Source organism: Neokomagataea anthophila (assembly GCF_018122595.1).
In the GTDB taxonomy this organism is placed as follows: domain Bacteria; phylum Pseudomonadota; class Alphaproteobacteria; order Acetobacterales; family Acetobacteraceae; genus Gluconobacter; species Gluconobacter anthophilus.
In genome coordinates this window covers 1-113,160 of sequence record NZ_JAGRQH010000002.1, presented here as the reverse complement: position 1 = coordinate 113,160, position 113,160 = coordinate 1, and the positions used below count along the sequence as shown (strand labels likewise).

Annotated in this window: 112 protein-coding genes and 2 other RNA genes (1 of these 114 only partly in view); 49 read left to right on the top strand and 65 right to left on the bottom strand. The window is 54.3% G+C overall.

All coding sequences use genetic code 11. The annotated features are described in order from the left end of the window. The 7 genes from KB213_RS03390 to rnpB all read right to left on the bottom strand — a co-directional run. Positions 1-992 carry the 5' portion of a UDP-N-acetylmuramoyl-tripeptide--D-alanyl-D-alanine ligase gene (locus tag KB213_RS03390; RefSeq protein ID WP_211680668.1) on the bottom strand. Its footprint begins 370 nt before the window's first position, so the window shows 992 of its 1,362 coding nt (coding positions 1-992); it begins with the start codon at positions 990-992; its stop codon lies off the left edge, out of view. Further along, positions 989-2,488, bottom strand: coding sequence for a UDP-N-acetylmuramoyl-L-alanyl-D-glutamate--2,6-diaminopimelate ligase (locus tag KB213_RS03385; protein WP_211680667.1), 1,500 nt, complete (start codon positions 2,486-2,488; stop codon positions 989-991). Before KB213_RS03385 ends, KB213_RS03390 begins: the two co-directional genes overlap by 4 nt. 9 nt (positions 2,489-2,497) lie before the next feature. Then, positions 2,498-4,303, bottom strand: coding sequence for a peptidoglycan D,D-transpeptidase FtsI family protein (locus KB213_RS03380; protein ID WP_249110244.1), 1,806 nt, complete (start codon positions 4,301-4,303; stop codon positions 2,498-2,500). Between the two features lie 222 nt (positions 4,304-4,525). Next, entirely contained in the window at positions 4,526-5,263 is a 738-nt protein-coding gene (gene ftsL, locus KB213_RS03375) for a cell division protein FtsL (protein WP_211680665.1), read from the bottom strand. Continuing rightward, on the bottom strand, positions 5,260-6,234 hold the full coding sequence (gene rsmH, locus KB213_RS03370) for a 16S rRNA (cytosine(1402)-N(4))-methyltransferase RsmH (protein WP_211680664.1): 975 nt from the start codon (positions 6,232-6,234) through the stop codon (positions 5,260-5,262). Before rsmH ends, ftsL begins: the two co-directional genes overlap by 4 nt. Beyond that, entirely contained in the window at positions 6,231-6,701 is a 471-nt protein-coding gene (gene mraZ / locus KB213_RS03365) for a division/cell wall cluster transcriptional repressor MraZ (RefSeq protein WP_211680663.1), read from the bottom strand. Before mraZ ends, rsmH begins: the two co-directional genes overlap by 4 nt. A 335-nt stretch (positions 6,702-7,036) precedes the next feature. After that, positions 7,037-7,443: RNase P RNA component class A (gene rnpB, locus KB213_RS03360), an RNA gene on the bottom strand. Positions 7,444-7,517: 74 nt separating this feature from the next. On the opposite strand from rnpB, the gene KB213_RS03355 reads away from it, so the two are divergent. Next, entirely contained in the window at positions 7,518-8,492 is a 975-nt protein-coding gene (locus KB213_RS03355; RefSeq protein WP_211680662.1) for an alpha/beta hydrolase, read from the top strand. A gap of 25 nt (positions 8,493-8,517) precedes the next feature. Here KB213_RS03355 and KB213_RS03350 read toward each other — a convergent pair whose 3' ends face one another. After that, positions 8,518-8,991, bottom strand: coding sequence for a hypothetical protein (locus KB213_RS03350; protein ID WP_211680661.1), 474 nt, complete (start codon positions 8,989-8,991; stop codon positions 8,518-8,520). Continuing rightward, complete coding sequence (zwf, locus tag KB213_RS03345; protein ID WP_211680660.1) at positions 8,988-10,451, bottom strand: glucose-6-phosphate dehydrogenase; 1,464 nt, start codon at positions 10,449-10,451, stop codon at positions 8,988-8,990. Before zwf ends, KB213_RS03350 begins: the two co-directional genes overlap by 4 nt. 287 nt (positions 10,452-10,738) lie before the next feature. Between zwf and KB213_RS03340 the strand changes: the two genes are divergently transcribed. Continuing rightward, entirely contained in the window at positions 10,739-11,005 is a 267-nt protein-coding gene (locus KB213_RS03340) for a DUF2312 domain-containing protein (protein ID WP_068169112.1), read from the top strand. Positions 11,006-11,065: 60 nt separating this feature from the next. Next, positions 11,066-11,446: a hypothetical protein gene (locus KB213_RS03335; RefSeq protein ID WP_211680659.1), complete on the top strand. Its 381-nt coding sequence runs from the start codon at positions 11,066-11,068 to the stop codon at positions 11,444-11,446. A 49-nt stretch (positions 11,447-11,495) separates the two neighbouring features. Here the strand turns inward: KB213_RS03335 and KB213_RS03330 are convergent, their stop codons facing one another. The 3 genes from KB213_RS03330 to greA form a co-directional block, all read right to left on the bottom strand. After that, positions 11,496-13,937, bottom strand: coding sequence for a TonB-dependent receptor (locus KB213_RS03330; protein WP_211680658.1), 2,442 nt, complete (start codon positions 13,935-13,937; stop codon positions 11,496-11,498). A 169-nt stretch (positions 13,938-14,106) separates the two neighbouring features. After that, on the bottom strand, positions 14,107-15,333 hold the full coding sequence (locus tag KB213_RS03325; RefSeq protein ID WP_211680657.1) for a threonine ammonia-lyase: 1,227 nt from the start codon (positions 15,331-15,333) through the stop codon (positions 14,107-14,109). Beyond that, the gene (greA, locus tag KB213_RS03320; protein WP_211680656.1) at positions 15,333-15,806 is read right to left on the bottom strand and encodes a transcription elongation factor GreA; all 474 of its coding nucleotides are present in this window, start codon (positions 15,804-15,806) and stop codon (positions 15,333-15,335) included. The genes KB213_RS03325 and greA overlap by 1 nt, the downstream gene beginning before the upstream one ends. Positions 15,807-15,984: 178 nt before the next feature. Between greA and KB213_RS03315 the strand changes: the two genes are divergently transcribed. The 3 genes from KB213_RS03315 to KB213_RS03305 all read left to right on the top strand — a co-directional run bounded on the left by KB213_RS03315 (position 15,985) and on the right by KB213_RS03305 (position 17,378). Then, positions 15,985-16,449, top strand: a complete 465-nt coding sequence (locus tag KB213_RS03315) for a TM2 domain-containing protein (RefSeq protein ID WP_211680655.1) — start codon at positions 15,985-15,987, stop codon at positions 16,447-16,449. A gap of 150 nt (positions 16,450-16,599) precedes the next feature. After that, positions 16,600-17,172, top strand: a complete 573-nt coding sequence (locus tag KB213_RS03310; protein WP_211680654.1) for a hypothetical protein — start codon at positions 16,600-16,602, stop codon at positions 17,170-17,172. Continuing rightward, positions 17,172-17,378: a helix-turn-helix domain-containing protein gene (locus tag KB213_RS03305; protein WP_211680653.1), complete on the top strand. Its 207-nt coding sequence runs from the start codon at positions 17,172-17,174 to the stop codon at positions 17,376-17,378. Before KB213_RS03310 ends, KB213_RS03305 begins: the two co-directional genes overlap by 1 nt. 198 nt (positions 17,379-17,576) lie before the next feature. On the opposite strand, the gene carB is transcribed toward KB213_RS03305, so the two are convergent. Together carB and carA are read right to left on the bottom strand one after the other, a co-directional pair. Next, positions 17,577-20,831, bottom strand: a complete 3,255-nt coding sequence (gene carB / locus KB213_RS03300) for a carbamoyl-phosphate synthase large subunit (protein ID WP_211680652.1) — start codon at positions 20,829-20,831, stop codon at positions 17,577-17,579. A gap of 3 nt (positions 20,832-20,834) precedes the next feature. Then, positions 20,835-22,217: a glutamine-hydrolyzing carbamoyl-phosphate synthase small subunit gene (gene carA / locus KB213_RS03295; protein WP_211680651.1), complete on the bottom strand. Its 1,383-nt coding sequence runs from the start codon at positions 22,215-22,217 to the stop codon at positions 20,835-20,837. 214 nt (positions 22,218-22,431) lie between these two features. Here carA and KB213_RS03290 point away from each other — a divergent pair, with 214 nt between their 5' ends. The 9 genes from KB213_RS03290 (at position 22,432) to KB213_RS03250 (ending at position 31,258) form a co-directional block, all read left to right on the top strand. Further along, positions 22,432-22,887, top strand: coding sequence for a GatB/YqeY domain-containing protein (locus KB213_RS03290; protein WP_068169114.1), 456 nt, complete (start codon positions 22,432-22,434; stop codon positions 22,885-22,887). A 106-nt stretch (positions 22,888-22,993) separates the two neighbouring features. Next, entirely contained in the window at positions 22,994-24,478 is a 1,485-nt protein-coding gene (locus KB213_RS03285) for a methyl-accepting chemotaxis protein (protein WP_211680650.1), read from the top strand. A gap of 98 nt (positions 24,479-24,576) precedes the next feature. After that, positions 24,577-26,409 (top strand): DNA primase, encoded by a 1,833-nt coding sequence (gene dnaG, locus KB213_RS03280; RefSeq protein WP_211680649.1) that lies wholly within the window; start codon positions 24,577-24,579, stop codon positions 26,407-26,409. Positions 26,410-26,517: 108 nt separating this feature from the next. Further along, positions 26,518-28,467 (top strand): RNA polymerase sigma factor RpoD, encoded by a 1,950-nt coding sequence (gene rpoD, locus KB213_RS03275; RefSeq protein WP_211680648.1) that lies wholly within the window; start codon positions 26,518-26,520, stop codon positions 28,465-28,467. A 2-nt stretch (positions 28,468-28,469) separates the two neighbouring features. Then, entirely contained in the window at positions 28,470-29,036 is a 567-nt protein-coding gene (locus tag KB213_RS03270; protein ID WP_346266658.1) for a GNAT family N-acetyltransferase, read from the top strand. 197 nt (positions 29,037-29,233) lie between these two features. After that, entirely contained in the window at positions 29,234-29,707 is a 474-nt protein-coding gene (gene rpsF / locus KB213_RS03265) for a 30S ribosomal protein S6 (protein WP_211680647.1), read from the top strand. A 5-nt stretch (positions 29,708-29,712) separates the two neighbouring features. After that, positions 29,713-29,994: a 30S ribosomal protein S18 gene (gene rpsR / locus KB213_RS03260; RefSeq protein ID WP_068168917.1), complete on the top strand. Its 282-nt coding sequence runs from the start codon at positions 29,713-29,715 to the stop codon at positions 29,992-29,994. A 10-nt stretch (positions 29,995-30,004) separates the two neighbouring features. Next, a complete protein-coding gene (rplI, locus tag KB213_RS03255; protein WP_068168920.1) occupies positions 30,005-30,598 on the top strand; it encodes a 50S ribosomal protein L9 in 594 nt (197 codons plus the stop codon). Positions 30,599-30,712: 114 nt separating this feature from the next. Beyond that, a complete protein-coding gene (locus tag KB213_RS03250) occupies positions 30,713-31,258 on the top strand; it encodes a DinB family protein (protein ID WP_211680646.1) in 546 nt (181 codons plus the stop codon). Here KB213_RS03250 and KB213_RS03245 read toward each other — a convergent pair. The 10 genes from KB213_RS03245 to KB213_RS03200 form a co-directional block, all read right to left on the bottom strand. Next, the gene (locus KB213_RS03245; protein WP_211680645.1) at positions 31,255-31,581 is read right to left on the bottom strand and encodes a YnfA family protein; all 327 of its coding nucleotides are present in this window, start codon (positions 31,579-31,581) and stop codon (positions 31,255-31,257) included. The two genes, KB213_RS03250 and KB213_RS03245, sit on opposite strands and share 4 nt — an antisense overlap. Before the next feature lie 4 nt (positions 31,582-31,585). Then, complete coding sequence (locus tag KB213_RS03240; protein WP_211680644.1) at positions 31,586-32,167, bottom strand: DNA-3-methyladenine glycosylase I; 582 nt, start codon at positions 32,165-32,167, stop codon at positions 31,586-31,588. Continuing rightward, entirely contained in the window at positions 32,164-32,985 is an 822-nt protein-coding gene (gene rsmA / locus KB213_RS03235; RefSeq protein ID WP_211680643.1) for a 16S rRNA (adenine(1518)-N(6)/adenine(1519)-N(6))-dimethyltransferase RsmA, read from the bottom strand. Before rsmA ends, KB213_RS03240 begins: the two co-directional genes overlap by 4 nt. A gap of 16 nt (positions 32,986-33,001) precedes the next feature. Next, positions 33,002-34,387 carry a peptidylprolyl isomerase gene (locus KB213_RS03230; RefSeq protein ID WP_068168937.1) on the bottom strand — a complete coding sequence of 462 codons (1,386 nt, stop codon included), beginning with the start codon at positions 34,385-34,387 and terminating at the stop codon, positions 33,002-33,004. A 2-nt stretch (positions 34,388-34,389) separates the two neighbouring features. Further along, positions 34,390-36,696 carry an LPS-assembly protein LptD gene (locus KB213_RS03225; protein ID WP_211680642.1) on the bottom strand — a complete coding sequence of 769 codons (2,307 nt, stop codon included), beginning with the start codon at positions 36,694-36,696 and terminating at the stop codon, positions 34,390-34,392. 86 nt (positions 36,697-36,782) lie between these two features. Beyond that, positions 36,783-37,970 (bottom strand): LPS export ABC transporter permease LptG, encoded by a 1,188-nt coding sequence (gene lptG / locus KB213_RS03220; RefSeq protein WP_211680641.1) that lies wholly within the window; start codon positions 37,968-37,970, stop codon positions 36,783-36,785. Further along, entirely contained in the window at positions 37,967-39,112 is a 1,146-nt protein-coding gene (gene lptF / locus KB213_RS03215) for an LPS export ABC transporter permease LptF (protein WP_211680640.1), read from the bottom strand. The genes lptG and lptF overlap by 4 nt, the downstream gene beginning before the upstream one ends. A gap of 53 nt (positions 39,113-39,165) precedes the next feature. Next, complete coding sequence (locus tag KB213_RS03210) at positions 39,166-39,672, bottom strand: hypothetical protein (RefSeq protein ID WP_211680639.1); 507 nt, start codon at positions 39,670-39,672, stop codon at positions 39,166-39,168. Positions 39,673-39,699: 27 nt separating this feature from the next. Continuing rightward, a complete protein-coding gene (locus KB213_RS03205; protein WP_211680638.1) occupies positions 39,700-40,689 on the bottom strand; it encodes an L-threonylcarbamoyladenylate synthase in 990 nt (329 codons plus the stop codon). After that, entirely contained in the window at positions 40,686-41,474 is a 789-nt protein-coding gene (locus KB213_RS03200) for a 3'(2'),5'-bisphosphate nucleotidase CysQ family protein (protein ID WP_211680637.1), read from the bottom strand. The genes KB213_RS03205 and KB213_RS03200 overlap by 4 nt, the downstream gene beginning before the upstream one ends. Before the next feature lie 159 nt (positions 41,475-41,633). Between KB213_RS03200 and KB213_RS03195 the strand changes: the two genes are divergently transcribed. From KB213_RS03195 to KB213_RS03150, 10 genes are all read left to right on the top strand, one after another. Continuing rightward, positions 41,634-43,097: a leucyl aminopeptidase gene (locus KB213_RS03195; protein ID WP_211680636.1), complete on the top strand. Its 1,464-nt coding sequence runs from the start codon at positions 41,634-41,636 to the stop codon at positions 43,095-43,097. Between the two features lie 2 nt (positions 43,098-43,099). Then, a complete protein-coding gene (locus KB213_RS03190; RefSeq protein WP_211680635.1) occupies positions 43,100-43,555 on the top strand; it encodes a DNA polymerase III subunit chi in 456 nt (151 codons plus the stop codon). A 71-nt stretch (positions 43,556-43,626) separates the two neighbouring features. Continuing rightward, on the top strand, positions 43,627-44,472 hold the full coding sequence (locus tag KB213_RS03185) for an aldo/keto reductase (protein WP_211680634.1): 846 nt from the start codon (positions 43,627-43,629) through the stop codon (positions 44,470-44,472). A gap of 60 nt (positions 44,473-44,532) precedes the next feature. Continuing rightward, on the top strand, positions 44,533-45,828 hold the full coding sequence (locus tag KB213_RS03180) for a hypothetical protein (RefSeq protein WP_211680633.1): 1,296 nt from the start codon (positions 44,533-44,535) through the stop codon (positions 45,826-45,828). Beyond that, positions 45,825-46,721, top strand: a complete 897-nt coding sequence (locus KB213_RS03175) for a hypothetical protein (protein WP_211680632.1) — start codon at positions 45,825-45,827, stop codon at positions 46,719-46,721. Before KB213_RS03180 ends, KB213_RS03175 begins: the two co-directional genes overlap by 4 nt. After that, complete coding sequence (locus KB213_RS03170) at positions 46,718-47,245, top strand: hypothetical protein (RefSeq protein WP_211680631.1); 528 nt, start codon at positions 46,718-46,720, stop codon at positions 47,243-47,245. The genes KB213_RS03175 and KB213_RS03170 overlap by 4 nt, the downstream gene beginning before the upstream one ends. Then, on the top strand, positions 47,242-48,372 hold the full coding sequence (locus KB213_RS03165; RefSeq protein ID WP_211680630.1) for a hypothetical protein: 1,131 nt from the start codon (positions 47,242-47,244) through the stop codon (positions 48,370-48,372). The genes KB213_RS03170 and KB213_RS03165 overlap by 4 nt, the downstream gene beginning before the upstream one ends. Next, positions 48,369-49,835 (top strand): NADH-quinone oxidoreductase subunit D-related protein, encoded by a 1,467-nt coding sequence (locus KB213_RS03160; protein ID WP_211680629.1) that lies wholly within the window; start codon positions 48,369-48,371, stop codon positions 49,833-49,835. Before KB213_RS03165 ends, KB213_RS03160 begins: the two co-directional genes overlap by 4 nt. Next, on the top strand, positions 49,832-50,314 hold the full coding sequence (locus KB213_RS03155) for an NADH-quinone oxidoreductase subunit B family protein (RefSeq protein ID WP_211680628.1): 483 nt from the start codon (positions 49,832-49,834) through the stop codon (positions 50,312-50,314). The genes KB213_RS03160 and KB213_RS03155 overlap by 4 nt, the downstream gene beginning before the upstream one ends. Positions 50,315-50,436: 122 nt before the next feature. Further along, on the top strand, positions 50,437-51,372 hold the full coding sequence (locus KB213_RS03150; protein ID WP_211680627.1) for an ROK family protein: 936 nt from the start codon (positions 50,437-50,439) through the stop codon (positions 51,370-51,372). A gap of 137 nt (positions 51,373-51,509) precedes the next feature. On the opposite strand, the gene KB213_RS03145 is transcribed toward KB213_RS03150, so the two are convergent. From KB213_RS03145 to KB213_RS03135, 3 genes are read right to left on the bottom strand one after another with little or no spacing between them, the layout of a single operon-like run. Continuing rightward, positions 51,510-52,379, bottom strand: a complete 870-nt coding sequence (locus tag KB213_RS03145; protein ID WP_370664293.1) for a CDP-alcohol phosphatidyltransferase family protein — start codon at positions 52,377-52,379, stop codon at positions 51,510-51,512. A gap of 23 nt (positions 52,380-52,402) precedes the next feature. Next, complete coding sequence (locus tag KB213_RS03140; protein ID WP_211680626.1) at positions 52,403-53,080, bottom strand: phosphatidylserine decarboxylase; 678 nt, start codon at positions 53,078-53,080, stop codon at positions 52,403-52,405. Between the two features lie 32 nt (positions 53,081-53,112). Continuing rightward, complete coding sequence (locus KB213_RS03135; RefSeq protein ID WP_211680625.1) at positions 53,113-53,838, bottom strand: class I SAM-dependent methyltransferase; 726 nt, start codon at positions 53,836-53,838, stop codon at positions 53,113-53,115. Positions 53,839-53,879: 41 nt separating this feature from the next. On the opposite strand from KB213_RS03135, the gene gloB reads away from it, so the two are divergent. The 3 genes from gloB to KB213_RS03120 all read left to right on the top strand — a co-directional run bounded on the left by gloB (position 53,880) and on the right by KB213_RS03120 (position 55,660). Next, on the top strand, positions 53,880-54,581 hold the full coding sequence (gloB, locus tag KB213_RS03130) for a hydroxyacylglutathione hydrolase (RefSeq protein WP_346266657.1): 702 nt from the start codon (positions 53,880-53,882) through the stop codon (positions 54,579-54,581). Positions 54,582-54,664: 83 nt separating this feature from the next. Next, a complete protein-coding gene (locus tag KB213_RS03125) occupies positions 54,665-55,084 on the top strand; it encodes a hypothetical protein (protein WP_211680624.1) in 420 nt (139 codons plus the stop codon). Positions 55,085-55,336: 252 nt separating this feature from the next. Continuing rightward, positions 55,337-55,660, top strand: a complete 324-nt coding sequence (locus KB213_RS03120; RefSeq protein ID WP_211680623.1) for a hypothetical protein — start codon at positions 55,337-55,339, stop codon at positions 55,658-55,660. 44 nt (positions 55,661-55,704) lie between these two features. On the opposite strand, the gene KB213_RS03115 is transcribed toward KB213_RS03120, so the two are convergent. The 8 genes from KB213_RS03115 to KB213_RS03080 form a co-directional block, all read right to left on the bottom strand. After that, the gene (locus KB213_RS03115) at positions 55,705-55,860 is read right to left on the bottom strand and encodes a DUF2474 domain-containing protein (RefSeq protein ID WP_211680622.1); all 156 of its coding nucleotides are present in this window, start codon (positions 55,858-55,860) and stop codon (positions 55,705-55,707) included. A 27-nt stretch (positions 55,861-55,887) separates the two neighbouring features. Beyond that, positions 55,888-56,910, bottom strand: coding sequence for a cytochrome d ubiquinol oxidase subunit II (gene cydB, locus KB213_RS03110; protein ID WP_068169040.1), 1,023 nt, complete (start codon positions 56,908-56,910; stop codon positions 55,888-55,890). A 20-nt stretch (positions 56,911-56,930) separates the two neighbouring features. Next, on the bottom strand, positions 56,931-58,355 hold the full coding sequence (locus KB213_RS03105; protein ID WP_211680621.1) for a cytochrome ubiquinol oxidase subunit I: 1,425 nt from the start codon (positions 58,353-58,355) through the stop codon (positions 56,931-56,933). 233 nt (positions 58,356-58,588) lie between these two features. Continuing rightward, positions 58,589-59,650 carry a DUF2125 domain-containing protein gene (locus KB213_RS03100; RefSeq protein ID WP_211680620.1) on the bottom strand — a complete coding sequence of 354 codons (1,062 nt, stop codon included), beginning with the start codon at positions 59,648-59,650 and terminating at the stop codon, positions 58,589-58,591. Between the two features lie 245 nt (positions 59,651-59,895). After that, positions 59,896-60,639, bottom strand: coding sequence for a lysophospholipid acyltransferase family protein (locus tag KB213_RS03095; RefSeq protein WP_211680619.1), 744 nt, complete (start codon positions 60,637-60,639; stop codon positions 59,896-59,898). 40 nt (positions 60,640-60,679) lie between these two features. Continuing rightward, entirely contained in the window at positions 60,680-61,312 is a 633-nt protein-coding gene (locus tag KB213_RS03090) for a YdcF family protein (protein ID WP_211680618.1), read from the bottom strand. A 10-nt stretch (positions 61,313-61,322) separates the two neighbouring features. Continuing rightward, entirely contained in the window at positions 61,323-62,222 is a 900-nt protein-coding gene (locus KB213_RS03085; protein ID WP_211680617.1) for a cell division protein FtsX, read from the bottom strand. Continuing rightward, positions 62,219-62,890: a cell division ATP-binding protein FtsE gene (locus KB213_RS03080; protein WP_211680616.1), complete on the bottom strand. Its 672-nt coding sequence runs from the start codon at positions 62,888-62,890 to the stop codon at positions 62,219-62,221. Before KB213_RS03080 ends, KB213_RS03085 begins: the two co-directional genes overlap by 4 nt. Before the next feature lie 164 nt (positions 62,891-63,054). Here KB213_RS03080 and KB213_RS03075 point away from each other — a divergent pair, with 164 nt between their 5' ends. Continuing rightward, the gene (locus KB213_RS03075) at positions 63,055-63,540 is read left to right on the top strand and encodes a zinc-ribbon domain-containing protein (protein ID WP_211680615.1); all 486 of its coding nucleotides are present in this window, start codon (positions 63,055-63,057) and stop codon (positions 63,538-63,540) included. 39 nt (positions 63,541-63,579) lie between these two features. Here the strand turns inward: KB213_RS03075 and KB213_RS03070 are convergent, their stop codons facing one another. After that, positions 63,580-63,999: a hypothetical protein gene (locus tag KB213_RS03070; RefSeq protein ID WP_068169063.1), complete on the bottom strand. Its 420-nt coding sequence runs from the start codon at positions 63,997-63,999 to the stop codon at positions 63,580-63,582. A gap of 216 nt (positions 64,000-64,215) precedes the next feature. Between KB213_RS03070 and KB213_RS03065 the strand changes: the two genes are divergently transcribed. From KB213_RS03065 to KB213_RS03055, 3 genes are all read left to right on the top strand, one after another. Beyond that, positions 64,216-66,015, top strand: a complete 1,800-nt coding sequence (locus tag KB213_RS03065) for an ATP-binding protein (RefSeq protein ID WP_211680917.1) — start codon at positions 64,216-64,218, stop codon at positions 66,013-66,015. Further along, on the top strand, positions 66,012-67,907 hold the full coding sequence (locus tag KB213_RS03060) for an ATP-binding response regulator (protein ID WP_211680614.1): 1,896 nt from the start codon (positions 66,012-66,014) through the stop codon (positions 67,905-67,907). Before KB213_RS03065 ends, KB213_RS03060 begins: the two co-directional genes overlap by 4 nt. A 114-nt stretch (positions 67,908-68,021) precedes the next feature. Next, entirely contained in the window at positions 68,022-68,465 is a 444-nt protein-coding gene (locus tag KB213_RS03055; protein WP_084366900.1) for a SufE family protein, read from the top strand. A 67-nt stretch (positions 68,466-68,532) separates the two neighbouring features. Here the strand turns inward: KB213_RS03055 and KB213_RS12805 are convergent, their stop codons facing one another. The 3 genes from KB213_RS12805 to KB213_RS03040 form a co-directional block, all read right to left on the bottom strand. Next, positions 68,533-68,997 (bottom strand): hypothetical protein, encoded by a 465-nt coding sequence (locus KB213_RS12805; protein ID WP_249110198.1) that lies wholly within the window; start codon positions 68,995-68,997, stop codon positions 68,533-68,535. 87 nt (positions 68,998-69,084) lie between these two features. Next, positions 69,085-69,741 (bottom strand): energy transducer TonB, encoded by a 657-nt coding sequence (locus KB213_RS03045; RefSeq protein WP_211680613.1) that lies wholly within the window; start codon positions 69,739-69,741, stop codon positions 69,085-69,087. 121 nt (positions 69,742-69,862) lie between these two features. Then, complete coding sequence (locus tag KB213_RS03040) at positions 69,863-72,280, bottom strand: glucose/quinate/shikimate family membrane-bound PQQ-dependent dehydrogenase (RefSeq protein WP_211680612.1); 2,418 nt, start codon at positions 72,278-72,280, stop codon at positions 69,863-69,865. Between the two features lie 347 nt (positions 72,281-72,627). Here KB213_RS03040 and rpmI point away from each other — a divergent pair, with 347 nt between their 5' ends. The 5 genes from rpmI (at position 72,628) to lpxB (ending at position 78,122) form a co-directional block, all read left to right on the top strand. Then, positions 72,628-72,831 carry a 50S ribosomal protein L35 gene (gene rpmI, locus KB213_RS03035; RefSeq protein WP_068169076.1) on the top strand — a complete coding sequence of 68 codons (204 nt, stop codon included), beginning with the start codon at positions 72,628-72,630 and terminating at the stop codon, positions 72,829-72,831. Positions 72,832-72,845: 14 nt separating this feature from the next. After that, positions 72,846-73,205 carry a 50S ribosomal protein L20 gene (gene rplT, locus KB213_RS03030; RefSeq protein ID WP_068169079.1) on the top strand — a complete coding sequence of 120 codons (360 nt, stop codon included), beginning with the start codon at positions 72,846-72,848 and terminating at the stop codon, positions 73,203-73,205. 139 nt (positions 73,206-73,344) lie between these two features. Further along, complete coding sequence (gene pheS / locus KB213_RS03025; RefSeq protein ID WP_211680611.1) at positions 73,345-74,415, top strand: phenylalanine--tRNA ligase subunit alpha; 1,071 nt, start codon at positions 73,345-73,347, stop codon at positions 74,413-74,415. 1 nt (position 74,416) lies between these two features. Further along, positions 74,417-76,888 carry a phenylalanine--tRNA ligase subunit beta gene (gene pheT, locus KB213_RS03020; RefSeq protein WP_211680610.1) on the top strand — a complete coding sequence of 824 codons (2,472 nt, stop codon included), beginning with the start codon at positions 74,417-74,419 and terminating at the stop codon, positions 76,886-76,888. Positions 76,889-76,931: 43 nt separating this feature from the next. Continuing rightward, positions 76,932-78,122 (top strand): lipid-A-disaccharide synthase, encoded by a 1,191-nt coding sequence (gene lpxB, locus KB213_RS03015; RefSeq protein WP_211680609.1) that lies wholly within the window; start codon positions 76,932-76,934, stop codon positions 78,120-78,122. A gap of 118 nt (positions 78,123-78,240) precedes the next feature. On the opposite strand, the gene trpS is transcribed toward lpxB, so the two are convergent. Both trpS and KB213_RS03005 read right to left on the bottom strand, forming a co-directional pair. Continuing rightward, entirely contained in the window at positions 78,241-79,230 is a 990-nt protein-coding gene (gene trpS, locus KB213_RS03010) for a tryptophan--tRNA ligase (protein ID WP_211680608.1), read from the bottom strand. 26 nt (positions 79,231-79,256) lie between these two features. Further along, complete coding sequence (locus KB213_RS03005; RefSeq protein ID WP_211680916.1) at positions 79,257-79,736, bottom strand: c-type cytochrome; 480 nt, start codon at positions 79,734-79,736, stop codon at positions 79,257-79,259. Positions 79,737-79,835: 99 nt separating this feature from the next. Here KB213_RS03005 and KB213_RS03000 point away from each other — a divergent pair, with 99 nt between their 5' ends. Next, a complete protein-coding gene (locus tag KB213_RS03000) occupies positions 79,836-80,408 on the top strand; it encodes a thymidine kinase (RefSeq protein WP_346266656.1) in 573 nt (190 codons plus the stop codon). 61 nt (positions 80,409-80,469) lie between these two features. Here the strand turns inward: KB213_RS03000 and KB213_RS02995 are convergent, their stop codons facing one another. The 11 genes from KB213_RS02995 to KB213_RS02945 all read right to left on the bottom strand — a co-directional run bounded on the left by KB213_RS02995 (position 80,470) and on the right by KB213_RS02945 (position 92,466). Continuing rightward, entirely contained in the window at positions 80,470-80,973 is a 504-nt protein-coding gene (locus tag KB213_RS02995) for an FKBP-type peptidyl-prolyl cis-trans isomerase (protein ID WP_211680606.1), read from the bottom strand. 20 nt (positions 80,974-80,993) lie between these two features. Beyond that, complete coding sequence (locus KB213_RS02990; protein WP_068169132.1) at positions 80,994-82,226, bottom strand: argininosuccinate synthase; 1,233 nt, start codon at positions 82,224-82,226, stop codon at positions 80,994-80,996. Positions 82,227-82,538: 312 nt separating this feature from the next. Beyond that, on the bottom strand, positions 82,539-83,750 hold the full coding sequence (rlmN, locus tag KB213_RS02985) for a 23S rRNA (adenine(2503)-C(2))-methyltransferase RlmN (RefSeq protein WP_068169134.1): 1,212 nt from the start codon (positions 83,748-83,750) through the stop codon (positions 82,539-82,541). A gap of 415 nt (positions 83,751-84,165) precedes the next feature. Next, on the bottom strand, positions 84,166-85,605 hold the full coding sequence (locus tag KB213_RS02980; RefSeq protein WP_249110236.1) for a PepSY-associated TM helix domain-containing protein: 1,440 nt from the start codon (positions 85,603-85,605) through the stop codon (positions 84,166-84,168). A gap of 20 nt (positions 85,606-85,625) precedes the next feature. Next, positions 85,626-85,916, bottom strand: a complete 291-nt coding sequence (locus KB213_RS02975; protein WP_211680604.1) for a hypothetical protein — start codon at positions 85,914-85,916, stop codon at positions 85,626-85,628. Next, positions 85,897-88,032, bottom strand: coding sequence for a TonB-dependent siderophore receptor (locus KB213_RS02970; protein WP_211680603.1), 2,136 nt, complete (start codon positions 88,030-88,032; stop codon positions 85,897-85,899). Before KB213_RS02970 ends, KB213_RS02975 begins: the two co-directional genes overlap by 20 nt. 172 nt (positions 88,033-88,204) lie before the next feature. After that, positions 88,205-88,951, bottom strand: coding sequence for a TlyA family RNA methyltransferase (locus KB213_RS02965; RefSeq protein ID WP_211680602.1), 747 nt, complete (start codon positions 88,949-88,951; stop codon positions 88,205-88,207). Between the two features lie 2 nt (positions 88,952-88,953). Further along, positions 88,954-90,939: a 1-deoxy-D-xylulose-5-phosphate synthase gene (gene dxs, locus KB213_RS02960; protein WP_211680601.1), complete on the bottom strand. Its 1,986-nt coding sequence runs from the start codon at positions 90,937-90,939 to the stop codon at positions 88,954-88,956. Between the two features lie 4 nt (positions 90,940-90,943). Further along, positions 90,944-91,846 carry a polyprenyl synthetase family protein gene (locus KB213_RS02955; protein WP_211680600.1) on the bottom strand — a complete coding sequence of 301 codons (903 nt, stop codon included), beginning with the start codon at positions 91,844-91,846 and terminating at the stop codon, positions 90,944-90,946. After that, complete coding sequence (locus tag KB213_RS02950; protein WP_211680599.1) at positions 91,843-92,094, bottom strand: exodeoxyribonuclease VII small subunit; 252 nt, start codon at positions 92,092-92,094, stop codon at positions 91,843-91,845. Before KB213_RS02950 ends, KB213_RS02955 begins: the two co-directional genes overlap by 4 nt. A gap of 117 nt (positions 92,095-92,211) precedes the next feature. Next, positions 92,212-92,466 (bottom strand): sulfurtransferase TusA family protein, encoded by a 255-nt coding sequence (locus tag KB213_RS02945; RefSeq protein ID WP_211680598.1) that lies wholly within the window; start codon positions 92,464-92,466, stop codon positions 92,212-92,214. Between the two features lie 139 nt (positions 92,467-92,605). Between KB213_RS02945 and KB213_RS02940 the strand changes: the two genes are divergently transcribed. Both KB213_RS02940 and KB213_RS02935 read left to right on the top strand, forming a co-directional pair. Continuing rightward, positions 92,606-92,950, top strand: coding sequence for a hypothetical protein (locus tag KB213_RS02940; protein ID WP_068169164.1), 345 nt, complete (start codon positions 92,606-92,608; stop codon positions 92,948-92,950). A gap of 5 nt (positions 92,951-92,955) precedes the next feature. Next, a complete protein-coding gene (locus KB213_RS02935; protein WP_211680915.1) occupies positions 92,956-93,435 on the top strand; it encodes a hypothetical protein in 480 nt (159 codons plus the stop codon). A 91-nt stretch (positions 93,436-93,526) separates the two neighbouring features. Here KB213_RS02935 and KB213_RS02930 read toward each other — a convergent pair whose 3' ends face one another. From KB213_RS02930 to KB213_RS02920, 3 genes are all read right to left on the bottom strand, one after another. Beyond that, positions 93,527-94,312 carry a hypothetical protein gene (locus tag KB213_RS02930; RefSeq protein ID WP_211680597.1) on the bottom strand — a complete coding sequence of 262 codons (786 nt, stop codon included), beginning with the start codon at positions 94,310-94,312 and terminating at the stop codon, positions 93,527-93,529. A gap of 52 nt (positions 94,313-94,364) precedes the next feature. Beyond that, entirely contained in the window at positions 94,365-95,696 is a 1,332-nt protein-coding gene (locus KB213_RS02925) for an NCS2 family permease (RefSeq protein ID WP_211680596.1), read from the bottom strand. Positions 95,697-95,782: 86 nt separating this feature from the next. Continuing rightward, entirely contained in the window at positions 95,783-97,822 is a 2,040-nt protein-coding gene (locus tag KB213_RS02920; RefSeq protein WP_211680595.1) for an AsmA family protein, read from the bottom strand. A gap of 116 nt (positions 97,823-97,938) precedes the next feature. Here KB213_RS02920 and KB213_RS02915 point away from each other — a divergent pair, with 116 nt between their 5' ends. Further along, positions 97,939-98,484, top strand: coding sequence for a biliverdin-producing heme oxygenase (locus KB213_RS02915; protein ID WP_211680594.1), 546 nt, complete (start codon positions 97,939-97,941; stop codon positions 98,482-98,484). Here the strand turns inward: KB213_RS02915 and KB213_RS02910 are convergent. The 8 genes from KB213_RS02910 to KB213_RS02875 all read right to left on the bottom strand — a co-directional run bounded on the left by KB213_RS02910 (position 98,481) and on the right by KB213_RS02875 (position 107,480). Continuing rightward, entirely contained in the window at positions 98,481-99,875 is a 1,395-nt protein-coding gene (locus tag KB213_RS02910) for a glycosyltransferase family 2 protein (protein ID WP_211680593.1), read from the bottom strand. The two genes, KB213_RS02915 and KB213_RS02910, sit on opposite strands and share 4 nt — an antisense overlap. Before the next feature lie 8 nt (positions 99,876-99,883). Next, complete coding sequence (lepA, locus tag KB213_RS02905; protein ID WP_068169235.1) at positions 99,884-101,686, bottom strand: translation elongation factor 4; 1,803 nt, start codon at positions 101,684-101,686, stop codon at positions 99,884-99,886. A 149-nt stretch (positions 101,687-101,835) separates the two neighbouring features. Beyond that, on the bottom strand, positions 101,836-102,837 hold the full coding sequence (locus KB213_RS02900; RefSeq protein WP_211680592.1) for a peptidoglycan -binding protein: 1,002 nt from the start codon (positions 102,835-102,837) through the stop codon (positions 101,836-101,838). 4 nt (positions 102,838-102,841) lie between these two features. Beyond that, a complete protein-coding gene (locus KB213_RS02895) occupies positions 102,842-103,969 on the bottom strand; it encodes a flagellar motor protein MotA (RefSeq protein ID WP_211680591.1) in 1,128 nt (375 codons plus the stop codon). Beyond that, positions 103,966-104,715: an OmpA family protein gene (locus tag KB213_RS02890; RefSeq protein WP_211680590.1), complete on the bottom strand. Its 750-nt coding sequence runs from the start codon at positions 104,713-104,715 to the stop codon at positions 103,966-103,968. The genes KB213_RS02895 and KB213_RS02890 overlap by 4 nt, the downstream gene beginning before the upstream one ends. A gap of 124 nt (positions 104,716-104,839) precedes the next feature. Continuing rightward, positions 104,840-105,673 (bottom strand): inositol monophosphatase family protein, encoded by an 834-nt coding sequence (locus KB213_RS02885; RefSeq protein WP_211680589.1) that lies wholly within the window; start codon positions 105,671-105,673, stop codon positions 104,840-104,842. A 34-nt stretch (positions 105,674-105,707) separates the two neighbouring features. Further along, the gene (gene efp / locus KB213_RS02880; RefSeq protein WP_068169201.1) at positions 105,708-106,274 is read right to left on the bottom strand and encodes an elongation factor P; all 567 of its coding nucleotides are present in this window, start codon (positions 106,272-106,274) and stop codon (positions 105,708-105,710) included. A 132-nt stretch (positions 106,275-106,406) separates the two neighbouring features. After that, positions 106,407-107,480 (bottom strand): lysine-2,3-aminomutase-like protein, encoded by a 1,074-nt coding sequence (locus tag KB213_RS02875; protein WP_211680588.1) that lies wholly within the window; start codon positions 107,478-107,480, stop codon positions 106,407-106,409. Between the two features lie 98 nt (positions 107,481-107,578). Here KB213_RS02875 and epmA point away from each other — a divergent pair, with 98 nt between their 5' ends. The 3 genes from epmA (at position 107,579) to KB213_RS02860 (ending at position 109,859) form a co-directional block, all read left to right on the top strand. Continuing rightward, positions 107,579-108,574 carry an EF-P lysine aminoacylase EpmA gene (gene epmA / locus KB213_RS02870; protein WP_211680587.1) on the top strand — a complete coding sequence of 332 codons (996 nt, stop codon included), beginning with the start codon at positions 107,579-107,581 and terminating at the stop codon, positions 108,572-108,574. A gap of 110 nt (positions 108,575-108,684) precedes the next feature. Beyond that, complete coding sequence (locus KB213_RS02865; RefSeq protein ID WP_211680586.1) at positions 108,685-109,119, top strand: hypothetical protein; 435 nt, start codon at positions 108,685-108,687, stop codon at positions 109,117-109,119. A gap of 44 nt (positions 109,120-109,163) precedes the next feature. Then, entirely contained in the window at positions 109,164-109,859 is a 696-nt protein-coding gene (locus KB213_RS02860) for a fasciclin domain-containing protein (RefSeq protein WP_211680585.1), read from the top strand. Between the two features lie 6 nt (positions 109,860-109,865). On the opposite strand, the gene KB213_RS02855 is transcribed toward KB213_RS02860, so the two are convergent. Continuing rightward, complete coding sequence (locus KB213_RS02855; RefSeq protein ID WP_211680584.1) at positions 109,866-110,444, bottom strand: thiamine phosphate synthase; 579 nt, start codon at positions 110,442-110,444, stop codon at positions 109,866-109,868. Positions 110,445-110,459: 15 nt separating this feature from the next. Beyond that, positions 110,460-110,840, bottom strand: coding sequence for a hypothetical protein (locus KB213_RS02850; RefSeq protein WP_211680583.1), 381 nt, complete (start codon positions 110,838-110,840; stop codon positions 110,460-110,462). Between the two features lie 71 nt (positions 110,841-110,911). Here KB213_RS02850 and KB213_RS02845 point away from each other — a divergent pair, with 71 nt between their 5' ends. The 5 genes from KB213_RS02845 to KB213_RS02825 all read left to right on the top strand — a co-directional run bounded on the left by KB213_RS02845 (position 110,912) and on the right by KB213_RS02825 (position 113,064). Further along, entirely contained in the window at positions 110,912-111,130 is a 219-nt protein-coding gene (locus KB213_RS02845) for a hypothetical protein (protein WP_157070841.1), read from the top strand. After that, positions 111,131-111,472 (top strand): cell division protein ZapA, encoded by a 342-nt coding sequence (locus KB213_RS02840; RefSeq protein WP_211680582.1) that lies wholly within the window; start codon positions 111,131-111,133, stop codon positions 111,470-111,472. A 48-nt stretch (positions 111,473-111,520) separates the two neighbouring features. Further along, a non-coding RNA gene (ssrS, locus tag KB213_RS02835) (6S RNA) lies at positions 111,521-111,678 on the top strand. Beyond that, positions 111,665-112,246, top strand: coding sequence for a 5-formyltetrahydrofolate cyclo-ligase (locus KB213_RS02830; protein ID WP_211680581.1), 582 nt, complete (start codon positions 111,665-111,667; stop codon positions 112,244-112,246). The genes ssrS and KB213_RS02830 overlap by 14 nt, the downstream gene beginning before the upstream one ends. Positions 112,247-112,248: 2 nt before the next feature. After that, positions 112,249-113,064, top strand: a complete 816-nt coding sequence (locus KB213_RS02825; RefSeq protein ID WP_068169240.1) for a TIGR00282 family metallophosphoesterase — start codon at positions 112,249-112,251, stop codon at positions 113,062-113,064. Positions 113,065-113,160 lie beyond the last annotated feature (96 nt).

The window sequence follows — 113,160 nt, the reverse complement described above, 5'->3', positions numbered from 1 at the left end:
AGGGTGACGCCGTCAAGAATAGTGCGCCGTGCACCGCGCCCCTCACCGGGGACAAAATCGGTCAGGGCTTGGGCGGCGGGAGTGCGTTCTACACTAAGTGCTGTGACGGCCCCGAGGGCGATTGCGGCGTTGCGTGCCATGTGGCGGCCGGGTGCTGTGAGTTGCACAGGGAGGGGCGCCGCTTGTGGGGTTTCGAGCAGGAATGTACTGCCAGATGCCTTGCAGATGAGGTTCTCAAGCTTGATATCTGCGCTACGAGAGACGCCAGAGCGCCAGAGTTGGCTGCTGTCAGGCACGGCGCTGCGCAGGACATCTTGGCCGGGGCAGTCATCGGGAATAATGGCGGTGCCGCCGGGGAGAAGGGCGCTAAAAAGTGAGGCTTTCTCCCGTGCAATGGCGGCGATGCTGCCCATATTGCCCAGATGCGACGAGCCGACGGTCGTGACAATCGCCACATGTGGACGGACCTGATCCGCCAAGGGGCGAATTTCCCCCTCATGGTTCATGCCGATTTCACTAATGCAGAAGGCGGCATCACGCGGGAGGCGGGCGAGGGTGAGCGGCACGCCCCAGTGATTATTAAAGGACGCAACAGCCGCATGGGTTTTCCCAATGGCGGAAAGTGCGGTGCGCAGCATCTCTTTCGTCGTGGTTTTGCCGACGCTACCTGTGATGGCGATCACTTTGCCATCAAAGCGTGCCCGTGCGGCTTTGCCGAGGGCGACCATGCCGTCAAGCGTGTCCTGCACGACCAAGAGGCGAGGGTCTGTTCTGCCCATGCGGTCGTGGACCATAACGCAGGCAGCGCCCGCGTTTAGGGCTGTTTCGATATGCGCGTGGCCGTCGCTTCGGTCCCCTTTGAGGGCGATGAAGAGATCCCCTTTTTGTAGGGTGCGCGTATCGATGGAGATACCAGTAACAGCGAGTTCTGCCGTGAGGGTTCCACCTGTAGCGTCACGGAGTTCATCGGAGGTCCAGAGAGGTGACGTCATGACGAACCCTTTTCTGCTGACGCGATGTCTTGCGAGGCGTTTTGAGTGAAATGTGCTGCTAAGTCACGTGTGACGGCACGGTCATCAAAAGGCAAGACGGTTTGTCCGACGATTTGCCCTGTTTCGTGGCCTTTGCCTGCGATGATCAGAATATCTCCTGCGGAGAGGCTGTCGAGGCCCGTAGCAATAGCATCATGACGGTCTGCAATTTCGCGGGCATTGGGGGTCGCCGCAAGAATTTCTGCGCGAATTGTCGTGGCGTCTTCGGTGCGGGGGTTATCATCGGTGACGATGACGACATCAGCATGGCGGGAGGCGGCTTCACCCATGAGTGGGCGCTTGCCGCGATCTCGGTCTCCACCGGCTCCGAAGACGACGATGAGGCGGCCATCGGTATGGGGGCGTAGGCTAGTGAGCACGCGCGCGAGGGCGTCGGGGGTATGTGCGTAATCCACGTACGCTGCGGCGCCATTGGGCAGAACGGCGACGCGCTCACAACGACCAGGCACGCCGGTAAGTTGTGGGAGAAGTGTCAGTAACTCACGCGCTTCGTTCTCATCTTTCCAGATCATCGCGGCAGCGAGGAGTGCGTTTTCAATCTGGAAGCGACCGGGGAGTGGGAAGGTAAATTCAGGCTGTTCTTCACCGGAGAGGGCAAGGCGAATGATCTGCCCTTGTGGTGTTGGACGTGTTTCGAGGAGGCGTAATGTTGCCCCGGCTTCTCCAATGGTGCGTAGGTCAAGACCGCGGCTTTGCGCGATGTCACGTAGGGAGGATGCTGTGTCGGCATCCATATCGGCGTTTAGGGCGGCGCGGCCCGTGGTAGGCAGGAGAGTTTTGAAGAGGCGGAGTTTGGCTTCGCGGTAGGCTTCAATCGTGCCGTGATAATCCAGATGATCACGCGTGAGATTGGAGAAGCCGGCGGCGTCAAGTGTTACCCCGTCAAGGCGGTGCTGGATGAGGCCGTGGGAGGACGCTTCGAGCGCGACATGTGTGACGCCAGCTTTTGCCAGTGCGGCTAAGGTTTGTGCGAGGGAGACGGGGTCCGGCGTGGTGAGTGAGGGGGGCGCAGGAATATCAACGCTGGTATTGAGGCCCAATGTGCCGAGGCTCGCGGCTTTATGGCCTTGAAGCTCCCAGAACTGACGTAGGAACTCTGCGGTGCTGCTTTTTCCATTTGTGCCCGTGACGGCGGCAATATGTGCGGGCTGTGGGCCGGCGAGGATTGCGGCTGCTTTGGCGAGTGTATGACGCGCATTCGGATCTACGACATGGGGCAGGTCCGTGATGAGCGGATGGTCGCTGATGATGGCGTAGGCGCCAGCTTGTGTCGCGGCTTGAACGAAAGCGGCTCCATCTTGTTTGGCGCCGCGGAGGGCAACAAACACGCTGCCGGGACGCACGGCGCGGCTATCAGCGGTGATGGCACTGATATTGGTATCTGCGGTAGGTTTGGCCGTGACGTTGCAGAGCCGGAGGAGTTCAGAAAAGCGCATGGGGCAGGCTCAGCGAATTGTTTTGGTTTGGGGAGGGTGGCGGTTGGGGTCACCCGGGTCATTGCCGGGGCCAAGCGCACGATAGCCGGCGGGAACAGCAGGTTCCATCGCGATGGCCAATGAGGCATCAATGGTCTCTTTATTGGCCAAATCCGGGAACTGATCCAGCATAGGGCCAATACGGGAGATGATTTTCCCCACGGTCGGGGCAGAGTTCCATGCGGCCGTCGTCCAGCCATGTGTGGCTGCGGTGGGGTGCGGGCTATCCAACATGACATAGACTGCGTAGCGTGGGTTGTTCATGGGGAAGACGCTGGTAAAGGCCGCGACGTTAGTGTGCTTCAAGTAGCCACCATGAGCGCCGATTTTTTCAGCCGTACCGGTTTTCCCGCCGACGTAATAGCCCGGAACTTCTGCGGTTTTCCCGCTGCCTTCGGTCACGTCTAAACGAAGCAAACGCCGTAAGAGTGCAGAGGTTTTAGCTGAGAGGACACGCACACCAACGGGTGTCTCTGTGCCGACATCATCTGGCGTGGATGCGTCCAGAGAGGGGGGGAGGGTGCCGCGTGTTACATCTTGAACGATGTTCTGGTCTCTGGCCACGAGTGTAGGTTTGAGCAAGATGCCGCCATTTACGGTAGCGGCTGTGCCGCGCACGATGGCGAGCGGCGGTTCAGCAACGCCATGCCCGAAGCCTACGGTCATAACCGTGGAAAGGCCCCAATTTTTACGTGATGGTACGAGCGGGCGGCCTGCTTCAGGCAGCTCAATTGGCACGCGCTTGAAAAAGCCCATGCTGTCCAGCCATTCTTGCTGGCGCTCAGCCCCAACATCGAGGGCAATATGAGCGGCTGCGGGGTTGGAGGAAAACGCCATAACGCCGGGCAGGGAGAGCCACGGGGCGAAATGATCGGATTTCATATCGCTGATGGTGAAGCGACCGACTTTAATGGGGATGGTTGAGAACTTATCCCAAACGTGGATGACGCCGAGTTGTAACCCCATGGCGGCTGTTTGCAGCTTAAAGGTTGAACCGGGTTCATACATGCCGGTGACGGCACGATTGAAGCGGGAGTCATTTGTAGCATGGCCAAAATCATTGGCATCAAAGTCCGGCAAGCTAACCATAGCAATGACTTCACCGGTGCGGACATCCATGACAATGGCGCTCGCACCAATAGCTTGGAAGGTGGTCATGGCCGTTTGGAGTTCATCGCGCGCGGCGGCTTGAACACGGACGTCTAAGGAAAGACGGAGCGGCGTTTTGTCAGAGTTGAGACGGTCATTGAAATAGCGTTCAACTCCGGCAATGCCGTGATCATCAATATCTACGCTACCCATAATTTGAGCCGCTGTGCGGCCCAGAGGGTAATGGCGGCGTTCTCCGGCTTCAAAATAGATACCGGGAATTCCAAGATTGTTGATGGCGATTTCTTGGACCGGTGAAATGTCACGCGCGATGTAAACAAATTGTTTTTTGAGCGAGAGCCGGCGGATGGTTTCAGCTTCATCCAGAGTGGGGATGGCATGATGGAGCTTTTTGGCTGCGTCTTGCGGGTCAATAAGTTCCATTGGGTTGGCATAAACTTGTGCCACGGGGAGGGAGAGCGCAAGAATTTGCCCGTTACGGTCGGTGATGCTGGCGCGTTTGACCGACGGAAGTGAGAAATCACTCGTAAGGGAAGCGTGCGGGTCAATTTTGGGAATGACTGGAACTTGTGGCGCGATCTGCCGTGCTTCAGGCTCCATGGGCATTAGGACTGTCGCTAATGAGGCCTTAAGAGCGACGGCGCCATAAAGGCCAAGAAAACCCATGCCAACCCAGAGCAAGCGCCCGTGAGACTGCTCTTTATCAAAGCCGCCGCGTTTGCGTTTATTCCTACGGGAAGGGGATTGCCGCTTGTTGGGGGCCTGATCCGCATTCTTTGGCGGGGTTGGCTTCACGTCATCAGGCATCTGGCGGCGCGATCTCCTGCTGAGATGGTGTGTCGCCCAAGAGTGGTTAAGGGGAGGTTACTCGAGCGACGTATTGAATGTTCAGTTAGCTAACGGAGCGGGTGGCGGCAATGCGTCGTTTGTAGTCTCGACGAATTTATGACGGTTATGCGGACGGATATCTGCTAAATGCGTCAAGTTTGCTGGCTGAGGCGTTGGAGCTGTGTGCCATGTGGTGGCAATGCTGGAGGCATGGCGCGGGCCATGAAAACTGGCAAGTCGTACGTGCGCAGGTTCCATCAGGTTGGGGGCTGGGCTGTGTGGTGGCTCGGCGCTGGCAAGGTCTGTCATGCGGGTGTGAGCATGGACGATGCGGTCTGCATGAGAATGGGGAACGCTGGCGGCCGAAATGGGAGCGCTGGAGGCGATCCGGATGGGGGCTTCAGTATGCATTTCGGGGCGAGGTGCCGGGTGTGCTGCGTGCAGCGTGGTTTCTGCGGGAATGTTAACGGCCAAGGTCGCCTCAGCAGCATGCGCAGGTGCTTTGCCGCCCGGCGCGGGTAAGCGTGCTTCGACAGCGCTTGGACGAACGAATTGATCCGGTGTCATCGGATGGAGGTTCGGCAAGAAACGTGCGCTGAGCGTGTTCAAGCGGTCAGGTTGGTTGAGCAATGCCCATTCAGTACGGAGCATAGCCGTTTGGGACTGAACCTTTTGTGTATCACGAACAATTTGCGTGATGCTTTGGTCCAGAACCGTTGTGTTATGCTTCTTTTCATAAAGAAACAGGCCGGATACAGCGGCGAGAACAGCGCAGGCGAGGGTGAATGGCCGGGTCATGCGGGTGTTCCTGAGGTTGTCAGGTCGGTTGAAGGGGCGGTGCGGATGAGTGCGCGCAAGCGTGCGCTGCGTGCGCGCGGATTGAGGCGAATTTCGTCTTCCGTTGCGGCGCGTGGGCGCGTGTGTGCAAGACGGAAGGCGGAAGACGCCTGTTCTTGTGCAATTGGGGCGTAGCGAGAAGGGTTAGAAACCCGCCCCGCATGGAGGGCCATGGCACGTTTGGCGAGGCGATCTTCCAAAGAGTGGAAGGTGACCACGACAAAGATGCCGCCGGGAGCAAGCAATTGCGGCGCGACTTCGAGGGCACGCTCTAGCTCTCCAAGCTCATCATTGACGGCAATACGCAGGCCCTGGAAGCTGCGCGTTGCGGGGTCAATGCCGGAGCGATCCCGTGGGACGCAGCGGCGGATGGTTTCCGCAAGTTGTCCTGTTGTCTCAAAAGGCGTGCTCAGCCGAGCTTGCACGATGGAACGTGCGATGCGGCGTGATAGCCGTTCTTCACCGTAGCGGTAGAGAATATCGGCTAGTTCAGCTTCCGGAAGAGTGTTGACGAGATCGGCAGCGGTTGGGCCTGTATCGCCCATCCGCATATCCAGAGGACCATCATGGCGGAAGGAGAAGCCGCGCTCACCTTGGTCAATTTGGAAGGAGGAGACGCCGAGGTCCAGCACGATACCGTCAAATGGTGCGTAAGAACCGGCGAGTTCATCCATGGCGCTAAATGGGCCTTGGTGTAGGAATAAGCGCCCTTCAGCTTCAGCGGCCATAGCCTTGCCGCGTTCAATGGCCGTGGGGTCACGGTCGATGCCATGCACGGTGCAGTCTGCCGCATTCAGGATGGAGCGTGTGTAGCCACCACCGCCAAATGTCCCGTCGAGATAACGTCCGCCATCGCGGGGTTTCAAGCTGTCGAGGACCTCGTTCAGCATGACGGGAAGGTGGCCTTCATGGACCAGAGTGATGGGCTTCATTGTGCGCCTCCTGTGGGGGCGTTTTTCTTGCTGGTCAGACTACGTGCCCGGCTGCGCGCTTGTTGGCGGCGCTCAGCAGCGGCGGCTGGGTTCCAAAGTTGGAACACACGACCTAGCCCCATGAATGCGACGTCATCCGTGAGGTCCGCATGTTGACGCAGCACGTCCGGCAGGATGATCCGGCCTTCTTTGTCACTGTCGAGCGGGTAGGCGTCTGCATAGAGGCTGGTGGCGAGGTCTTCGTGGTCTTCAGAGAACGGGTCGTATTCGTTGAGCGGCTCTGCGAGGGAGGCAAAGCCGGTTGCTGTCCATGCCTCAATGCATGGGTTCAGGTGTGACGGCCGCAGGATCACCAATGGTTCCTGTGGTTTGGCCTGATCCCTTAATGCGGAGCGGAATGGCGCAGGAATGGAGACGCGTCCTTTAGCATCGAAGCGGTTCAGGTGCGTGCCGAGGAAGATACTCACGGATGATGTGCCTCCCTACGCCGCCTTTGGGCTTCTTCAGGTTACGGGAATACTGATTTGGTATAATTTGGGATATCATGGGATTTTATGGGAGGTCAAATATAAAGCTAAGAAAAACCGCAGAAAACTGCGCCTTTTTTTGATGGCGGAACTGTGACGGCATTTTTTGCGTTCTCTTAAGCTTTTGGAATTAGAAGTGAAGAATTTGCTTTTATTTAGTCAATATTTGTTCATGTTTTGTTCTCGTATGTATTGAGGAAGGAGAACAAAAAGGATTCGCTCACCTCGTGGTAAGGGAGCGTTTCGCATTTTATGATGAAGAAGGCAGTGGGAGAGGAGCCAGACGGCCTGTAAGCCGGGTTCTGTCCGCGATAAGGCGGGACGATCATTCCTCTGGGACCCACATTGCTGTGGGCCTCACGCAACCAACCCGAACAACAGGGTGAGACAGCCCTTGGCCACCGAAATGGCCGGTTGTTCCTATTCGGTTTTGCTCCCGGTAGGGTTTACCGTGTCCGAGACCGTTGCCGGCCTCGCGGTGCGCTTTTACCGCACCGTTTCGCCCTTACCCGCAAGTGACCTTAGAGACTAAGGCCGCTCCGGCGGGCGGTCTGTTTTCTGTGGCACTTTCCCTAGGGTCGCCCCCGCCGGCAGTTAGCCGGTACCGTTGTCCCATGGAGCCCGGACTTTCCTCCCGCATAAGGATCCGCATCCTTATGCCAGCGATCGTCCAGCCGTCTGGCTGGCGCAAACTGCGTCTATTGTGCGTGCGCGTCAAGTCGAGACTTTTATCTTCGTATCAGGCATGGTCAATGAATGAAGCCAACCTTTCTTCTTCGTGTGGTCATGTTTGTGATGGCATGGCGGCAGCGTAACCGTGCACGAGTGAGTGTGCAGGGTATGGAGCCTGTTATTCCAGAGGTGCCGGGCCATGTGCCCTCTGAGGCAGCTTTGCGTGATTTGCGCCGGGCCATGGGGCGGCCGTGTTTTCCCATATGCCTTTCATCTTTAAGGCTACGGCGTTGGACGGATATGACGGTGGTGGGAGAAGGGCGCGCTTTAAGAGCACGTGTTTTTCGCCCGAGGGGGGCTGTGCATGGAGTGGTACTGTTTTTGCACGGCGGTGGTTTTGTGCACTGCAACACGCGCTCTCATCATGGGATTTGTTGTCGCTTAGCTGCGGAAGCAAAAGCAGTTGTTGTCTCGTTGGAATATAGGCTGGCACCAGAACACCGCTTTCCAGCAGCGATTGATGATGCGCGCATGGCATTGCGTTGGATTGCAGATGCTTTGCCGAATGTGCCTTTGGCTGTGGCGGGTGATAGCGCCGGAGGGACATTATCTGCCGGTTTGGCGCAATGGGCGCGCGAGGCTCTGCCGGGACGTTTAAAGGGGCAGCTTCTGTTTTATCCAGCTTTAACCGGGCCTATCGCGCCAGAATCTCGGTTCTTATTTGCGCAGGGTTATATGCTGACGGAAGAGGTTATGAATTGGTATTGTGGCCAGACATTATCTCAGTATCGAGAATTATTTGATCCGCGCTTTGCCCCGGCACTCGCTGAGAATATGGCTAACTTGCCCCCAGCTTTAACGGTGACGGCTGGGTTTGATCCGTTGCGTGACGAAGGGGGGCTTTACACACGTCTTTTACGGCAAAATGGGATTGAAGCGCGCCATGTGCATTATCCAAGGATGATCCATGGATTTTTGAACGGGTATTCTTTTTTGAAAGATGGTCAGCGCGCTTTGCGTGTTGGTGGCGCATTTCTGCGAGAGGTCTTGCGGGGCTGAAGGCCATGACCCCGCAAGTTCATCTTTATGGTTGTATGAGGTGGAATGTTCCAGGGGAGCCAGCATCGCTTTGGATGGTGTGGCCAGTCCTGTCGATCCGTAATGAGAAGAGTTTATCTGCGGAAGGTTTGTCGCCCGGACAGTCATGTCCATGGCGGCCTAGCACGTCCATATCAACAATGTTGTTGGAGACATCACCATCCATCAGAGAAAATACGAGGCAGTTGCGCGGAAGGTCCGTCAGGCCATCATGCGTCACGACCAAGCGTAGATGCTCTACCAGTGCGGTGTTGTCGAACCAGCTTAGCTCGTTAAAGCGGATTTTGTCGTAAGAGACATCAAGCCAGCCAGAACGGACTAAAACGAACATCAGCAGAAATGCGGGCACGATAAAAAGAAGGCGCCGTAGAAAATGCTGCTTCAGTGATCGTGGAGCGCGCCGCCCCCGTCCTAGACGGGGGGCAGCGCTGGTAGCGTTATTCTTGTCCTTAACGCTCACACCATGTCCTCATGCCAGCGGTCACCATGTTCAGCCAAGAGGGCCTTAGAGGCATCTGGGCCGTAAGAACCGGCGGTATATGTGTGCATAGGCGCTTTTTTATCGGCCCATGCGTTCAGGATGGATTCAGCCCAGATCCATGCAGCATCCACTTCATCGCGGCGGATGAACAGAATCGGGTTCCCACGGACGGCATCCAGAAGGAGGCGTTCATAAGAATCAGGGAATGGACCCCCTTCAACCTTGATGGGGGCATCAAGCTTAACGGTTTCGAGCGTGTATTCGTCCAGAATGGGGTTCTTGACGTTCAGGTTCAGCTCGACGCCTTCATTCGGCTGGACGCGGATGACCAAGCGGTTGCCGGGTACGGAGCCAAAGAGTGGCTGTGCCGTTTCACGGAACTGAATAACGATCTCGCTGACCTTGCGCTTTGAGCGCTTTGCCGTGCGGATATAGAACGGCACGTCTTTCCAGCGTGGGGTGTCCACCCATGTCCGGATTGCGGCGTATGTTTCCGTGTTGCTCTCTTGGCCAAGCTCTTCCAGATAGCCGGGAACAGCATGGTCATCGACGGCGCCTTTAATATATTGCGCACGCACGGTTTCATTGGCGACTTGATCTTCTTTGATCGGACGTAATGCTTGGAGGACCGCGAGTTTTGCATTGCGGACGCAGTCGGCTTCCAGCGATTCAGGCTGTTCCATAGCGACCAAACACAGAACCTGTAGAAGGTGGTTCTGGATCATATCACGCAGGGCGCCAGACGTATCGTAGTAAGAGGCGCGCCCTTCAACACCGACCACTTCTGCCGCAGTGATCTGGACGCTTTTGATGTGTTCAGCGGACCAAATTGCGTTGAGCAGTGGGTTGGCGAAACGCAGGGCCAGAACGTTCTGGACGGTTTCTTTGCCGAGGTAATGGTCGATACGGTAGATTTGTTTCTCGGGCAGAAACTTGCCGACGCCTTCGTTAATGGCATTGGCCGTTTCAAGGCTAGTGCCAATTGGCTTTTCCAAAACAACGCGTGATTGCTCAGTCAGAATGCCTTTAGCATGCAGGTTGGAGCAAATCGCTTCATAAAGTTGTGGCGCTGTTGCGAAATAGAAGACGCGGATGCGCCCTGATGGTGAGGTGCTGAGTTCGGAAGCGAGTTCGTCCCAGTTGCTCTCTGCGTTTGTGCCATCAAGGGTGACGTAACTCACCATCTTAAGGAACTGTTCAACGAGTTCTGGGAAGAAGAACTTCGCTGGGATGAAGTGTTGTAGGGCTTCACGGGCACGTGTGATGTAAGCATCATGGTCGAGTGCCGTGCGGGCGGTGCCGATAATGCGTGCATCAGCGGGAACCTGACCAAGGCGTAGCTTGTTGTACAGCGCAGGCAAAAGCTTGCGCATCGTCAGATCGCCGGTGGCGCCAAAAATAATGTAGTCGAATGGCTCGACCTGCTGAACGGATTCCATGTTGACTCTCCGACCTCTGCCCCGCGTCGTTATGCGGGAGTGAAAGGTATTAGGGTTCAGGTCTTCGCGGGCTAGTGGAGTAGTTCAGCCTCAAAGGGCTTTCTGTCAAGATGCTCTGGTATGCTGATCGCTGAGGTGTGAAGAGAGAAGGACGAGAAACAGCGGTGGTGATGTTCATGAAATGTACGTACAAGACCGTTGACCGCGCCTCCTTGAATCACGATAAGCGCGGCGTACATCGCATCTGTGTGATGATGGATCGACGTTAAGAAGCAAGGATAATAAACATGGATGCAGATAATCGTCATGAAGACGCCGCAACGGGTGGTATTGCCGCGGATCGTTTGCGCTCTATCATCGAACGGGTTGAGCGCCTTGAAGAAGAGCGTAAAGCACTCGCTGGGGATATTAAGGATATTTTCTCCGAAGCAAAATCAGCTGGTTTTGACGTGAAAGTTATTCGTCAAATTATTAAGCTGCGTAAGCAAGAGCCGGCAGAAGTTGAAGAGCAAGAGACGTTGCTGGACATTTATCGCCGCGCGTTGGGGATGTAAGCCTCTCTCTGCTCCCGTATTTTTTTAACGGAGTAGGGTAATATATTAAGGTAGGCACGTATGTTTGATCTGACGTGGCTGCCTGACTGGCTTCTCGTTTTTGCAGGGCTTTTTATCGCATTAGGGCTGATTGTGTTTCTGCTAATGCCTTTTACGGTATTGGCGATGCGCGTTCGAATCGCACGTCTTGAAGCAGAGGTTAGGACGCTTCAGGGGGAGGCACATGCTTCTGTATTGACTGCTATAGGTCGAGAACGTCAGCCTGTTGTGATGAACGGCTGGCATACCTCGCAAGGGCAATCAGCGGTATCGGACATGCCTTGGGGATGTTCTGATAAAAACGTTGAAGCTGTCGTGGAACAGCGCAGTGCACCGAGAAAGAATATGTCTGATGTTCGTTCTCGTGCCGAGCCACGCTTAAGGTGGCCTCCGCCAAAGTGAGGCGGAATAAGAAAGCCAGGCATTATGCCTGGCTTTCTGTTTTTTAGGCTTATTGGAAGTGCTTGCGGATGGTGAAGAATACCATACGAGGTGCAGCGGCTTGTAGTGTTTGGAATGTGCCGGACGGGTCATTTGGTACGTAGCCCGTTGAACCGACTGTGGCTACGTAATGCTTGTCAAACAGGTTGGTGACGTTGATTTGTGCATCAAGGCCACGCAGAACAACGTTCTGGCTGTGGAAGCGGTAACCAACGTTCAGGTTAAAGACGGCGTTCGGGTCAATCCACTGATCGTTGGTGTATGTGTAAGTACGACGATCTTGGAATTGCATCAGCACGTTGCCCCAGACGGAGCCATTATCGTAGCTCAACTGAACGTTCGCGAGATTGCGCGGCATTGCCACGACGTTCTTGCCAGCTGTGCGGTAGACCGCTCCACCTGTGTTCAGGTCATCATTATAGAATGAGTTGTTGAACGCATAAGAAGCGTAAACAGACCAGTTCGGGGCAAAGTTATAGTTGATAGCTGCGTCAATACCACGAGCGGTTACACTACCAACGTTCGCAATGATGGGTTGTGCGCCTTGAATGCCGGAGATGTTTTGTGAGACACCCATAAGGCGGTTTTGGAACTCAACATAGTAACCGGTAAGCGAGGCTTGGACCGTGGTGTTATGGAAGCGGTAGCCAAGTTCTTCCGTATTGGAATGCTCAGGGCGAATGTTCTTGGCTGTTGCGTTGAAAGCAGTTGCATTCATCGCGTATGGGCTGAGGCCCGTTGCTGATGAATCGAAGGCCGCCATGTTGCGGGCGAAATCAGCAAAGATTTCGTTGTTGTGGTTGATGCGGTAGTTCAGGCCAACCTGCGGCAGGAAGCCGTCAGATGCGCTTAATTTTCCGCTTGGGTATGTGGATGGCTTGGGTTGGCCCATATTGCTGCCGGGCAGTGATATGGCAGAGTTGTCTACGATAAGAGATTTGAAGCCGTAATTGGCTTTAAGAGACGGCAGGATTTGCCATGTATCTTGCAGGTGAACTTGATAAGTCTTGGTGTTGTAGCTGTTTTGCCAATATGTTTTGAAAGAATTACCTTGGTACCAGTACAGTGTGCTTGGTGGGTTTTCTTGCGGCAGCGCGTAGGCGCGGCGTGCTTGTTCAAAGTTGTTATTTTCGAACCAGAAGCCGCCTTCGATGAGGTGGTTTGCAATTTTGTAGCTCAGGCCACTCAGGAAACCGACACGGTGAATGTCATATTCCGTTGTACGCATGGAGATTGGTGTACCCCCAAGTGCAGAAGGCGTTGGTGTATAAGGATTTGCCCATGCGCCTTCACCGCTATTGGTGTGGCCGTAAACCGTTGCAAAGCCTTTCAAGCGGTCATTGAAACGGAAATCCAAGCGACCATAGCCGAGAGCATCTTGGCGCAGGCCAGCAGAGTTCCAGTAAGCGAAGTCCGCGCAATCGCCGCTATTGGTTTTGCCAATGCCAGCGGGGCAGACGTCATCGGGGTATTGAAGTGGAGCAACTTGCTTAGCAAGAGCATAATTTTTGGTAATGTTATCGACGTTATAGCCGTATTTATTGACCGTCGCGACGGACAGATCTTGGTAGTCATTTTCTTTACGCAGTGACCAGTCACCATAGACGGTCAGCTTTACGTATTCACCCAAAGGCTGAACGAATTTGACATTGGCTTGTTGTTGCTTCTGCTTGCCGTAGCCCTTCCACTTATCGGCGTCTTGGTAATCATAAGACGCATAGAATTTGCCGCCTGTGGGAAGGATGCCGCTGTTGATGCGGGCAAAGGTACGCCACGTTGTTGCGGAGCCGATGGTGCCAGCAAGATCTGCGCCGAATTTATCGGTTGGGTCAATCGACGTGAACTGCATGGCGCCACCAAGGTCATTGGAAGCAGCAACGCCGACAGAACCTGCACCCTGAGCCAGGGATGATGGGCCGTTATTTTCGATTTGCAGTGAACGGTTAGGGGAAAGACCGTTTGTATTGCCGTACGCCATGTTCCCCAAGGGAATGCCGTCCATGGTGTAACCAAGGCGACCTTGGTCAAAGCCGCGTACGAGGATTTGCTGTGACCACTCGTATGATCCAAGGGGATCAGATGAGCTGAACATGACGCCCGGCAGCTTGGAGAGAGTCTTCATCGGGTTTGTACCCGGTGCGACTTCCTGCAGGGCACGGCGAGAGACGGATTGTGTTTCGCGTGCGGCACCTGCGCCAAGAACAACCATTGTTTCAGGCTGGTTGTTGGCAGCATTGACAGCGCTCGGAGCGTGTTGACGTGCAGGGGCAGAAACGGGAGCGCTCACGGCAACGCGGGTTGCTGCGGGTGCGGTGTTGGTTGCTTTTGGAGCCGCTTTAACAGCGTGGCGTGCTGTAGCGTGATGACGGGGCTGATGGCCGGACGTCGCAGCGACAGCTTGTGTCGCTGCGATCGTGCAAAGGCAGGTCGTCAGCAGAAACGTCTTCTTCATCAGGTGTGCATTCCCTTGGGAGTAACTCTAAGGGCTACCAGAGGTGGCAGCGCGATACGCCCGCAACCTATGAAGAATAGTTTCGATAATCTTGTTATACTTTTATGAAACGGGGTTTAAAAACCCCTGTGTGACAATAAAAGCGCAGTATAAATATTGCATTTTTATGTCAGTCTCGTCGGGTAATGTAATGTTCTGATAGTTCTTTTTCAATTTCGGTGGCGTGATGAGTGTCGCGTGCTTCAATCATGACCACGAGTTCTGCTGTTTGTACGGAAGGGGCGGCGAATAGTCGATGATGTGACACTTCAATGACATTGCCGCCATGGTCGCCAATACGTTGTGCGATATCAGCCAACATGCCGGGGCGATCTGGGATTTGGAAGACAAGGCGCAGGATGCGGCCATCCCTAAGAAGGGAGCGTAAGATGGTATTTGCAAGAATGCGGGCATTAATATTGCCGCCGGATAAAGGGATAGCAATTTTACGGCCACGGAAAAAATCAGGATTGGCTAGTATGGCTGCAAGTCCTGTCGCGCCGGCCCCTTCGCAGACTTGTTTGGCTTTTTCAGCGAGTGTGGTGACAGCGCTTTCGACTTGTAGTTCGCTAACAACCATGACTTGAGAGATGTGTTGGCGGAAACTATCAAGGCAGTGATTGCCGAGTGTTTGTACGGCAATGCCCTCAGCAATAGTTGTGCCGCCGAGGACGGGGCCACCTTCTTGTGGAAAGTTACTGAGAGATGCGTATGCCTCGACCTGAACGCCAATGATTTCGATGTCTGGGCGAAGAGCAGACATGACTGTGGCCATGCCGCCGAGAAGGCCGCCGCCGCCGATGGGCACAACGAGTGTGTCGATATCTGGGGCATCTTCAAGGAGTTCGAGTGCAACAGTGCCTTGGCCTGCAATGACATCTGGATCATTGAAGGGGTGTAGAAGGACGCGTCCTTCTTCTTTCATGATGCGTTGAGCGATTTGGCTGGCCTGAGTAAAATCGTCACCCGCTAGGACGATATGCGCTCCCCAACTTTTGGTGGCAGCGATTTTGGTGGCGGGTGTATATTTCGGCATGACGATGGTTGCATCAATGCCGAGAAGGCTCGCTTGGCGGGCCACGCCTTGCGCGTGGTTTCCGGCTGAAGCAGCGATGACGCCGCGTTTACGTTCTTCTTCTGTGAGGAGGGCCATTTTATTGGCGGCACCTCGTTCTTTGAAGGAGCCAATGGGCTGAAGATTTTCAAGTTTAAGCGTAATATCTGCGCCAGTAATGTGCGAAAGGGCCGGGCAGTTAATGGTTGGTGTGCGTACAATAGTCGGCGCTATGCGACGACGGGCGTCCTCCACGTCTTGAAGAGTGACGGAAGGGCGGAGCGTCGTCGCAGAGTGTGACATTATTTATAAGTAACCTTCAGGATTTCATAAGTACGGTCCCCACCAGGGGCCGGGACGGACACGGTGTCACCAACGTCTTTACCAATCAAGGCCTTAGCGAGCGGAGATGAAATAGAAATCAAGCGTTGCTTGATGTCGGCTTCGTGGAGGCCAACAATTTGGTAGTTGATTTCTTTGTCGGTTTCTTCATCCACCAATTCGACATATGCGCCGAATTTGATGCGTGTACCGGTAATGGTTGAAGGGTCGATCACTTCGGCGGAGGACACAATGCTCTCCAACTCTAAGACGCGGCCTTCAATGAAGGATTGGCGGTCACGAGCGGCATGGTATTCTGCATTTTCCGACAGGTCACCGTGTTCACGTGCTTCGGCGATGGCGCGGATGACGGCAGGACGTTCTTCCGACTTGAGTTGGCGCAACTCGTCCTCGAGACGTTGGAGTCCCTTGGCGGTCATTGGGGTCTTCTGCACTCTATAATGTCCTTGAGAAGCTTACTGTCGGTTTGTGATTAGCCGATGAATGTAGCGTTTCTGTGCTAAAAAATCAAGTTTTTTGGTATTTTGAGGGCTTGCTGAGAAGAGTTGTGTCTTCTTGGAAGGGTTTTCAGCTACGCTATTAAACCACTGCGAGCATAAGGATTTGAAGTTCATGCAAGGTAAGGTTCTTGATTATAATGTCCTGACCGCTGAAGGCTATATCAGTGGTGATGATGGTGCGCGATATCGCTTCTTGGGAGTGGATATTAAGTCTCAGGTGAACGCTGTGGTGGCGGGCAGTGTCGTTGATTTTATTGCAGTAGATAGCCGTGCGACGGAAATTTTTCTCGTGAAAACAGCGGCGAATATTTTTTCGCCTCCTATAGGTCAGAAATCAAAGTTGGTGGCCGCTTTGTTAGCATTCTTTCTGGGTATTTTTGGTCTCCACAAGTTTTATCTTGGGTATAATAAAGCTGGTATTATCATGCTTTTATGTACGTTTCCGGGGGCTATACTGTTCGGTATCCCTGCGGGGGTTGTGTACGTGATCGCTTTAATCGAATTTGTTCTTTATCTGACGAAGAGCGATGAAGATTTTTATCAGACCTATGAAGTTGGTGAGCGAGAGTGGTTCTAACGTAATACACTTTTGATGTTGATTTTTCTGTGAGCGCTCCACGAGTTGAGGGGCGCTTTTTTTATAAAATTTATCGAAAAACAATAAATATATTGAAATTTCCCTCTGGGTTGTATTTTATCGAAAAACGATAAACATGGAGGGATAGACATGACGGTAGAAACAGCAGCGCAAGCGCGCATTCGTTGGGCGCAAAGGTTGGTTGATGTGCTGTATTACTGGGCATATTTTGAAATCGCTGTGCTCCTTGTTGTGGTTGCGGGGCTTGGAGTGACTGCTTCTGGTGTTGTGCATAATCCGCCGCATTTTCTGCATGTTTCGTTCAGTGCGGGAGGTCATACATGGGTGGAGGAAAGCCGGAAGCTTTTATGGGATGTGCTGCCGAGTGTCCCGAGGGTTATTTTAGAGTTTTACATGGCGAAAACGCTGAAAACTTTTGTTTCCGGGTTAAAAATTGAACGTCTTTTTTCTCAAGAGCGTCAAAAGCTAGTGCATAAATTTGCAGCGCTATGGGTTTTGTCTTTCATATATTCTTTTGTGTTGGGTTTTTTGAAGGGTTTCTTTGATTACGCGCGGAGTTCTTCTTCTACTCAACTGAGCTTTACTGTGGAAGGTAGTGGAGACTTGATAATGTTTGCGCAGCAAATTGTCTTTTTGTTGGTCATTTTATTTTTATACGATGCTGGTGTGCAACTTCAGAAAGACATGGATGAGGTGATTTGATGCCGATCTATGTTCATTTGGATGCTATTCTTAAAGAGCGTAGCATGACGCTGAGCGAGTTGTCTGAGCGGCTTGGTTTGACGTTGGCAAATTTATCGATTTTGAAAACAGGAAAAGCCAAAGCGATACGTTTTTCGACGCTTGAGGCGTTGTGCCGGGAGTTGGGGTGCCAGCCCGGAGATGTGTTGGCTTATGGGGATGAATAGGTAAGTCCCAAAATAGGGTGCAGGGATCAATATCCCTGCCGGGTTCGGGCGCAGTCTGGATGGTATAATCCGCAGTGCCTATTTATAGGCAAGACCGCACCGGGGACGAGGGAGCTTCGCGAGTAAAGTCTAACTCGATACAAGCCTACTTCTTAAAACGAGGTGGTCAGCGTTAAGAACTGACCACCCGGCTTCCGGTTAGTATTCGCCGTGGAAGTAAGACTGGAGCGGTGCAACGCCCATATCGTCATCGCGCAGTGCGTCAATGGCGTAGGTTGCGGCACGAGCGCCTGCGATAGTGGTGTAGTGCGGAATGCCCATCGTCAATGCGCCGCGGCGGATGTCAAAGCTGTCACGCGTTGCTTGACCACCTTGGGAGGTGTTGATGACCATTTGCACATCGCCGGAGCGAATGGAGTCAACACAGTTTGGGCGGCCTTGCATGACCTTATTGACATGCTTGACGGGAATATTGGCTTCTTCCAAGCGCGCCGCAGTGCCTGCGGTGGCAAGGATGGTGAAGCCCATTTCGACCAGCTTGCGTGCAATCGGCTGAACGTGGCGTTTGTCACTGTCACGGACGGAGAGGAACACCGTACCGCTATTGGGCAGTTTTACGCCTGCAGCAAGTTGAGACTTTGCAAATGCACGCTCGAAGCTGGAATCCAGCCCCATGACTTCACCGGTGGAGCGCATTTCTGGGCCAAGCACCGTGTCTGCATTCGCGAAGCGGTGGAATGGGAAGACTGCTTCTTTAACCGCTACGTGTGGGGAGACTGCGCCGCCATCCAATTGGAATTCTGGCAGCTTGGCGCCGGCCATAACGCGTGCACCAATCTTCGCGACGGGAACGCCCGTCGCCTTAGCAACGAACGGCACTGTACGAGATGCACGCGGGTTTACCTCAAGAACGAAGACTTCATCATCCTTAATGGCGTATTGCACGTTCATCAGGCCGCGAATGCCAAGTTCGCGTGCCATAGCTTCAGTTTGTTCGCGTAGTTCGGTGACCAGAGCTGGTGACAATGTGTAAGGCGGCAAAGAGCAAGCAGAGTCACCAGAGTGAATGCCGGCTTCTTCAATGTGCTCCATCACGCCGGCAACATAGACGTTTTCGCCATCAGCAATGCAGTCTACGTCAGCTTCAATAGCATCATTGAGGTAGTGATCTAGCAGGACTGGGCCTGTCGATACTTCTGGGCCAGCTGCGGAGAGGACTTCGGTCAGGTAGCGCTTGAGGCCAGCGCTGTCATAGACGATTTCCATGGCTCGGCCGCCCAAAACGTAGGATGGGCGAGCAACGACTGGGTAACCGACGTCTTCAGCGATTTTCTGCGCTTCAGCTGGGTTGTGTGCGATGCCGTTTTTCGGCTGACGCAGGCCCAGTTTACGGAGCATGGCTTGGAAGCGCTCGCGGTCTTCCGCGCGGTCAATTGCATCCGCAGGGGTGCCGAGCAGTGGGATGCCTGCTTCTTCGAGTGCATGGGACAGCTTGAGCGGTGTTTGGCCGCCATACTGCACGATGCAGCCGAGGATCTTGCCGCCCTTTTGCTCTGTACGGATGAGCGCGATGACGTCTTCAGCGGTTAGTGGCTCGAAATACAGACGATCTGACGTGTCGTAATCTGTGGACACTGTTTCAGGGTTGCAGTTGACCATGATGGTTTCAAAGCCAGCTTCGCGCAGGGCGTAAGCAGCGTGAACACAGCAATAATCGAACTCAATGCCTTGACCAATACGGTTCGGGCCACCGCCGAGAATAACGATTTTATCGCGCGCTGTTGGGCGGCTTTCGCATTCTGGTGTGCCGTATCCGCCTTCATAGGTGCTGTACAGATAAGGCGTGTCAGATGCGAATTCTGCGGCGCATGTGTCGATGCGGCGGTAAACGGGGGTGACGTCTGCACTTTGGCGCAGTGTAGCAACATCAGATGCGCTTTTGCCGCTCAGAACGGCCAAGCGTGCGTCTGAGAAGCCAAGGGCTTTCAGGCGGCGCAGGTTGTAGGCGTCTTGTGGTAGGCCGTTGGCTTCGACGTCACGCTCAGCGGCGATGATGTCTTCAAACTGGCGCAGGAACCATGGCTCAAGGCGTGATGCTTCGTATACTTCTTCAACGGTGAGGCCAGCGCGGAGTGCTTGTGCGGCCAGCAAAATCCGCTCTGGGCGCGGTTCCGTGAGGGCAGCGCGGAAGGCATCATGAGAGCCATCGCCTGGTGCTTCGACTGGATCAAGGCCTGTTAGGCCTGTTTCCATGGAGCGCAGGCCCTTTTGGATCGCTTCCGCAAAGGAGCGCCCGACGGACATCGCTTCACCCACGGATTTCATGGATGTGGAGAGTAGTGCTGGGGAGCCGGGGAACTTTTCGAACGTGAAGCGGGGGATCTTCGCTACGACGTAGTCAATGGTTGGCTCGAAGCTGGCTGGCGTGGTGCCTGTGATGTCGTTCTTCAACTCATCAAGCGTATAACCAACGGCCAGCTTGGCCGCGATCTTCGCAATCGGGAAGCCGGTTGCCTTGGATGCGAGTGCGGACGAGCGGGAGACGCGGGGGTTCATCTCAATGACGACCATGCGGCCATCTTTTGGATTAACGCCGAACTGAACGTTCGAACCGCCGGTTTCAACGCCGATCTTACGCAGGCAGGCGATGGAGGCATCGCGCATGCGCTGATATTCTTTATCCGTCAGCGTCAGGGCAGGGGCAACGGTGATCGAGTCACCGGTATGAACGCCCATGGGGTCGATATTCTCAATGGAGCAGATGATGATACAGTTATCCGCAACGTCACGGACCACTTCCATCTCAAACTCTTTCCAGCCGAGAACGGATTCTTCAATCAGAACTTCGGTTGTCGGGGATGCATCTAGTCCACCCGTGACGATTTGGTCGAATTCTTCACGGTTATAGGCAATGCCACCACCGGCGCCGCCCATGGTGAAGGATGGACGGATAATGGCAGGAAGACCAACATCCTTAAGAGCTTCACGAGCTTCTTCGATGGTGTGGGCGATGGTTGAACGCGGACTTTCAATCCCGATTTCGTCCATAGCTTCACGGAATTGCTGGCGGTCTTCGGCGCGGTCGATGACGTCTGCCTTGGCGCCGATCAATTCAACGCCATGCTTTTCGAGGAAGCCTGAACGATCGAGTGCCATTGCGGCGTTCAGAGCGGTTTGGCCGCCCATGGTTGGCAGAACGGCGTCGGGCTTTTCCTTGAGGATGATGCGCTCAACGAATTCTGGCGTGATCGGCTCGATATAGGTTGCGTCTGCCAAGCCCGGATCGGTCATGATCGTTGCCGGGTTGGAATTGATCAGGATGACGCGGTAGCCCTCTTCACGCAGGGCTTTACACGCCTGCGCGCCGGAGTAATCGAACTCACAGGCTTGGCCGATGACGATGGGGCCTGCGCCGATGATGAGGATGGATTTGATATCTGTCCGTTTAGGCATGGCTCAAGCCTCCTTGCTGGCGGCGTTCTGGGGGGCGCGACGGTCCATGACCGCAACGAAACGTTCGAAGAGGTAGAAGCTGTCAGACGGGCCGGGACTGGCTTCTGGGTGGTACTGCACCGAGAAGGCGTCTTTCGTGGTGGACGCAATGCCTTCGTTAGAGCCGTCAAACAGGCTGGTATGTGTAACTTTCACGTCTGCGGGCAGGGATTTTTCATCCACTGCGAAGCCGTGGTTTTGGCTTGTGATTTCGACCTTGCCGGTGGTCAGGTCTTTTACGGGCTGGTTAGCGCCACGATGGCCGCGATCCAGCTTGTATGTTTTGCCGCCAAGGGCTTGTGCCAGCAGCTGATGGCCTAAGCAGATACCAAAGACAGGGACGTTCGCGTCCAGAACGGCGCGAATGGCCGGGACAGCGTAAGTGCCTGTGGCTGCCGGGTCGCCGGGGCCATTGGAGAGGAACACACCTTCAGGGGCGAGTTCGAGAATTTCAGCGCCTGTTGCTGTCGCAGGCAGGACGGTCACGTCACAGCCAGCGGTGACGAGGCAACGGAGAATGTTGTCCTTAGCGCCGTAATCAAGCGCGACAACGCGGCGGCGGTTTTGTGTGCGCTCTGGGCGGTTATTTTCCCAAACGCCTTGGGTCCAGCTACGCTTGGGGCGTGTGACCTCTTTTGCGAGGTCCATGCCTTCAAGGCCGGGCCAGCTTTTCGCGCTGTTCAGGAGAGCGGTAGTGTCGATCTGTCCATTCTCTGGGAAAGCCAGAATGGCCGTTTGAGGGCCTTTTTCACGAAGGATGCGTGTGATGGCGCGCGTATCGATACCGCTAATGCCAGGACGGTTTTGTGTTTTAAGCCAAGCGCTAAAGGGGGCGTGGGAGCGCCAGTTTGCTGGGGTTGTGATGTCTTCTTTAACGACGGCGCCAAGGGCCGCCATAGCGGCAGCTTCATCATCATCGGTATTGGTGCCGACATTCCCGATATGTGGGAATGTGAAGGTGACGATTTGCCCAGCAAAAGAAGGGTCCGTCAGGGTTTCTTGATAGCCCGTCATACCGGTGGAGAAGCACAGTTCACCAACGGAGCCATCGGAATAAGCGCCGAATCCGCGTCCCCAAAGGATGGTGCCATCCGCAAGGACAAGGGCGGCGTTTGCGCCGGGAGGGGCGGTGTTGGTCATGTCCATTTCCTTTGGAGTGGCGGTGGGAGGGTTAATATCGGTGAGATCTTGCACGGTAATGCCGGGGACGAGCAACAGGGCAGGCCAGTGCTTAGTGGGGACAGTGCGTGACTGACGCCATTTGCGCACGGCTTCCAGTCCGACGCCGGTGAGAGACGCTATTTTGTCTGCTCCGCCAGCTTTGTCGATAATGGTGTCGATGTCCATGTTGCGGACGTCTCCGGTTTTCATCGGTTGGGATGCTCTACATAGAGCGGATGGAGGCGTTTGGGAAGTTTTTTCCCACTCAAAAGTTTTAGCAAATGGGGTGGGAAATTTTTTCTCTTTAAGGGTGTGTCGTTGTTGTCGCAGGTATTTTGTGCGAGTTCAGGGGCATAGCGTTCCGCATGGCTGCGGAATGATAAGATAAAGGAATGAGATGATGGCGCTGCGTACGCAAATTATGAATGATCTGAAGGCTGCTATGAAGGCTGGTCAGTCCGACAAAGTGGCGCAGATCCGTGGGATTACGGCAAAGCTGAAAGATCTGGACGTTAATGCACGCGCGAAGGGTGGCGACGTATCTGAAGCCGAGATCATTGCGACGCTGCGTTCTATGATTAAGTCACGCATTGAAGCTGCTGCGCTGTACCGTAAGGGTGACCGTCCGGAATTGGCGGAGAAGGAAGAGGGGGAGATCGCAACCATTCAAGCCTATTTGCCTCCTGCGTTGGATGAGGCGGCTTTAACGGCTGCACTGGAAGAGGCTGTGGCGGAGGTCGGTGCGACGAGCATGAAGGATATGGGGAAGGTTATGGGTGTCTTGAAGGCACGTTTTGGCGCGGAATTGGATCCTGCTGTGGCAAGTGGCAAGGTGAAGGCGCGTTTATCCGCCTAAGGTTTTTATAAAATACTGGCATTCTTTGCCTTCTGTTAAGAAAGTCTCGCTTAGGCTCCCGAGGATTATCAAGCGGCTAATCTGTCCGCCTCGGGGGCTTTTGACAATGTTAACGTGGTTTAAAAACGATGCGCCAATTCGGCGTAAAATGTGGATTTTTATAAGTTTATTGCTGGTGATTTCGTCTGTACGTTTTGTTGGCGTAGAGATTTTGCAGGCTGTTTTTTTTCAGGGACGTTCTGCTGAATTATGGGTTCAATGCGTAGGGTTGCTTGTGCAATGGGCGCTGGGCTTTTTGATTGGTTATTATACAATATGTGCAGTGTCAGCACCGCTCGAAAAAGTGACGCGCCTGTTTTCAGATGGGCGGATTAGTTCTGCGGATTCCGAGTTGGCAGAATTGGCAATGCAGAAGGATTGTGCCGGGCGTTTGGCGTCTGCGTTGCAGCTTTTTCTGAAAACACAAGAAGATAAGCTGATATTACAGGAACGGGCGGCGCAAGAAGTTGAGATAGCGCGTAATACAGAGCAGAAGCTCATGGTTGAGAGTGAGCGTCTGCAGAATTTGCAAAATACGACGATTGATGAAATTTGCGTGGGCATTTCTTTGGTTGAAAAAGGCGATTTAACCTTTTTCTTCGAGAAGCCTTTTCAAGACCGCTTTGAGGGTTTCCGTTTAAGTTTTAACCAAATGGTAAAAGCGCTTTCGAAGACGGCGTATAATATTTCTTCTGGCAGTGCGATGATTGCCAGTGGCACGGCGCAGATTTCGGTAGCATCAGATGATTTGGCAGTGCGGACGGCAAAGCAAGCGCAAAGCTTAGCGGATGCTGCCGCGACGATTAACGACATTACAACAACAGTAAGGCACACAGCGACGGCTTCAGTTGATGCTCGTAAGGTGGCTGTGGAGGCGAATGTTAAGGTCTCTGAAGTCTCTCAAACGATGCGGACAGCTAATCAGGCGATGGGAGAATTAAGAGCGTCTTCAAGGCAAATTGAATCTATTATTGGTTTGATTGAGGAAATGGCCTTCCAAACGAACCTATTGGCTCTGAATGCAGGTATTGAAGCCGCTCGTGCGGGGGAAGCTGGTCGTGGGTTCAATGTCGTTGCAGTAGAAATTAGAGCGCTTGCTCAGCGTTCAACGCAATCTGCTCGGGAGATACAAGAGATTATTGGGTCTTCTGTCCGGCAAATGGAAGAGGGCGTAGAACTCGTTGGGCGTGCTGATGGCGCAATGCACGTGATCAACCAGCATGTGGACGGTATTTCGACTGTTTTAGATGACATTGCGAAGGCGACTGCGAGCGAAGCAGAAAGCCTTGGCAATATTAATATTGTTATTCGGGATATGGACCAAATGACGCAGCACAATGCTGCGATGGTTGAGGAAGTGACGACTGCATGCCGTAATTTGAAGCAAGAGGCAGCCGAGTTAAATCATGAATCCGGACGTTTTAAATTTAATGATCACGAGGCCCCTCGCGCAGAGCGGCGCAAGGCAGTAGAGGATGACGCCTATCAGCGTCTCACGCGTGATTTAACAACGCCTGATGACGGGTGGGAGGACTTTGCGCGTGTGAGTTAGGCAGAAGGGCTATTGAAAAATGGGCTTTCCACATAACATTTAAGGGCGCGCATCGAGGGGTGTAGTGAGGGTTTTTCAAGGAATGGTGGTGTATAATTATGGCGTTTGATACGGCCTTCCTTGATGAAATTCGGAATCGTACACCGCTCGCGTCGTTGATTGGACGTCGTCATAAGCTTGTTCGTTCTGGGCGGAATTGGAAGATTTGCTGCCCGTTCCATGGTGAAAAAACCCCCTCTTTTTATGTGTATGATGATCATTTCCATTGTTTCGGATGTGGCGCGCATGGGGATGCCATCACGTTTGTGATGCAAAGCGAGGGGCGGAGTTTCCCTGAGGCTGTAGAGCAGTTGGCGGGTGAAGCTGGGTTGGAAGTTCCAAAGCCGGATATTCAACAGCAGCAGCGTGCCCAAGAAGTGAAATCTCTCACGGAAGTGTTGGATTTGGTTCAGGCGTCTTACCGTCGTCGGTTGTATCAAGGTGAAGGGCGACGAGGTCTGGACTATCTGCGGCAGCGTGGACTGACAGAAGCGACGATTGAGCGCTTCGGGCTCGGGTGGTCCGGAGATGGGCGCAGTTTGGTTGAAGAGTTACGTCCGCATAACGTGACGGCGGATATGCTCGTGCGTGCCGGTGTTATGCGGAGCGATGATCAGGGGCGGCCGCAGGGGGAATTGTTTTTTAACCGTGTTACGTTCCCTATTCGGGATCGGCGTGGGCGGCTGATTTCTTTTGGCGGTCGTACGCTGGGAGATGGGCAGCCCAAATATCTCAACGGGCCAGAAACGGCACTCTTTTCAAAGCGGCGAACGCTTTACAATGTCGATTATGCTCGTGAAGCCGTGCATCGCGGTGAAGAATTGATCGTCGTTGAAGGGTATATGGATGTTATCGCCTTAGATCAGGCTGGTTTTCATGGTGGGGTAGCCCCTTTGGGAACAGCGTTGGGTGATGAACAGTTCATGCTTTTGTGGCGCATGGCAGCGTCTCCAATCTTGTGTTTGGATGGTGACGCGGCTGGTGCGCGTGCTGCTTTGCGTTCTTGCGAGGTGGCTCTGCCGTTATTGACACCTGAGCGGCGGGTGCGTTTCTGCCGTTTGGACGCGAAAGATGATCCGGACAGTTTAATCCGCCGCTCCGGTCCAGCTGCGATGCAGCAGGCCATAGAGGGTTCGACGTCTTTGGCGGAAGAACTGTTTAACTTGCTGATTGGCGGGATGACGTCGCCCGGCCCCGATGAGCGTGCTGCGCTGCGGGAGCGTTTAGTCTCTTTATCTCAGCTTATTCCAGATCGGAATTTGGCGAGTGAGTATCGCAGTACGTTGTTGGATATGTTCTTTGCTCAATTCCGGCGGCGTGGAGGAGGTAAGGCGGCAGGGCCGCTGCAGAGAGGGGGTGTGCCATCAGCGGGGAAACAGGTTGTTTCCGGTGGGGATCAGCGTTTACGTTTGTTGACTGCACTTGTTTTACGCTATCCAAGTCTCTTGCCTGAGATTGAACAGGCCTATAGTGGGCTGGAGTTGCCTTCGGATTTGGAGGCATTGCGTGCGGCGTTGTTCGATTGGATCTCGCAGGATGATGGTGCGTTAACCCATGAGCGATGTTTGCAATGGTTGAGGCAGCATGGTTTAGAGCGCTCTGCTGCTGAGATTCTGGCGCAGAGTGGGGTACGTTCTCGACAGAAAGCGCGGCCAGGTGCAGAGGGGGAAGACCTCGTGCATGAAGAAATTGTTGAGCGGTGGTGGCATTTTTATGGGTTTTTGAACTTTGAGGCCTTTGAAAAAGCTGTCACGCATGACATTGAGGCTACGATTCGTTCAGCATATGCTGAAAACAGTGAAACCGGTGGGACTTTCCCTGCGAAGTTACTGGCACGAATGCGAATTTTGGATGCATTGCGCCGTGGAGAGGTCCCTGAGGCTCATGATTGAGATGTGATTTAGTTTTTCTTTTGTAAGTTAATCTTGACTTTAGGCGCGTGATCGACCACCTGCACGCTGCCGAATTGCTTGCAGGCGGTGGGTTTGACGGAGAGACGCATGGCGACGAAAACAGCCTCGAATACGGAACGGAACGCGCAGGAGCAGGAAGGCGATGCTACGCTTCTGGATACGCAGTCCGCAGCCGTTAAGCGGCTGATCGCCAAAGGGCGTGAACGCGGGCATATTACTTTTGATGAACTGAATGCGGTTCTGCCGCAGGACCAGATGTCTTCAGAGCAAATTGAAGACGTTATGGCTGCGCTGTCAGAGTTGGGTATTCAAGTTCTGGATGCAGAAGAGCAGGAAGAGAACGAAACTGCTCGTACTGAAGCTGCGGAAACCGAAGAAGAGACATCTGACGAGCCGCAAGGCGGTAACGTTGATGCGGAAGCCGCCAGCCGTACTGATGATCCGGTGCGGATGTATTTGCGTGAGATGGGCACGGTTGAGTTGCTCTCCCGCGAAGGCGAAATCGCTATTGCTAAGCGTATTGAAGCTGGCCGTGATGAAATGATTGGTGGGCTGTGCGAAAGCCCGTTGACCATTCGTGCGATCATTTCATGGCATGATTGCCTGAAAAATGGCGAGATGCTTCTGCGCGATATCGTTGACCTTGAAGCCAGTCAGGCTGGTGGTCCCGGCCCTGAAGTGGAAGAGGGTGAGGAAGGCGAAGAATCCGCAGAGGACGAAGCGCCAGAAAATGAGGGTGAAGAAGGCGAGCAGCAGGAAGGCAGTGGCCTGTCTTTGTCCGCGCTTGAAGAAAAGCTTCGTCCTGAAATTCTGGAGCGCTTTGAATCAATCGGGCCGCTTTATGAGAAGCTACGCACCATTCAGGTTCGCCGCCTAGAAGCTTTGGAAGCTGGAGCGGAGCAGTCCGTTGATGCTGAGCAAAGTTATGAAGCGCTGCGGAATGAGTTGGTCAGCATTGTTGAGCAGGTTCATCTGCACAATAATCGCATTGAAGAACTGGTCGCGCAGATTAAGCTGCACGTTCAGCGTTTGAACAGTATCGAAGGCCGGATGCTGCGCCTTGCGGAAAGCTGCAAGATTTCACGTGATGACTTCTTGTTGAAGTACCGTAACCGTGAAATGGACCCAACATGGATTGAATTCATCAGCAAGTTGCCCGGTAAAGGCTGGAAAACGCTGACGACGAAGCATGTTGCGTCTCTTGAGCACCTGCGGAACGAACTGGCGACTTTGCTGCATGAGACGGGTTTGCCAGTTGGTGAGTTCCGTCGTGTTTATGCCACGATTTCACGCGGTGAGCGTGATTCTACGCGTGCTAAGAAGGAAATGATTGAGGCCAATCTGCGTCTCGTTATTTCGATTGCGAAGAAGTACACGAACCGTGGTTTGCAATTCTTGGATCTGATTCAAGAAGGTAATATCGGCTTGATGAAAGCCGTTGATAAGTTCGAGTATCGCCGCGGTTATAAATTCTCCACCTATGCGACGTGGTGGATCCGTCAGGCCATTACACGCTCTATTGCCGATCAGGCGAAGACGATCCGTATTCCGGTGCATATGATCGAAACGATCAACAAGCTGGTTCGTACGTCACGTCAGATGTTGCATGAGATCGGGCGTGAGCCTGCTCCGGAAGAACTGGCTGAAAAGCTGGGTATGCCGCTTGAAAAGGTCCGTAAGGTTCTCAAGATTGCGAAAGAGCCAATCTCTCTCGAAACGCCGATTGGTGACGAGGAAGATAGCCATCTTGGTGACTTCATTGAGGATAAGACGGCTGTTATTCCGCTGGATGCCGCGATCCAGACCAATCTGCGTGAAGCGACAACGCGTGTTCTGGCATCATTGACGCCGCGTGAAGAGCGTGTGCTGCGTATGCGCTTTGGTATTGGCATGAACACGGATCACACGCTGGAAGAAGTTGGTCAGCAGTTTAACGTGACCCGTGAGCGTATTCGTCAGATTGAGGCAAAGGCGCTTCGTAAGCTGAAGCATCCGAGCCGTAGCCGTAAGCTGCGCTCCTTCCTTGACGATAATTGATCGTGGCGTATTGGCTGCGTGCTTGTGGGCCAACAACCCGCTTGGATGTAGATGTTACGTTTCTCGAATTGCTACGAGGCGGCACGGATGTGCCGCCTTTGCCGGAGGGGCTGGTCTTAACAAGGCTGGCCCCTTCTGCTGTCGGGTTATATCGGCGGCTTTATAGGGATGTGGGCGCGGCGTATTGTTGGTGGATGCGTCGTAAAATGCCTGAAGACGCTCTAGCAGCGCTATTAAGTGATCCTGAGCGTTTCATTATGGTTCTGCATGATCGGCAGGGAGCGCCCTTGGGGTTTTATGAACTCCATCATGTGTCACTGATGGTGTCAGAGATTGCATATTTTGGGTTGTTGCCATGCGCTATTGGGCATGGTCTGGGGCGCTTTTTGTTGGAGCGGGCAGTGGCGCACGCCTTTTGTCTAGGCGTATCAAAGCTTGAAGTGAACACGTGTACGCTCGATCACCCGCGTGCGTTGCCGAACTATAAAAAAGTAGGTTTTCAGGTGACGCGTGTCATCCGTGAGCGGTGGGATGTGCCACAGGAGTGCTTACCCACGCAGGGAGAATAAGGTCGGTGAGGGCTATGTCGATTCTTTCTTGTTTTTTGTAATGAAATGTGGTTTCTGCCGTTCTTCCCTGCTGGGCGATGTGGCATCGCACCAGCTATACCCGTGCTCCATTCATCAAGCGATTATGCCTGTATGACAGGGCACTGTTTTGGCATGGGTCAGAACAGTTGGGTTGAACTTATCCGAAGGGAGAGCACATGCCATTGTATGAAAGCGTGCTTATTGCACGTAACGATGTGTCTCAGGCTCAGGTCGAGAGCATTGTTGAAACGATCGAAACCCTGCTGACCGAAAACGGCGGCTCGATCAAGAAGCGTGAATTCTGGGGCCTGCGTTCGCTGGCTTATCGCATCAAGAAGAACCGTAAGGGCCACTACGTCCTGCTCGGTATCGAATGTGCGTCCGATGTTCTGCGCGAAGTTGAGCGTCAGCTTGGTCTGAACGAAGACGTTCTGCGCGTTCTGACGCTGCGTATCGACGAAATCGACGAAACCCCGTCTCCGGTTCTGGCTCGTAAGGGCGATGACCGCGGTGACCGTGGTGAGCGTGGTTCTTTCCGTGGTGGCTCCAAGCCGTCCGGTCGCTTTGAGAGCGGTCGTGGTGGACGTCGTGGTAGCGAAGATCGCGAAGAATATCGCGCACGCGCCGAGGCTGAGGCAGGAGCTGAGTAAGAAGAATGTCTGACATCAACACCACTGAAGTGAACCCAGCCGCTCGTCGTACAGCTGTTGGCGCACGTCGTCCGTTCTACCGTCGTCGTAAGTCTTGCCCGTTCTCCGGCCCAAATGCGCCGAAGATCGATTACAAAGACGTACGTCTGCTGAGCCGCTTCCTGTCGGAACGTGGTAAGATTGTACCGAGCCGTATCACGGCCGTTTCTGCTAAGAAGCAGCGTGAGCTGGCTCAAGCGATTAAGCGTGCGCGCTTCCTCGCTCTGCTTCCTTATGTCGTGAACTGAGGAGAGCATCATGTCCCAGACCGCATTGATCCTGCTGCAGCGGGTTGAGCATCTCGGCCAGATGGGCGATCTCGTCCACGTCAAGCCGGGCTACGCACGTAACTTCCTTCTGCCGCAAGGCAAGGCACTCCGTGCAACCGCTGCTAACCAGAAGCGCTTTGAAACTGAACGCGTTCAGCTCGAAGCTCTGAACCTGAAGAAGCGTGAAGAAGCTGAGCGCCTTGCAGAACGTATGCACGACCTCTCGGTCGTTGTCATTCGTCAAGCAAGCGACAGCGGCAGCTTGTACGGCTCCGTGAGCACCCGCGACATCGCGGTTGCAGCAACGGACGCTGGCCTGACGATTGCTCGTCAGCAGGTTGTTCTGGAACACCCGATCAAGGCTCTTGGCCTGACGATCGCTAAGGTTGTTCTGCACCCAGAAGTGTCTATCTCGCTGACGGTTAACGTCGCGCGTTCAGAAGAAGAAGCTGAACGTCAGGCACGTGGTGAAGAAGTAGGCGTGCAGGAAGAGGATGAAAACATCCTTGGTGACCTGCAGGCTGAAAATGCAGCTGAAGAAGCTGCTGCTGAAGCCGCTGTAGAAGACGCTGCTGCAGAATAAGGTTTTTGCCTTCGGGCATGCTTTATTGTGTAGAATGAAAAGCCCGGTGGCAGGTTTTCCTGCCCCGGGTTTTTTGTGTTTATGGCTCTATAAAAATGGTGGGGAAGAGTTTTTATGGTGCGGGATATGCAAGATACGGTGTCTTTAGCATCACATATTCGCGTTAACACGCTGATGAAACTGCTGGAATATAAGAAATGGGCAGATGATTTGGCGTGTCATACTGTGAAGTCTATTCCGCAGGACGAGGCTTTTAGAGTTCGTAAGACAACGTTTGATAATATCGTGCGGACGATGAATCACAGTTGTGTTGTTGAGGATATTTTTAAGCATCATCTTTTGGGGATTCGGCACACTTACCAAACGCGAAATACAGAGCATACGCCAAGCGTTGATGAGCTTGTATTCTTTGTGGAGCGTATGAATGATTGGTATCTTGCGCATGTCGGGTCATGGAGAGATGACGATCTTGATGTACTCGTGCATTTTGAGTTTCTCAATGGTCGTCCGGCTGCGATGACGCGGGAAGATATTGTGCTGCATATTGTTAATCATGCCACGTATCATCGCGGTTTTGTTGGGGATATGCTGAAGCAGATCCCGCATGACTGGCCCTCAAATGACTTTACTGTTTTTGTGTGTCCGGAACGTGGTGCTTAGTTGCGGTGTGGCGCGAAAAAGATAATGCCTGCGCCGATGAGGCAAAAGGCTGTGCCGCTCAGATCCCATAAATCGGGTTGTGTGCCTTCAACGCGCCAAAGCCAGATGATAGAGGCTGCGATGTAGATGCCTGCATAGGCGGCATAGGCGCGTCCAGCTTCAGCGGTATCAATCAGTGTTAAGAGAGCGGCAAAAGCGATGAGTGAAGCGCAGCCAGGGAGAAGCCACCAGGCTGACTTGGAGAGGCGCAGCCACATCCAGAAGGTAAAGCAACCAAAAATTTCGCACAATGCGGCGGCGGCATAGGTGAGGACGAAGAGCATAGCGTTATTTGTTATGCTGTGAGGTTAATGCGTTATCGCGCCAAGCGTAGCATTGCGGTTCGTGGTCATTCACTCGGCCGATGGCTTGTAGCCATGAGTATACAATCGTTGGGCCGACAAATTTAAATCCACGCTTTTTCAGGGCGCTTGCGATTTCTTGGGAGAGCGGGGATTGCGTTAGAGGGGCTTCAGAGTGGTTGGTGATCGGGTACTGGGGAATATAGTGCTTGAGGAGGGCGTTTAAACTTTCTCCCTGCGTCCGCATGTCTAAATATGCGCGTGCGTTGGAGATGACACTGGTGATTTTGGCGCGGGAGCGGATGATCGTTTTATCCTGCATGAGTCGTTCGACATCATGCTGCGTGAAGTGGATAAGCTTTTCAGGAATAAAATGTGCGAAGGCCGTTCGGAGCGCCGTACGTCGTTCAAGAATAATGCGCCATGAGAGGCCTGCCTGAAAGCCTTCTAATATGAGGCTTTCCCATAGTGCTCTGTCTTCTGTGATGGGGTTCCCCCACTCTTCATCATGGTAGTGTTGAAGCAGTGGGGTAGCCTCAGCCCATGTACAGCGTGGGCGGGAGGTCACGACCGATCGGCGTGATGCAATGCAGCCAGGCGTGCGAATTCGTCCACAGAGAGGGTTTCTGCGCGGCGTGTTGGTTCGATGTCTGCACGTGCAAGGAGGGCTTCACCGCCGATGGATTTTAAAGAAGAACGCAGCATTTTGCGGCGTTGCCCAAAGGCAGCAGCGGTGACACGCTCCATTGCTTTGAAGAGTGCAGGAGCGGGCTGTTCAGCATGTGGAATAATGACAGCAACGGCAGAGTGCACTTTTGGAGGCGGAGAAAAGGCGCCGGGTGGAATTTTAAGTGCGATGCTGCATTGAGCGCACCACTGCGCCAGAACAGCGAGGCGCCCATAAGCCGATGTTCCGGGGGCTGCACAAATGCGTTCTGCGACCTCCAGTTGGAACATGAGTGCCATACGTTCCCACGAAGCCGCTTGGCGAAGCCAGCCGACTAAGAGAGGGGTCGCAACGTTATAGGGAAGATTGGCCACGATTTGGCGTGGAGCAGGGCCGAGGGTGGCGGCATCAAGAGTGAGGGCATCTTGCCGTACGATGTGGAGGCGGCCATCCGCATAGCCGGCGAGTTCTTCCAGCAATGGCCATGCGCGCTCGTCGATTTCAACGGCGTCGATACGGTCTGCGGGCGTGTTGATGAGGGCGCGGGTGAGGCCACCGGGGCCGGGGCCGATTTCGACAACGCTGCGGCCTGTGAGGTCACCGCCGAGGGCGGCAATCCGGGCGCAGAGGCCCGGATCAAGAAGGAAGTGCTGTCCAAGGGCTTTTTTGGCATCAAGCCCGTGTTGTTGGATGCTGTCCTTAAGGGAAGGAAGGGTCACGATATATAGGGGCCTGTTAGTTCAGGATTGAGCGTGCTGCAGGGCGCATATCAATCACGGCACGGCGTTGCAGGTCACGCTGCAACTGACGTGATGCTTGTTCTACGCGCTCGTTCATGAGCTGATCAGCAATTTCGCTGGGGGATTGTTGAGCCAGATTTTTCTGTTGGCGTTGGCAGACCATCAGCAGAGCAATGCCGTCTACAGAGATGAGAGGGTGGCTTGCTTTGTTCAGTGGGAGAGGCTCAACAATTGAGCGCATTTGCGGCATCAGGCGCTCAAGAATTTGCGTGCCGGGGTTGCTAGGACGCTTTTCCCCGAGAGATTTGTTGAGGGCTTCCATTGCGTCACAGCTATGCAAGCTTTGTGCAGCTTTGGTCGCGCGTTCGAGCATGCCGCGTTGTTGTGGGGTTGGAGCCTGAGGGTTCAAAGGTGCATCAAACGGGAAGAAGGCTTGGCGCATGGAGACGAGGGTTCCCATTTGCTTGCCAACAGTACGTTTGGCCTGAACGGTCGCAATGACGAAGCCCCCCGCAACTTGGATGGGGTTTGAGACGGCACCAATAGGCATTTGGCGTACGATATTCACGACCTGCGGATCAAGACTGTCTTCTTGTACCCAGCCTTTTGAGCCACCATCCAGAGCGGACTGATCTTGTGAGAATTGTGCCGCTACGATGGGGAATGGTGCCCCTTCACGCAGTTGAGAAATGATTGTGCGTGTAAAGGCGAGTTCGCTTTCGTCGTGGCGTGGGTCTGGCACGGGAACGAAAATTTCGCTCATCATGTATTGCGGGCGGCCTTGTTCCGCTTGGAGGGCTTGTTCACGCTGTGCAATTTGCACGGCGGTGATGCGCCCACCTTCACCAAGCTGCTCACGCAGGACTTGCATCCAGCCGATTTGTACGCGGATCTGGTCAATCAGCGTTGTGAGGGAAACGCTGTCTTTGGCAAGACGATCACGCAGGGCATTTTTGGGCATGCCGTTACGCGATTCGATACCAGAAATAGTTTCCGCAATCTGTTCAGGCTCAACATTGATGTGGCGTTTGAGGATCTCCTGCGTCTTCAAACGTTCGTCAATAAGTTGATGTACGATTGGGCCGCGCATGCGCTTGAGCACGTCTGGGCTGATAGGAAGGCCGGTCGACAGCACGAACAGGCGTTCACGGTTATCGACATCACGCTGGGTCAGGACTTGTCCGTTGATTACGGCAAGGATTTGATCATCCGGCGGTGTGGATGTGGAGGCGTCAGGTGCAGCTGTGGCCTTTGTTGGAGCCACATGGGGCTTATGAGCCGCCAGCGCAGTTGAGGCCATGGCCAAGGACACGCTCAGAGAGAGAGCTGCGCAAACAGCTGTCGTTACGCGCGGGAAGAGGGTGCGTGAAGTCATGAACATGCTCAACCGTTAATTCCGAAAGTGCCGATCGTCTTGAACGTAAAATTGAAGAGGATGGTCGTATTGCGCTGAATGCCGCCGATACGGGTATATTGTTTGATGTACATTACATCTAGCCCAAAGCAGTCATTGCTGTACCCAATGGTACCGCCATTGGCGACGAATTGCTTGCGGGAGAGGGAGCGGCGGAAGAAGCCAGATGCGTGATAATTGCGCCAATGCGTTGAAAAACCACCAGTAATTTCATTTGTCTTCTGGAGGTAAGGCGCGTTTGGAGACTGTGTGACGTAATCTGTCGCGTAATAATAATATGGTGTTACAGGCGCATACACATACCCGGCCGTGAGGCGTAAGATGGGTGCACCTGTGCTGATAAGGCCTTCGCCGTAGTCAAATTGGTGCGTCCAAGGGTTGTAGCGTCCGCGCGCTGTCATATCGAACGCGTTATTGGGGGTAATTCGAATCCGGGCAACGGGATCAGAAAGGTGATGATCTAAGCCAGAATAAGGGATGCGGTTATGGTCGATATGTTCTTGGATGCTTTCGCCTGCGAGCATATCCACTTCATGACCACGCCAATTCCAGCTTTGATGGATACCAAAATTCGCACGTAACCCGCCGTCTAGGCGGTCCGTTCCCATGTAACGATTGAGAGAAAACAGCGTGGTGTCGCTGAATTCGTAGGCAAGGCTATCTTCGTTGGGGCGGTTGCGTGTGGAAGAGTTGCCGCTATTAGGGGCGGCAATCACTTGCGCCATAGGTTCGAAGATTTGTGCGCCATTGCCGTGTGCGAAGCTGCGTAAGAAGGGCCAGTTCATACGTAATGCAATGGTGGGCAGCGCTTGGCCCGTGACGGCATGGTCCGTTCGGGCAGCATAGATTGGCTGCATATAGAGGTTAGTGGCGCGGTATACGTTGGAATCAACGCGTGCCGTGAAAAGCCATTGCTGCCCCAAACGGTTTTGGAAAGGGCGGTCCCATTGCAACGCTAATTGTCCACGTTGGTCGGACGTGCCAACGGAGCGGAAGACATTGAAGTCTGTTGTCTTGATGCTGAGGCGCCCGCCCAGTGCGTCAGGGCGTCCTTGGAACGCATAGGTGAAGCGTGGCAAAACCCATGGCAACTGAGAGTTTTGAATAACGCCTTGGTTCAAGCCTTGATAGGCTTGGGCATCAATCCGCGTATAGGCTCCGACGCCATAGCCTTCAGCATAGACGTTTGAGTTGAGGGTTTCTTGCCCGTAACCAGAGACGCGGTAGTCACGCATATAGTTAGCAGAGGAGGCAAGGTTGATATTCGCACCAGCTTGCCAGTGCTGATTAATGGCAAAATTGGCGCGGCCGAAGAAATATCCCTGTAGCCCATACTCGTTTGAAGACCCGACACTATTGCCAAAAACGTTGACGTATTGGTTGGCGCGATGTGTGTCGAACGCTGTGCCCGCAGTGATGTTGATGGTGCCGAAATTGAGGCGGTTTCGGTACTGGCCTGTGATTTCTGGGCCGGTGCGTGATGATGCGAGCAGGCGAATTGTGGCGTCTTGATGCTGATCAATGGCCCAGAAATAGGGGATAGTGAAATAGGTGCCCAAGAAGCGGTCATGCGGGCTGATGCCGGGCATGAGGAAGCCGCTCTGGCGTTTGACGGATGGGTCCGACATGGAAAAAAGCGGGAAGTAAAAGACTGGAATGCCGAGCATTTGGAGCCAAGCATGGTCAAACTCAATACGCTTATGCTGCGTGTCTTGCGTCGCGTTATAAGCTTTGAATTGCCAGAATGGCAGGGCGTTGGGGTCTTTGCTACAGACTTCACATGCTGTGTATACAGCTTTGGAGAGGTCGTTGATGACGCCATGTGTGCGCCGTAGGCCGTTCCCAGCGAGCTTGGCATTATCTTCCATGCGGAGATACAGCGCGGTGCCAATACCGTCATGCATGCCGTGGCTGAATTCTAGTGTGTCCGCATAGGTTGTGCTGCCATCTGGCTCCATGAGGGCGACATGCCCTTGGGCTGTGAGGGTACCAGTATTGCGGTCATAACGGATCATATCAGCGCGGAGAGCATGATCCCCCTGCCAGACACGGACATTACCGCGCCATGTGACAACGCCGTTTTTATCGTATTCTTCATGGTCCGTCAGATAGGTCAGAGGGTCACCTTCTGATGAAGGGCGGCCGACTATGACGACATGGCTATTGTCGCGGCGCATGGAACTGGCATCCGCTTGGAAGGGAGAGGCAAGTGCAGTCCCGGTTAACGCTGCTGCGGCAAGGGACGCACGGTACCGGCGGGGAGACCGTTGCTTCATGCTAGACTGCTTTTTGTTTGTGCAGGTGTGAGTGTGTGTATTGCGCACGAAATCCTGCTTCTTGTCTTGCCCGCGGGGCGACGCCATTAACCATCCTCCATGTACAGCAAGAGTGCAAGAGCGAGGCAAAGACCTGCGCCCGTGGGTGCCCATGCTGCGAGTACCGGCGGCAGTGCACCGGATTCACCGAATTTTTCTGCGACCTTTGAAATCGTAAACAAAGCAAAGCCCGCTGCAACCCCTGACCCCAACATTCGTGCGACACCGCCGCGACGTGTCGGGCGCATGGAGAACCCTGCTGATACCAATGCCATGGTTCCAGCTAGAATAGGAAGAGCTAGTAGTGACTGTAAATGCAGTCTGTGGCGTATCGACGGAAAACCTGAGCGCTCCATGAGGTGAATGAAGCTAGGGAGAGCGAACACAGAGAGCGTATCAGGGGAGGCAAAGCTTTCTTGAATGCGCGATATGGTCAGGTCTGACGTGAGGGATAACGTACCAATAGGTGTGGGGAGGTGATCTGGCCGTAATGAGACGGCATTTTGGAAGCGCCATTCGTTGTTCAGGAGGGTCGCTTCTGGGGCTTCGACCCGTACAATGAGCGCGTCATGCGTATCGAGACGAAATAACGTAACGCCGTGTAAGACGAGCTTTTGATGTGACAGCTCAACATCCTGGCCGTGTAGGATGGCAACGCCGTGCTTCGTGAGGGTGTCATCGGCTTGGCGTAACCAGAGCGAGCCACTTTTGAGGGTCAGGGAACTGCCGCCTGTGCGAAGGTAAGTTTGGTCGAGCTGTTCTGCTTTGCGATAAAACGTTGAGGAGAGGTATGAGACGCCTGTCGTGGTCACAATACCCATGAACAGCGCACAAGCGAGGGGGCTGGCAAGGAACTGCCATGCCGAGATCCCGGCGGCACGTGCAACGATGAGTTCGGATGAGCGCGTCAGCCGGAAAAAACAAATAATACCGCCCAAGAGAATGCCAAAAGGCAGCACATAAATCAGGTAAAAAGGGATATGCAGTGCGGCGATTTCTAAAGCGAGTGCGCTTGGAGAGGCGGGGTGTGCGGCAACGCGGCGGAGTAGGTCAATAAAGTCAAACAGGGAGACAAGCCCTGTGAGGGCTAAGATGGTGCCTACTGTGCTGAAGGTGAACACGCGCGCAATGTAAATGGCGAGTGTGGTTGAAAAACCGGATTGCCCCTCTTCCCCTGTAATGAGGTTGCGCGCTGCTTCTAATAAATGGCGTGTCGTACGGGCGAGAGATGTCATGAAGGCCGGTTCCCGGAGCGACGGAATGAAAAGCTCAGGCTATCGCCAGCGCGTGCGAGGAGACCGAAACCGATGAGGCCCGGTAATAAGCTTTGTAGCCAGATGAGCGGTGTTAGTCCCGGTGTACGGTTTGCCAGATTTTGCACAATCAAGGAGAGTGCGAGGAGGCCGACAACGGTGAAAATCGCGGTGAGGGGGCGTGTGATGTTCCCATGGCGTGAGAAGGCGCCGCGCAAGACAGCGACCAAGGCGATCATCGCGTAGGAAAAGACACTGAAGGGGGTGGTGAGACGGTGCGTCGCTTCAGCTAGAAATTTTGTATGTTCGGGGCGGCCATCAGAATGGAGTAATTGTAAGAGAGAAAGCTCTTCCGCAGTGCGGTCTAGATGTGTGCTTTTTTTGGCGGAAGCGAGTTCAATAGTGTTGCGCCCAAAGGTTAGGACGTTGAGGCGGCCTGTTTTGTGGTCAATTTGTTGGCGTGAGCCATTGTAGAGCACAACGCGTGGTAGATCATTGACCATGATGACTGCGCCGCGCTCTGCGAGAACGGTAGCATGCGTTTTCGGGTCACGGTCATCCTCGATGAGGACGCCTTGTAATTGACCGCTGGCATCGCGTGAGCGGACGTAGACTGTGAGATTATTGCCGACGGATGTAAAAACGCCTTCCTCAATCAGCAATGCGGCGACGCGGTTCGTAATCGCCATTTGTTTTTTGCGGAACGCGTAGTCAGAGGCTGGAACGAGCCATAGCGTCAGCAGAAAACTGATGAGTACAACGGCGCTGGCACAGAGAATACCGGGGCGTGCCAGTTCTAAGGGAGAGCGGCCAGCGGCTTTCATAACCGTTAATTCGCGGTCCTGCGCCATACGCTGATACGCAAATAAAATCACTAAAAACGTTGATATCGGCAGGATAACGGTGAGCAGATTGGGCAGCAAAAGGCCCGTTAGCTCAATAAAGACCGTTAGTGATAGGCCGTGTTGCACAATAACAGGAATAAAGTGCAGGGACTGGATCAGCCATATCAAGGCAACGGCACCACCAGAGAGCGCACAAAGTGCGACGGTGAGTTGCCGCAGAACATAGCGGTCAAGGAGCGGGGGGCTGTAGCGCAGGGATGAACCCTTGGAAATGGCCATGCTTCCGTCTAGCGGTCAGGGACGTTTGGGGGAAGCCCAAAACGCGTTGTGCCTTAGCGGAAATAGAGTGGGCGTGGGTGTATTGGTGTTGCAGTTAGGGTGTGAATAATTTCTGCCCCGGCGATTCCGAGCAATAGTCCGAATAATGCGGTTACGATTAATGTGGTCTTGGGCCATGCGAAGGGCGAGGATTTGTCAGAGAGGGCATGACGAAGGTGGGTGTTCTCTTGCTTGGCATTATGCAGCGCCGTGCGGAGGGCTTCGTTCTGGCGCGCAGTTCGATACATGTTTTCGTCAGCTTTTTGGAGGCGTTGTGTGAGTTGAGTAATGTGGCGCTGGGTATGGGGTGGGTCACCAACGGTATGGATAAGGTGTGTGAAAAGGTTTTTGAGGGCGCCGCCTGTTATGTTGCTTCGTGTTGCGCGCTGTTTGAGTGCGTTGAGGGCATTCTCTGATGTGCCGCTCTGTTCATCTAAAACTAATGCGAGGATGTCCGAGAGAATTTTTGTTTCGCGTGGGTCAAGTTGAGGGGAGCCCGAATCGGGGCGATGTGTCGACATGGCTCTGACGAGCTCCCGTTATGATGATTATGAGCGCGGTTCTGATGCGCGGCGCAGACGGTCACGAATAGCGAGGCCAAGGCCGTGTCGTGGTATCGTCTGGGCGGCAATACGGGTAAGGCCGCGGCGGGCACCTTCCGCATCAAGGAAGCGTAAACCCGCAAAAAGACGCGCTGCGGCTTCTTCCAGATTGCCTTGCTCACTGAGATTCCACGTTAAGGCGGCGGGAGGGGCTTCTGGTCCGAAGGCTAGCAAGGCTTCGCGTGGCTCAACGGTGGTTGCATCCAGTCTGACGGGCAGTTCTGGAGCGTAATGTGAGGCGAGGCGACCCGGAGAGCTTGGTAGAAGGTCAGCGAAGTCATCCGGGTGGGCAACCTTGCCGCAGATGGCGGTGAGTTCTTCAAGGGTAATGCCGCCGGGACGAAGTAGGGTGGGTGTCTCGCGGGTAAGATCCAAGACGGTGCTTTCAACACCGACGGAGCATGGACCTGAATCTAAGACAGCATCAATGCGGCCCCCAAGTGAACGCAGCACATGGAATGCGTCTGATGGGCTGACAGTGCCTGAGAGGTTGGCGGAGGGAGCAGCTACGGGGGCATTGACAGCGCGGAGCAAAGCGCGGGCCGTTTGTCCGCGTGGAACGCGCAGGGCGATGCTGTCAAGGCCCGCCGCTGTCAGGTCGGAAATGCTGGAGGAGCGGGCACGGGGCAGCACAAGGGTCAGTGGGCCCGGCCAGAAGGCATCAGCGAGTTTGTGCGCGAGTTCTTGGATTGGCCCTTGGAGGTCCGCTTGAGCCAAGGCGCTGTCGGCATCGGCGAAATGGCTGATCAGCGGGTTGAACTTTGGGCGGCCTTTGGCTGCAAAGATACGGGCAACGGCTTGGTCAGAGGATGCAAGGGCACCTAGACCGTAAACGGTTTCCGTCCCGAAAGCGACGAGGCGCCCTTCACGGATCAGGGAGGCGGCGTGTTCGATACCAGCAGGTGTGGCGTAGAGATGTTCTGTATGCAGTGTCATGCGGTGCGGCCCAAGCAGTAAAAAGCGGGGTTGCATCGGCCGGGCTTACCATAACGTAGGGGCGTATTATTTGCCTCTAGGAGTTGGCCGCCAGCGGCTTCAAGGATGGCTTGTGGTGCGGCGGTATCCCATTCCATGGTGGGGCCAAAGCGCGGATAAAAGTCCGCTTCGCCTTCAGCAACACGCATGAATTTAACGGATGATGCCATTTTGGTGAGAGAAAGAACGCTTCGGCCATTGAGCCAGCGTTCTAAAAGAGCGGGGTCCCCATGATGGCTGGATGCGAGGACGCGTAGTCCATCGGGAGAGGCAATAGCGGCTTGAATAGGTGTTGTCTCTCCGTGTTCAGTACGGAACGCACCGAGATTTTTGCCGCCAGTATAGAGCGTTCCATAACCGGGCAGGGCTACGGCGCCGAGCGCCGGGCTGTCTCCGCGGATAAGGCCGATATTGACGGTGAAGTCTTTGCCTCCACTTGCGAAGCCGCGCGTGCCGTCCAGCGGGTCAATGAGCCAATAGCTTTGTGTGGCCTCGGGTTGTGTGCCTGCTGCGAATTCTTCTTCACTGATGGCGGCAATGTCGGGGCATGCTGCACGTAAATGGGAAAGAATATGGCGCTCTGCGGCGGTATCCGCTTCGGTGACAACGGATCGGTCCGCTTTAAGCTCGGTATGAAATCCGCGTGCACGGATGGTATTGATAATGTCTCCGGCTTCTTGAGCCAAGCGCGCGGCGAGGTTCAGCAAAGAGCGGTCGTCGTCAGGGGCAATCCGAGGTGTTGTCATGATGTTACGCTAGCGCATGAGCGGCACTCCGTCATGGGGGAAACGGGGCTTAGACGCAGAAAGGTGATCTTTCTTTGTGACTTGCCTCTTGTGCGCGGAGGGGCGCTCTCCGATAACGGGCAGGATTATTGAAGACAAACGTTTTGGAGATTGGTCATTATGCTCGACGTATCTTTTGTTCCCTCATTGGCTCTTGATGACGCGACGCCTCGTGCGGTTGCGTTCTTGTGTGCATCAGCATCCCCAGAAGATTTGAAGAGCTTGGATGCGCTGTGTGGCGGTGCTGTCCTGCGTGCTGTTGCGCAAAAAGAGTTCTGCGGCGATGTGGGGCAAGTGTTGTCGTTAGTGGCACCGTCTCCGGCGTTTACGCAGTTGGTACTGGTTGGTGCAGCTGAGAAGGGCGCGTCTAAGGTTGCTGCGACGGGAATGGAGCAAGCAGGTGCGGCGGCTGTTCGTGCGCTGGAAGGCGTTGAAGATGCCGTGTTGATGCTGGCGCCGGGTCTTGAAAAATTTGCTCCAGAAGCAGCGCTTGGTGCGGTGTTGGGGGCATATAGCTTCACGGCATATCGTACGAAGAATGTGCCAAAGAAGGTTCTGGCGCGTGTTGACGTTGTGGCTGATGATGCGGCAGCAGCACGTTGGGCTGATCTGAATGCCGTGGGTCGTGGCGTCTCTTTGGCGCGTGATCTGGTGAATGAACCAGCGAATGTTCTGAACCCAGTGACGTTTGCTGACCGTATTGTTGAGCTAGAAGAGCACGGTCTGAAAGTTGAAGTGCTGGACGAGCAAGCTATGGCCGAGCTGGGCTTTGGCGCTCTGTTGGGTGTGGCGCAGGGCAGTGCAACGCCACCGCGTTTGGTTATCATGCGACATGACGGCGGTGGTGATGAAGCACCGCTTGCTTTCGTGGGTAAGGGCGTCACCTTCGATAGCGGCGGGATTTCTATCAAGCCAGCGGCTGGCATGGATGAGATGAAGGCTGATATGGGCGGTGCTGCGGCGGTGGTTGGCCTGCTTTCAACGCTGGCGCAGCGTAAGGCGAAGGTGAACGCCATTGGTGTTGTGGGGCTTGTGGAGAATATGGTCTCCGGCACGGCGCAGCGCCCGGGTGATGTGGTGATGAGCCATAGCGGTCAGACCATTGAAGTGCTGAACACGGATGCGGAAGGCCGCTTGGTGCTGGCGGATGCCCTCTCTTATACAAAGGAGCGCTTTGACCCACGTGTGATTGTTAATCTTGCTACGCTGACCGGGGCGATTGTTGTCAGCCTTGGCACGGAGCATGCCGGGTTGTTCAGTAATAATGACGGCTTGGCCGCTGCGCTTGCGGGTGCGGGAACAAGTGTGGATGAAAAGCTGTGGCGTATGCCGATGGGCGCAGCTTACGATAAGCAGATTGATACCGATATTGCCGATATGAAGAATATTGGTGGCCGTCCGGGCAGTGCTATTTTGGCAGCATGTTTCTTGCAGCGCTTTGTTGGAAAGACGGCGTGGGCGCATTTAGATATTGCGGGTACGGCGTATAAGAGCAAGGCTGAAGCGGTCACACCGAAGGGCGCAACTGGCTTTGGCGTGCGTTTGTTGGACCGCTATGTGCGGGACCTTGAAGCACAAGGCTAACGATGTCTTCAGCTGTTGAGATTGGGTTTTATCACCTCACACGTACGACGCTGGATCAGGTCTTGCCGACATTGCTCGGTAAGACCTTAGAGGTGGGAGAGCGTGCTGTTGTGTGTTGTTCGAGCGCAGAACAGGTCTCGGCGCTGGATGCTGCTTTATGGGCGGTAAAAGAGCCTGTATGGCTGCCGCATGGCACGGAAAAAATGGGCCATGCGGCATGGCAGCCTATCTGGTTAACGGCAGGTGTTGACGTACCGAATGGGGCAAAGTTTTTGTTCCGTATTGATGGTGCTGGGCCGGAGTCCTTAGAGCCTTTTACACGTGTTTTTGATGTGTTTGATGGGCATGATGAGCCACAAGTGCAGCGTGCTCGCCAGCGTTGGAAAACTCTTAAAAATGCGGGCCATCGTCTTGTCTATTGGAAGCAGGGCGAGCGAGGTTGGGCCAAGGCGGGCTAAGATGTTGCTTTTGTCCCGTTATGAACGGGCGTAGCGTTGGGCATATTCTTGTATGCGTAGAGGGATGCCCAATGAAGACCGTAACATTTCGCAATGGCGTCACGGTTCCTGCTCTTGGAATGGGGACGTGGAACGTCGGCGATACGCGCGCACAACGACATAATGAAATTGAGAGTTTGCGGGCGGGTCTTGAAGCCGGTTTGCGGGTCATTGATACGGCAGAAATGTATGGTTCTGGCCGGTCGGAAGCGCTGGTCGGGGAAGCTGTTGCAGATTGCCGCGATGATGTCTTTTTGGTCAGTAAAGTTTTGCCGTCGAATGCGTCTTATGAAGGGGCTCTGAAGGCGTGCCAGCGTTCGTTGCGTTATCTTGGGGTGGAGCGTTTAGACCTCTATTTATTGCATTGGGTCGGAGGGGAGCCTCTGGACGAAACGATCCGTGCTTTTGAAGCGTTAAAGCAAGATGGTTTGATCGGCGCGTGGGGCGTGTCCAACTTTGATGTTGATGACATGGAAGAGGTCCATGCCTTGTCTGAGCACTGTGTGGCCAATCAGATTTTATATAGTTTGGAGCATCGGGGGGTAGAGTTCGATCTATTGCCGTATGACCGGCAAGAAGGTGTGGTGACCATGGCCTATTCTCCGTTGGGGCAAGGTGGGGCTTTGTTGCGGCATCCGGCCTTGGCTCAGGTGGCGGCACGGCATGAAACCTCTCTTGGACCAGCAACGGCGGCGCAAATTGCTTTGGCCTTTGTTTTGAACAGAGACAATGTCTTAGCTATTCCAAAGGCGGGTCAGGTTGAACATGTGCGGCTCAACTTGGCTGCGCAGGAGATTGTTTTGCAAGTAGAGGACCTTGCTGTGTTGGAACGTGCTTTCCCTGCGCCGCGCCGCAAGCTATCTCTCGCAATGATTTGACAAGCTTGGCATGAGGCCAGCTGTAACAGACTGGGTACGGGTGGCGTTCTGACGGCTTTCATGGATTTTATAACCCGCGATGCGGTGTCTTATTGCTTGGCGGCACCTGGCTTGTGCGCCGCATTGGGTGATGTTCGACGTGCTCGTGGGGTATTGTTGTTGCTGTGCGTGGTGGGGGTAGGAGTGTTCACTTCGCCCCTTTTGGCTGCGTTATTGCTGGGGATTGTGACGGCGTTTGGAGCATCTGGTGCACCGCCGTGGTGGCAAGTCATCGCTTTAGTGTTGTTGGTGTTGTTGCCCGGCCAAGTGTGGGGCTGTGTGGCAGTTTTGCCGGTTTTCTTTTGGCCTTGGCTGGCAGGTGAGAAGGCCACCACGCGTGCGGCGTTATCACGTGAAGGAAGCGTTGCGCCGTGTATGGCGGCCTTAGCGGCGCTTGTGGTGTGGCATGGGGCAGCTTCTGCTCCGCTTTGTGCCGTGCTGCTTTGTTGTGCGATGGCGGTTTTGTTGGTTCTGCGTACGGTGCAGGGCGTGGTGACTGATTTTGCGGCGGCGGGCATGGTGCGTCCCGCGCTTTTAGTGGCGTTGGCTGCGGCGGCTCAGCATGAAGGGTTGGATCAGGCGGGGCAAGGGGCCATCATTGCTGCGGTGCTGGATTTGGCGGTCCAATGGCTGCGTTCATGGCCAGTGAAATTTTTATCGGTTGCTTATGCATTGGCGGCGCCTTTTCCACCTATGCCGGGATTTATTGTGTTGTGGGTAGGTGTGCATGCCGCGTTGAACTTGGCTGCAGCAGCTTCTGGTTGGGCGGTTCCCGCAATGCTGTGTGCGTTGGTTCTAGGGGCTTTGGCTGTGCTGGAATTGTGGCATGTATGCCGTACGCCACGCCAGAGTGATGCTGTCTCAATGATCGAAGTCGGGAAAGCAGCGGGTTTATTACTGGGGCTGACGGCGGCGTTAGTTTTGATCCAAAAATATGCCTTAGGGGGAAGTAGTGTGCCATTTGCCTCTTTAGGCGGTGGGGATGGTGCGTTTTTGCGCCTTGGATCTATCGCACTGTTTTTATGTCTTTTTTATTGGGTGATTGTACGACGAGGGCGCGGCCAGACCTTTCTAGGGCATGGGTTGGTCTTCCCGCGCGGGGCGATTTTTCCTTTGAGGCGTTATACGGTCCCTTGGAGTTGGCGGCGTTGTATCGTGGTGGTGCGCAAGGTGGTGCGTGATGTTGCAGCGCTGGGTGGGCGTGGTGGTGCGCGTTTGTCTTCTGTTGGGCCTGCGCTTCGGGAAGGTGGGGCCTCTCTTGGTTGGTGGCTGGTGGTCCTAACAATTATTCTTGCTGTGTTGGGAGTGCAGGCATGATCAGCGCATATGTGCTTCCGGTTTTGTCTTCTGTCGTACAATGCGCTGTTTTTATGCTGTGTTTGCCGTGGTTTCAGTGGTGTTTGCGTGATGCTCCGCGTTGGATCGCTGGGGAAGCCGTGGCGGGACCGCAGTGGCGGGGGTTTTGGCAAAGCTGGCGGATGATGTGGCGTAAGCGCTTGTCTACCTTGCAAGCTTTTGCGTTGGCCGGAGCGTGTGTTTCGTTCTTATCATTGCCGATGCTGAGCAGTGTGCATGGTTTTGCGGGCATGGCTGATCCGTTGTTTTTGGGTAGTTTTTTGTTGGCCGGTCGTTTGGCGTTGGGTGTGTGGGGTGTTTGGTTTGGTGCGCCACAGGTGAGTGCAACGGCGCTGCGGCGTGAATGGCGTGCTGCGGGTTTGGGGTTGATGATTTTAGGGGTGATTGAGGCGCTTATTGCGCTGACTGCTCCGGGAAGTGATGGGCTGGCCGGGCTGTGTGCCAATTTGGAAGTAGAGCCTGTACCGGGGTTAGAGGGAGCACTGGCCTGTGCGGCTATGGCGTTGGCTGTTATGTGCCCACCGTTGAGAGCAATGCCGCCGGGGCGTGGTCTTTTAGAGGGCGCGCCAATGCTGCGTTTGGAAGCTGATATGGCGCGGCATGTGGCTGTCTTGTTGGATGGGGCATGGTTGTTGTTATTGGTTGATTTGGGGTTGCCGGGACTGATTGGGCAGCCTGATGACACATTGTGGTCGTGGGGAGCGGCATTCTTAGGGTTTGTTGTGCGGTTAGGAATAGGTTTGGGGGTATTTGCTGTATTGCGTTTAACCCAGCAGGAACGTTCAGGCCGCATTGCCATTTTGTTTATTGGGATGGCGTTGTTGTTGGCGCTTTCGGGAAGGGCGGCAACGTGATTTTGTGTTTTGGTTTCCTCCTTTTGGTGGCGCTGGCGAGTATCGGGCGCGATGGGAGAAGTTTGCCTCTTTATGGTGTGATGTGTGCTTTGGCCGGGGGCACGGTGAGTACGGGGGTTCTGTGGTTATCCGCCGCGGTGGCTATTCTTATGCTGACAGTAGGAATGTGGCGGTGGTTGCAGCAATTTGCGCCGCATCGCCCCGGGCGTGAGGCTGCGGGGCCGGTTGTTGGTGCCATGTTCTTATTGCTCGCTCTTGGGTTGAGTGGGGCGTCGGTAGGGCTGGCTGCGACATTGGCGACCGGTGTGGTGCTAGCGGGGTTATGTGGCGCGGTGAGTGGCCCCGTTTTGGTACAATTTTCCGGCTGTATTCGTGCGGTGTCTGGGCTTTTGGTGTTGGCTTGTGTGCTGCATTCATGGGTGTTTTTGTGTGCGGCTATAGCATTATCTGGTGTGTTCGTCGTGTTTGGCTTGGTGCTGCTGCCGCGCTTAGCGTGGCGCCGCGTTGAGGAGGAAGTGGCGTGATCCATCCGGGGCAAGCGAGTGTATTATTCGCGGTTACGTTATGGCCGTGGCTGGCTGCGCTTTTGCTGTATTTAACGCCGTCTGACCGTCGGTTTCCTGCAGCGATGACGTTTGCACTCGCGGGGGGAGTATTAACACCTTTTGCTGTGTGGTTATTGCCCGGTAGTGATCCGTTCTCTGCGGCGTGCTCATGTTTGGTCGCGCTGGTTCCTGCGTTGCTGCTGCACAGCGGTGATGAGAAAAATGTACAAAGTGGCATGGTGTTGTCGTTTGCTGTGACGGGGTGTGCATTGCAGGCGTTGAATGTGCGCGATGTTTTTGCTGTTACGGCGCTGTGCGGGGTGGGGTTTGTGCTCTCAGCATGGAGGGCAGCACGCCGCGCGCAGCGTGCATCTTTTGTATGGGATATGACACGTAGCCGTTTGGCTGGTGTGGTGGTGGCTGCTTTAGGGGCTGCCTGGCTGACCTTGGGGCGACAAGCTGGGGCTGATGTTCTTTCAGGTAATGGGGGAATGTTGGGCAGTGTTTTTCTGGCAGCTGGGCTTGGAATGATGGCGGGTCTTGGGCCCGCTCCTGTGCCAGAAGAGCATGATGATATGGCAGAGAACCTGCTGGAAATTGCTCTGCGTTTTGCGGCTATTGCGCTTATTTGGCGTCTTAATACGGTACCTGTTGTGCGGGATATTGTGCTTGCTGCGGGGTTTGTCACGTTATTGATGATGGGAATACGCCGAACACAGAGCATTGTGGGGCTGTTGAGTGGCGTGATCGGGCTTGCTGCTGTGGCGGCAGCTTTTGGTGCGGGGAATGCTGTTGTGTTGTTGTGTTTGGCGGCTTTGGGTTTGGCTGTTGGACAGCGTTGGGTCAGGGTGGAACGTTTGCTGCAATTCGGGGCTGGGGTGCCGCCATCTCCAGTTTTTGTGGCGTTGTTAGCAATGGGTTTGGCGTTGCCTGTGATGTGGTTTGTGGCGGTGATGGTCTTGTGGTTGCCAGCGTTATGGCGCGTGGGAAAAGAGCGTTATGCTGTTGGGGCATGGATGGACCGCTTTGAGTTGGGGGTGATCCTGATAGGGGTTGCGGGGTTGTGTGTATTGCAATGGCATCCTGAACCGGTGTGGAAGCCATGATTCCGCTGTCTTATATGGGGCGTTTGGTCCGCGGTGGTGAGCGGTTGTCTTATGGGCATTATGCTGTAGATGCGCCAACGTGGCAGGCATTGTGGCATACCTCTGAAGTTGCATTGCCGATGCTCTCTTTTTGGGCGGATGAACAACGGGCTTATGGGCTTTTCTTAGAGGGAGATCAGCCTCTTTTGGTGAGTACGGCCATTGATGACAAGCGTTATGTTGGCCCATCACAGCGCTATCCCGTAGCAGAATGGGGAGAGCGCGTTGCTTTTGATCTGTATGGTGTGGAGGCCATGGAGGTGCCGGGTGATGGCCGTTCTGCGCTTGATGGTGGGGCGTGGGATATTACCTGGCCGTTGTCGCAGCGTCCCGGGCCGGGCGGTAGTCATGGTGGGACAGCTACAGCCTCGAAGGCTCCATTATGGATTGATGGTAATGGGGTAACGGGTGTTTTTGGGCTGGTGCCTGATATGCAGCAAGGCGGTATTCGGGCGGAGCAGTGTGAGTCTGGGCTAGGCCATCGTGGGGTGATAGCTCAGATTTTAGGGCGTACGCCTGATGAGGCGATGGGACTTGTCAGTAGGATGTCTGCTGGTGGGTATGTGGCATATCCTTTGGCGTTGGCACGTGCGCTCATGCAGGCTGAGGGGCGGCGTATTGAGCCTGCTATTCGAGATGGTTGGATGATTTTGCTCGAAATTGAGCGTGTTTCAGTTCATTTGCATGATGTGATGTTAACGGCGCGTGGGGTAGATGCGGGTATCTTGGCTGTGCATTGCACGCATGCGCGTGAGGCGTTGGCGCGTGTCTGTGCAGAGAATGGTGCCACGCGGCGTTTGACGGATATGATCCATAAAAACGGGTATCGGCGCGGGGTGGAAATTGTTCCTTTAGCGCAGGCTGTGTTGCGTGAGATGAAGCCACGCCTTTCTAAATTGGCGCTTTTGGTTGATGTTTATGCTCCGCGTTTGGCGGGATTGGCTATTCTGCCGGTAGAGATAGCGCGTGGATTGGCGATTGGCGGCCCAGTGGGGCGCAGCAGTGGCCGCAGTTTAGATCTGCGGCGTGCTGAGAATGGAATGCGCTTGGATGCCTTACGGGCGACGGGTTCCAGTGCAGGTGATGCGCGGGCGCGTCAAGCGGTGCGTATGACCGAAATTTTTGACGCTTTACGTTTGATCGAGCGCATTTTGGGAAGTTTTGGGCTTGGTGATGCTGATGAGGCTTATCCCACCATACCCAATGTTACGGACCAAGAGGGGATAGGTGCGGCAGAATCTGCACGTGGTGATGTGTGGGCATGGGTACGCCTGAGGGATGGCCGAGTTGACGCCGTACATATGCGTGACCCGGCTGTACCATTACTAGCGGGGCTTGGGCGTATCATGAAGGATGTAGAGGTTGCGACGATGCCGCTTGCCTTACGGTCTTTAGGGGTATCGACGGCTGGGGTGGCGCAATGAAAAGCCGCACAATCAGTTTAGTAGAAGCATTTTTGGATGTACGACGTTGGCGGATGCGTTCTGGCGTTTCAGACGAGCGTACACAATTGCCGATAGGGCTTTATTTTTTAGAAACAGGAAGTTGTGAAGGTTGTGCCATGGAGTTGGATGCTCTGTGTGGTGGTGCATATGCTTTGGAACAGAATGGCTTTCGGCGCGTTTTGCAGCCTGAAGATGCAGACTGGCTGTTAGTGACGGGGGCGGTATCGCGCCGTTGTGCAGAGCGGTTGGATCAGGTGTGGCGTGCGATGCCGGCAGGAAGGTCGTTAATTGCGATTGGTCGGTGTGCAGTAGATGGCGGGCCGTTTGCTGGGGGATATGCCACATTAGGCGGGCTGGCAGGATTAACGCGTGTACAGCGTTCTGTGCCGGGATGTCCGCCGGAGCCAGCCGCAATTTTGGCTGCATTGGTCGCATTCCGGGAGGGGAAAGCAGCATAGTCGCGGTAATTTGTCCGGCAAAAATGCTTTCCAGCCCTTTCAGAGTGCACCAGATCGTCGCATAAGCGGCATGTGTTTTTTTACCAACCGACGTTTGGACCTTTCAGGTAACGGGGTACACGATGGCTGATTATCGTCTTGGCATCGATCTTGGTGGAACGAAGATCGAGATTGCAGCGCTTAACCGACAGGGTGATTTGGTCCTGCGTGAGCGCATTCCTAATCCGGGTGTTTATCCCGAAATGGTTCTGGCTATTCGTGATTTGGTCGCGGGTGTGGACCACCGTCTTGGCTCTGTTCCGAGCCATCGCGTGTCGGCTGGGCAGCATACCTCTACTTTGGGGATTGGTATTCCGGGGTCTATTTCTCCGGAAACTGGCTTGATCAAAAATGCGAATGCAACCTGGTTGAACAATCAGCCTTTTGGTCAGGATTTAGAGTCTGCTTTGGCCCGCCCTGTGCGGACAGAAAATGACGCGAATTGCTTTGCCTTGTCCGAAGCTGCGGATGGTGCAGGGAAAGGTGCGACAACGGTTTTTGGTATCATTGTCGGCACAGGCATGGGCTCCGGCATTGTAAACCGTGGGCGTGTGTTGGAAGGGCAGCATCATATTGCGGGTGAGTGGGGGCATATTCCACTGCCATGGCCAGCGCCTGAAGATCAGCCGGCACGCACCTGTTTTTGTGGCAATACCGGCTGTATGGAGCGGTATTTATGCGGTCCAGCTTTAGCTGCGGACTGGTTGGGGGAAGGTAACCGTAATACGGCTGGTATTGAAGATGCCGCGAAGAACGGTGACCAAGCAGCGATTGATGCTCTGAACCGCTATATGGAGCGTTTTGCACGCGCTTGTGCGCTTGCAATTAACTTCCTTGACCCGAACGTGATTGTTGTCGGTGGTGGGATTTCAAACCTGAAGTCACTGTATGAGCGTGTGCCGCCGCTGTTGGCGAAGCATGTGATTACTCCAACCTGCACAACGCCTATCGTGAAGAATATTCACGGTGATAGCTCTGGCGTGCGTGGTGCAGCGTGGCTGTGGGATGTGACTGAGTAAGAACGCGTTCGGCGGGGTTTGATGGCCCCGCTTCCACCTGCTGAGGTTTGCTTTCAGCAGAGAGATGACCGTGGGTCTATTATGTGGGCGCGTTGATTGCTTTTGCGCTCATATGTTGAGTGCCAACGCCCGCAGAATTATGCGGGCGTTTCATCATCAATACGTTCACTCATTTCTTCTGCGGCTTGACGTAAGCGGCGGTAGGAGCGTTGTGAAAACGGCATCATGATGATGTAGAGCACGCCAGCGCCTGCGAGTGCTCCCCAAGGGTCAGCGACCAGAAAGCCTGTATAAAGCCCTGTTCCGAGTAGGAGGGGTAAGACAAAGCGTGATGGGACTTTAAAGTTTTTAAAAGACCATACGGGCACGGTTGAAACGAGCAAAATCCCGGTGAATGCAAGGCATAATGCCGAGACCATGGGAGAGTGCGCGAAGGCTGCCAAGCTCGGTATTTTTAGGCGGTCCGCTTCTAAGCCCAAAAAAATGGGGAATAGGACAATGCCCGCGCCAGCAGGTGCAGGAACGCCAGTGAAGAAGTTGGCGGAATAGTCCGGCTTATCGTCATCATCGAGGGCAGCGTTAAAGCGGGCTAAGCGCAGTGCCATGCAGACGGTGAACATCATGCAGGGAATGAAGGCGTAGCGTCCCGCATTTTCAAGGGACCACATGAGCAATGCAAAAGAAGGTGCTACGCCGAAACAAACGAAGTCTGACAAGCTATCAAACTCGGCACCAAAGCGTGATGTGCCGCGGAGAAGACGGGCAATGCGGCCGTCCAGTCCATCAATGCACGCGGCGATAAGCAGGGCAATCGCGGCTTTTTGGAAGTTATGCTCCAGTGCAAAGCGCATGCCGCTTAAGCCGGAGCAGAGCCCTAACATGGTTAAAATGTTAGGGATGAGACGGTTAAAAGACGGGCCGCGCACACGCACGCGTGCAGGACGCCCCATGCGGCGGAGGCGACGGCGGATGCGCCGTTTCTGGCGTGGGGTTTGTGTATCGTGCATGGGCGCGGCGGCGTCCTGTTTCATTATAAGCGGGCGAGGACGGTTTCACCGCCGGTCATGGTTTGGCCTTTTTCGACCAAGGGTTCGATTCCTGCTGGCAGGTATACATCGGTGCGTGAACCGAAGCGAATTAGGCCAAAGCGTTCACCCGCTTCGACGGCATCCCCTTCGTCGACGAAGCACAGAATGCGGCGCGCAATCAGGCCTGCAATCTGGACCACGCCGATATTGCGGCCATCAGCTAAGGTGAGGCGTAATTCATTACGTTCGTTATGCTCGGAGGCCTTGTCGAGGCTGGCATTTAGGAATTTGCCTGCGTGATAGGCAACTTTCGTGACCTTACCGGCGGCTGGCATGCGGTTAATATGTACGTCCAGAACAGAGAGGAAGATGGATACGCGCCAGACTGGTGTGTTTCCCATTTCCAATGCTGTTGGTGGTGCGACGAGAGAAATGCCCGTAACGCGGCCATCTGCAGGGGCAATGACCAAGCTATCATCTTGTGGCGGGAAGCGGTTCGGGTCCCGGAAGAAGTAGAGGCAGAATGCTGAGAAAGCGAGGCCCGCTTTGCCGAGAGCGCGTGTGCAGCGCCAAGGCGTCAGGCGACCAAGAAGTGCAACGGCTGCACCTGCTGCGAGGAAGGGGGTCGCGGCGCGATGCGGGGGCGACAGGACGAGCTTAAAAGATTGGATCAAAGACATAGGTCACTCTTTGGCGTTGCTGAGCGGGTGGGTCAAGACGCGGAAGGATCCTGTTGGCTCCATGCTGCGGCGGTAATCTGTCGGGCCGAGGGCACAGCTTTGTGCGATACGGCTAATGGAAGGCCAGCGTACAGGTTCTTGCGCACGACGAGAAGATGCAGGCCAGCACAGGGCGAAGGCAGGTAAGGGGCTAGGTATTCTATCATACGGCCAGAACTGTGGGTGAGCATGCAGGGGGGCGCGATGAGGGTTGAACGTTTATAGTCTGTTTTAAAAAGATTTTGCGTAAGAAGGCGTTGAATTTGTTGAGTGCTGAAGGGTGTGCCGTGCCCGAAGGGTGTTCGGTCCGAATGAGCCCAAAGCCCTGAACGGTTGGGAATGACGAGGATGAGGTGGCCGTCATCGCGCAGGCTTTTCCATAAGGCGCGGAGAAGCTCTGAGGGGGATGGTGCAAATTCGAGGGCATGTACCGCAAGAATAAGAGGCACGGAGCAGTCATCGAAAGGAAGTCGTGTTGTATCGACGATGCAGTGTTTTTGGCCTGCTTCTTGGTGAGATGGGGGTGTGAGATGTGCGAAAATCGTGTTGTCAGGCAAAGCACGCCGATAGGGGGTGGCATGGCCAAGTGCGATGGCCTGTTGGCAGGGTGGAAAAGGTAAAGACTTGATGTGCCGTTGGAGTAGGGTTTGTACCCTTTGTCCAACCGGGGTCCTATAAAACGCAGAAATATCCGGGGTGTGGAGCCTGTTTGTCTGCATACGCTTTATGTAGCGTTTTACGGTGGGGAAAGGAAATAATCATGTCTTACAATGTGCAGGGAATTCCTGTTTTAAGTGATAATTATGCATGGCTAGTAACGTGCCCTGAGGGGCAAAGGGTTTTGATTGATCCTGGCTCTGCGGAAGAGTGCGCAAAGGTTTTGGCAGATGGGCATCTCGATTGGATTTTATTGACGCATCATCACGCTGATCATGTGGGGGGCACGGATGCGCTGCGTAAGCGGTATGGGGCCCGTGTGATTGGCGCCGAAGCACCAGCTATGCCGCGATTGGATACAATTATACGCGGTGGAGAGACGTTAGAACTAGCGGGTTTGACTGTGCAGGTTTTGGCCACGCCGGGGCATGCTGTTGGGCATGTTTCGTATGTTGTGCCACAGGTTCCAGCGCTATTTTGTGGTGATGTGTTGTTTAGTGCTGGGTGTGGGCGCCTGCTTGAGGGGACGGCTGCGGAGTTGTTCGCGAGTATTGGTCAGTTTGAGGCACTACCCGGTGAGACATGGGTGTGTGCTGGGCATGAATATACGGAATCAAATGTTCGTTTTGCGCGCCGGGTAGATCCCGAAAATGCGGCTTTAGAAGCGTATGAAGCAGAAGTACTGCGCCTTAGAGCAGAGGGGCATGCAACTTTGCCGGTGCGTTTGGTTAGTGAGCGATTAATCCTTTTGTGCGCGCAAAAACGGTTGAGGAATTTGCTGCGTTACGGCGGGCTAAAGATGTGAGTTGAAGAAGGTTACGGGGTTTTTAGTGCCCAGACACGCTGAGTGCCGCATAGGGTTGTGATGTCAGGCGAAGGAGTTTTGCTATGAGTGTGTCTGTGATGAGGCTGCGGCTCGGTGTGTTGGGGGTGCCTATTCTGTTTCTTATGGCGCCGGTGATTGGGGCGCATATACGGAGTGTGCCTCCGTCTCAGCAGAAGGCCATTAATATGTTTGTTTCGTCTCATATTAGCGGCGATTTCGCTGAGCAATCTGGCCATTATATGAAGAGTAGTGTGTCCTCTGTATATGCCGCTCATGGGCCGACTTTGCATTATACGGCTATTGGGCAAGGGGTGCAGATGTGGAAAGCTATGACGCGTGATAGGACTGAAGATCATTCATTTCCGGATGGAACACCTATGTTGCACGACCCTATGACGGGAACTGCGATCGGACAGTTCGGGGCAGCTTATTTTATGAGTGGTCCAATGGGAACGGATGGTATTGCTTCTCACGGCAACTGAAATAAATACTCCGTAACTGCATGAAAACGTGAGAATGGCAGCGGTCTATGTGTATTTTTTGTCCACGTTTAAAGAGTATACTATTGAGTAAGTGAAGTTATTTTATGTCTATGCGGTATTGAATGGTTATGTTGCGCGTAAAGGGAAGGGGAAGTCATGTGTATACGTGGTTATGTACTATGTTTGACTCTTTTTTGTGCAGTAGATTGTGCCAGTATTAAGCCGGTTTTGGCGCATGGGCATACTATTAGATTGAAGCGTGGGAACGCGATTAATACTTTTGTGGAGCCGATGGTGACGGCCCATTTTATTGATGGCGGAAAGTTAAATTTACATGAGAATGTGGTGGGAGAGCGTGTGCTGGTTCCTCCGGCCTTGCATTACACGTGGTTGGGTAAGGTGGTGCAGTGGTGGAAACGAAATGTAGCCGCGGCGTCAGCTGAGCCGTCACTGCCGGATGGAACGTTGTTCCTGCATGACCCTGTGACAGGGGCCGCTATAGGGAGATTTGGTGAGGCCTATGTGATTGCGGGCCCTATGGGGAGCGGTAGTGCAGGAACCCCGGGCGGACATTGATGCCAATAAAAAAACCCCACTCTTCGCAGAGTGGGGTTTTTCTTTTAGTGCATGCCGGAGAAGATAATTTTCTTCAGCAATTCAGCAGTGCAGCTTACGACGACGACGCCACCAATCCAGAAGACAAGAAGCCAGCCGACGCGTTTTAGCCAACTGAAAAAGCCTTTTCCTTCTGTTGGGCTTCCATACTCAATCTTCATCGCGAGCGCTCCTGCTGAGTGATGGCCTTAGTGGTAGTGATGTTCTGTCGTCACTTTCCCGCGGAACACGTAGTAAGAGTAGATCGTGTACGCAAGAATGATCGGCAGAAGGAACATGGCACCAACCAGCAGGAAGGCCTGCGATTGTGGCGGTGATGATGCTTCCCAGATGGAGATGGATGGCGGCACGATGTTCGGCCAGACATTGATCCCCAACCCTGTGAAGCACAGGAAGAACAGCAGCAATGTTGCTACGAATGGCAGCAGTTGCGAAGGCTTGTGGCGCAGGCCCAAGAAAAGGGCGGCAGCGACGACAACTGTTGCGACTGGTACCGGCGCAATCAGTGCGATTTGTGGCCACATCAACCAACGGTCCATGTAGGTGGTGTGCAGGTTCAGCGTCCACACTGAGACGGCGACAATGCACAGCAACATGAGCACGCCAAGGCTGTAGGATGCGCGGCGCATGGTTTGTTGCAGTTCACCTTCACAGCGCCAAATCAACCATGTTGCACCCAGTAGGGTATAACCGATGGTTACTGCCAAGCCGCAGAACAGGGCAAACGGCGTGAGCCAGTCTAAGGATGAGCCAACAAAAACATGGTTTTTGGTTGGGATGCCTTGGACCAGTGTGCCGAGGATGATGCCTTGCATGAAGGAAGCGACGATGGAGCCACCACAGAAAGCGCCGTCCCACAGCATTTGGCTGGCGGAAGACTTCATCTTGAAGCGGAACTCAAACGCCACACCACGCATGATCAGTGCCAGAAGCATGAACAGGATTGGCAGGTACAGAGCAGGCAGGATTGTGCCGTATGCGACGGGGAAAACGCCGTAGAGCGTGGCGCCGCCAAAGATCATCCACGTTTCGTTGCCGTCCCAGACAGGGGCGACTGTGTTGACCATGACGTTACGGTGGTCGTGGTCCCGTTCCTTAAGGAACAGGACACCGATACCGAGGTCGAACCCGTCAAGAATGACGTAGAGGAAGATGGCTGTGGCCGCGAGAACGGCCCATACCACGGGAAGCCAGTAGGCTGATTCTAACATCGATACTTCTCTCTGACTTCTTACTCTGCCAGGCCGTGGCCATGGGGGTGGTGAGAGACTTGCGTGGTGCCAGCAGACATATGCGGCTGATGCTCGTCTGGGCCTTCTTCATTGTTATGAGGCTCATGACGGAATGCGTTCAGCAGAATGCCCATACCACCCGCGAAGACGATGAAATACACGATCACGAAGGCGACCATCGAGGTTTCGATGCTGCCAAGGGAGATCGGGGACGCACTTTCATCCGTACGCAGAAGACCGTACACCGTGAAAGGCTGACGCCCGACTTCGGTGGTGATCCAGCCGCACAGCAGAGCTATAAAGCCAGCAGGGGACATCAGGAGTGCAACGCGGTGCAGAAGTGCTGTGTTGTACAGGCGGCCCTTCCAGCGCAGCCACAAGGACCACAGACCGACCAGTACCATCAGCATGCCCAGAGCGACCATGATGCGGAAGGAGAAGAACAAGAGTGGTGAATACGGGCGAATGTCCTTCGGGTAGTCTTTCAGGCCCGGCACTTTGCCATCGAGGCTGTGCGTCAGGATCAAAGAACCAACCAATGGCAGTTCGACACGGTATTTCGTTGTTTCGGTTTCCATGTCTGGAATACCGAACAGGATTTCTGGTGCGCGACCTTCGGACTCCCAGTCACCTTCCATCGCAGCGATCTTAGCAGGCTGGTATTCCAGCGTGTTCAGACCTTGCGTATCGCCTGCCAGAACTTGGATCGGGGAGACGATTGCGGCCATCCACATGGCCATGGAGAACATCAGGCGCACTTGTTCGGATGGTTGACGGCCTTCACGGCGCGCTTTCAGCAAGTGCCAGCCACCAACGCCAGCCACGATGAAGGCAACGCACAGGAATGCGGCCAGACCCATGTGGACCAGACGGTATGGGAAGGATGGATTAAAGACGATTTGCAACCAATCCTTCGGGAGGAAACGGCCGGTTGCTTGGTCAATAATGTAACCCTGTGGCGTCTGCATCCATGAGTTTGAAGACAGAATCCATGTCATGGAAATCAGCGTACCAATGGACACCATACAGGTGGAGCCGAAGTGCAGCCCTTTACCCACGCGGTTGAGGCCGAACATCATGACGCCAAGGAAACCTGCTTCCAAGAAGAAGGCGGTCATCACTTCGTAAGCAAGCATTGGGCCGAGGACCGGGCCAGCTTTTTGTGAGAACTGAGACCAGTTCGTGCCGAATTCGTAGGACATTACTAGCCCGGACACGACGCCCATCGCGAAAACGATAGCGAAGATTTTGAGCCAGTATTTAAAGAGGTCGAGGTAGGCGCCACGGCCGGTCTTCAGCCAGAGGCCTTCGAGAACGGCGAGGTAGGCAGCTAGCCCGATAGAAAAGGCCGGGAATACAATATGAAACCCGACTGTGAACGCGAATTGAAATCGCGCCAAGAATAAAGCGGATAGGCCAAACATAGCCTGTAAGCCTCCTGGTTAGTCGGCAGATCGGCATAGTGAGGCGGTCTGGCCCCGTTTATACCGAGATCGCGTCATGGGCGTCACGGCACCGCGCTATGCTCAGTTTTCTGGAGGGAAAACGTCACACAACGGACTCCGCGTGGTCGGTGAGCCGGGAACCTCACCCCGAGGGGAGAAGCAGGCCCAAGCATCAAGGAGATTTGATCCAAATCAAAACTATGAGAGGTCGTTTACTCTCCATCGTTGGTAGCGTCAATTTTTCGTGTGCTGATTTGGCGGAAAAATTCAGGAAAATTGGGTTCTAGCTGACCGTTCAGGATGCGGAGCTGGAATGAGAGTGGAATTTCGGCTGTGGGGGTACTTTGATTCGATATGGAAAAGAGTTTGTGTAAGTTTTGTTGCAGAATCGGATTGAGAAAAGGCAACTCGGTCGTTGTGAGGTGCTGAGCTGTTTGGTGCCAGTGTGGAAATGTCAGGGTAATGGCCCCATTCATGGTGGGGAGTTTGAGTGATCCGGCGGCCGTGAAGGGGATGGGGCCGACGGGGGTTGTGATGGTCATGGAGGCAATGGGGAGATGCAGTTCACCTGTGTGCATAGCGGTGAGTGTTGGTGTCCCCGTTGGTATCGTTTGTGTAAGGGCGAAAGAAGTATTTGTGAATTTTGGAAAGTGAGTGCTGTCGGTCAGTATGGTGGGGGTATCAAGTTTTAAGCCGAATGTGTTTGAGGAGGCTGGGCTGGGGAGGTGAATCTCTAGCTTTGGTGATGTGCTGGTGAAGCTATGTGTGAAAGTGGGTGTGTTGATACCGATAGCAAGCGTTGGGGCATGAAAAAGAATCTGGTGCCCAGAACGCGTGGGTGTCAGGGTTGCTGCTTGGCTCAGGAGAGTGATGCTGCTGTTTGATGAAATGCCACGTGCGGCATGGTGGCCGATGAGGTGTATGGCATGTGGGTGTGTAATGAATGATGGCCAATATGAACCGAGTTCTACCGCATCACCGTGCCACGCGATGGTGAACGTTTTATCGGGGGTTTGATATATGGCACGAATGGCAGGAAGGGTCAGTGTCGCGCCAAAGGGCCAGCCACCTTTATGTTGAGGGCTGTGTTCTATGTGCCAGCCATATTGAGTGGCGTTTGTGATGAGGCGTGATGCTTGTGTGGCGAGTATATGTTGAGCAAGGAGCCAGCAGAATGTATCGCCGAGGATTATGAATACAATCGTCACAGCGAGTGTAGAGAGAGTAATGCGTCGGAATTTTTGTTTGGGTATTGGGTTTTGAAAGTATTTCACGAGGTTATCGGTGCTGTTGTTTTGTGTGCTGCATAAAAATTATCCCCATAAGGTCAGTGAAATAACTTGCGTATCGGATGGATCTGTAGGTTGAGATGATCCGGCGTTGAAGGTAGCGATAAAACTCTTAACGTATTGAAAAAGAATGGTTTTTTAAAAAACTGGGGTGTGGTTTTTGTGCCGTAGGTGTTGAGTTTGAGCAACGGATTTTTGGGCGCTTTGTAAAGTAAAAGATTGACGTCTTATCAATCCCCAGAGTTATGCACAGAATCGCGTGGGAGATTGTGTTTTGCGCACAGATTATCCCAGGCTTTTTCCAAAGATCCGACGAAGGCTTTGCGGTCTGTTGTGGGCGTGAGTGCGGGGCCAATTGCTACGGTCAGTGTGCCTGAAACTTTATGCCATGGGCTTTTAGGCCAGCAACGCCCTGAGTCTGTTGCAACTGGGATAATAGGTGCTGTGCTTTGGCGAGCAAGTGCGACAATGCCGGGTTGAATGGGGTGGCGTTCGCCGAGGTCGGTGCGGGTGCCTTCGGGGAAGATGATGACTTGGCGGTTGTCGTGATGTGCTGTGTTGACGGCTTTGAGCATAGAACGCATGGCGCTTGTACCTGCACTACGCTCAACAGGGATCATGCCTGTAAGGCGGAGCATAGGCCCGACGAGTGGGATTTTCGTCAGCTCGTCTTTGATAATATAGGCGGGTTTGGTTGTTAGGGTCATCCAGATAAAGCCATCAAAGAATGACTGATGCTGGGAGGCAATGAGAAGCGGGCCTTGGTGTTCTAGATGTTCTGCGCCGTGAATGACGATACGAATATTACAGATGACGCTGAGGCCGCGCAGCACGGCGCGTGACCATAATTTGGCATAGCATAAGGCGAGGTCATCTCGTTTAAGAAGGCGTATGGGTAGGGCCCCGATCCCCATGATGAGGGTCAGCCAGAGAAGGTAGAGATTAAAAGCGAGGCCGCGCAGAAATGTATGCATAAGATTGTCCTGACCAGAAAAGATGGCAAGAGGCAAGGGATTATTGTGGTGCGGTCAGCGTGTCGGTTGAGGAGTGGCGTAGGCCATCTTTCCCATCGGGGAGCCCGGTGAGGAAACCGCATTCTGCGCCGAGAAGCTTGAGGTATTCTCGGGCGAGTAAGTGAAAAGATGAACGGGATAAGAGGCTCTGTAAGGCTGAAGGCTGGACGGGGTAGGGTGTTATAATGAGGTCAGGTGCTGTGCGGTGAAGCTCGATCGTTGCGCGCCGTATATGGTAGCCTGCCGTGACGAGAATGAGGTGCTGTGCGTGTTGGGCATGTGCCCATTCAGCCGTTTCATGGGCGTTGCCGATAGTGGTGTAGGCACGACGACCAAGAATGATGTGTGTGGAGAGTTCCGCTGGTAAGTCCGATTGATAGACGCCGGGAGCCGCGATTAATTTGGTGAGCGTGACATGAGGGGCGACGCCAGAAATGAAGAGTGTATGTGCATAGCCTGAGCGAAGCAGGTCAATAGCGGTATTGACCCGCTTCTCTCCGCCTGTGAGGGCGATAATCGCGTCTGCCTGTGGGATGGCTGACGGCGGAGGGCGACAGGCATCTGCTACGAAGATGATGAAGCCAAGCCCCAATAAAAGAAAAAGGCAGCACAGTAGGCGGAACGCGGTTTTCATTATGGCCTATTCAGGGAAGGCGGCGAAGCCAGATGAGAATAACGCATTGTGTTGTGGCCCACGCGATAGCGCTACAAATAAAGGGTAGCGTAAAGATAGTCCAAAAATGCGGCGAGAAAAGGCTTGTGTAGTTTTCAAGTGTTAAAAAAGCTGGGTTCTGGGTTGGTGTGCTAGCGGATGAGAGCAGCAATGGGCTGAGTGCGTGCGCTAATGTCGCGATGGTTGGGGCAAGAAGTATGAGGCCGATAAAGCTACCAAAGAGAGCAAGACCAGCAGCGTGGAGAGCCATACGATTGGCCAGTGTAAGAGGGAACGAGCCCAGGCCATGCAAAATGGTAAGGTTGGTCCGTTGGGTCGTGACTGCACGACGAATGACAATAGCCGTCGTGAGGGATGTCGTGCCGAGGGTGATGGCTAAGATGAGTTCGGCGCAAGAAGTCAACGTATTGATCAGGGTATGTAGACGTTCCGTCCAGTGGCTGTTTTCTTCCACGACGGCACTCGCGTTATGAGCGGCAATAATGGGGGCGAGTGAAGTCCCTGCTGTATGCTCTGCTGTAATGATGAGCGGTAGGGAGGTGGGTGGAAGTTGCGTGCTATTGCCAGAAGGGCCTTGATCAAGCCATGGGGCCAAGAGCGTTTGTGTTTCCTCGGAAGAAAATTGGTGCACGCGTAAGACGCCGTTGGTCTTGTTTAATAGTTCGAGCAATGCTTGTGTTTGGCGCTCTAAATCGGGCAGGTCTGGTGGCAGTTCAATCGTGGCGGTGTTGGGTGTTTCCTGAGCCCAAATATGCTCGAGTGTTTGAAGGCCAGAGAGGCCAGCAAGAGCAAGTCCTGCGAGAACTGTCATGAACGCGCAGAGGAGTGGTAGGCTGCGAGATTGGAAGCTTGGGGCGAGACGTTTGCTCATAGCGTGCCCTCTCGTTGTGTGAGGGTGCCGTCTTGTAAGACCAGTGTTTGTGCGGGGTAAGAGCGCATGAGGGCACTGCTGTGGGTGGCGACGATGACGGTGGTACCGAGTGATACGAGTTGCTGCATGGCGTCAAGCAGGAGGTGCGCCTGATCTTCGCCCAAGGCATGCGTAGGCTCATCAGCGATGAGGAGTGCGGGGCGGCCGATCAGTGCGCGCGCAATGGCTACGCGTTGCTGTTCGCCACCGGATAGCTGGGGAGGAAAGGCTTCTGTATGTTGTGTGAGGCCAAGCCAGTTGAGGATAGCGTGTACTTCGCGGCGGATATCAGCTTCGCGGTGTTTGTGCAGGCGGAGGGGGAGAGCAATATTGTCAAAAATGCTCCATTCCGGGATGAGCCGGTAGTTTTGTGGAATAAAGCCAATGCGCCGCCGTAAGTGGCGCAGTGTGGAGCGCGATGCGTTGTCTACGCGCGTTTCAAGAAGGCTCATCTGGCCGTGCGATGGGCGCGTATTGAGCGAGAGTAATTCAAGCAAGCTGGATTTCCCCGCCCCCGAAGGACCAACGAGCCATGAGAAGCTACTACGTGGTAGGGAGAGGTTGAGATCACGGAGGGCGAAGCCGCGTGTTCCTTGACGTGATAGGGTCACGTTGTGCAGGTGGATCATGGAAAGAACATGACAGTCGTTGCCTCGCCGTTTACGTTAAAATAACGAGTATGTGGTAGGTTGAATAGGTAAAACCTATGTCTTCGTGCATTCATCGCGTATTAATAAGACGATTGAATGGTTAAAGTTTGGTTTTTGGACGGACAGATTGGGAAGAGAGATCAATGCGTATTGAGTGCCTGAGCTGTTACGCTGTTTTCGATGTGCCTGAACAGCGCTTGGAAGCTGTGCGCACGGTACGTTGTGGCTTTTGCCAGCATGTCTGGGCGGCACCTGCACCGCAGGATGTGTCGGGTTTTGACGACCACTTAAGTGCTGCGCATGTGTCTGAGGCCCAAGAGCGTTTTGATGATGTTCTGGAAGGGGCTGAGCCTATGCCAGAAGCGCTTGATGTGCCGTCTGCTGCGCCAACTCCGGAGGTTGAGCCAGAACGCCGACGTGGTCCGTCTTTCCATGTCTCATCTGAGACCCCTTGGCAGCGTTCTGCGGCACCTGCACCGGAAGAGAAAAAGACTTTAGGTAGTCAGCGCCTGTGGACGGCAGCGTGGGCTGGGAGCTTTTTATGTGTGCTAGGGCTAGGGGGTATGGCTTGGCACCAATATGCGGCGCCTGTGCAGCATGTGATGCATAATGTCTGGCACAAAGCCTGATACGGTAGACTAAACGCTTCTACCGTATCAGGGCGTCAATCACATATTGCGGGCAGAAAGTGCCGAAAGGGTCGCGCCGATTGCGGCGAGACCCATGAGGAGGATACCGTCAAAGATGAGGCCGCCAGGCGTCATGACATGCCCATTGAGGACAAGTTGGCTTGGAATGGTGCCCGCGACGTGATTCATGATGTCACGTGCTTGAGGGTCTGCATTGGCGGCAGATGTGGTGATTGCCCCCACGATATGCGGCAGCAGATACCATCCGATCCCGATGATCAGTAACAATGGCGCGAGCAGTTCTGCAATCTGCTGTGCGAGATAGAAGGCAAAATGGCAGACTGACCAAACTGTGGTGCGGATCATCGCGCTGTTTGAGGCCGTTGCATGGAACGAGGCACTCGAGAGGCGATCACCTGCATGGTTGGTTTGGGAGTTCTGGGAGGGCGTCATGTCCATAGATACGGCTTTCACTGATCCAAAGATGGACGTTAGGCTCTGCCCTTCCGCATGCGGATGGACGTCTGCAACGGAAGTAGCGGTTGAAGGCGGGTAATGCAAATTTTCCGTAATGTAAGGGTGTATTGGGCGCCTGAGAGTGTTGGAGGGGGCGCTATAATGGATTCGTCGTTTGAAGCATTGATGCGTGAAGAAGTGCAAGCAGTGGCGCGGGCTATGGGGGATGATGCCATCGCCGGGGAGGCGGCGTTGACGCGTGTTGTACTGGTTGATCCTTTACGCGCAGATGCTCAACATATTGGTGATGTACTCAAACAACATGAGTTTGACGTTACTATTGTTGAGAATGGAGAGGAGGCGCTTTCCGTTATTGGGGAGGTGCGGCCAGACCTTGTGGTGATGGCGAGTGCGCTGGTGGGCATGACGAGTAGTCAGCTGGCACGTAGTCTTCATTTGGACCCTAATACGCGTTCTATTCCGATTCTTATGCTGACAGGGGATGCGTCTTCCGTTCTGGAGCGTGAGGGGCTTCAGAGTGGGGCGGATGCGTATATTTCTAAATCGGCCCATCCGGACCTTATGGTGCTGCGTTTGCGGGCTTTGTTGCGTGAGGGGCCTGATCTGCCGCGAGGAGACGGTCTACGTAAGGCGCGTATTGTTATTGTTCAGCTTCCTGTGGGGGAAGAGGACGATGTAGAGGGGCGGATTGAGCCAAGTGGGCCGAGTTTGGGTGAGTTGTTATGGCGTGACGGCCATACCGTTACGACGATTGAGCGCTCGGACAATTTGATCGAAGGGAGTTGGTTGCAAGGGGCGGATAGCCCTGATTGTCTGGTGCTCGAGCTGGAGGGGCATGAAGAGGACTTGAACTTCTGCCGCTTGCTGGATGTACGGCGGCAAGCTGTACTGGCCGGTGGAGGAGTGCCGTTTCGGACGTTGGGCGTCATTGCTGCGGAGCGCTTTCGCGATCAATCAGCTGTTGGATTTTTTGAGGGGGGGATTGATGACCTCGTCCCGAGTGATATCGCGCGTGAAGCGTTGGCGATGCGTATTCGGACCTTGGCGCAGCGGCGGATGGCGCAGGATGATTTCCGGCAGCAAGAAATTGAACGTCAGCAAAGTGCCCTTATTCTAGAGGCAACGCGTGGCAAGGCTGAAATGGCAGAGGCTTTGGCGCAAGCGAATATGGAGTTGGCGCGCGCAAATGATCAGTTGATCCAGACGCAGGCCAAGTTGGTGCAGACCGCGAAAATGGCATCACTCGGGGAGTTGGTGGCGGGTATTGCTCATGAAATTAATAATCCACTGGCGTTTACCATCGCTCATGCAGACACAGTGGCGCGGGTCATTATGGGGTTAGAGCGCACTCAGGATCCGGATGATGCCAGCCGTCTGCGCGGAAAGGCGACAAAACGCTTAGAATCCATGAAGGTGGGGCTGCAGCGTATTCAAAACTTGGTGCAGCGGTTACGGCGTTTTTCTCATTTGGATGAGGGGGCTTTTCAGTCCATTGATGTGCCTGTTGCACTAGAGACAGCTCTGGATCTTTTGGCGCATAAAATTGGGCATGATGTTGTTGTGGAGAAAGATTTGCAGGCTCCGTCACGGTTGATTTGTCAGCCTGCTTTTTTGAACCAAGGGGTGATGAACGTGATCTCTAATGCGGCTGATGCTTTGCGTGAGGGCGCCGTGGATGGTGTGCCGCAGGGGCGTATTGTGATTGGGTCACGTCTGGATGCTGGGCGTTATGAAATATGGGTCAAGGATGATGGTCCCGGCTTGCCGGAAGATATTCGGGCGCGTGTCTTTGATCCATTCTTTACGACCAAGCCTGTTGGTACGGGAACGGGGTTAGGCTTGGCGATTGCTTACAGTGTGATGCAGGCGCATAACGGAACGATTGATATTGAGGATGCTCATCTGGCGGGTGGCCGAGGTCTTGGCGCATGCTTCCGGTTAAGTATGCCGGTGCATGAAACGCCTGAAGGGCTGTCTGCTGAAGGACGTACGGTATGACGATTTGGTCGCCTAAGCTGGTTGAGCGGCCCACGGTTTTGTTGGTGGATGATGAAGAGGAAATCCTCGTTGCGTTGGAGGATTTGCTGGATGAAGAATACGATATTATCGCCACGACAGACCCGCAATACGCGTTAAAGCTTCTCTCAGAACGTACTGATATTGCGACTATTATTTCAGATCAGCGTATGCCGGGTTTGAATGGGGACGAACTGCTATATCGGGCGAGCCAGATTTCGGATGCGCGTAGCCTTTTGCTGACAGGGTATGCGGATTTGGATGCTGTGGTTTCGGCTTTGAACCAAGGGCATATTCAGGGTTATGCGCATAAGCCGTGGGAAGAAGATGGGCTGCGTTCCTTAGTCCGGGAAGTTACGGAAAATAGTCTGGCGCAGCGTGCTTTGAAAACAGAACAGGCGCTGCTGCGGGGGCTTATGGAATCTTCCCCCGTAGGGTTGGCGTTTACGACGGCAGACGGGCTCTGCATTCGGAGTAATCGGCGTGATGGTTCTGCGGAGAGTGGGCGCGAAGAAGCGGCTCATTTTGTGCCGGCTTTGCATCGTGATTTGGAAGAAATGCGGGAGGCTGTCCGGCATTCACGATATGAGGAACGGTTGGTTGTAGAGCCATTGCCCGCGGGGCAAGGCGAAGCTGCGCAGCGTTGGCATGAAATTACGCGTTCGGCTTTGGCGTGGCCTCATGATGTGCCGCCGGAGGATGCATGGCAGGTGGTTCTGGACCGGGATGTGACATCGCGCGTTATGATGGAAAACCGTTTGCGGCAGACGGATAAGTTGCAAGCTTTAGGGACTTTGGCTGGTGGTATCGCTCATGATTTTAATAATCTTTTGGGGGCGATTGCTGGTTCGTTAGAATTGTTAGAGGATTTGGTAGAGATTGGGCCTGAGGCGCAGGGGCTATTGGAAAATGCGCGCGGTTCTGTTCAGCGTGGAGCTGTGATTACGAAGCGGCTTTTGCAGTTTGGGCGCCCGCAAGTGGCGCGGTTAGAAGCTGTGGCGATTGGTTCATTTTTGGATGGCTTGCGCTTCATTTTGGCGCAGGGGTTGAAGGTTAGCGGTGGTGTTAGCGCGTCTTTAGATGTGGTGCCTGTGCCGGAGGGTTTTCCTGCAATATGGACAGATCCTAGCCAGCTTGAGATGGCATTGTTGAATTTATGTGTGAATGCGCGCGATGCGATGCCGCGTGGTGGCGTGGTGCGTATTTCTGTGCGTGCCGTGGCGTGTTGTCGGGATGGATTGCCGTCAGAATGTGAGCGAGAGCAGGCAATCGCCATCGATGTTCAAGATGAGGGTGAGGGCATGTCACCCGAAGTGGTGGCGCGGGTTTTTGATCCTTTCTTTACAACGAAGCCAGTTGGTAAAGGTACGGGACTTGGGCTGTCGAGTGTTTATGGTTTTGTGCGGCAGTGTCATGGGGATGTGGAAATTGACAGTACGCCGGGCCAAGGGACGCGGATGACGTTGGTGCTACCTATGGTGCGGTCCGAGCAGGAGACTGTAGACTTAGAGGTCGGGCCGAAGCGTGGTTTGCGTGTGTTGGTGTTGGATGATGACGCCACGGTCTTACGTGTGACGTCTGGTTTTTTAAAACAAGATGGCTGTGACGTTGCTGTTGCTGTGACATTGAGTGAGGCGGTGGAGCATGTGAAACGGGCGGCATTTGATGTTGCTGTTATTGATATGCGTATGCCGGATCAGGATGGTGTGAGCAGTGCAGCCGCTTTATCCGCGCTACAGCCGGGTTTGAAGGTGTTGTTCGTGAGCGGATATAGCCATGAAGATGCTTTGCCGGGTGGGACAGCATTATTACCCAAACCTTTCGGGCGTGAAGATTTACAGCGTGCTTTGCGTCGGCTTTTGGCTACGGTGTAAAGCTTTTATGCTTGGTGCTCTGGTGAGGAAATAAACAGCGTATGGTTGTAGATATGCGCTGTTGGGGCGATGTAAGTTCGGAATGCTCTGTGAACAAAGAGAGAGGTATTGATTGTGAGTGATGTCTTTTACCGGCCACCGGAAGAGAATGCAGTGGATGCGATTGAAGAAATTCGCGCGGAGCTGGATATGTTTGATGATTGGATGGAGCGGTATCAGTACATCATTGAAATGGGGCGTAAGCTGCCGGCATTTCCGCAAGAGTGGCAGGATGATAGCCATCGTGTGCCGGGGTGCCAGAGCCAAGTCTGGTTAGAGGCCAAGGAAGAAGAGGGGGCTCTATTTTTCGCTGGAGCGTCTGATGCGGCTATTGTGCAGGGGTTAGTCGCGTTGCTGTTGCGGGTTTATTCGGGGCGTACAAGTGCAGATATTTTGCAAACGGAGCCAGTTTTCTTGCATGATTTGGGGCTTGTGAAAGCGCTGTCTACAAATCGTGGGAATGGGGTTGAGGCTATGGCCCAAGCCATTCGGCAGCGTGCGGCGCGTAACGCGGCGTAAACTGTTGTTTGTGAGGTTGTTAAAAAAGCCCTGTCGCTTTGATCCGACAGGGCTTTTTATTTGGCCTTTAGTGAGGCAGGCCGATGCTTGGTGCAGAAATCTTAGGCGCCGTGATGGAAGGAGCCTTGATGTTAGATGCTGCGTCTTTCACAGAAGAAACAGCGGAATCAGCCTTGGCGGAAACTGCTGCCTTCGCAGCGGATGCTTTGTCGGAGATCGCAGATTTAGCAGAGTCAGCTTGTGCTGAGATAGCTGCCTTAGCGGAATCAGCCTGTGCAGAAACAGCAGATTTAGCGGAAGCTGCTTGAGCAGAGACGGAAGACTTTGCCGCGTCTGTGCTGTTGCTTACAGCTTCTTTTGCCGTTGTGCTGGAGCACTTGGCAAACTTGCCGGCTTTGTCACGGCATGGAGCTTTTTTGACCGTTTCACATTTTGTGAACTTACCAGCTTTATCGCGGCATGGCTTAGCATGAGCGACTTGGCCGCCCAGTGCGAGGAGAGCGAGCGCAGCAACGGTATATTTGCGGATCATTATTTTTCTCCGGTCTTCAAAGGGTTCCATGATTGGTACCCCTCAGATGCGGCATGATTATGACGTGATGGAGTGAATGAGACAAGGTTAGTGACTTTTGAAAGGGTCTGCAGAGTTGTCTTCGTTGCTCCATGTCATGGAGCCGGAATAGCTGTGGGTAATTGGGTTGCCGTCTTGTAGGGCGGGGATATAGCGCGCGGTTGTGAAATATCCGAGTGCTGTTTGGCGTAAAATCTCAGGGCCACCGGTAGCTTCGCAATCATGGGCGATCCCTATGGGGTCAATGGTACAACTCACTTTTACCGTGCCGCTAAGGTGTGCTTCTTCTGCCGCGGGTGGGTATGAGGGGCGGTAGGGGTGTGAGGTATCAATGACTGGGCTGGTGGCGGCGGGCCAGTGCTTTTGGAAAACGTAATGCTGGTGCCGGATGGTGGGGACGGGGTGGTTGTCCTCAAAATTTGGCAGCATGATAGAGTTTACAGCTGCATAGAGAGATGATTGTCCGAACGCTGGTGAGGTCGCTTGGTCAATCTGGCAGCTGTCAGCTAGGCCGTTTTCGAGCAAATGGCAGGTGATGTCTGCAGTGCCGTTACGGTGGAGGAGTAGCTCTGATGGTGGGTATAGGGGCGCTATAAGGTGTGTTTTGAAGTTGCTGATTGTGGAGGGCTCATCTGCGTAGAGGTGCGGCATGAGCGCGCAGGCACTTAATGTGCAGATAAGGAAATAAGCTTTTTTTCTCATCATGTTGCTCTCAATTTCGTTCGTAATGGAATGTTACTAAGCGAGGACGTTTTTGAGGCATAGGTCAACAAAAAAGGGCACCCGAAGGTGCCCTTTTCCACATATTCTGCAGTAACCGTAATGATTATTGCAGTGTATAGGCGATGAGGTCATCACCCATGCGTGTTGGGAAGGAGTTATGGCCACCTGCGTAGGTGAGGACATACTGCTTACCATTGACGGCATAGGTCATTGGTGTGGACTGCCCGCCTGCTGGGAGACGATCTTGCCACAGAACCTGGCCGTTCGTCAGGTTATAGGCACGGATGTAATAATCCATGGTGCTGGTGAGGAATGCGACGTTACCAGCGGTTGAGAGCGGACCACCAAGGCTCGGTACACCGATCTTGATTGGCGGCAGCGGAACTGGAAGTGAGCTGCCATACATGGAGTCACGCAGTGTACCGTTGCGGTGTTCATAGATCACCTTATTGGTGCGCAGGTCGATACCAGCAACCATGCCCCAAGGTGGCGTACGGCAAGGCATTTTGATGCCGAGTGGCAGCAATACGGGGTCCATGAAGGGGTGCAGATCAACAGCGAACGGGATGCCGTAATTGTGCTGCAGGCCTGTTTCGCCGCCTGTGCCTTTTTCTTCCTTTTCCGGCCAGAGCGGGTTGCTTGGGCTACGTGGAACAAGGCGAGAGACGAATGGCAGGGAGATCGGGTTTGCGAAAGCAACCTGACGTTGTGGGTCTACAGAAAGACCGCCCCATTCGAACATGCCAAGGTCACCTGGGAAGACCAATGTGCCCTGCGTTGATGGAGGCGTGAACGGACCTTCGTAACGCAGCGAGTGGAAGTAAATGCTGCAGAACATTTGGTCGAACACGGTGCCGCCCCAGATGTCAGCATCTGACAGTGGGTTCTTTGGACGCAAGGTCAACTGAGATTCTGGCTGCGTTGGGCTGGTGTGGTCACCCGGCGCTGCGCCGCCTGGAACCTTTGTTTCTGGCGCAGGAACGATTTCCTTGCCCGTACGACGGTCCAGAACGAAGATGTCACCCGTCTTTGCTGGCGCATAGATGGCAGGAACAAGAGTTCCGTCCTTTTGGGTGATATCGACAAGGCTCATTTGGGAAGGCAGATCCATGTCCCACAGGTCGTGGTGCACGGTCTGGTAGAACCAAGCGAGCTTACCTGTATCTGCGTTCAGCGCGATCACGCCCGGAGCATAACGCTCAGAGTACTGAGTACGATCGCCACCCCATTGGTCAGGCGTACCGACGCCCATTGGGATGTAAACGAGGTTCAGGTTTTTGTCGTAGGACGAGACGCTCCAAGAATTCGGAGAATTCGGGTGGAACGTTGGGTGGTCAGCGTCAGGCATTTGGTTTGGATCAGGGTTCGATGCATCGAAAACCCAAACGCGCTTACCTGTGTAAACGTCAAAACCTTGTGTCGCGCCAGAAGCTTGCTTGACGGAACCGTTATCGGTCACCGCGCTGTTCGCGACGATGATACGATCGGTTACGACAGGCGGAGACGTTGGTTCGTACTGACCTGGTGTGGTGTAAGGCTGGTTTGGCGTACGGAGTTCAATTTCACCGTTATTGCCAAAGCCTGTGCACTTTTGGCCGGTTTGCGCGTCAACTTCGATCAGGCGGCCGTCATTGACGGGCAGAATGATGCGTTTTGCGCAGTCGGTTGGTGCTGGGTTGCCATCGCTGTCAACAGCATTGACAGGTGTTTGATGGAAGCTAACGCCACGGCATGCCATGTGCTGGAAGCCTGGGTTGATTTGCAGCTTCGGGTCATAAACCCATTTGACGTTGCCGGTAGCAGCATCAACAGCAAACAGCTTTTGGTGCGTTGAGCAGAGGTAAAGCGTGTTATCGAATTCGAGCGGTGTCGCTTCGTTAACTGTTTCACCCGGGTCATTGGCTGTCATCAGATCTTTTGTGTGAATGTGCCATGCAACCTTCAGGTTGTGGACATTCTCAGAGTTGATCTGCTTCAGCGGAGACCAGCGGTCACCAGCGCCCGTACGGCCATAAGCATGCCACTCGCTGTCAGGCACGCCTTCCGGGTCGCTCGGAGCTGCGTTGGCAATTTCTTTGGACAGGTTGCCGCTAATATCGTGCGGGTCTGTGAACAAAGAAGCTAGCAGAGCCAAAACGGCAAGGCCGGTTGCGCCTGCGAGAGGGACTGTGGATGCGCGTGTTGCACCGAGCTGGCGTGATACGAATGGCAGCAGTAGCCAAACAGCCAGAATCAGCAGAACGTCAAGCGCGGGGATTAGCGCCCACAGGTCGAGGCCGACGAGGGACAATGCCCAGATCAATGTGCCGAGAACTGTTGCGGCGTATAGCCACAAAGCTGCCTGATTTTGGCGCCATGCTAAAATTGCCGTCCCCAGAAGGGCGAGGCCGAAAATAAGATAATACAGTGGGCCGTTATGGGCGACGTCAATTGCGCCACCAATAGCCAAGAACGCGCCGCAAAGCGCGAACACGGCCGCTGTTATGAGGGTCCAGAGCCCTCGTTTTGATGTCGTGCTCATGATTTTCCTAGGTAGCTGTTTTGGGTCCAGCACTCACATTGTGGAGAAAGCACATGATCTGGGTTCAGGGTCAAGCACTCGTTGGAGCTTCACGTTCACGAGGTTGTGAAGTTTCTAAATCCGATATGAGAAAATCTTCTTTGTATTTTGCGCTACGACGGCTCCGCTTATTTTTAAACGCGGGATAGAAGTGCATTTCTCTTGTTCTCTTGAATGAAATGAGGTAAGCACCCGGCTTCTCGCACGCGACCGGGCCATATTGTGGCATGCCCGGCCGTGCTGTGCCCCTCTATAAGTGGATGTCGTGTCTGCTTTTGGGGCCAACGTTTACGGCGAGGGAGACCGAAATGCCCAAGATGAAGACCAAGTCGTCGGTCAAGAAGCGGTTTAAAATCACCGCGACCGGCAAAGTGATGTGCGGCCCAGGCAACAAGCGCCATGGCCTTATCAACCGTTCGCAAAAGATGAAGCGCACCAATCGTGGCCCGCAGACCATGACAGACATGGATGCAAAGACCGTGAAGCAGTGGGCGCCCTACGGGCTTTCGTGAGGAGATAAGGTAAGATGGCACGTGTTAAACGGGGCGTAACAACGCACGCCCGTCATAAGAAAGTTCTGGACCTTGCTAAGGGTTACCGGGGCCGTTCCTCCACGAACTACCGGATTGCGCTTGAGCGCGTCGAGAAAGCGCTGCGCTATGCGTATCGTGACCGTCGCAACAAGAAGCGTGATTTCCGTGCACTCTGGATTCAGCGTATTAACGCTGCTGTTCGTGAACACGGTCTGACGTACAGCAAGTTCATCAACGGTCTGGATAAGGCTGGCATCGAGATCGACCGTAAGGTTCTTGCTGCTATTGCTTTTGACGATTCCGCTGCTTTCGCAGAAATCGTTAAGAAGGCACAAGCTGCTCTGGCTGCTTGAGCTTTTAACGGATAACTGCTCCTTTCGGGGGGTAGCGACCGGCGGGCTGTCCTGTTATCAGGGCAGCCCGTTTTTTATTTGTGCGGTCGGTTCTGGTTTGAAAGGATCGGCCCTGTATCATGTTTGAGGCATTGGCGTGATGGCAGACGATCTTGAGACGTTAAAGCAGGACACTCTAGCAGCACTGGAGGCTGCTCAGGATCGTACGGCATGGGATGCTGTTCGGGTTGGGACGCTGGGAAAATCCGGTGCGTTGACTGGGCTTTTAAAACAATTGGGGCGTCTGGCGCCGGATGAGCGTAAGGCGCGTGGCCAAGCGTTGAACCGTCTGCGTGATGAGTTGGGCGCGGCGATTGAAGCTCGTGGGCAAGCTCTAGAGGCGGAAGCTCTTGCTGCGCGTTTGGCCTCTGAGAAAATAGACGTCACGATGCCTGCACCGGAAGCCGTGTTGGGGGGAATCCATCCAATTAGCCGTACTGTTGAAGAAATGACGGCTATTTTTGGTGCGATGGGCTTTACGGTTGCTGAAGGGCCGGATGTTGAAAGCCAGTGGCATAACTTCTCAGCCTTGAATACGCCGGATCATCATCCCGCTCGGACAGAACATGATACGTTTTATCTGCCGGCAGAAGATGGCGCAGAAGAGCCGCGCGTATTGCGGACGCAGACATCAGGCGTGCAGATTCGCACGATGCTGGGCAATAAGCCGCCAATCCGCATTATTGCGCCGGGGCGGACGTATCGTGCTGACCATGATGCGACTCATTCACCGATGTTCCATCAATGTGAAGGCTTGGTCGTTGACCGCAATATTACGCTTGGGCATCTCAAAGGCTGTCTGATTGAGTTTTTGCGGGTTTATTTTGATAAGCCTAACCTGCCAGTGCGCTTTCGTGCATCGTATTTCCCGTTCACTGAGCCGTCCATGGAAGTTGATATCGGTTGGTCTAAGGCGACAGGCGAGATTGGTGGCGGAAGCGATTGGTTGGAAGTGCTGGGTGCCGGTATGGTTCACCCGCGCGTTCTGGCCAATTGTGGCTTGGATCCGGCGGAGTGGCAGGGTTTTGCCTTCGGGATGGGGATTGAACGTCTGGCGATGCTGAAAAATGGCATCCCGGATCTACGTTCATTTTATGAGAGTGACCTGCGCTGGCTGCGTCACTATGGTTTTTCAGCTTTTGCTCCGGCCAATTTGACGGAGGGTGTGTGAGATGAAGTTTTCCCTTTCTTGGCTGCGTGAGCATCTGGATTTTACGGCCTCTGTTGAGGATGTCTGCAAACGTCTGAACGAAATCGGCCTTGAGGTCGAAGGGGTGGATAACCCCGCGCAGCGTTTGAGCGGCTTTCGTACGGCAAAGATTTTGGAGGCTACGCGCCATCCAGATGCTGACCGTTTGCAGGTATGCCGTGTGGCGGCTGGCGAAGGTTTCGAGGAAGTTCAGGTGGTGTGTGGCGCGCCGAATGCGCGTACGGGCCTGAATGTTATTTTTGCGCCGCCAGGGACGTATGTACCGGGTCTCGATATTACCATTAAGAAGGGTAAGATTCGCGGCCAGGCGAGTGGTGGCATGCTGTGCTCATTGCGTGAATTGGGCATTGGCGAAGAAAGCGATGGCATCGCGGAACTGCCAGAAACAGCTCCCTTGGGGCAGGCTTATGCTGCTTATGCGGATTTGGATGATCCAGTCATTGAGATTGCGATTACGCCGAATCGTGGTGATGCGTTGGGTATCCGTGGGATTGCGCGTGACTTAGCCGCTGCGGGTCTTGGTACGCTGCGTGCATGGGCTGTTGAGCCTATCACGGCTAGCGATGATGCGCCGCTGAGTTGGAAGATTGATCATGCGGGCTGTACGCAGGTTGCTGGTCGTGTGATCCGTGGTGTGAAGAATGGCCCCAGCCCCGAATGGCTGCGTAAGCGCTTGGAAGCGGTGGGCGTTAAGCCAATTTCGGCTCTGGTCGATGTCACGAACTATCTCGCCTATGACATTGGGCGGCCGTTGCATGTGTTTGATCTGGCCAAATTGTCAGGTGATACGCTGAGCGTGACTCATGCTGCGCGTGAGACATTCACGGGCTTGGATGATGGTGAGTATGTCCTTGGAACTGAGGATATGGTCATTGCGGATGATGCCGGCGTGCAGTCTCTGGCGGGGCTGATCGGCGGTAAAGCAAGTGGTGTGGATGAGAATACTGTTGATGTGTTCGTGGAATCTGCGTTGTTTGATGCTGTACGGATTGCGCTGACGGGGCGTCGTTTGGCGATACATACAGATGCGCGTCAGCGTTTTGAGCGTGGTGTGGACCAAGCCTTGGTGCGTCCCGGTTTGGATGCCGCGACAAATCTGATTGTGCAGCTTTGTGGTGGCACGCCGGGTGCCGTTGTTGAAGCAGGTGCAGAGCCAAATTGGGGCCGTGAAGCGACGTTACGTTTTGAACGGTTAGTAGCGTTGGGTGGTGTCGATATTGCACCTGACGCGGCTGTGCAGTCTTTGGTCGGTCTGGGTTTCGAAATTGTGCAGCGTGATGATGCGCGGGTGACATTCCGCGTTCCATCATGGCGCAATGATATTGCGATGCCGTGTGAAAATCTGGCGTTCCGTGATGGTCTGGATGATGCGAAAAAGGCCGCTTTGACAGAAAGCGTACAGCGCATTGAGCCGGAGTGTGACCTTCTGGAAGAAGTGTTGCGTTTATACGGCTTGGATAATGTGCAGCCACAGGCATTGCCGCAGGCGAGCATGGTACCAGCGCCTGCTGTGAATGGCTTGCAAGCACGTAAGGCTTTGCTGCGCCGCGTCTGTGCAGCGCGTGGATTGATGGAGACGGTTGGCTTCTCCTTCGTTGCATATGATGATGCGGTCTTGTTTGGCGATGCGCCTGAAGCTTTGCGTTTGCTCAATCCGATTGCAACGGATCTGGATCAGTTGCGTGCAACGCCGCTGATTAATCTGGGGCGCGCTTTGGGGCGTAATGTTGCACGTGGCCTGGCGGTTTCTGGTGATGGGGCGTTGTTTGAACTGGGGCCGGTCTTTGATGCGGCAGGTCAGCAAACGGTTCTTGCTGGTATCCGTGGTGGTTTGAGTGCGCGTATGCCGGGACAGAAGGCGCAAGAGCCAAGCGTATGGGATGTCAAAGCGGACCTTGTTGCGGTGTTGGCTGCTTTGGGTGTGCCGGATGCATCTTTGTCGGTTACGGCGGACGCTCCTTCTTTCTACCATCCGGGTCGTTCGGGGCAGGTGCGCCAAGGGCCGAAATTGGTTTTGGGGCGTTTTGGTGAACTCCACCCGGCTGTTGTGAAAGCATTGGGCTTGAGTGGCAGTATTGTGGCTTTTGAGGTTTTGTTGGATCACATTCCACAGCCAAAAATGAAGCGCAAAGCAGCGCCGACTTTGTCTGTATTACAGCCGGTAAGGCGTGATTTTTCCTTCTTAGCGGGGCCGGATGTTGAAGCGCAGGCTGTATTGCGTGCTGCACGTAATGCGGAGCGGAAGCTGATCCAAGATGTTCGCTTGTTTGATGTCTTTGAGGGTGGTTCGCTGCCAGAGGGCTATCGTTCTTTGGGTGTAGAAGTGATTTTACAGCCTCAGACGGAAAGCCTAACAGACACGCAGATTGAAGCCGTCTCTCAAGCGGTAGAAGCAGCTGTTGAGAAAGCAACGGGCGCAACATTGCGTCGTTAACGCTTTATTGGGGAGCGCCTCATCGGGGCCGGGGGAATGAAACATGCCAGATAGCTTTTTCCATCCACCCGGTCATGAGGAGGCGCATGGCCGGGTCATATGGCTTTTGGCGGGTGAAGCCAGTGGCGATGTGATCGGTGCGCGCTTAATGGTTGCGCTGCACGCGCAGGACCCAGATTTGGTGTTTGCGGGTGTTGGTGGGGGCCGTATGGAGGCGCTCGGCCTGCGTAGCTTGTTCCCGATGCGGGATCTGGCTGTGATGGGGTTTGTGGAAGTCCTGCCCCGTATGCGGCAATTATCGCAGCGTATGCTGGAAGCAGTTCAGGATATTGAACTGCGTAAGCCGGATATGGTGATTACGATTGATAGTCCGGGCTTTGCCCTACGGCTTTTGAAGCGTATTGAGCATTTGGGCACCAAACGCGTGCATTATGTCGCGCCGCAAGCATGGGCATGGCGAGCCAAGCGCGTCAAAAAATTCCCCGGTTTGTGGGATCGTATGCTGTGTTTGCTGCCGTTTGAGTCCGATTGGTATGCGGCCCGAGGGCTAGAGGCCCGTTTTGTCGGGCATCCGGTGTTGCAGTCGGGTGTGAAGGAAGGTGTAGCGGAACGTTTTCGGATGCGCCACGCAATTCCGGAAGATGCGCCGATTGTTGTTTTGATGCCGGGGAGCCGTCGTTCAGAGGTGCCACGCCTTTTGCCGGTGTTCCGCAAGATGCTGGATATTCTGCGGAAAAAGCATCCGAATGTCTGTCCGGTTATTCCACTGGCTCCTGTTATGGCGCCGGTGGTGCGCAGTATGATTCGTAAATGGCCTGTGCAACCGGTTATTGTGACGGATGTGCATGATAAGCATGATGCTTTTGCAGCGGCTTCTTGTGCGCTAACGAAATCAGGGACATCGACGTTAGAACTCGCTATGGGCAAAGTGCCGATGGCGGTGACGTATCGGGTTAACCCGTTAACGGCATTTTTTGCTCGTCGTTTGATTAAAGTGCCGTATGTCGCGATGGTGAATTTGCTTGCAGGCCGAGAGGTTGTGCCTGAATTGCTGCAAGAGAATTGTACGCCGGAGAAATTGGTGGAGATGGTCTCTGTGCTGTTGTCTGATGAAGAGGCTGTGGCGGTGCAGCGTGAGGCATTTGCAGATGTGTTGGCACGATTGGCACCGACGCAGGGGACGCCATCAGAAGCGGCTGCTCGTGAGATTATTGATCTTCTAGACGCATCTTGAAGAGTGGAGTGCGTTGAGAGGTTTTTAGATTCTTTTTTGTAAAAAAGCACCTACACACCCTCCTCTAGAGTTGGGCAAAATTCTAGAGGAGGGTGTGTAGGACTAATCTATTTCAGCTTTAGCGCAGGAAGCCAACAAGGCGTTCGGCTTCTTGCACGATGGGTTCTGAGATGCTGCGGGCGCGGTCTGCGCCTTGGCGTAAGACGCTGAGAAGGTGGTCTTCATTCTCCAATAGGCGGCGCGTTTCGAGTGCGACGGGGCCGAGGCTTTCGACCAGTAGGTCAGCCAGTGCCGTTTTGAAGGGGCCGAAGCCTTCGCCGCCAAAGCGTTGGAGGGTAGCGTCGATGCTCTCATCGGCCATAGCAGCATAGATAGCGACGAGGTTACGGGCTTCAGCGCGCCCTTCTAGGCCAGCAGCTTCAGAGGGGAGCGCTTCAGAATCTGTGCGTGCGCGGCGGATTTTGAGTGCAATTTCGTCTGGTGTGTCCGTAAGCGTGATGCGGCTTTGTTCGGACGGGTCAGACTTGGACATTTTTTTTGTGCCATCACGCAGGCTCATCACGCGGGCGGCGGCAGGTGGAATGAAGGCTTCGATTTCTGGGAAGAAATCTGTACCCATGTCATGGTTGAACTTTTGCGCGATGTCGTTAGCGAGTTCGATATGTTGACGTTGATCATCTCCAACAGGAACGCGCGTGGCGTGGAATGCGAGAATATCGGCGGCCATGAGGTTGGGGTAAACATAGAGGCCAGCAGAGTGGTTTTCGCGGTTTTTGCCAGCTTTATCTTTAAATTGTGTCATGCGGTTGAGCCAGCCGAGGCGTGACACGCAGTTAAAGATCCAGCCAAGGCGTGCATGAGCGCTGACAGCTGATTGGTTATAGAGGCGTGTTGGTTCGATCCCCGCAGCGAGGAGGCAGGCAGCGGAACCAAGGGTTTGTTGGCGTAGGGTCTCAGGCTCCCACGGCATGGTGAGGGAGTGCATATCCACGAGGCAAAAGACGCAGTCATGATCTGCTTGAAGAGTTGCCCAGTTGCGGATTGCGCCGAGGTAATTGCCGAGGTGAGGGATGCCAGTTGGCTGGATGCCAGAAAAGACGCGTTTCATGCGGTTTGCTGCCTTGGTGAAAGGGATCAGGGAATGGGATGTGTCTGATCAAGGGTTGTGCGGAGTTTGAAACTGCTGATGGGTGTGCCGGGGTGGCTCCGTGCTGCAGCGATTTCAGCGTCAGTGATCTGTGGGGCGGGCTTTGTGTTCCCGCGTTCGATCAGCCAGTTGAGCACCTCAGCAATGTCATGATCGCTGAGTTGTTCAGCGAAGCCCGGCATGGCGTAATTGTAGCTGTAGCCTTGCGTTTTAAAGGGGCCTTGCAGTCCGTAGAGCAGCACATTGGCCAAATAAGCACGGCCTTCTGGTGTTTGTGCAATTACGTCAAGCCGACCAACCAATGGTGGGGTCTCTCCGGGCATGCCGCCGCCGCCATGGTGGCAGATGCCGCAATGAGGGCCATAGACATGAGCACCGGGGCCTTTGCGCCCACAGGCGGAGAGGCTGGTGAGCAAAACGAGGCCGCATAAGAGGCTACGGCTGATGAAAAGAGGGCCGGTACGCATCACGGGAAAGAAGGCCTTTCGTGTTTCTGGCGCTTTTTCTCGCATTTTCAGGTGGGTTTCATCAAGGGCAGGGGTGACAAAACTGTTAAGATCAGGCTCATGGGACCTAAGAAAGGAATGCTTATGTGTCGTTCGGGACGGCTGGTTCTTTATGTGGGCCCCATGTTTTCAGGTAAATCAGCGCATTTGATTGCAGAAGCACATGCGGCGCCATGCCCGTTGGAGAAGGTGCTTGTCCTGAAGCCTGCTTTTGATACGCGGAGTGGCGCAGAGATTGCGAGCCGTAATGGTACTTCTTTGGCCGCGCGTTCTGTGGCTGCGTGGCCGGATGATGCTAGTGCGTATGAAGCGATTGTGCTGGATGAGGCGCAGTTCATGGTATCTCCTCATTATGAGGGAGATATTGTGGCAGAACTGCTAGAAGCGCGTGCACGCGGAATGACGGTAATTGTTGGTGGCTTGAACACGGATTACCGGAAAGAGGCTTTTCCGATTGTGGCTGCATTGGCTGAGCATGCCGACGAAGTACATGCCTTAACGGCGTGGTGTCATGTTTGTGGTGATACGGCCCGTTGGACAGCGAAGATCCATGATACAGGCCAGCTTCTGGAAACGGGTGATAGTGAATTGTATCAGGCGTTATGTGATGCGCATTGGCATCTGCCGCAATAAGCGGGATAAGAATACGCGTTTCTGAGAAGGTGTAGAGCCCCACTCAGAAACGCAATCTTTATTATTGCTGTCCGCCGCCGACACCAAGAAGGCGAATCTTAAAGATAAGCGGACTATTGGGCGGAATAATGCCGGGGTGACGTGGGCCGTAAGCCAGTTTGGGAGGCAGGTACAGCATCCATTCGTCACCGACATGCATCATCGGTAAGGCTTCAATCCAGCCTTGGACCAAACCATCAAGCGGCATTTCTGAGTAAGCACCGTTATTATGCATATCGGAGCTATCAAAAATGGCGCCATCCGGCAGGCGCCCCTCATAGATCACCATCACCATGGAGCCGTGATGTGGGCTGTCGCCGTCCTTCGGGCCAGAGCGCAGCACTTTATAGGCCAAGCCGTCCGGGAGTTTTTGTACTCCCGGTTTAGCGTAGACCTGCTGCATGAACTGCTCTGGGGTTAGGGCTGGCCCCTCATCAACATCATCATGATGGGCACAGCCGCCGAGGGCAGATACGCCCAAAGCAAGCAAAAGAGGCGCGAAGAGTGAGCGTGTAGCGCGGATCATGGTGTGGTCCTTGCGTCGTCTCAGAGAGCGCCACCACGGCGGCCGATTTGACCACCAAGGCGGAGGCGCAGAGCGTTAAGCTTAATGAAGCCGAGTGCGTCTTGTTGGTTGTAAGCGCCTTCGTCATCTTCAAATGTCACGACGCGTGCATCATACAGGCTGTTCGGGCTTTCACGGCCGACGCAGACGACATTGCCCTTGTATAGTTTCATGCGGACACGGCCAGTGACGGAATGCTGGCTGGTGTCGATGAGGGCTTGCAGCATGCGGCGCTCTGGGGAGAACCAGAAGCCGTTATAGATCAGCTCTGCATAGCGCGGCATGATGCTGTCTTTAAGGTGGGCGGCTTCACGGTCCAATGTGATGCTTTCGATCGCACGGTGAGCTGCTAGCAGGATTGTACCGCCCGGTGTTTCGTAAATACCGCGTGACTTCATGCCAACAAAGCGGTTTTCAACGATGTCTAGGCGACCAATGCCATTGTCACGGCCCAGTTCATTCAGGCGTGTGAGAATGGTTGCTGGTGTCATTTCTACGCCGTTAATGGCGGTTGCATCACCATGAACGAAGTCGATCGTGATCTCAGTCGGCTTGTCTGGTGCTGCTTCAGGAGAGATGGTGCGCTGGAACACGATCTCATCCGGTGCGACAGCTGGGTCTTCGAGAAGTTTACCTTCGGAAGAGGAATGCAGCAGGTTCGCATCGACGGAGAACGGTGCTTCGCCGCGCTTGTCTTTAGTCACCGGAATTTGGTTTTCTTCCGCGAAAGACAGCAGCTTAGTGCGGGATGTCAGATCCCATTCGCGCCAAGGGGAGATGACCTTTACGTCTGGCTTCAGGGCGTAATAGCCGAGCTCAAAACGGACTTGGTCATTGCCTTTGCCGGTTGCACCATGGGCCACAGCGTCTGCACCAACGGCTTCAGCAATCTCGATTTGGCGTTGTGCGATCAATGGACGTGCGATGGACGTGCCGAGCAGATACTGGCCTTCATAGACCGTATTGGCGCGGAACATTGGGAAGACGTAGTCTTTGACGAAGGTTTCGCGCAGGTCTTCGACGAAGATTTCCTTAACGCCGAACATTTCGGCCTTTTTGCGGGCTGGTTCCAGCTCTTCGCCTTGGCCGAGATCGGCCGTAAAGGTCACGACTTCACAATTATAAGTCTTCTGCAGCCAGCGCAGGATGACGGAGGTGTCCAGTCCGCCGGAATAGGCGAGTACGACTTTCTTGACGTCCTGGTGGGCAGTCATCGTGGCGTGGTCCTTATGGTGTTGATACAGTCAAGCTTTGTCTTCTAGCACTGCTTTTCCAATAGGGGAACTGCTTTGCGGGTATTGTGCTGGGGTATCGCGTTTGTTAGGGGGAGGAGTAGAGCATACGGTGACACGGTAATATTCTCCTCGCCGTAACGACCTGCCAAGGCGTGCTATGTAGGGTTCCCAGGAGGCCCTACTCGTATGTTCTACGCCGTTCTTTGAGCGGGGCCTAGTGAGGCTGGCGCTCCCTCAACGACGGGTTGAGGGAGGTTATGTTTTCAAAAAACAGAGTGTGTGTCGGGGCTTTTAGTGGTTGCTGCGCAAGCGCTCGCTTTCCGTTTTGAGCTGCCCGCATGCTGCAAGAATATCTTGCCCGCGCGGGGTACGGATGGGAGATGAGAAGCCTGCATCCATCACAATTTTTGCAAAGCTATTGAGGCGGTTGCGGGTGGATGGTTGGAATTCAGATCCGGGCCATGGGTTGAACGGTATGAGGTTCACTTTGGCAGGCAGATCTTTGATGAGTCGTACGAGTTCACGTGCATCGGCGTCGCTGTCATTGACGTCACGCAGCATGATGTATTCGAAGGTGATACGCCGTGAGTTAGATGCCGCTGGGTAGCGGCGGCAAGCCGCGATGAGTTCTTCGATCGGATATTTGCGGTTGAGCGGTACGATTTGGTCCCGCAGTTCATTGGTGACAGCGTGAAGTGAGATGGCGAGGTTAATGCCCAATTCATCGCCGCACTGATCCATCATTGGGACAACGCCGGATGTGGAGAGCGTAATACGGCGGCGGGAGAGAGCAATGCCTTCACCATCCATGATGATTTTCATGGCTTTGGCGATATTGTCGTAATTATACAGTGGCTCGCCCATGCCCATCAGGACAATGGTGGAAAGGTGGCGTGGCATATCGGCGCTGGGGCTCGGCCATTCTTTATAGCTATCGCGGGCCGCCATGAATTGGCCGACAATTTCAGCGGGTCCTAAATTACGGACGAGTTTTTGTGTGCCAGTATGGCAGAAGGTGCAGGAGAGGGTGCAGCCGACCTGTGAGGAAATGCAGACAGCGCCGCGATCCTCTTTGCGGTCTGGAATATAGACCGTTTCAGCCTCTTGCCCATCGCGGAAGCGAAAGAGAAACTTGCGCGTTGAATCGACGGAGGTTTGCTCGGTTGCTGTGGTGGGGCGACCGACGATGAAATGTTCCGCCAGCTTGGCTTGCAAGGGTTTGGCGATGGTGCTCATCTGCGTGAAGTCGGTGACGCCTTGGTGATAAATCCAGTGCCAGACCTGTTTTGCCCGGAATGCTTTTTCACCGATATCGGTCATTACGGCTGCGAGTTCTTCGCGCGATAAGCCGACAAGGTCCCGGCGGCCATCAGCGAGGCGCGCTTCAGGGGGAGCGAACATGGCTGATTTCGCACGGATGCGGTCACGTTCGGCATCATTAAGGGCATCTGCTGCGGTTGAGTTAATGCGCGGCAGGGTATCTGGATGAATTAAGGTGGTCATGGTGAGGGAGCCATAGCATGGGCGGGGGGGCTTTTTGCAAAAGAAAAGTGTGTATACGTTTATTAATTCGTGTGTGTTGGAGGTGAGGGTTTTCGTGGCGAGAGGAGTGGGGGCTGATTTTGGGGGAGATATTTATACTAATATTTTGTTTTCGTAGGTTTTTTGAAGGCTTCCCAGCACGCTAATAGAGCGCCGCTCATGGCAAGGGCTAGGCTAGTGCCTAGGCACCAGCAGACAACTGCAAAGCCAATATTTTTTTCGTGCTCAATATGGAGGGCGAGGCTTGCAAAAAGTGCTGGCCAAGCAGCGTAGCGCAGTAAGCGGCATTGTTTTTTGTGTAATCGTAATATCTTTTCTCCACGGTATGAGGCAGAGGAGAAAAGAAAAGAGGTTATAATGTCAGAAAGTATTTCAATCATGATGAGCGTACACTTTTATAAATAAAAACATATGTGATAAAAAATAATAATGAGACGCATGATGTGGAGAAGTTAATTATATTATCCAAAGTATTTCCAATTATTATTATATAAATAAAAGATATACAGCCGATGAGAGAGAGTATTTTTTTAGATTGAGTGGTTTCCATGAAAAAGCAAAGAGCCATAAAAAGAAAAAGCGATAAAAAGACAGTATCAATTTCCATATCTGAGCGTGACAGTGTGAATAGACTATGAGGGTGGAGTGGAATTAAACGGTTTGCGACAAAAAATAGCGCAAACGAAATGGGCAGGCCGATGAGGATTGCGATGTTCAATCGTTCAACCATCTTAAAAGAAAAAGTGTCTTTTTGGGTGCGTTTTTTGCGTATAACCCAGAGATGAAGGCCGCTTGCTGTTGCTAATGCAAGTAATATGCCAGAGAAAAAATAGAACCAGCGCGTTAAAAAATTAGAAAATCGGGCGATATGTAAGCCATATATTAGAGAAAAAGCTCTAACAATCGGACGTTTTTCTTGTTGTTCGAGAATGATTTGGCCGTTATTTCCGCTAAAGCGTAACGTGTGAGTGTCGTAGCCAATATGCTGGCCATTGCCACTTTTGATGATCACAATGCTGGCTGAGTCATTGGGATTATAAATTAAAACTTGTGCGATGCCATCAGGGCCAAAACGTTTTTCGGCTTCTTGGAGCATGGGGGCAATTGGTGCGAGGGGTGCTTTGTGATGTTTTGGGGGTAATGGCTCTGTAACGGGGTCAAGATCCGCATAATATTTCATTATGTTATGTGGATAAACCGTCAGAAGGCTTGCGGGTAATATTTGGGCCCAAAGCGTGACGGCCCCTGAAAATGCGATGATAAAGTGGAATGGAAGTGCCACAACACTCGTTATATTATGGAAGTCGAGCCAGCTTCTCTGGCCTTTGTAAAATCGTAACGTGAAAAAATCGGCGAATATTCTTTTGTGAATGATGACGCCGGTTATGAGCGCTAAGACAATCGCAAGACCGCAGGATGCAGATATAAGGCGCCCAAAAGGGTGTGGCAGTTGTAGTTCAAAATGGAAACGGTAGAAGAAATCTCCTCCCATTGTGTCTCGGATTGTATCGGGGGAGCCGGTCGTGGGGTCTAGGGCGCGCTCTACGTAGCGTGTGCCGTTAAAATAGAGTGCTTCAATATAAGGGGCACGTTTTTCTGTAATGGTTAAATACCATGCGGGGGCAGAGGCCGCATGGGTTTGCAGCCAAGCAATGCCTGCTTCTGTGGCGTGCAGAGGGTCTGACTTCATGTCCGTTAATTCTGGGCGCATCCATTGGCTAATCTCGGGACGGAACACGGCGAGAGAGCCTGAGAGGGCGATCGCGAAGACAAACCACCCAATGAGGAAGCCGCCCCATTCATGGAGGCGTGCCATGGCGGACCGAAAATCGTTCATTATAAACGCCACCCCAAAAGAAATGCGGTAATAAGTAAGAGGGTCATGGGGGCAAGGCCGCGTTTGAGGAGTTGAGGGATGTCACGCGTGAGGCCGAACCCTGCTATGGTGGTGCACGGCCATGCAATGAATCCCGCAAACATTCCGCTGAGTGCGCGCTGTGGACCATCCAAAGGAAGTAACGCGGCGCAGATCGCAGCAATCCCGGTTGCCACCACGTATCCCATGATGGCAGCCAAGGCGGCGTGCAAGATGCGGCGGTGTGTGGCTTTACCAGCTATAGCCAACACTCGCTTGTGCGTTGCGGCGTTCACCATACCAACACCAGTCAGAGTAGCAGCTTGCGACAAAGTGCTTGTCGAATAAATTGCGGACGCTGGCTGAAAGGTTCCAACCTTTGAGGGTGGGGGTTGCGCGGCCGAGGTCATACCGTGCGGAGGCGTCGAATACAGTGTAACTGGGTATGTTGACGTCACCATAGGTGCTGGAGACGCCGCCATATGTGCCCATCATATGACGTATGCCGAAGCCCAGACCTGCTCCAGAGAGGTAGCCTTTGGGGATACTATAAAAGGCAAAGAGGGAGGCATTGCCACGGCTTGATTGCACGAGGGGTTTGCCTGTGCTGTCGTCATGGACGTGTTGTGAACTGAAGGAGGCATCCAGCATGAGGCCTTTATACATGTCTGCATGGGCTTCGAGCTCAAAGCCGTCTGAATGTACTTTGCCGCTTTGGGTATTGTAGCCGAGGTTGCCGACAGGGACGAGCACATTGGTTTGCTTGATATGAAAGCCAGTTGCGGTGAGTAAGACGGGTGTGCCGGGGATTTGGTATTTCGCGCCGCCTTCGAGTTGTTTACCGAGTGATGGATCTGCTTGTCGGGCTGTACTGCCAGATTGTACGAGGCCGCTTTGTGGCTCGAAGGATGTCGAATACGAGATATATGGCGAAAGCCCGAAGTCAAAATGATACAGGGCGGATGCGCGCCAAGTGATTTGCTGAGGGCTTTGTTCTGTGCGTGTACCTGAGGCGTAGGCAGTACTGTGGTACCAGTCATTGCGGATGGCGCCGGTGAGGAAGAGATGCCGACCAACTGTGATTTGGTCTTGGCCGTACACACCGTATTGTTGTGGTTTGGTCAGGTAGTCATAGCGCGCTGTGATGGTCGGTATAGTTTGGTGGTAATTGGGGTGTAGGACATCTAAATCTGGTGCGGCACCAAAACCGACAGTCTCGGTTGCTTGGCTTTGTTGGTAGTCAAAGCCGGTCATGATGTCATGATGGAGTGCACCGGTGGCGAGGTGGCCGTGCAATTGGTTGTCAAATGCGAGGTTTTGGAGGCGCTCACGCGAGTAGATGGCTCCGCGGTTGAGCAAGGTTGGTGAGCTGTAGGTGCCGGTACCGTAAACGCTTTCGTATAATGTACGCACGTTGTCGTAACGACCACGGGATGTGAAGCTCCACGCATCATTAATGCGTTGTGTGAAAATATAAGTGAGTGCGCCTTGGTAGCGCTTGAACTGCTCATATCCGAGATCACCATCGTAGAAGCTCCGCGGTAGGTACCCGAAAGAGGCTCGTTTCATGGTGCCGAGGTATGGTTGTGATCCATAGGATGAGTTGTTTGGGTCGTATTGGTAGTTCCCAAGTAGGGTTAAGGTTGTGGGGCCATTGCCGCCAATCATGACGGCGGGACTGATGGAGAAGCGCTTACTTGCCGTTTCGGATAATTGGCTGTGTTGGCCATTGGCTGTGCCATAAATGCGGTAGCGTACGGTACCATCTGCGTTGGCGTAGCCGCCCTGATCTGCGTCGATGCGCCAGAGGTCGAAGCTTCCCCCGGTGGCGTTGAGGCTGCCGTAATTGCGTTGGTCCAATGGAAGTTTGCTAGAGAGTGCAACGAGGCCGCCGGGGCTTGATTGGCCATAGAGTGCGGAGGATGGTCCTTTGAGGACTTCAACACGTTCTAGGCGGGACGTGTCGGTTTGTGCGGTGGCGAATCCTGTTGGGCTGGATTGCAGTTTTAGGCCGTCTAGGAATGTTGGTACGGTGAAGCCGCGTAGAGCGAACATGTCGTAGCGGGTGACAGAGCCGCCGCGTTGGTCTGGCGTGACACCTGCGATGTAGCGAATAGCTTGGTTAAGGTTCAAAACGCCTCGGATGTCCATTTCATTGCGGGTAATGACGCTGACAGACTGAGCCGTATTGACGATTGGCGTATCAGATTTTGTTGCCGAGGCCGCTACGGTTGCGGGTTTGCGGCCATGTACAACAAGCTTTTCAACTGCGGGTTGCTGTGTGCTGGTTGCGGACGTTGTGTTTTGTGCGTGTGCGGTTGTTGTGTGTAGGTTTAGGGCCGCAACGCCGGTGAGGGCAATGTGTCTGTAACTCAGGCGGTTGAGCATGGTGGTAGGTCCAATTTCATACGAATTTTGGCCCTGATATCTTTAATGATAATTATTCGCAATTAGAAAATGATCTTTTTGGAGGCAAAAAGAGGAAAAGTGTAAAATTTATTTATTATGATTTGGCAATGATTTTGTCTGTGAAATTTGACCGATAGCGCAGAGTGCTATGTTAGTTTTCCGTAGTACGGCGAGCCGCGATGAGGAATTCGACATTGCCTTCAGGCCCGGTGATGGGGCTTCGTTCAATGCCAATGACGGTCCACCCGGGCTGAGCATTGAACCATTCCTGAATTTCGGAGCAGACACGTTCATGCACGAGGGGGTCACGCACGACACCTTTTGCACCCACTTCTGCGCGCCCGGCTTCAAACTGAGGTTTGATAAGGGCAATGGCCCATGCGTCCTCAGTCGTTAAGGCTAGGGCTGCAGGGAGAACGGTTTTTAGGCTGATGAAGCTGGCATCACAAACAACAGCCCCAATTGGGTCAGGGATTTGTTCAGCCGTTAGTGCGCGGGCGTTGGTTTTTTCCATGACGATGACGCGTTCATCGGAGCGGATTTTCCACGCGAGTTGCCCGTGGCCGACGTCAACGGCGTACACTTTTTGTGCGCCATTGGTCAGCAGCACATCGGTAAAGCCACCCGTGGATGCGCCGACATCAACGGCGATGCGTCCCTCAGGGTTGAAACCAAAATGTTCAATGCCGTGGATGAGTTTAAGGCCGCCACGGGAGACCCAGGGATGGTCCTGCCCTTTGAGGGACAGGGGAGCATCCTCAGGGAGTTGATCTCCAGCTTTGGCGATGCGTCGATCTCCTGAATAGGCCAAGCCAGCCATAATGAGGGCTTGAGCGCGGGTCCGGCTTTCAACCAGGCCGCGGTCTACGAGGAGTTGATCGACGCGTCGTTTTGCCATGATTAAGCAGTTTTCTCTGCATTATTGACGTTTTTGAGTGCCGAAAGAGCGCTCTTGACAATGTGTGGTGCGGTGAGGCCTGCTTCTTCGTACTGAGCCTCTGGTGTGTTGTGGTCGATGTACTTGTCGGGGAAGGCCATGGGGCGGAACTTCACCTGATCCAGTAGTCCTGTCTCTGCCAGATGTTGTACGACCAAGCTGCTGAAGCCGCCGATAGCGCCTTCTTCCAGTGTGATGAAAACATCGTGGCGTTTGGCCAGTGTTTCGACGAGGTCGGTGTCGATTGGCTTCGCAAAGCGAGCATCTGCAACCGTGACGGACAGGCCTTGTGCGGCAAGTTCATCAGCAGCGCGCAGAGATTCGTTTAGGCGTGGGCCGAGAGAGAGAATGGCAACGCCAGATTTGCTATCTGGGGTGTGCGTGCTCTCACGTACGATACGGCCTTTACCGATGGGCAGGACCTCACCCTTTTCAGGAAGGTCCAGACCTTCACCGCTGCCGCGTGGGTAACGGAAGGCAATCGGGCCGTCATCATATTCGCAGGCTGTCGCGGTGGCGTGCAGCAACTCGACTTCATCAGATGGTGCCATAACGACCATATTGGGCAGGCAGCACAGGTAGTTCAGGTCAAAAGAACCTGCATGCGTTGCGCCATCCGCTCCGACGAGGCCAGCGCGGTCAATCGCGAAGCGAACGGGGAGGTTTTGTAGTGCGACGTCATGCACGACCTGATCATAGGCGCGTTGCAAGAAGGTTGAATAAATGGCGCAGATTGGGCGCAAGCCTTCGCTGGCGATACCAGCAGCAAATGTCACGGCATGCTGCTCTGCAATGCCGACGTCAAAGAAGCGGTCTGGGTGCTTTTTGGCGAAGGCGTTGAGGCCGGTGCCGGAGGGCATGGCAGCGGTGACGGTGATCAGGCGATCATCGGTTTCCGCACGGCGCATAAGCTCACGGCTAAAGATAGAGGTGTAGCTTGGTGGGCCTGCAGGGGCCTTGCTTTGCTCACCCGTGGCGACGTTGAACTTGCTGACGGCGTGGTATTTATCACCAGCGGCTTCGGCTGGTTTGTAGCCGTGGCCTTTTTCCGTTTGGATATGCAGCAGGATGGGGCCTTGGTCATCCGCATCGCGCAGGTTGCGCAGGATGGGCACCAGTTGGTTCATGTCGTGCCCGTTGACGGGGCCGATATAGTAAAAGCCCAGTTCTTCGAACAGGGTGCCGCCGGTGATGATGCCTCGTGCGTATTCTTCGGCGCGCTTGGCGGTGCGCTCAATCTTGTTCGGCAGGCGTTTTGCAAATTTGCCAGCCAGATCACGCAGGTTGAAGAACTGGCGGGACGTCAGAAGGCGTGACAGGTAGTTGGACATGGAGCCGACTGGCGGTGCAATCGACATCTCATTGTCGTTCAAGACGACGATGAGGCGGTTTGCACCGGGGCCAGCAACGGCGGCGTTGTTCATGGCTTCATACGCCATGCCAGCCGAAATGGAGCCATCACCGATAACGGCGATGACGTTGCGCTCATGGTAGCTGGGGTCTTCTTCCGCGCGCAGGTGGTGCGCTACGGCCATGCCGAGGCCGGCTGAGATAGAGGTTGAGGAGTGCGCTGCGCCGAATGGGTCGTATTCGCTTTCTGCGCGGCGTGTGAAGCCGGAGAGGCCGTGTGGCTTACGCAGGGTGCGGATGCGGTCACGGCGGCCGGTCAGGATTTTATGGGGGTAGGCTTGGTGGCCGACATCCCAGATGATCCGGTCATCCGGCGTATTGAAGACGGAATGTAGGGCGACGGTAAGTTCCACTACGCCGAGCGATGCACCAAGGTGACCGCCTGTTGTGGAGACTGCGTCGACCGTCTCGGAGCGGAGTTCGTCTGCGAGTTGACGGAGTTGGTCAACGGACAGGTTGCGCATGTCTGACGGGAGGTTAACGCGATCAAGGATCGGGTAACGGCCGAAAGTCGGTGGTGTTGTTTTTGTATCGTTCATTAACTCAGCTCCTGCGCTCGACGACGTAATCCGCCAAGGCCCGGAGAGCCTCTGCCTGTGCGCCAAAAGATGAAAGGGCCTCTCGTGCTTCATCGCTCAGGCGGCGTGCTTCTGCACGTGCGCCGTCAATGCCGAGCAGAGAGACGTAAGTTGATTTGCCGCTGGCTTCGTCCTTGCCAGCAGTTTTGCCGAGTTCTTCTGCGCTGGCGGTTGCGTCCAGCACATCATCGGCGACTTGGAAGGCTGTGCCGAGGCGTAGGCCATAGGTGACGATGGCGTCACGGCGTTCATCTGTGATGCCCGCCAAGATTGCGCCAGCTTCGGCTGCGTAGCGGATCAGAGCGCCCGTTTTGAGCGCGTGCAAGCGGCGGACCTGGTCCAGTGGCAAGGCGCGGCCTTCGCCACGGATATCGATGACTTGACCGCCGACCATGCCAGCCGCGCCAGATGCACGTGCGAGAGCCAATGTCAGTTCTGCGCGGATTGTGGCATCGGCGCTGGTTTCAGGCTCTACCAGAACTTCAAAAGCGCGTGTTTGGAGCGCATCACCAGCGAGAATGGCGATGGCTTCATCAAACTGACGGTGCGTTGAAGGGCGGCCGCGGCGTAGGTCATCATCATCCATGGAAGGGAGGTCATCATGGACGAGAGAATAGGCGTGTAGGAACTCAACGGAGGCCGCTACGCGCAGCGCGGCTTGATGGTCTGCACCGAAGAGGGAGGCGACTTCTACAGCCAGAAAGCCGCGCAGACGCTTGCCACCGCCGAGGGCTGCGTAGCGCATAGCTTCCAGCAGGACGGATTCATCGCCGGGGACCATGGGCAGCAGGGTATCGATGGTGCTTTCGATTTCCGTGCAGGCTTGGGCGAGAGCAGATTTTAGGGATGTATTGTTAGAGGTGCTCATTGGCCAATCTCGTGGTTGTCGGCCAGCGCTTCAGTGCCGGTCGTGCCGTCATTTTTCTGGACAATTGCGCGTACGCGCATTTCCGCTTCACCGAGTTTAGAATCACAATGGCGGCGCAGCTCCGAGCCGCGCTCGTAAGCAGCGATTGCGTCTTCGAGCTTAAGTTGGCCGCCTTCCAGACCGCGCACGATGCGTTCCAGTTCGGAGAGGGCATCTTCAAACGATAGGGTGGTGACGGGGTCGGACATGGTAACTCCCAAGACGTGCTCAAGGGCGGAAGTGGATGAAGGTAGCGAGGGATTACCGTTTGTGGACGGTTTTTGCCAGCCCCACAGCGATTTTGATGGGGTTTTGTTGCAAGAAGGTCAGTCTTGAGAAAGATCTTCTCGTTTCCGGATCACAAAGGAGAACTTTCCGCTGCTTTCAGAGAACGCGACGAGGGCGTGTCCTGTTTCACGACAAAATGCCTGAAAATCAGCGACGGAGGCTGGATCTGTGGCCAGAACGCGTAAGCGTGTTCCGGCTGGAAGAGTCTTGAGCGCACGGTTCGCTTTGAGAACGGGCATGGGGCAATTAAGGCCGCATACATCCAACAGGGGCTCACTCGGGGGAGTACTCATGATTGCCTTTATGCTTTGTTCTGCCGGGAAGGCCAAGATGCGAATTTGATTGTGGTTTCGTGCATTTTTGTCTAGTGTTATGGCTTAATGCCACAAAGCGCTCCTCCGGGGGCGCTTTTTTTTTTGGACTGGAGGGGCCATGGCAGAGATGGGGGCGATGATGCTGGAGCGTGATGAGGGGGGTGAAGGGCGTGCTTATACGTTGCGTATGCTGGAAGATCGGGTGCTGCGGCTGGAGACTGTGGCAAGTGGTTTGTCGGATCGGCATGAGCAATTACGTGTGGAGACGCGGCAGGAAATTTCGTTTTTACGAGATCAAATGAAAAATCTGGAGACCAAGATGGAGGAAGGTCACAGACTTGTGAATGAAAAATTAGACCGATTAATTGGAGGGCGTGCGGTTTTGACAGGGCTGGTTACGTTAATCACGTCTATTTTGGGGACGGGTGTGGTTCATTTTGCCTTTTCTTTGGGGACGCGATGAGCATGCTGAGTGGAGTCAATTTAACGCAGCTGAAGCAATGTATCATTGAGCCTAGCCTTGCGGATTTAGGGCTGGGCGGTGATGTCGCGGTGAATTTATTGGCGGGTACGGCTTTGGTGGAGAGTCGTGGTGCGTATTTAAAGCAGGTTGGTGGCGGGCCTGCGTTGGGTTTGTGGCAGATGGAGCCTGCAACGCATGATGACTGTTGGAATAATTATTTACGGTATTCGGGAGCGCGGCATTACGCGGTTATTCTTGAAGGCATGTTGGCGCAAGATCAGCCGAGATGTCAGCAATTAGTGAGTAATTTGCGGTATGCTTGTGCGATGGCGCGTATTCGTTATTTTCGTGCGCGTGATGCGTTGCCGAGTGTGAGTGACCCGCAGGCGCTGAGTCGGTACCATAAGGTATGGTATAATACATGCCTTGGGGCGGCAGATGCGCAAGCGAATGAAGCGTTGTTCCAAGCGGCCATTAAGGCTTGAAGGCATAAGGTTTAAGAGCGATGTCGGGGATTGGTTTTGCATCACGCTCCCGACATCGCCACCCCTCTATAAAACAATTATTGTGACCAGATCATGGCAGTCCCACGAGAGGGAGTGTGCGTGTGATGGGGGAGCCTTGGAATGTCGCTGGGCCAGTATGGCTGAGTGCAAGGCCGCGATGGAGCCAGAATGTCCCGCCTATTGCGTTCCAGCGGTGGCAGAAAGCGAAGTCCTCTGAGAGATAGGTGCCGTTATCGGGAGAGATGAGGCAGTCAAACAATGCGTAGGCATCGTTTTGATGGTGTTGTGGCCCGTGAGGGGTGTGGGTGTGCTGCGCGTCTATGCGTGTGTAACGTGTTTCTGGGTAGGCTTTAATCATATCGAGCAGCATGGTGCGTGTGAGCAGCATAAAGCCGGTGCCGACGTAGGAAACGGGAGTGATGGTTTCCGGTGGGGCAGTTGGGCTGTCGTACAGTGCGGCGCAATCTCCGACGTAGCGGAGGCTGGCGGTGTGTGGATGTTCGCCCGCGCGTAAAAAGCGCTCGGTATTGTGGTCCCAGTAATGGGATTTGAGCGGATAAGCTCCACCGATGGCCTCTTTTTGGGCTTCAAGAAGAGCTACGATATCGTTGATTGTAAAGCCGATATCACTGTCAATGAAAAGAAGGTGTGTGGCGTCACTCGCAGTGAGGAATTGGTGCAGCAGAGTATTACGTGCACGGGTGATGAGGGCGTCACTTCCTAATGTGGAGAGAGTAAAAGACACATTGTGCTGAGCGGCTTTGGCCATGCAATCAAAGACGGATTGCATATATGTTTGGCTTACATTTCCACCGAAGCAGGGTGTGGCGATGAAGATATGGGGGCTTTTGCTCATAACAATGAGTATGCCCCCAATACTTTTAAAAAGGCGTTAAAGGCCGGGTATTTTAACCGCCAATATGAGATTGTAAGATCATATAAAAGACGAACGCGGCATCGAGGCCAAGCACGATGGGGGTGAGGCGTTTGAACTCACGCTGGGCGAGGGCAATGCCGGTATAGAGCAGCAGGCCGCATGTTAGGCTGAGCATAAAATTGCCAGTGATAGCGGCAATGAGCAGCATGATCATGGGGGGCAGGCCTTTGGCGGGCTCTGTTGGGAGTTGATTGAGGGCGCCAAGCATACTGAGGCCAACCAGGATTAAGACGGGGGCTGTGGCTATGGCTGGAATGGCGGTGATAATGGGCCAGAAGAACGAGGCCAAGCCGAATAAAACGGCTACGATGAGCGCGCAGAGGCCTGTACGGCCACCAGCTTCTACCCCGGCGAGGCTTTCGACATAGGCCGAAACGGTGCATGTGCCGAGCCCCGCGCCGATAATACTGGCGGCGCCATCGGACGCGAAGGCGCGGTGGTCGAGGCTATTATTCCCATTTTCGCGGGTGAGGCCTGCGCGTTGTGCGACACTCATGAGGGTGGCGGTTGCGTCAAAGAAATCGCTGATCAGGAAGTAGAGTGTAATGGGTAATAAAAGGGCGATTTTGTTCCAAAAATCATGAAAATCGAAGGGAAGGAACATTTGGCTTGGGTAGTGGGGCCAGTCCATCATATGGGTGGGTAAGTGTGTAATAGGGCCGTGCTTATCTTTTATGATGAGGCCGAGTGCCGTCAACACGATAATGCCGATGAGCAAGCCCGCAGGAACACGCAAGACGGTGAGAAGGGCGCAGAGTAGGACGCCAAAGAGGCAGAGCAGAACGGATGGGTCTGAGAGAGAGCCGAAGCTTAACCCTTCAGGGCCGGGCGCCGCGATACCACCGGTTGTGAGGCCGATGCGGGCGATGAAGGCGCCGAGTGCGATTTGGATGCCGAGAACAATGCTGGGCGGGAAGCCTTGAATAATGCGCTGTCGGACGCGGCTGACAGAGAGAGCTGTGAAGCATAGGCCACTCATCAGCACGACGGTGAACGCTGTGCTGGGACGTACATGAGCTTGCTGAACGATGATTTGTGCAAAGAGAACGTTACTGCTCATGGCGGGGGCAAGGGCAATTGGCAAGCGCGCCCATAGTGCCATGAGAAGTGTGCCCGCGATGGCGCCCGCAATGGTGGTCATGACCATATCGTGCCGGTCTAGACCTGCTCCGGAGAGGATCATGGGGTTTACGGCGACGATATAGGCCATAGCCCCAAATATGGTCAGGCCCGCGATGATCTCACGCGGGATGGTGGAACCACGGGCCGAGATATGGAACCAACGGTCAAGGAAAGAGAACAACGGTCAGGCACTCCGGCGGAATAATGCGTTTGGGGCATTATAAGGCAAAGAGTTCTGACCGCTATAGATGGTGCTCTTTAGAAACGTTAAGCGTGATGTTTATGCTTCATGTGCTGTGCATGTTTTGGCGCTGGGCTTGTGGTGGAGCCGGGAGCAATGCCTGCTGCGGGGTGATTGTCTGCTTTTGAGAGAGCTTGTTCACAGGCTGATCCTTCGCCAACTCCGAACTGAATGGTGGGTAGAAGCGCTGCGGGAGGGAAGAGGATGCCAAGGCCAATCGTGGCAGCGACACGGCCCACAAGCTCCGCACCGGGTAGAATGGTGGGGGAAGCAATGGGGCCGCTGATATGAATGGCGCCGGGTAGGGACAAGATTTGTGGGTGCACGGCGCGCGTGGTCATGGCGTAATCTAGCGTATCATTGCGGAAATTGATGCTGCCATTGCCGGTCGTGCGGGTGGTGCCTGTTTGTAGGAGTAGGGAGCGTGTTTTTAAAATACCATTTTCAAGCGGCATATCGGCGACGAGGCAATCCAATTTCGAACGATCAGGGATGCCAAGAGCTGAGAGGACTGCGGCGCCAAGTTTGAGGCCGAGTAGGTCCGGTAAGAGGGCGGTGATGTTCCCCCCTCGGTCTAGAACAAGTGTGATGCCACCGCTGCCATTGGCGACAAGGGTGGCGACGGAGTTGCCTGTAGAGGTGAGGGTGACGTGCCCACCGATGGTACCCTGACCTTGGAACATATTTGAGGGTTTCATGACGCGTGAGAGCGGCAAGCGTGAGACGTCAAGCTGGACGTGTGTATGAAATTGTTGTGCTGTTGCGGGGTCAAGTTTGGCGGCGGCGCTGATATGGCCGGTGGCAGTGGCAAAGGTGAGGTGGTCGAGTGTGATGGCGCCATTATGCACCGTGAAGGCCGTATCAATATTGTCCAAGGGCCAGTTTTTATTTTCGATATGGTTGCCGTGATATGTGAGCAAGGCATTGGCTGCGTTAAGTTTTGGAACGTCAATTTTATCCGTAGGAAGGATTGCCGTGCTGTTTTTAGGGGCGGGTGGAGCGGTACCGGTTTTTGCGCCGATAAAGCCGCCAAGATCGGCTAAATCTACGTTGCGTGAGTGTAAATGGGATTCAACATAAATGGGTTTTTGGTGTGGGTCGACATGGATGTCTCCGCCGATATCGGATGAACCCATGCGTCCTTCAAACTCGTCAAAGCGAATAGAGGATTGAGAATATCCGAGGTTTCCGGTGACATTATAGGCGGGTGTGTGTGGAATGGGGACGCCCGTGAGTGCGTATAAGAGCGCCATATCTGGCCCGGCAAAATGAAGAGCTAGATGGGTGCCTTTGAAGGCTGTTGGGTCATCAACGGTGCCGCGCAGGGTGATGTAAGTTGGGCCGTTTTCGAGCTTGCCATCGATGGGGTAGGGCGTGGTGTGGCTTGCGAGAGAGAGGAGTGCACCGCCGACGAGATGTCCTGTAATGGGGGCTTGTGCGTAACGGCCGTTGATATCCAACGTGATGGAGCCCGGTGTTTTGCCGTCAGGTTCTGTTGTGTGGATGCGGAGGTGCATATCGGTTTTGAGTTTGGCGAGTGCAATGCGGATATCGGCGTGATGAATGGTAATTTCGTTAAAATGAGGAAGTTCTGTTTTTGAAGAGCTAGAGGTTGTTTGGGCTTTGGATGAATGATCATCGAAGCTGTAATTATTATGGCCGTTTAAGAGGGATACGATGTCCCCTTGAGGGGTCTCGACCCGGATGACGGGAATGAAAAGGCCTTGTTTGGTGATATAGCGCCAGACGTCGAACTTCACGGTAAGAGAGGCCGCGGAGGCAAAGTCTTGTTTCTCATGCTCAAAGCCTGCGGGCTGGCCGACGCGCAGGCCATCAACGGTTACGCTGGTTTTGAGGCCAAGTGAGACATGAAGATGTGTAATGCTCGCTGGGCGATGTAGGGCTGCTGTTGCCTGACGATTAATCAGGGGGACAAACCAGTCCCACTGCCACAGAGTAATAAGCGCGATGATGCCAAGGCTGAAGGCGGCAGCACTATAGGATAAGGCTGTGCGGAGCGGGCGTCGTTTGCGCTGGGTGGGAGGTGTGGTTGGTGGGGTTGTCATGCGCGCCTGCTCCGTGCAGCATTCTGTATTGATATAATTGTTGAGTGTTTAACGCAGAATAGTGCTGAGAGATGCGCCGTTCTTGGGCGGTATGTGAGAAGGTTAAGGCGGTTTCGATGGCGGAGAGACGTGTTCATTCAGATGATTTTTTAACGGAGTTGCGCAAAGCGTGCCGTACGGAGCATGACGGAGTGGATCAGGTTTTTTCGCGCTTTGATCTGCAAGACCCAGAGGATTACGGCGCATTTTTATGTGCACATGCGCGGGTCGTTCCTGTTTTGGAGCGGTGGCTAAAAACGCGTGTCATGGCGGCAGGTACGGTATGGCGGGCTTCAGCTTTGGCAAGCGATATTTGTGCGTTAGGGCACGATATGCCGTCTGAAATAGTGTGGCACCCGATGGAGCGTGATGGTTACGCGATGGGGGTGCATTATGTATTGGAAGGCTCAAAGCTAGGGGGGCGTGTTCTTGCGGCGCGCGTGCCGGTTGATCTTCCTCAGGCGTATTTATCGAGTGGGCATCAAGCGGGTGCTTGGCCGCAGTTTTTGCAGACCCTGCGTGGTGCTTTGACGGAGGGCGATGGGGCCTATCGAGCGGATGTGTTGGCGGGTGCTCGACAGGCATTTACACTTTTTGCTGTGTCGGGGAGGCGCGTGGCTTAGTGGGCAGGCATAACGCTTGCCGGGATGAGGCCGGGAAAAGCTTCTGATAGGCGCGCTGCTTCTTGAGGGGGGAGAAGAGCTATGGCGCAGCCTAGAGCACTAGCATCAACAATATCTTGGTGAGTAAGGCCGTAGAGAAGAGCTGAAAGAGTGTGCCCATGGGCTGTGAGTTCATGATAAGCGGTGAGGCGTTGTGTGTATTCTGCTGGGGGGTGGACTTTCGTCAGGCTTTGTTCAGCCAGCGGGAATACCACGGGGGTATTTGTTACGGGAGAAATGATTTTTCGTTCCCGTGTATCTATGGAGAGCGGGATGTGTGCCAGCAGAGATGCTACGCCTTCAATAGAGAGAAAAGCCCGATTATTCGGGCGCTCAGTCGTGAGGAGTGCTGGCGCAATACCCGTGTCAGGAGAGGGCTTTTCGACGGATAGGATGAGCGGGATATGCCGATCGCGCTCTAAGAGTTCTGTTGGGACGCCTTGGAGGGTATTTGTTGCGGTATTGAGGATTAAGCGCGCCGTTTTTCCGATCGCGAAATGTTGGGCCGATGCAGGGATAGCGGTCTCTTGTGGGAGCGTAATATTGAGACGTTCCGCGAGTTCTGCGGGATCGTTGATGATGGCTTGCGTTAAGCGGCAATGGAGTTCTGCTAATCTTGCCTGATCAATTGCGGCGTGTACTACGCGTGTACGAGGGAGTGATTTTTGGGCGCCGTTCCATTCCTCTGCGTTTTGATTGAAATGTTCCCATGCCTGGGTATGGTCTTCTGTAAGGGCTGTGGTGCTGCCCATGCGCTTTTGAAAATGCTCCTGATCTCCACAAGCAAAGTGAAGAATGCGACCATGGTCCCAATTGGGTAGAGCACGGGTGGACGAGAGCGGATCAGGCAAGGCAGCTTTTGTGTCAGGCTCGATAAAACGACGTGTGATGCGGTGATCTGGGAAGTCGAGTGGTGCATGGCGTGTGAAGCGCTCTATTGGAGCGAAGGGGGCGCCAGTATGATGGCCATTGGAGCCGAAAATACACCAATGCAGAGCCGGAGGGGTCGGGTGTTCTGTTAAGAACTCTTCAAGCGTGGCAGCTTGTTCAAGGTATAAAAATTCATCCACGGCAAGGAAGAGCAGCCAATCAAACTCACCTTCGGCGTCTTGTATGACGGTGCGCTTGAATTTCTGGCGGCGCTCTGATGGGGAGGTGACGCTACTATCAGAGGTATAGACGCGGATGTCGTGGAAGGCAGCAGCGCTTTCGAGTAAGGCTGCTGTTCCATCGGTTGAGTGATCGTCACAGACGATGAGTGTAGAAAACCCCAGTGCCGCATGATGGGCGAGCCACCATCCTAAAGTTTCAAGGTCATTGCGAACAAAAAGAATGGCGGCTGTGCGGAGCATAATGGGCGTTAATCCATTTTCAGGGCTGCAAGGAAAGCACTTTGTGGGATTTCGACTTTACCGAATTGTCGCATGCGCTTTTTGCCTTCTTTTTGTTTGTCGAGCAATTTGCGCTTACGTGAAATATCACCACCATAACATTTTGCGGTTACGTCCTTAGACAAAGCGCCGATGGTTTCACGGGCAATGACTTTGGAGCCAATCGCGGCTTGAATGGCGATTTTGAAAAGTTGTTTGGGGATCAAGTCTTTCAATTTAGTACAGATGGAGCGGCCACGTGATTCTGCGACCGTACGGTGTGCAACGAAGGCAAGTGCGTCGACCGGTTCATGGTTGACCAGAATAGAGATACGCACAAGGTCGCTCTCTTCATAATTATCAACCTGATAATCGAAGGATGCGTAGCCACGTGTGAGGGACTTTAGGCGGTCATAGAAGTCAAACACCACTTCGTTGAGTGGTAGGCGATAGACGGCCATGGCGCGGTTGCCGACATAGGTGAGATCAAGCTGGATACCGCGACGTTCTGAGCAAAGTGTAAGCACGGCGCCGAGATATTCGTCTTGCACCAAGATGGTGGCTTTAATCCACGGCTCTTCAATTTTAGCAATCTGCGTGGTGTCTGGCATGTCCGCCGGGTTATGCAGCTCGACTTCTTCGCCGTTGGCCAGTGTCATTTTGTATACAACGGACGGTGCAGTCGCGATGAGGTCGAGGTTGAACTCACGTGACAGACGCTCTTGGATGATTTCCAAGTGCAGCAGCCCAAGGAAGCCACAGCGGAAACCAAAGCCGAGGGCGGCGGAGCTTTCGGCTTCGAAGTGGAAAGAGGCGTCGTTCAGGCGCAGTTTGCCCAAGCTCTCCCGCAATTTGTCAAAGTCGTCAGCATCAATAGGGAAGAGGCCACACCATACAACGGGGATGGATGGCTTAAACCCGGCGAGAGCCTTTTCAGCGGGGCGGCGGTCGAGGGTGACGGTATCACCAACGGCTACGTCTGCAACGGTTTTGATTGCGGCGTTAATGTAGCCCATTTCGCCTGGGCCAAGCTCTGCGACGTTGGTCATTTTCGGTAAGAAAACACCGACTTGATCAACGTGGTATGTGGAACCAGCCTGCATCATGCGGATGCGGTCGCCCTTGCGGACTGTACCATTCATGACGCGGATCAGGATGATAACGCCGAGGTAAGGGTCGTACCAGCTATCCACCAGAAGGGCTTGAAGGGGTGCATCACGGTCGCCTTGTGGGGCGGGGAGGCGCTGCACCAGCGCTTCCAGTACGCCTTCGATGTTGATGCCAGTTTTGGCGCTGATTTCTACGGCGTCATCGGCTGGAATACCGACAACTTCTTCAATCTGTGCGCGCACGCGCTCCGGCTCTGCGGCGGGGAGGTCAATTTTGTTAAGGACAGGGACGATTTCGTGGTTGGCGTCAATGGCTTGATACACATTGGCGAGTGTTTGCGCTTCTACGCCTTGTGAGGCATCGACCACCAAGAGGGAGCCTTCACATGCGGCGAGGGAGCGGCTGACTTCATACGCGAAGTCCACATGGCCCGGGGTGTCCATCAGGTTTAGTGTGTACATTTTGCCGTCTTTAGCCGGGTAGGTCAGGCGGACGGTCTGCGCCTTAATGGTAATGCCGCGTTCTTGCTCCAGCTCCATCGAATCGAGGACCTGTGCTTTCATTTCACGCTCGGTTAGGGCGCCACACGCTTGGATGAGGCGGTCAGCCAGCGTGGATTTCCCGTGGTCGATATGCGCGATGATGGAGAAATTGCGGATCAGGGAGAGAGGGGTGTCGGTCATGCGTTCATACATAGAACAGAACGGGCCGGGAGGAAATCTCAACCTTGCATAACTTGACCGGGAAATCGGTCTTTCTAGGGTAGCTTCTAGAAGAATTTTTATCTGCGGAGTGGTGGGCGGGGCAGTTGTGGCCCCGCCGGTTTTACAAATTAGCGATCTGTAAGACGGAACTCGATGCGGCGGTTGCGCGCGTAGGCGGCTGTTGTGTCTGCTGAGTCGAGTGGTTGGTAGTCTGAGAACCCTGTTGCGGCGAGATGGTGAGGGTCCACGCCTTCATTGATCAGGAGTTTCACGACGGTGATGGCGCGCTCTGAGGAGAGTTCCCAATTGCTGGGAAAGGCGCTGTGGATAGGTTGACGGTCTGCGTGACCATCGACACGCAGAATCCAAGGCAGGTCTGTCGGGATGGTGGAGGCGACTTGCTTAAAGGTATGTGCAAGGGTGGTGATTTCTTTCCGCCCTGCTGGGGTGAGGTCTGCGCTTCCTTGGGGGAAGAGAATTTCCGACTGGAAGACAAAACGATCACCGACGACATTCACGCCTTTTTGGTCTTTCAGCAAATCACGCAAGCGCCCGAAAAACTCGGAACGATAGCGTTTGAGCTGATTGACTTTATCGGCCAAGGCAATGTTGAGGCGGTTGCCGAGGTCTTTGATCTGGTCGTCTTTGCTGGTGCTGTTCTTTTTTTCTAAATCAAGTGCGTTGCTGATGGCTTGGAGTTGGCGTGTCAGTTCGTCAATCTGCGTTTGAAGGTCTGAAATTTTACTCGTTTGTGTTTTGGCTGCGTTGTCGGCATTGGTGAGAGCTTGCTCACGATCATGCAACTGTCCGGTCAGAGTGGCCAGTTGTGCGGACAAAGCGGTGAGTTGTGCCTCGTTATGTTGTTTATCGGCACCAAGGCTGGCCACTGTTGCGTTGAGCGTGCGGTTTTTATCTTCCGTCATGGCAAGCATGTGGGAGAGTTCAGCGAGTTGCTTTTGTAAAGCATCAAGCGTGTGTTCGCGTCGTGTCAGGGAGACGGACAGGAATTGCTGTCCGACGACAAAGACAAGGAGCACGAAGGTGACGACCATGAGCAATGTGGAGAGGGCGTCCACATAGCCGGGCCATGCATCTAGGGCATTATGAGATCCGCGTCTGCGTCGAGCCATGGGGTTAGTCCTGTCGTACGGTGTTGCCGGACGAAGCGGCGATCGTGCGGGCAAGGACGCGCAGGTCATTGCGGAGTTCACCGGTGGTTTGCATACGGCCTTGCTTCAAATCGTCGCTGAGGCGTGCAAGTTGTCCTTCGATCCGTTCGAGCGGAGCATTTTGAGCGTTGCCATGCAGGTTACGGAGATAAGTGACGAGTTCCGATTGGGTCTCGGCTGTGCGTGTCATGATTTGTTGGTTTGCGCGGAGAAGTTCTGTCATGCCGCGCAGGCGTTCTTGAAGGCCATCGAGCAGTTCGAGCTCACGTGTGCGCCCTTCTTCACCGCGTGAAACAGCATTTTGTAGTGTTTCGAGGTTTTCGGCTGTTTGTTCGAGGAGAGCTTGGACGTAAGCCGGAATTGGCGCGCCGTCTGTATCGACGGCAGCGCTGCCACCGCTGACGCGTGTAAGGCCAGCTAGCCATTCTTCCAATTCATTGAAGAATCGTGATTGTGCTTGCCCTGCGGTGAGGTCGAGGAAGCCGAGGATCAGGGCACCTGCGAGGCCAAACATGGAGCCGGAAAACGCAGTAGACATTCCTGCGAGTGGTGCGGCGAGGCCTGTTTTAAGTTGGTTGAACATGGCATCAAGGTCACCGCTGCCAGCAGACATGCCAGAGATGACGGACGCAATAGAGCTGACGGTGAGCAGCAAGCCGTAGAACGTGCCAAGCAAACCGAGGAAAATCAGCAACTGCGTCATGTAGCGCGAGATTTCGCGGCTCTCATCAAGGCGTGCTGAGAGGCTATCGAGCATTGCTTGTGTGGTTTGTGTGGAAAGGCTGAGTTTGTCGCTACGGCCACGAGAGGCCAGCATGCTTGCCATAGGGGCAAGGAGGCGTGGTGGGTTGGGAGCAGTAAGGCCAGCACGTGATTGGCGCAGCATTTCCACCCAGCTGACCTCGGGCATGAGGCGCTGAACGACGCGCAAATTCCACAGAATACCGAGAATTAAGACGCCGAGAATAACGGAATCAAGCTTGGGATTTGCAGCAAAGGCATGGGTCAATGTGGGTGCCATGGAGGCTGCTAGCGCGATGACCGCCAGCAAGAAAATGCCCATGCGTAGTAAAAATGTGGTGGGTCGTGTCACGGGGTTGGTGTCCTTGATTCGGACGCATTTTGGTCCGGGGTTGAATGGGGTTCTGTTAAAATATCCAGACGATCAGCCGGTGCTGTGTCTGTGGAAGCGGGGCGGCCGAGAGCGCGAGGGTAAATGCGCGTTGTGGCGATACCATGGCTGACGAGAAGGGAACGCACGGTGAGAGCGCGTGCAAGAGCGATGCGTCGCGGCATGGAAATATCATCACCGGGCAGGGCCGCGTAGCTCATGAGGATGACCCGTTTGTCTGGGGCAGTCTTCAAATGCTCAGCAAGGTTTGTGATGGCGGCAATGGTGCCTGCGTTGAGGTCGGCGCTGTTGGGGGCGAAGAGAACGCGAAGGGTGCCATCCGAAAGGGACGCTGCCGAACTACCAGCTTTTGGTGCTGCCACGACGGGGTCTGCGGCAACGGGGGGATGTAGAGGGACATCACCGAATGGAGGTGGCAAAATGACTGGCGGTGGTGGAGCCGTTGGAACGCTAGGCAGGGCTGAACGGGTTTGGCTGGTGTGTTGTGATGGAGGGGCGGAATGAGCGCCTTGAGTGCCAGATGCCGCTGTCGCTGCCGCATTGACGTGATGCAACGGGTTATGTGGCGCATGTGCGGTGGGGGGGGGCATACTCTGCCCTTGCGGCAGGTTGTCAAGATTGGCCGCAACTTGTGCGTTGGCACAATGCGGGGAAAGAACGGCCAGTGCGGCCGTAACGGCGAGGGAGGTTAGGATCGGCCTTTTCATGCGGGGCCAATCCTAACCGAGCCGATGGGGTGGCGGCAATGGTACAACGCACTCGATCCGTGCGTTTGATGCGTGACGTGCTGATATCTCCGCGTCGTTACTCGCCACCCGCTAGGGAAGATGCTTACGCGTCGTCCCGTGTCAGTGCTTCATGCACCAGTTCCTTGAGGGGGGCGTGCATGTTTGCGTTGCCAGCAACGACGATGACGTCATCCGGCAGCTCATTCAGGTCAACGCCGTCTGGGCCGGTTGCGTGGCCACCGGCTTCACGTACGATCAGCAGGCCCGCTGCACAGTCCCAAGGCTTGATGCCGAATTCCCAGTACCCTTCGTAACGGCCAGCGGCGACCCATGCGAGGTCGAGTGCTGCGGCACCGAAGCGACGTACACCAGCAACTTTTGGCATCAATGCAGACAGTACACGTGCGAAAGCCAAGCGGTTTGGACCGCTGACTTTTGCGAATGGGATACCTGTTGCGAAGAGAGCTTCGTTCAGGTTGCGGCGTGCGGATACGCGGATACGGCGTTCGTTCAAGAACGCGCCGATACCCTTTTCAGCCCAGAACATTTCGTTAGCCACGGGGTTATACACCACGCCTGCTACGAGTTCGACAGAGCCGTCAGGGTGGCGGCGTTGCAGGCCGATAGAAATCGCCCAGTGCGGGATGCCGTGCAGGAAGTTGGATGTGCCATCGAGTGGGTCAACAACCCAGCGCCATGTCCAGTTATCACCACCGGAGGCACCGCTTTCTTCCATCAGGAAGGCGTAACCCGGACGAGCGCGGGTCAGTTCTTCGCGGATGATGTTTTCGGCGCGCATGTCAGCCTGAGAGACGAAGTCTCCCGGGCCTTTAATGCTGACCTGAAGTTGTTCAACTTCAGCAAAGTCACGCAGGAGGTGACGGGACGCCTTGTGAGCCGCATTTTGCATCACGGCCATATGCGCAGATAAACGCATGGTTTTTGAACTCCTTAAGTTCGGTCAGGCGTGATCAGTCTTTAGCGCGTTCGACGTATGATGCGTCTTCCGTGCGGACTACGATGCGTTCACCAGCTTCGATGAAAGGCGGCACCAGTGTTTTCACGCCGTTTGCGAGCAGAGCAGGCTTGTAGGATGAAGACGCTGTTTGGCCTTTAACAACTGGGTCCGCTTCTGCGATTTCAAGCGTGACTTGTGGTGGCAGGGAAACGCCAACGGCATCACCTTCAACCAGCTTGACACCCAGCTGCATGTTGTCTTGCAGGAATGGCAGTTGGTCGCCCAGCAGGTCGCTTGGCAGCATGACTTGGTCGAATGTTTCCGGATCCATGAGGACCAGATTTTCGCCATCCATGTAGGAATAGTTGTAGTCTTTGTCTTCCGTGATCAGACGTTCAACGGAATCAGCGGTGCGCCAGCGTTCATTGGTTTTGTTGCCGGTCTTCAGGTCACGCATTTCTACTTGGATGAAAGCGCCGCCTTTACCCGGGGTAATGATCTGCTGCTTTAGAACGGTCCAGCGGCGGCCATCATGCTCGATGACTTGGCCTGCGCGGATAAGATTGGCTTGTTGTTTCATGTCTCTGTCCTGATCCCGAAGGAATTGCGTCTTTATTAAAAAGTACGTTGTGAGCCGCTTCTAGCGCCGCTTTGGGGGGAACGGCAAGGCGGGAGGTTATTTTTCCGGTATCGTTACGCAAACGTGCAGTGTTTAGGTGAAGTGGTTGAGTTCCCCATTAGGAGAACGAACGGCGTTCGGCGTGTTGGGTTCAAGATAGTTGGGGCCGATGGGCACTTTCCCTTTTCCACCCGGAATATCGAGCACATAGGTTGGCCATGCAAGGCCAGTTACACGGCCGCGCAAGCGTGCGAGTAGGGCTTGGCCTTCCTCAATGGGAACATGGAAATGTGCTGTTCCGGGGGCGGAGTCGAGGTGATGGAGATAATAAGGCTTGATACGCGCAGTGACGAGGGCCCGGAGCAAGCCTTCGAGTGTTTCTTCCGTATCGTTCACGCCGCGTAGCAGAACGGATTGCGATAAGACAGGAATAGCGCGGGCTAGAATGGAGCGTATGCCGTTACGTGCTTCTGCGGTGAGTTCGCGGGCGTGGTTAATATGCGCAACGAGCCACATGGCGCAGTCTGTTTCAAGGGCATCTAGGAGTTCTGGTGTTAGTCGTGCGGGGTCTGCAACAGGAACGCGGGAATGAATGCGGATTGTCTCAATATGGGGAATGTTGGAGAGGGCCGCGATAATATATTTGAGACGGCGCGGAGAGAGCATGAGCGGGTCACCGCCGGTAAGGATAATTTCGGTTACCTTTGGATGTTCAGCTATCCACGTTAGCGCGCGTTCAAGATCTTGCTCGCTGAGGAGGCCACCATCGGGGCCGACATGCTCACGGCGGAAGCAGAAACGGCAATAAAGCGGGCAGATCAGGAGAGGTTTGAGTAGTGCTCGGTCTTCATAGCGATGGACAATTCCGGGGACAGGGGAGAGGGCATCATCGCCAATTGGATCAATATTCTCATGGGGCAGGGTGATGGCTTCATGGGCGGTCGGGATGACTTGGCGGCCGATGGGGTCATCAGGGTGGGTTATGAGGTCTTGGAAGGCTTTTGGTACGGCGGTTGCGTAGCGCTCACTGACACCCTCTAAGGCTGTGGCCTGATCTGGGGGGACCAGCCCGGCTGCGACCAAGTCATCCGTATTGCGCAAAACGCGTGAGGCGGATTTGGGCGTGGTGGGGGTAGTGTTGGTGGTGTGTTTAACCCTATCGTGCATGGGCATGGCTCTAGCCTTCTGAGGGGCGGGTCTGCAAGCAATCACGTGTTGCTGAGGGATGTTTTGTTTGCGTCCCTCTTATTATCAAGGATGAAAGCATGTCGGTGACGGCCTTAGACCCAGATCGTCTTGCGGAGCGCCTGCCTTTGTTAAAGCGCCGGATGGAGATGGTGGGGCAGACTCGACGCTTTTTTGAAAAGAGGGCGTATCTTGAGGTGGAAACGCCTTATGCGGTGCCTGTGCCGGGAGAGGAGGTGCATTTGCGCTGTTTCCGCACGGTGTTGGAGCGGCCAGATGGCACATTAGAGGCGCGTTTTCTTCATACCAGTCCAGAATTTGCGATGAAGCGGATTGTTGCGGCGAGTGGGCAGTCCATTTTCCAGTTGGCACGTGTGTGGCGGAACGGTGAAGCGAGCCATACGCATCATCCTGAATTTACGATGTTGGAGTGGTATCGCCCCGGTGCAGATCTTTCGTCTTTGATGGATGAGACGGAAGCTTATGTGAAGGCACTCCTGCCAGAGACGGTTTGGCGTGATGAACGGCATATCCCGATTCATGTGCCGTTTGAGCGTTTAACCATGCAGGATGCGTTTGCGCGTTATGTTGGTGCGGATCTGCTGGGTACGGCGGGGGATGCTAAGGCTCTAGCGCAGCAAGCTCAGGTGGTGTTGCGTAATGGAGAGACGTGGGAAGATCTCTTTTTCCGCCTTCTGCTGGATAAAATTGAGCCTGTTATTGGGCGTGAGCAGCCGACATTTCTGACGCATTGGCCAGCAGAGCAGGCAGCATTGGCGCGCAAAGACCCGGCAGACCCGCGGGGGGCTTTGCGTTTTGAGTTGTATATTGGTGGCATTGAGCTTGCGAATGCCTTTGAGGAACTCACGGACCCGGTGGAGCAAAGGGCACGGTTTGAGGTCGACCGTCAGCGCCGCATTGCGTTAACGCCGGAGCAGGACTGGCCTTTGGACGAGGCTTTTTTGGAGGCTTTGGCCGGGATGCCGGATTGTTCGGGCATTGCATTGGGATTTGACCGTTTAGTGATGTTAGCGACGGGCGCGCCTGCGCTGCGTGACATTTTGTGGTTGGTATGACTGAATGGCAGCTTGCTAGAGTTTAATCCGCAGGCGCGGTCTTTCGCGCTATAGTGTCAGTTCCTGTATTATCCAGTTCTATGCCTATAATCATTGAAGGGTTTGGGATTATGAAAGTCGCACCATTTATCGCTGTTGCCGCATTGTTGGGGCTTTCTGCTTGTGAAGTTCCAACATTGGAACAGCGGAAAGTTTTGGATTCTATAGTCGGTAAAAATGAGGTGGATGTGGTGCGGCAGTTCGGTGTGCCAAGCCGCAGCTTCCAGACACAGGGGCACTCTTTCCTCGCTTATATCCAGAATGCCACAGAATATACCGGTGGCGGCGGCTGGGGCTGGGGAGGTTGGGGCGCGCCAGGCTTTGGTTATGGTGGTTGGGGCGGCGGCTGGGGCGGTGGTTTTGGCGGCTTTGGTGGTGGCTGGGGCGCGCCGGGCTGGGGGTACGGTGGCTTCCCCGGGACAGCGTATAATGTAAGCTGCCAAACGACGTTTGAGTTGGTGGCTGGCCGTGTTGTCGGATGGACAATGCGTGGTGACGGTTGCTGAGCCACTCAGCAAAGGGCCACGAAAAGGTGGTTTGTGGAGAGAATATGACCCAGAACGCACGTTTTATTTGGCCTGTTTTTGCTTGTCTTGCGCTGGCTGGGTGCCATGGTTGGGGGCATCAGAAGATCGTGCCACCGCACCCGCAAGATAGTTTCCAGACCCGTGGTAGCGTTGTAGCGAAATCCATGCCGGATTCTTTGCCACTGACGCGGATGCCCGATATTGACGGACGGGCAGATAGTCCGGCGGCTTATCGTGCTCCAGCTATGCCGTCTTTCGCGGACCGTCCTTTGCAAGAGAATGTGGAAGCCTCGATCGAGCTTGCTGATTATGCGCAGGTTCTGCGTCAAGCTGGTGTGATGCCGTGGTTGAATGGGAATGGCCCATATACCGTTTTCGCAGTGCCTAATGCTGCGTTGGAACGGTTTGCCGCGCAGACGGGTGGGAGTGTGTCTTCATCATACACGCAAGCACGTCTAGCAAGCGTTGCACGTTATACGGTGGTGAAAGGGCATTGGGACGAAGCTGCGCTGAGTAAAGCGATGCAGCGCTCACGGCATACAACGATTGCATTGAAAGCCCTGTCCGGTCAGTGGCTTTATGTGCAAGCCGCGCCAGAGGGGGGCTTCTCTGTTGGTAATGGGCGTGATCCAGCCGCTCGATTGTGGGGGACGTCTTTTCCACAATCGAACGGTGTTTTGTACTTCCTACGTGATGTTGTAGCGCCTGCCCAACGGTAAGGCGATTTACGCTGAAATGGCAGTGATGATGGGCTGTAAAGTGTCTGCATCACTGCCGTTAAGCGCGATAGTAATATCGAGAAAATCGGCTCCGGCATTTTGTGCGGCAACGGCGGCTTCAGCTGTTGTTACGCCTTCTGCAACGCTCGGTAGTTCGGCAACGCTGCACCACCATGTTAGCAAAGCCGTTTCGTGGTGTGGGAACGCAATATAATCCGCGCCGTTCTCCCCAGCCTGCATAGCGTCATCGCGGGTTTGGCAGAACATGCCGATTTGAAGCGTATCGGCAGCGTGACTGCGCCAATAGGTCAGTGCTTCGTAGGTGCTGACATGAATGCCGTCTGCGCTCTCTAGAAAATGTTTTGGGATTGTGTAGCTACTGTCTGATGTGGCGATCATAAGCGCAACATCGTGCTGGTGCAGTTCTTTGAGCAGGCGTTGCAGGCTATGTGCGGATAAATCAAAGGTCGAAGGTAGGCGTAAGGCGGTGACTTCCGGGTGCGCAAGCAGTGCGGGAAGGTGCTGGAGGAGAGCGCAGCTTGATGCTGAGGGATCAATGCTCAGATATAGTTCGGCAGATGGCATGGTTGTGTCTCGGGGTTATGATAATGAAAAAGGGAGGCTGTTGGGGCGCTGGTTTAAAATACGCCCAGTCCACGAGGGGGCAGAAGAAAGGGCTTTTATCTGGGCGGGGGTAGTACGGCAGATTACCCACCCGATTCCAGCATTAAGTGCTTGTTGTGCCAGTGCAGCAGAGGCTCCGCAATCGAGTATTGAAAGAGGGGCTTGATCTCCGACAACCTGCAGCCACCACAGAACACCCAAAGCCGCGCCGCTATGTTCTGGTGCAAGGGCAATCCATGGTTGAGAGTGTTTTTCAGCGCAGGCTTTCTGCTCATATTGTGACGAAATGGTATAAATAGCCACAGATGATGGCAGTGTGGTGCTTGACGGCAGGGGGAGTTCGGGGTTCTTCTGCATAGTGGATATGACTATAAAGGGGTTCCGGCATAATCGGAACGGGCCCCGTGCGGTGGGGAGCGCGCAGCGTTTTGAGCGAACAGCCGGATATGCAAAGCGAGAATGGTGCAATCGAGCGGATCGAAAGTGCGTTTGAGCGTTTGGCCAGTCTCGTCAAGAAGCAGGCGGAAGAGCGAGATGCTTTGGTGCGCTCTCATGATGACCAGCCAGACATCCAAGAGATTGCGGCCAATATTGATGCCTTATGCGTTAGGATCGAAACTGTTCTTGCGCAGACGGGGGGTGAGTAAATGGGGCAAGTTTCTATCCGTTTGAATGGATACACCTATGGCGTTGGCTGTCGGAACGGTGAGGAATCTCACCTGCATGATATGGCGCAGCAGGTGGAAAGTTGGGTGCAGCGTGCGCGTTCATTCGGCGGGGCGCCAAGCGAAGCGAAGACATTGGTGATGGCTGCTCTATTAATGGCCGACGAAATCCATGATTTGCGGCGTGATTTGCAGGCGGCAGAAAAGAAGGCTGAAAAAGCAGCGAAGCCTCCGGCTGATGTGGGCGCTCAGGCAAGGAAAGAGCGTTTGTTGGCATTGGCGGAAACGGCCGAACATTTTATTGCGCAAGCAGAAAACGATTAATTTCAGTTTTTTGCGTTGAAACTCAGAAGAAGGCGGCTCATATAAGCCTCGGAGCTGCCTGGTGCGTCAGGCGAATCAACCCCCGGGCCGATAAGCATTCCTTAGGGAACTGGCTCTGTCGTGGCCCTGGTCACGTTACCCGGTGCCCACCTGCACTTGCAGGTCTAGGAGGGCTGAAAAAGGCCAACGGCTATGGCGGCTCCACATTCTCTTTCTTTAGAATATCAAAAAGCAACTCTGCGGGCGCGTATGTTGCAACGGCGGCGTGTGGGGATTGATGAAGCGTTGGGCGCTGCTCTGAGAGGGCGCATATTGCAGGCCTTAGGTGGCTTAAATGTTCAAACGATTGGGGCCGTTTGGCCTATGGGGCAAGAAGTGGACTTGCGCCCGATATTCCCCCTTTTGTTAGAAAAAGGGTATAATGTAGCCCTCCCCGAAACGCCGCCGAAGGGCGAACCGCTCTTGTTCCGGAAATGGTTGCCTGACGTTGCTATGAAAGAAGGGCGCTTTCGCACGCTTTATCCGGATAGTGCTGTCTTGGTTCCAGATCTTTTGCTTGTTCCGTTATTGGCATTTGACCGGCGGGGATATCGTCTGGGATATGGTGGCGGCTATTATGATAGAACGTTGGCGCGGTTATGTGTGCCAGCGTTTGGATTTGGGGCTGCGTGGCAAGAAGTGCCGGTTGTGCCTACCGGACCTTATGACTGTCCGCTGAGGGGCATTATAACAGAGCGGGACATTATAAGGTCTCGCCTTCGTGGGAAGGTTTGATTTTGAAGATTCTTTTTCTCGGTGACATTGTCGGGCGTACTGGCCGTGAAGCAGTTATGCGGCAATTGCCCGGCTGGCGGGAAAAGCTGAAGCTCGATTTGGTTGTTGCAAATGCAGAGAACGCCTCACATGGGTATGGCTTGTCGCCTGAAATAGGACGCGCACTTCTTAAATCAGGCGTTGATGTCATCACCTTAGGGAACCATGCATGGGACCGGCGGGATATGTTGCGTGAGATTAACCAGATGCCGAATATTGTACGGCCGGTTAATTATCCGCTCGGTACGCCGGGGCAGGGGCATTATACGGTTGATGTTGGTCGGGGGCGTCGTGCTTTGGTGATCAATGCGATGGGGCGTATTTTCATGGACCCGTTGGATGACCCTTTCCGTGCGGTGAGTGACGTTTTGTCACGCCATAAGTTGGGTGTGACCGTTCACGCGGTGGTGATTGATATTCACGCTGAAGCGACAAGTGAAAAAATAGGCTTTGGACATTACTTTGATGGGCGTGCTTCGGTGGTGGTTGGAACGCACACGCATGTTCCAACGGCAGACCATCGTATTTTGCCGGGCGGCACGGCTTTACAGACGGATGCTGGTATGTGTGGTGATTATAATAGTGTCATCGGCATGGGGAAGGAGGCTTCGCTTCATAGATTGGTGCGGAAAATTCCGGGAGAGCGGCCGCAGCCAGCAGAGGGTGAAGCGACTGTTTGTGGTTTGATGGTTGAAACCGATGATGCCACTGGGTTGGCCGTGCGGGTTGCTCCTCTGCGGGTTGGTGGTGGATTAGCGCCAAATTGGCCAGATTTCTGAGTGGGTTGGAAAAACCGGGCAAAGCCCGGTTTTTTTGTATTTTTTTTTTGGTTATTTTTGTTTCGTTTTGCGAATGTATTTTGGGGATAAAGTTTT

Bases quoted from the DNA above. Each gene is read 5' to 3' on its own strand.
- KB213_RS03385 (WP_211680667.1), bottom strand. From the start codon at position 2,488: ATGCGCTTTTCTGAACTCCTCCGGCTCTGCAACGTCACGGCCAAACCT.
- KB213_RS03380 (WP_249110244.1), bottom strand. From the start codon at position 4,303: ATGGGTTTTCTTGGCCTTTATGGCGCCGTCGCTCTTAAGGCCTCATTA.
- ftsL (WP_211680665.1), bottom strand. From the start codon at position 5,263: ATGACCCGGCCATTCACCCTCGCCTGCGCTGTTCTCGCCGCTGTATCC.
- rsmH (WP_211680664.1), bottom strand. From the start codon at position 6,234: ATGAAGCCCATCACTCTGGTCCATGAAGGCCACCTTCCCGTCATGCTG.
- KB213_RS03355 (WP_211680662.1), top strand. From the start codon at position 7,518: ATGAAGCCAACCTTTCTTCTTCGTGTGGTCATGTTTGTGATGGCATGG.
- zwf (WP_211680660.1), bottom strand. From the start codon at position 10,451: ATGGAATCCGTTCAGCAGGTCGAGCCATTCGACTACATTATTTTTGGC.
- KB213_RS03340 (WP_068169112.1), top strand. From the start codon at position 10,739: ATGGATGCAGATAATCGTCATGAAGACGCCGCAACGGGTGGTATTGCC.
- KB213_RS03335 (WP_211680659.1), top strand. From the start codon at position 11,066: ATGTTTGATCTGACGTGGCTGCCTGACTGGCTTCTCGTTTTTGCAGGG.
- KB213_RS03330 (WP_211680658.1), bottom strand. From the start codon at position 13,937: ATGAAGAAGACGTTTCTGCTGACGACCTGCCTTTGCACGATCGCAGCG.
- KB213_RS03325 (WP_211680657.1), bottom strand. From the start codon at position 15,333: ATGTCACACTCTGCGACGACGCTCCGCCCTTCCGTCACTCTTCAAGAC.
- KB213_RS03315 (WP_211680655.1), top strand. From the start codon at position 15,985: ATGCAAGGTAAGGTTCTTGATTATAATGTCCTGACCGCTGAAGGCTAT.
- KB213_RS03310 (WP_211680654.1), top strand. From the start codon at position 16,600: ATGACGGTAGAAACAGCAGCGCAAGCGCGCATTCGTTGGGCGCAAAGG.
- KB213_RS03305 (WP_211680653.1), top strand. From the start codon at position 17,172: ATGCCGATCTATGTTCATTTGGATGCTATTCTTAAAGAGCGTAGCATG.
- carB (WP_211680652.1), bottom strand. From the start codon at position 20,831: ATGCCTAAACGGACAGATATCAAATCCATCCTCATCATCGGCGCAGGC.
- carA (WP_211680651.1), bottom strand. From the start codon at position 22,217: ATGGACATCGACACCATTATCGACAAAGCTGGCGGAGCAGACAAAATA.
- KB213_RS03290 (WP_068169114.1), top strand. From the start codon at position 22,432: ATGGCGCTGCGTACGCAAATTATGAATGATCTGAAGGCTGCTATGAAG.
- KB213_RS03285 (WP_211680650.1), top strand. From the start codon at position 22,994: ATGTTAACGTGGTTTAAAAACGATGCGCCAATTCGGCGTAAAATGTGG.
- dnaG (WP_211680649.1), top strand. From the start codon at position 24,577: ATGGCGTTTGATACGGCCTTCCTTGATGAAATTCGGAATCGTACACCG.
- rpoD (WP_211680648.1), top strand. From the start codon at position 26,518: ATGGCGACGAAAACAGCCTCGAATACGGAACGGAACGCGCAGGAGCAG.
- rpsF (WP_211680647.1), top strand. From the start codon at position 29,234: ATGCCATTGTATGAAAGCGTGCTTATTGCACGTAACGATGTGTCTCAG.
- rpsR (WP_068168917.1), top strand. From the start codon at position 29,713: ATGTCTGACATCAACACCACTGAAGTGAACCCAGCCGCTCGTCGTACA.
- rplI (WP_068168920.1), top strand. From the start codon at position 30,005: ATGTCCCAGACCGCATTGATCCTGCTGCAGCGGGTTGAGCATCTCGGC.
- KB213_RS03250 (WP_211680646.1), top strand. From the start codon at position 30,713: ATGGTGCGGGATATGCAAGATACGGTGTCTTTAGCATCACATATTCGC.
- KB213_RS03245 (WP_211680645.1), bottom strand. From the start codon at position 31,581: ATGCTCTTCGTCCTCACCTATGCCGCCGCCGCATTGTGCGAAATTTTT.
- KB213_RS03230 (WP_068168937.1), bottom strand. From the start codon at position 34,387: ATGTTCATGACTTCACGCACCCTCTTCCCGCGCGTAACGACAGCTGTT.
- KB213_RS03225 (WP_211680642.1), bottom strand. From the start codon at position 36,696: ATGAAGCAACGGTCTCCCCGCCGGTACCGTGCGTCCCTTGCCGCAGCA.
- lptG (WP_211680641.1), bottom strand. From the start codon at position 37,970: ATGACATCTCTCGCCCGTACGACACGCCATTTATTAGAAGCAGCGCGC.
- lptF (WP_211680640.1), bottom strand. From the start codon at position 39,112: ATGGCCATTTCCAAGGGTTCATCCCTGCGCTACAGCCCCCCGCTCCTT.
- KB213_RS03210 (WP_211680639.1), bottom strand. From the start codon at position 39,672: ATGTCGACACATCGCCCCGATTCGGGCTCCCCTCAACTTGACCCACGC.
- KB213_RS03205 (WP_211680638.1), bottom strand. From the start codon at position 40,689: ATGACACTGCATACAGAACATCTCTACGCCACACCTGCTGGTATCGAA.
- KB213_RS03200 (WP_211680637.1), bottom strand. From the start codon at position 41,474: ATGACAACACCTCGGATTGCCCCTGACGACGACCGCTCTTTGCTGAAC.
- KB213_RS03195 (WP_211680636.1), top strand. From the start codon at position 41,634: ATGCTCGACGTATCTTTTGTTCCCTCATTGGCTCTTGATGACGCGACG.
- KB213_RS03190 (WP_211680635.1), top strand. From the start codon at position 43,100: ATGTCTTCAGCTGTTGAGATTGGGTTTTATCACCTCACACGTACGACG.
- KB213_RS03185 (WP_211680634.1), top strand. From the start codon at position 43,627: ATGAAGACCGTAACATTTCGCAATGGCGTCACGGTTCCTGCTCTTGGA.
- KB213_RS03180 (WP_211680633.1), top strand. From the start codon at position 44,533: ATGGATTTTATAACCCGCGATGCGGTGTCTTATTGCTTGGCGGCACCT.
- KB213_RS03175 (WP_211680632.1), top strand. From the start codon at position 45,825: ATGATCAGCGCATATGTGCTTCCGGTTTTGTCTTCTGTCGTACAATGC.
- KB213_RS03160 (WP_211680629.1), top strand. From the start codon at position 48,369: ATGATTCCGCTGTCTTATATGGGGCGTTTGGTCCGCGGTGGTGAGCGG.
- KB213_RS03155 (WP_211680628.1), top strand. From the start codon at position 49,832: ATGAAAAGCCGCACAATCAGTTTAGTAGAAGCATTTTTGGATGTACGA.
- KB213_RS03150 (WP_211680627.1), top strand. From the start codon at position 50,437: ATGGCTGATTATCGTCTTGGCATCGATCTTGGTGGAACGAAGATCGAG.
- KB213_RS03145 (WP_370664293.1), bottom strand. From the start codon at position 52,379: ATGCACGATACACAAACCCCACGCCAGAAACGGCGCATCCGCCGTCGC.
- KB213_RS03140 (WP_211680626.1), bottom strand. From the start codon at position 53,080: ATGTCTTTGATCCAATCTTTTAAGCTCGTCCTGTCGCCCCCGCATCGC.
- KB213_RS03135 (WP_211680625.1), bottom strand. From the start codon at position 53,838: ATGCAGACAAACAGGCTCCACACCCCGGATATTTCTGCGTTTTATAGG.
- gloB (WP_346266657.1), top strand. From the start codon at position 53,880: ATGTCTTACAATGTGCAGGGAATTCCTGTTTTAAGTGATAATTATGCA.
- KB213_RS03125 (WP_211680624.1), top strand. From the start codon at position 54,665: ATGAGTGTGTCTGTGATGAGGCTGCGGCTCGGTGTGTTGGGGGTGCCT.
- KB213_RS03115 (WP_211680622.1), bottom strand. From the start codon at position 55,860: ATGAAGATTGAGTATGGAAGCCCAACAGAAGGAAAAGGCTTTTTCAGT.
- cydB (WP_068169040.1), bottom strand. From the start codon at position 56,910: ATGTTAGAATCAGCCTACTGGCTTCCCGTGGTATGGGCCGTTCTCGCG.
- KB213_RS03105 (WP_211680621.1), bottom strand. From the start codon at position 58,355: ATGTTTGGCCTATCCGCTTTATTCTTGGCGCGATTTCAATTCGCGTTC.
- KB213_RS03095 (WP_211680619.1), bottom strand. From the start codon at position 60,639: ATGCATACATTTCTGCGCGGCCTCGCTTTTAATCTCTACCTTCTCTGG.
- KB213_RS03090 (WP_211680618.1), bottom strand. From the start codon at position 61,312: ATGAAAACCGCGTTCCGCCTACTGTGCTGCCTTTTTCTTTTATTGGGG.
- KB213_RS03085 (WP_211680617.1), bottom strand. From the start codon at position 62,222: ATGAGCAAACGTCTCGCCCCAAGCTTCCAATCTCGCAGCCTACCACTC.
- KB213_RS03080 (WP_211680616.1), bottom strand. From the start codon at position 62,890: ATGATCCACCTGCACAACGTGACCCTATCACGTCAAGGAACACGCGGC.
- KB213_RS03075 (WP_211680615.1), top strand. From the start codon at position 63,055: ATGCGTATTGAGTGCCTGAGCTGTTACGCTGTTTTCGATGTGCCTGAA.
- KB213_RS03070 (WP_068169063.1), bottom strand. From the start codon at position 63,999: ATGGACATGACGCCCTCCCAGAACTCCCAAACCAACCATGCAGGTGAT.
- KB213_RS03065 (WP_211680917.1), top strand. From the start codon at position 64,216: ATGGGGGATGATGCCATCGCCGGGGAGGCGGCGTTGACGCGTGTTGTA.
- KB213_RS03060 (WP_211680614.1), top strand. From the start codon at position 66,012: ATGACGATTTGGTCGCCTAAGCTGGTTGAGCGGCCCACGGTTTTGTTG.
- KB213_RS12805 (WP_249110198.1), bottom strand. From the start codon at position 68,997: ATGATCCGCAAATATACCGTTGCTGCGCTCGCTCTCCTCGCACTGGGC.
- KB213_RS03045 (WP_211680613.1), bottom strand. From the start codon at position 69,741: ATGATGAGAAAAAAAGCTTATTTCCTTATCTGCACATTAAGTGCCTGC.
- KB213_RS03040 (WP_211680612.1), bottom strand. From the start codon at position 72,280: ATGAGCACGACATCAAAACGAGGGCTCTGGACCCTCATAACAGCGGCC.
- rpmI (WP_068169076.1), top strand. From the start codon at position 72,628: ATGCCCAAGATGAAGACCAAGTCGTCGGTCAAGAAGCGGTTTAAAATC.
- rplT (WP_068169079.1), top strand. From the start codon at position 72,846: ATGGCACGTGTTAAACGGGGCGTAACAACGCACGCCCGTCATAAGAAA.
- pheS (WP_211680611.1), top strand. From the start codon at position 73,345: ATGGCAGACGATCTTGAGACGTTAAAGCAGGACACTCTAGCAGCACTG.
- pheT (WP_211680610.1), top strand. From the start codon at position 74,417: ATGAAGTTTTCCCTTTCTTGGCTGCGTGAGCATCTGGATTTTACGGCC.
- lpxB (WP_211680609.1), top strand. From the start codon at position 76,932: ATGCCAGATAGCTTTTTCCATCCACCCGGTCATGAGGAGGCGCATGGC.
- trpS (WP_211680608.1), bottom strand. From the start codon at position 79,230: ATGAAACGCGTCTTTTCTGGCATCCAGCCAACTGGCATCCCTCACCTC.
- KB213_RS03005 (WP_211680916.1), bottom strand. From the start codon at position 79,736: ATGCGTACCGGCCCTCTTTTCATCAGCCGTAGCCTCTTATGCGGCCTC.
- KB213_RS03000 (WP_346266656.1), top strand. From the start codon at position 79,836: ATGGGACCTAAGAAAGGAATGCTTATGTGTCGTTCGGGACGGCTGGTT.
- KB213_RS02995 (WP_211680606.1), bottom strand. From the start codon at position 80,973: ATGATCCGCGCTACACGCTCACTCTTCGCGCCTCTTTTGCTTGCTTTG.
- KB213_RS02990 (WP_068169132.1), bottom strand. From the start codon at position 82,226: ATGACTGCCCACCAGGACGTCAAGAAAGTCGTACTCGCCTATTCCGGC.
- rlmN (WP_068169134.1), bottom strand. From the start codon at position 83,750: ATGACCACCTTAATTCATCCAGATACCCTGCCGCGCATTAACTCAACC.
- KB213_RS02980 (WP_249110236.1), bottom strand. From the start codon at position 85,605: ATGGCACGCCTCCATGAATGGGGCGGCTTCCTCATTGGGTGGTTTGTC.
- KB213_RS02970 (WP_211680603.1), bottom strand. From the start codon at position 88,032: ATGCTCAACCGCCTGAGTTACAGACACATTGCCCTCACCGGCGTTGCG.
- KB213_RS02965 (WP_211680602.1), bottom strand. From the start codon at position 88,951: ATGGCAAAACGACGCGTCGATCAACTCCTCGTAGACCGCGGCCTGGTT.
- dxs (WP_211680601.1), bottom strand. From the start codon at position 90,939: ATGAACGATACAAAAACAACACCACCGACTTTCGGCCGTTACCCGATC.
- KB213_RS02955 (WP_211680600.1), bottom strand. From the start codon at position 91,846: ATGAGCACCTCTAACAATACATCCCTAAAATCTGCTCTCGCCCAAGCC.
- KB213_RS02950 (WP_211680599.1), bottom strand. From the start codon at position 92,094: ATGTCCGACCCCGTCACCACCCTATCGTTTGAAGATGCCCTCTCCGAA.
- KB213_RS02945 (WP_211680598.1), bottom strand. From the start codon at position 92,466: ATGAGTACTCCCCCGAGTGAGCCCCTGTTGGATGTATGCGGCCTTAAT.
- KB213_RS02940 (WP_068169164.1), top strand. From the start codon at position 92,606: ATGGCAGAGATGGGGGCGATGATGCTGGAGCGTGATGAGGGGGGTGAA.
- KB213_RS02930 (WP_211680597.1), bottom strand. From the start codon at position 94,312: ATGAGCAAAAGCCCCCATATCTTCATCGCCACACCCTGCTTCGGTGGA.
- KB213_RS02920 (WP_211680595.1), bottom strand. From the start codon at position 97,822: ATGACAACCCCACCAACCACACCTCCCACCCAGCGCAAACGACGCCCG.
- KB213_RS02915 (WP_211680594.1), top strand. From the start codon at position 97,939: ATGGCGGAGAGACGTGTTCATTCAGATGATTTTTTAACGGAGTTGCGC.
- KB213_RS02910 (WP_211680593.1), bottom strand. From the start codon at position 99,875: ATGCTCCGCACAGCCGCCATTCTTTTTGTTCGCAATGACCTTGAAACT.
- lepA (WP_068169235.1), bottom strand. From the start codon at position 101,686: ATGACCGACACCCCTCTCTCCCTGATCCGCAATTTCTCCATCATCGCG.
- KB213_RS02900 (WP_211680592.1), bottom strand. From the start codon at position 102,837: ATGGCTCGACGCAGACGCGGATCTCATAATGCCCTAGATGCATGGCCC.
- KB213_RS02890 (WP_211680590.1), bottom strand. From the start codon at position 104,715: ATGAAAAGGCCGATCCTAACCTCCCTCGCCGTTACGGCCGCACTGGCC.
- KB213_RS02885 (WP_211680589.1), bottom strand. From the start codon at position 105,673: ATGCGTTTATCTGCGCATATGGCCGTGATGCAAAATGCGGCTCACAAG.
- efp (WP_068169201.1), bottom strand. From the start codon at position 106,274: ATGAAACAACAAGCCAATCTTATCCGCGCAGGCCAAGTCATCGAGCAT.
- KB213_RS02875 (WP_211680588.1), bottom strand. From the start codon at position 107,480: ATGCACGATAGGGTTAAACACACCACCAACACTACCCCCACCACGCCC.
- epmA (WP_211680587.1), top strand. From the start codon at position 107,579: ATGTCGGTGACGGCCTTAGACCCAGATCGTCTTGCGGAGCGCCTGCCT.
- KB213_RS02865 (WP_211680586.1), top strand. From the start codon at position 108,685: ATGAAAGTCGCACCATTTATCGCTGTTGCCGCATTGTTGGGGCTTTCT.
- KB213_RS02860 (WP_211680585.1), top strand. From the start codon at position 109,164: ATGACCCAGAACGCACGTTTTATTTGGCCTGTTTTTGCTTGTCTTGCG.
- KB213_RS02855 (WP_211680584.1), bottom strand. From the start codon at position 110,444: ATGCCATCTGCCGAACTATATCTGAGCATTGATCCCTCAGCATCAAGC.
- KB213_RS02850 (WP_211680583.1), bottom strand. From the start codon at position 110,840: ATGCAGAAGAACCCCGAACTCCCCCTGCCGTCAAGCACCACACTGCCA.
- KB213_RS02840 (WP_211680582.1), top strand. From the start codon at position 111,131: ATGGGGCAAGTTTCTATCCGTTTGAATGGATACACCTATGGCGTTGGC.
- KB213_RS02830 (WP_211680581.1), top strand. From the start codon at position 111,665: ATGGCGGCTCCACATTCTCTTTCTTTAGAATATCAAAAAGCAACTCTG.